The sequence below is a fragment of the Pseudothioclava alba genome (assembly GCF_033100795.1).
Classification (GTDB): Bacteria; Pseudomonadota; Alphaproteobacteria; order Rhodobacterales; family Rhodobacteraceae; genus Pseudothioclava.
On record NZ_JAWLVI010000003.1, the window covers coordinates 275994 to 385322 of the forward strand.

The window sequence follows — 109329 nt, forward strand, 5'->3', positions numbered from 1 at the left end:
CAGCTTCGAGCTTGGTTTTGATTTCTTCGGCTTCTGCTTTCGCAGCGCCTTCTTTCACTTTGCCGCCAGCCTCGACGAGGTCTTTGGCTTCTTTCAGGCCCAGGCCGGTGATGGCGCGGACTTCTTTGATGACGTTGATTTTGTTGGCGCCAGCGTCAACGAGAACGACGTCGAATTCGGTCTTCTCTTCTGCAGCTTCAGCAGCAGCAGCCGGGCCAGCCATCATGACAGCACCGCCAGCAGCCGGCTCGATGCCATATTCGTCTTTCAGGATGTTTTTCAGTTCCTGTGCTTCGAGAAGCGTCAGGGCCACGATTTCTTCGGCGAGTTTTTTCAGATCAGCCATTTTTCCAGTTTCCTAGTTTTGGGTTTCCAACGTCGGGCTTCATGCCCACGAAGGTACAATCAGTTGCTCAAGCAGCTTTCTCTTCGATAGTCGAAAGGATGCTCGCGATGTTCGAAGCAGGCGCGCCAATCGCACCAGCGATGTTCGAAGCAGGCGCACCGATGCACGACACGATCGAAGCAATAAGCTCTTCACGCGACGGCATGGAAGCGACGGCTTTAACACCGGCCGGATCGAGGGCCGTGTCACCCATTGCACCGCCGAGGATCACGAACTTGTCGTTCGTTTTCGCATAGGCGTCGGCGACCTTCGCAGCAGCGACAGGATCTTCCGAATAGGAGAGCACGGTCATGCCCGTCAGGTATTCAGCAATGCTTGCGCAGGGCTGACCGTCGAGGGCGATTTTGGCGAGCTTGTTCTTGGCAACGCGAACGGAACCACCGGCTTCGCGCATGCGCGAGCGAAGGTCCTGCATTTGAGCAACCGTCAGGCCTTCGTAGTGGGCAACCACAACGACGCCAGAGCTTGCGAAGATTTGGCCGAGTTCCTCGACCACTTTCTCTTTCTGGGCTCTATCCACAGTTACACTCCAAGTAGGGAGGTTTGACCCTCCGGCTCATTTCGCCGGGACCAACTGGCCCCGACATCGGGGTCCGCACGGGTCCGTCCAAAACCGCCTCGGTGTCATGCATCCAAGGATGCAGCCCGAAGAAATCTGGTCTTCTCCCGTCTCAGGCAGGATTTACCGGGCAAGCCCAACCCACCGTCTCGGACGAATCGTTTTGCCGGAAACGAGACCGTCACCGTCAGAACGAGAGCGGCCTTTAGCGCGTTTTCCTGTCGCTGTGAAGGGGGTTAGGTTTTTTTCTTACCCTTCCGGCGCGCCCTAGCACGCGCGTGGTAAAATGCAAAAGGCGGGCCGAAGCCCGCCTTTCAATTCGTTCCGGCGACAGATTAATTGCCGGTCGCCGAGGTCAGGTCAACCGACACGCCCGGACCCATGGTCGAGCTGAGCGAAACCTTCTTGAGGTAGGCACCCTTGGCACCTGCCGGCTTGGCTTTCGAAACGGCTTCCACGAAGGCGCGCACGTTTTCGGCCAGCTTGTCTTCCGTGAAGGAGACTTTGCCGATACCCGAATGGATAACACCGGCTTTTTCGACCTTGAACTGAACTTCGCCACCTTTGGCAGCGCCGACAGCAGCCGCAACATCCATGGTCACGGTGCCGACCTTCGGGTTCGGCATCAGGTTGCGCGGGCCGAGGATCTTACCCAGACGGCCGACGATCGGCATCATGTCCGGGGTTGCGATGCAGCGATCGAACTCGATCTTGCCCGACTGGATGGTTTCCATCAGGTCTTCGGCGCCGACGATGTCAGCACCGGCTGCTTTTGCTTCGTCAGCCTTCGGGCCACGAGCGAAAACAGCAACGCGGACGGTTTTGCCCGTGCCGTTCGGCAGGGTGACAACGCCGCGAACCATCTGGTCAGCGTGACGCGGGTCAACACCGAGGTTCATCGCGATTTCAAGGGTCTCGTCGAATTTGGCCGTCGCAGCACCTTTGATCAGTGCAACTGCGTCCTCAACCGAGAGGTTCTCTTTTCCTTCGAAGGCGCCGTAAGCGGCCTTCAGACGTTTACCGAGCTTGGCCATGACTTACCCTTTCACCTCGATACCGATCGACTTAGCCGACCCGAGAATGATGTTGACCGCGCCGTCGACGTCGTTGGCGTTGAGGTCTTTCATCTTGGCTTCAGCGATCTCGCGCACCTGAGCGGCGGTCACATAACCGGCGACTTCACGGCCCGGCTTGGTCGAGCCTTTCGGGCGGTTGCGCTTGCCAACGGGCTTGAGGCCAGCAGCTTGCTTCAGGAAGTACGAAGCGGTCGGCTGCTTGATCTCGAAGGTGAAGGACTTGTCAGCATAGTAGGTGATGACCGTCGGGATCTTCGCCAGCTTGTCCATTTCCTGCGTCTTGGCGTTGAACGCCTTGCAGAATTCCATGATGTTGATGCCGCGCTGACCGAGTGCGGGACCGACCGGCGGGGACGGGTTTGCGCTACCCGCAGCGATTTGCAGCTTGAGCTGCCCGATTACTTTCTTGGCCATTTGGCCCTCTCCTTATCACTGTCACGCCACATGGCGCGAAGTTTAGTGGTTCGGTTCAGGGCGTGCCCCTTGCCTCCCACGGCTCACCACTCAGGCGGTTTTTTGCACCTGAGTGAATTCCAGTTCGACCGGCGTCGGACGACCGAAGATCGACACAGTCACCTTCAGGCGACCCGAAACCTCGTCCACTTCCTCGACCATCCCCGAGAAGCCCTCGAAAGGCCCGTCGGTCACATTTACGTTCTCACCGATCTCGAAGAAGATCAGGTTGCGCGGGGCGACAGCCTCGCCCGCCTCGTCGGCGCGGTGCAGAATCGCGTTCACCTCGGCGTCGCGCATCGGCATCGGTTTGCCCTGCGGACCAAGGAAGCCGGTCACACGGTTGATCGAGTTGATCAGGTGATACCCGCGATCCGTCATATCCATCCGCACGAGCACATAGCCCGGCATAAAGCGGCGCTCGGAGGTGACCTTCTTGCCGCGGCGCACCTCGATCACTTCCTCGGTCGGAACGAGAACCTCTTCGATTTCGTCCTCAAGCCCCTTCTCGACAACCGACTGACGGATTTGCTCGGCCACTTTCTTCTCGAAGTTCGAGAGAACGCTCACCGAATACCAACGCTTCGCCATGCTGTCCCAGCCCTTTTCAACCTGCGGAAAACCGCCAAAATTCCATTTAGTCCAACGGGTTACCCCGTTTTTCCCAGAACAAAAAACAGCGTGCAATCCGAATCGACGCACGCCAGCTCTGGTAAAGTCCCGCCCCCTTACCGCTCTGGCCCAATCTTTTCAAGGCCCAAGCGGGGTTTGGCAGGCGCGGACCCGCGCCCGATCAGTTGATGATCAGGCCGACGCCCGTGCGGAACACCCAGTCCACAAGCGCGAAGAAGGTCGCGGTCAACGCAGCCATTACAAAGACCATACCCGTCGTGACCAGCACTTCGCGGCGCGCGGGCCACGAAATCTTGCCCGCTTCCGAGCGGACCTGCTGGAGGAACTGAAGCGGATTTGCCATATTCATTCGTCCTTCTGTCTCGGGCACCCCGGAGCCTGCCCGTGTGCATCGGGGTCAATTACGCAGTTTGCCCCCCGACTTCAAGAGATTTGCCCGCGCAAGCCCGCGTGAGGCGCCAAATGGCGCAACGCGGTCACGATACTCTCTCGGGAAGGCGGCCTGGCAGGGGCGGAGGGGCTCGAACCCCCGACCCTCGGTTTTGGAGACCGATGCTCTACCAACTGAGCTACACCCCTAGGCCGTGGAGCGGGTGCTAAGGCACCTGCGCGACGAAATCAAGGGCGATTTGCACCATTGTCCGCATTCCTTTTCTGGCCAAACGGAAACAGCGGTGTTAGGCAAGAGATATGACCTGCGACACCACCGTTGAAACGATGATCCGACGCTTCGCCGAGCGCCCTTGGCGTGCCATTACGGATCACGATCTCGCTCCGGCAAGCCATGTGCCGACGATGCTCTCGCACGAAGAATCGCAGCTCTATTTCTGGCTGGCGCGCAATCTGGCAACGCAGGCCGGAGCGATTGTCGATCTGGGCGCGTTTGTTGGCGGGTCTACGGCGCGGCTCGGCGCGGGCGGCACCGCAGCAGGCTCGCCTCGCATTATCGCCTACGACCGCTTTACCGCCGACACGCAGACCAAAGAGCGCATCCTTTATAAAGGCGGCATTCCGGCCTTCGAGGGGCGCGACATCTTGCTGCTTGCGCATCGGCTCCTGACCCCGTTCAAACCCGCCGTCGAATTGAGGGCGGGCGAGATCGAAGAGCAGATATGGGCCGACGGACAGATCGACATTCTGATCGTCGACATTGCGAAGTCCGCAACCTCTGCCGACCATGTTGCGCAAACCTTCTTTCCGCATCTGGTCGCGGGGCAATCCATCGTCGTCCATCAGGATTTTCTGCACCGTTTCCAACCGTGGCTCCCTGCGCAGATGGCCTTGCTCCAGGAATATTTCACGCCACTGGCGCGGATTTCCAACCACAGCATCGTCTTCCTGTGCACGAAGGTTCCGCCGCCTGACGCCATCGCACAGGCGCGAACCAGCCCCTTGTCGGATACTGAACTGACCCGGCTCGTGCGGTCCTCTGCCCTACGGTATCGCGCACTGGCCAACCGCTACTGGTTCGCCTCGATGGTGCGCGAAATCGCCGCACACCCGGAGGCGCGCACGGCGTGGCAGCTCCGCCAGCGGCATACCCCCGCCTGACGCAAAGCAAAAGGGCCGCTCGAACGAGCGGCCCTTCCGTTACGGATGATCGGTCAGATCACTCGATGATTTTCGACACGACGCCGGCGCCGACGGTGCGGCCGCCTTCACGGATAGCGAAGCGGAGCTTCTCTTCCATGGCGATCGGTGCGATCAGCTCGACGTTGAACTTCAGGTTGTCGCCCGGCATCACCATCTCGGTGCCTTCCGGCAGAACCACGGTGCCCGTCACGTCGGTCGTGCGGAAGTAGAACTGCGGACGGTAGTTCGCGAAGAACGGCGTGTGACGGCCACCTTCCTCTTTCGTGAGGATATAGGCTTCGGCTTCGAACTTGGTGTGCGGCTTCACCGAGCCCGGCTTGCACAGAACCTGACCACGCTCAACGCCGTCACGGTCCACACCGCGCAGCAGCGCGCCGATGTTGTCGCCTGCCTCACCGCGGTCAAGCAGCTTGCGGAACATTTCAACGCCCGTGCAGGTCGTTTTCTTGGTGTCGCGGATGCCGACGATTTCAAGTTCGTCGCCAACGTTCACAGCACCACGCTCGACGCGGCCGGTCACAACCGTACCACGGCCCGAGATCGAGAACACGTCTTCGATCGGCATCAGGAACGGCTGGTCAACAGCGCGCTCCGGCGTCGGGATGTAGCTGTCAACGGCTTCGATGAGCGCGCGGATCGAGTTCTCGCCGATTTCCGGGTCGCGGCCTTCAAGTGCGGCCAGAGCCGAGCCTTTGACGATCGGAATATCGTCGCCGGGGTAGTCGTACGACGACAGAAGTTCGCGGATTTCCATCTCGACGAGCTCGAGCAGCTCTTCGTCGTCGACCTGGTCAACCTTGTTCATGTACACGACCATGTACGGAATGCCGACCTGACGGCCGAGCAGGATGTGCTCGCGCGTCTGCGGCATCGGGCCGTCGGCGGCGTTCACAACCAGGATCGCGCCGTCCATCTGAGCCGCACCCGTGATCATGTTCTTAACATAGTCAGCGTGGCCGGGGCAGTCGACGTGGGCGTAGTGACGCGAGTCCGACTCATACTCGACGTGAGCCGTCGAGATCGTGATACCACGGGCTTTCTCTTCCGGGGCGCCGTCGATCTGGTCGTAGGCTTTGAAGTCACCAAAATACTTGGTGATCGCTGCCGTCAGCGTCGTTTTGCCGTGGTCAACGTGGCCGATCGTGCCGATGTTGACGTGCGGTTTCGTACGTTCAAACTTTTCCTTTGCCATCTCGCGGAGCGCCTCTGGTTAGGGGGCCGCACACAGGGCCCGAGTCAATATCGCGCGCTACCTATTGCCATGAGGGAGAAAAATCAAGCCCACATCTGCCTGCGGACGCAAGGAAACCGCCCCCGAGTCCGCAGGAACACGCCTTATTCCGCCAAGTTGAGGCATCGGCCGGATTTTTCCCCTGACGCAGGCACCTCCAACCGTTAGGGTAGAGGCGATTTTCCAGTAAGAGGTGGGGCAAATGTCATTAATGGGAACTCTCGCAAAGGTCGCGGTCGGTATCGCTGTCGCAAAAGGCGTTTCAAGCATGACCAAAGGGGCGTCCGGCGGCGCGACCGGCGGGCTTTTCGGCTCGGCGGGAGGCAACGCGGGCGGCGGCCTTGAAGATATGATGGGGTCGATTCTGGGTGGCGGCAGCCGCAGCAGCAAAACGGCAAGCAGCGGCGGGCTTGGTGGCCTGCTGGAAGAGCTTTCCGGCGCTGGTAGCAAGAATATCTCGACCCGCTCTTCGCCGCGCGGACAGACCACGGGCGGGCTTGGCGACCTGCTCGGTCAACTGACCGGATCGGGCGCCAGCGGCGGACTGGGCGGGTTGATCGGTTCGCTTGCCGCGGGCGGCGCGGCGGGCGGGTTGGGCGGCCTGCTGTCCGGCGCCCTTGCGGGGCAGTCCGCTGGCGGATCTTTCGGCTCGTCGCTCAACTCTGCCTTCGCCAATCGCGGTGAACCCGAAGCGGCACCTTCTGCCGAGCAGGACGCAATGGCCGCATTGATGCTAAAGGCGATGATTCAGGCTGCCAAAGCCGATGGCGAGATCGACGCCGCCGAGCAGGCAAAATTGATGGATCGCCTTGGTGATGTCAGCGCAGAAGAGCGCGCTTTCGTCGAGCGCGAGCTGTCCGCGCAGGTCGATGTCGAGGGGCTGGCGCGGATGATCCCCGACGGGCTTGAGGCGCAGAGCTATGTCATGTCGGTGATGGCGATCGACCTGGATAGCCAATCCGAGGCGCAATATCTGCATTCGTTCGCCCAAGCCCTTGGGCTGGACGAGCAATCGGTCAACCACATCCACAGCGAACTGGGGGTTCCGGCGCTTTACGCCTGACGCCCGAAAAACCAAGGGGGCCGCGAGGCCCCCTTTTCGTGTCAGTTGAACTTGTTGTCGCGCGGGAAGCCACGCGGTGCCATCCGGCCCGCCGATGCCCGCTTGCCAAGCCATTCGCCCAGATCGGTCTCGGTGCGGGTGCGCCCGGCCGGATCTTTCCAGCTAAGCCCGTCGGCCAGCAAGAATGTCCGCGCATCCGACAAGCCGCCATCCTTGTATTTCTGCAATCGGACGCCTTTGCCGCGCGCCATTTCGGGCAGTTCCTCAAGCGCAAAGACCAGAAGCTTCCGGTTTTCGCCAACGCAGGCGATGTGGTCGCCTTCGGCCTTGGCGCACACCGCCGTGCGGGCCTCGCCGCGCATGTTCAGCACCTGCTTGCCCGAGCGCGTCTGCGCGACCAGCTCCTCGGCCGGACAGAAAAACCCATCCCCATCCGACGAGGCCATCAGGTATTTCTCGCCCGCCTTCGGCACCAGAAGATGCGTCACCTCGACCTCGTTGGGCAGATCGACCATCAGACGCACCGGCTCGCCGTTGCCGCGCCCGCCGGGAAGGTTGGCACCCAGAACGGTATAGGCACGCCCGTTCGAGCCAAGCATGACAATCCGGTCGGTGGTTTCGGCATGGAGCGCGAAACGCGGCCCGTCGCCATCCTTGAACTTGATCTCGGCATCCAGAGCATTGTGCCCCTTCATCGCGCGGACCCAGCCCATCTGCGACAGGATCACGGTGATCGGCTCGCGCTCGATCATCGCCTCGATCGGCACCTCCTCGACCTCGCCGGCCTCGGCAAAATCGGTGCGGCGGCGGCCCAGTTCGACACCCTTGCCGAACTTCTTTTGCACCTCGCCAAGTTCTTTGCCGATCTGCTTCCACTGCTTGGCAGGGCTTGCCAAAAGCGCCACCAGTCCGGCGCGCTCGGCGGTCAGGGCATCGCGTTCGCGCTTCAGCTCCATCTCTTCGAGGCGACGCAAGCTGCGCAGGCGCATGTTCAGGATCGCTTCGGCCTGCGTGTCGGTCAGATAGACGCCACCGCCCCAATCCTCGGCCATCATCACGGCCTTGGGGTCATCCTCATTGCGGATAATCTCGATCACGCGATCAAGGTTAAGGAAGGCGATGATATAACCTTCCAGCACCTCAAGGCGGGCGTCGATCTTGTCCATCCGGTGCTGCGAGCGGCGCAAAAGCACCTCGCGGCGGTGGTCAAGGAAGGCGCGCAGAACCTCTTTGAGCGAACAGACCTTGGGCACGCGCCCGTCGATCAGCACGTTCATGTTCAGGCTGAACCGGACCTCGAGATCCGAGTTCTTGAACAGCATCCCCATCAACATCTCGGGCTCGACCGTGCGGGTCTTCGGCTCCAGCACGATACGGATGTCATCGGCGGATTCGTCGCGCACATCGGCCAGCGCCGGAACCTTGCGGGTCTGGATCACTTCGGCCAGACGCTCGATCAGCTTGGATTTCTGCACCTGATAGGGGATCTCGGTCACGACGATCTGCCACTGGCCACGGCCCAGATCCTCTTTCTCCCACCGTGCGCGCAGACGGAATGCGCCGCGCCCCGTGCGATAGGCCTCAAGGATCGACTCCTTCGGCTCGACGATCACGCCGCCGGTCGGAAAATCGGGGCCAGGAACCAGCTTGACCAGCTCTTCGTCGCTGATCTCGGGCGTCTGGATCATCGCGAAACAGGCTTCGATCAGTTCATCAAGGTTGTGCGGCGGAATATTGGTCGCCATGCCCACCGCGATACCGCTGGCGCCATTGGCCAGAAGGTTCGGGAAGGCCGCAGGCAGAACAATCGGTTCTTCCAGCGTGCCATCATAGTTCGGGCGGAAGTCGACCGCGTCCTCGGCCAGACCTTCCAGCAAAGCTTCGGACGGATGCGCCAAACGCGCCTCGGTATAACGCGAGGCCGCCGGGTTATCCCCGTCGATATTGCCGAAGTTCCCCTGACCATCGACCAGCGGATAGCGCATCGCGAAATCCTGCGCGAGACGCGCCATCGCATCGTAGATCGCCGCATCGCCGTGCGGGTGATAGTTCCCCATCACATCGCCCGAGATTTTAGCGGATTTACGGAAGCCCCCCGTAGGCGACAGCTTTAGCTCGCGCATCGCAAACAGAATGCGACGATGCACGGGCTTCAACCCGTCGCGCGCATCGGGCAGCGCACGGTGCATGATCGTCGAAAGCGCATAGGTCAGATAGCGCTCGCCGATCGCTCGGCTTAACGGTTCGGAACTGGTCGGTTGGGAAATGTCGTCATTCTCGCTCATGCCCCAAGGATGTAAAGCGCGCGCAATCTCCGGTCCAGCACAAAGCGCACAGGCCACCAAAAGGGAGAAAACTCTGGCAAATCCAGTGCCTTCCGTTTAGGGAAAGCCGCGACTCGTGCTATGCTGCCTGTGGTGGTGTGAGTCGTGTGTTTTACGAGTGGGGGCAAACATGCTGTTCAAGCTGATATTCAATACTTTGGCCGGACTGTTTCTGGTGCTGGCGCTTTTTGGCCGGAACGCACCGCAAGAGCAGGCCCGGATCGCCGAGGCGCCCGCTGTCGACGTCGCGCAAGCCGAAACGTCTCCGATCATTCTGGCAACGCCTGCCAAAGTCGAACAGGTTTCCGCCCCTGCCGCAGTCATCACGCCGCTGTTCGTAAAGGCAGCACCCCGCCCTGCGCTGGTCGCCTCGCCCGAGTATCGCGTCGCCGCCACCCCCGCAGTCGCGCTGACCGGCGACATCCGCACCGTCACCGCAGGTTCGCTGAACGTGCGCGCGCGCGCCTCCGGTTCGGCCACACGGCTTGATTCCGTAACGCGCGGCGAAGAGGTTCTGGTCATCGCCGAGCAGGACGGCTGGGCGAAGATCCGCATCGAGGGTGACGGGATCGAAGGCTGGGTCGCAGCCAAATTCCTGAAATAACCGGCGACCCGCCGTAAATCTTGCGCTTTGCACCGCCGCCTCCTATCCCGATTATCGGGTAACAGGCAGGAGGCACCCTTGGGCAAATCAATCCTCATCACCGGATGCTCGTCGGGCATCGGCTATGACGCGGCACACGGGCTGAAACGCGCAGGCTGGACGGTTTTCGCCACCTGCCGCAAGGACGAGGATTGCGCCCGCCTTCGCGGCGAAGGGCTGATTTCATTTCCGCTGGACGTGGCCGATCCTGCCTCGATCGAGGCCGGGTTTAACGAGGCACTTGCGCGCGGGCGCGGACGGCTGGACGCACTATATAACAACGCCGCCTTCGCCTGTCCCGGCGCCACCGAAGACCTGCCCCCCCAAGCGCTGCGCGAGATATTCGAGACCAACCTCTTCGGCCTGCACGACCTGACCACCCGCGCAATCCGCGTGATGCGCGCGCAGGGTGCCAATGGCGAGGGACGGATCATCCAGTGCTCCTCGGTTCTGGGACTGGTCGGCGCCCGCTGGCGCGGCGCCTATGTTGCCACCAAACACGCGCTCGAAGGCCTGACCGATGTTCTGCGCCTTGAGATGGCCGACACCGGCATCAAGATTATCCTCGTCGAACCCGGCCCGATCGAATCCAGAATCCGCGAAAACTCGATCCCGCATTTCGAGCGCTGGATCGACTGGAAGGCCTCGCCCCGCCGCGACCAATACGAGGCCAGCCTCCTGAAGCGCCTCTACCAACCCAAGGCGAAAAAGGACCGGTTCGAGCTGCCCGCTTCGGCGGTGACGGACAAGCTTTTGCACGCGTTAGAGGCCCGCAACCCCTACCCGCGCTACTATGTCACAACCCCCACCCGCATCGCAGGCGTCGCCCGGCGTCTGCTGCCGACGCGGTTGCTCGATAAGGTCATCGCTTATGGCTAAGGAGAATTTCCTCGCAATTCCCCGTTCCGGCGCTAAGGTCACCCCCGCGAACAGGGAGGAATGATGAAAAGCGATCCTTTATTCTACATGGTGGCCATCGCCAGCCTCGCCGTGCTTGTCATCCTGATGATCGGGATTGGCGGATTTGCACGCGGGGGCGAGTTCAACCGCAAGAACGCCAACAAGCTGATGCGCCTGCGCATTGCCGCCCAGGCCGTCGCAATTGGCCTGATATTACTGTTCGTCTACCTGCGCAAAGGAGCCTGAGATGGTTGTCCTGAACAAGATTTACACCAAAACCGGCGATAAGGGTGAAACCGCGCTTGGCAATGGCGACCGCGTCGCCAAGCACTCGGCCCGCGTCACCGCCTATGGCACCGTCGACGAGGCAAACGCGACCGTGGGCCTTGCCCGCCTACACGCAACCGGCGATGTGGCCGAGGCTCTGGCCCGCATCCAGAACGACCTTTTTGATCTGGGCGCCGATCTGGCCCGCCCTGATATGGAGCGCGACCACGAAGCGGGCTACCCCGTCCTGCGCATCATCGAATCGCAAGTTACCCGCCTTGAGGCCGAAATCGACGCCATGACCGCCCGCGTCGAACCGCTACGCAGCTTTATCCTGCCGGGCGGATCGGCTCTGGCGGCCTATCTGCATCTGTGCCGCACCGTCTCGCGTCGCGCCGAGCGCTGCGCGGTGGAACTCGCCTCGGTCGAGACCGTCAACGAGCACGCCGTGAAATACCTCAACCGTCTGTCCGACTGGTTCTTCGCCGCCTCGCGGATCGCGAACGACGAGGGCCGCGCCGACATCCTTTGGGTTCCCGGCGCCAATCGCTGAACCTCGAATGCCGGAGTTTCCGCATCGCTCGCCATATCTGGCGGGCGAATCCATTTCGCTAGCGCAAACATTCAGACACTTCCCGGCAAAATCTTTGGCGACGTGACGTAGCGACACCAAAACGCGTCGATTTTACTCTGTCTTTCGCTGCGCGTGCATTGTAACAAAATTGCCGAGAGCTTGAACATCCGGCCCCGAAAGGGTCGGCCAGGAAGTAGGGAGACACGAGCCGATGAAGGTATTGGTGCCTGTTAAGCGCGTGATCGACTATAACGTTAAGGTTCGTGTGAAAGCGGACGGGAGCGGTGTCGATCTTGCCAACGTGAAGATGTCGATGAACCCGTTCGACGAGATCGCGGTTGAAGAGGCTATCCGCCTGAAAGAAAAGGGCGTTGCGTCTGAGATCGTGGTGGTTTCGATCGGCGTCAAGCAAGCGCAGGAAACGCTGCGCACGGCGCTGGCGATGGGTGCGGATCGCGCGATCCTCGTGCAGGCGGCAGACGACGTCCACACCGACATCGAGCCGCTGGCGGTTGCCAAGATCCTTGCCAAAGTGGTTGCCGACGAGGCGCCGCAGATGGTGATTCTGGGCAAGCAGGCGATCGACAACGACATGAACGCGACGGGCCAGATGCTGTCGGCGCTGCTCGGCTGGGGTCAGGCGACCTTTGCCTCGGAACTGGCGGTCGAGGGCGATAGCGCCCAAGTCACCCGCGAGGTTGACGGCGGTCTGCAAACGATCAGCGTCAAGCTGCCGGCGATTGTCACCGCCGACCTGCGCCTGAACGAGCCGCGCTACGCGAGCTTGCCGAACATCATGAAGGCGAAGAAAAAGCCGCTGGATGAGAAAACCGCCGCCGATTACGGCGTCGATGTGACCCCGCGCCTGAGCGTCGTAAAGACCTCGGAACCGGCCGGTCGCTCGGCAGGGATCAAGGTGGGCTCGGTCGACGAGCTGGTTTCGAAACTGAAAGACGCGGGGGTGCTCTGATGGCCGTTCTTCTTCTTGCAGATGTGAACAATGGCCAGCTGGCGACCGACGCGGTTGCCAAGACGCTGGACGCGGTGAAATCGCTGGGTGACGTGCATGTGCTCGTCGCGGGCGAAGGTGGTGATGCGGCTGCTGCCGAGGCTGCGACGCTTGCGGGCGTGTCGAAGGTGCTGTTCGCTGGCGCGCACGACTATTGCCACGGCATGGCCGAGGCGACTGCTGCGCTGGTCGTCGGTCTTGCGGGCAACTACAGCCACATCGCGGCGGCCTCGACGGCGGCGGCGAAAAACATCCTGCCGCGTGTCGCGGCGCTTCTGGATGTGATGATCCTGTCGGATGTAACCGCTGTGGTCGACGCTGACACGTTCGAGCGCCCGATCTATGCGGGCAACGCGATCCAGACCGTGAAATCGGCCGATCCCGTCAAGGTGTTCACCGTGCGCACGGCGAACTTCTCGGCTGTTGGCGCTGGCGGTTCGGCTTCGGTCGAGGCGATCTCGGGCGAGACCGCAACGGGTCTGGCAGCTTGGGTTGAGGATAAGGTTGCGGCGTCGGACCGCCCGGAACTCACCTCGGCGAAGATCGTCGTCTCGGGTGGCCGTGGCGTTGGCTCGGAAGAAAGCTTCGCGATCATCGCAGCACTCGCCGACAAGCTTGGCGCCGCAGTGGGTGCCTCGCGCGCGGCCGTCGACTCGGGCTTTGCGCCGAACGACTGGCAGGTTGGCCAGACCGGTAAGGTCGTGGCACCGGATCTCTATATCGCCTGCGGTATCTCGGGCGCGATCCAGCACCTTGCGGGCATGAAGGACTCGAAGATCATCGTCGCGATCAACAAGGACGAAGAAGCACCGATCTTCCAGGTCGCAGACTTCGGCCTCGTCGCTGACCTCTTCGACGCAGTCCCCGAAATGACCAGCAAGGTCTGACGGACGCCCCAACCGAACAAAAGCCCCGCCAAACGGCGGGGCTTTTTTATTTCTGAAACTCAGAGATATTTTCGGACCACCGGCAACAACGCCTCTGCGATTTCTTCATGGACCATCGGGCCGGGCATCTGCCCTGCCGCAACCTCCTCAAGCGGCGCGAAATGCATACCCACCGTCCCGGTCGAGCGCGCCATGATCGACGGCTCGACATGCACGACATCATCGACCAGATCGCGCAGCTGATCGACCATTTTCTCGGTCACATACAAAGGCTCGGCTCCAAGCGGATCTCGCACATCGGGCGCATGATAGGCTCCGACCCATAGCAGGATCCGACGCCCCTGCACCTTCTCGATCAGGGAGCGCATCCGCCCGACCCACGCAAGGCGAAGCTCATCCACAAGCGCCTCATATTTTTCGGGCGTGCGCCGTTTGAGCGCCCCCAGCATATGGCGTGTAAAGTTGAACTCGGTAAAATCAATGTCGCGGAACAGCGTGCGCATCAGCATCGACGCCCGCAAAAACCGGTCATTGCGCCGCGGATGCACCGCATAGAACCGGTTCGACATATTCTGCGCGCCCATCAATTGAATGACGGTCATTTTCGCGGCTTCCGAAGCCTCCGCCACCTGCGGTTCATTCAGGAACACGTCGACGCCCGCATTCATATAGCCGAAGTTCACCACCGGCATCCCAAGCCTCGCCTCAACCAGCGCTGGCCACGGAGATGCAACGAATTTCCCATAAGTCTCGGACCCGCCCATCGCAGCGACAAACTCGCCCTGCAATGACCGCCGAGGCCCGCGAAACAGCAGCTTCGACTTGCCATATCGACACGGAAAATAATCAAGGGCGCCATCGCCCGAATATTCGAAAGCCATTTTCCCACCTAAGTTTTCGACTCACCCGCAGCCAGTTTGCGCGCGATCCCTTGCCAAAGAGCTAACGTTAAAAATCGACATACCAACGTGACGCAGTGTTTCTTCTTGCACCTGCAGCATTTGCCCGCCTATGGTCGCGCGACACAAAGAAAAGAGGCGAAAAATGACGATATCGTCGGTTGGGATTATCGGCGCGGGTCAGATGGGCAACGGGATTGCACATGTGTTCGCGCTTGCGGGCTATGATGTTGTTCTGAACGACATTAGCGACGAAAGTCTGCAAAAAGCGCTGGCGACGATCGGGCGCAACCTAGATCGCCAGGTGCAGAAAGGCGCGATTTCCGACGCCGAAAAGGCCGCGACACTGGCGCGCATCCGCACCACGCGCGATCTGCCCGAGGTCGGCCAGACCGACCTGGTGATCGAAGCCGCGACCGAGCGCGAAACCGTCAAGCAAGCAATCTTCGAAGACCTGCAACCCCACCTGAAGCCCGAGACGATCCTGTCGTCGAACACTTCGTCGATCTCGATCACACGGCTCGCCTCGCGCACCGACCGGCCCGAGCGCTTCATCGGCGTGCACTTCATGAATCCGGTGCCCGTGATGCAGCTCGTCGAGCTGATCCGCGGCATTGCCACCGACGAGCCGACCTACAAAACCCTGCTGGGCGTGGTCGAGCGCCTTGGTAAAACCGCCGCCTCCGCCGAGGACTTCCCCGCGTTCATCGTGAACCGGATTCTGGTGCCGATGATCAACGAGGCGGTCTATACGCTTTACGAAGGCGTCGGCTCGGTGTTGAGCATCGACCAGTCGATGAAGCTCGGTGCGAACCATCCGATGGGGCCGCTGGAACTGGCCGATTTCATCGGGCTGGACACCTGCCTTGCGATCATGAACGTGCTTTATGATGGGCTGGCGGATACGAAATACCGCCCCTGCCCGCTGCTGACGAAATATGTCGAAGCGGGGTGGCTGGGCCGCAAGACTGGGCGCGGTTTCTATGACTACCGCGGCGAAAAGCCCGTGCCGACCCGCTAAACCCGAACAAAAGCGCCGCCCGAAAGGGCGGCGTTTCGCGTTCCGTTAAGGCACTCGCAGGCGTCTACATACCTTCGCCGAACTTGTCCGCCACCAAGGCAGCCAATGCATCCGCAAGCTTCTGCGCCTCCGGCCCCGAGGTTGTCACCTTGATCGAGGTTCCTCGCGAGGCGGCCAGCATCAGCAGCCCCATGATCGAATCGCCCGAAACCGTCATTCCGTCTTTCTCGACCTCTGCCTTCGCGTCATGGTCCTCGACGACCTCGACGAACTTGGCCGAAGCGCGGGCGTGCAGCCCCTTTACGTTGACGATTTCCATCTCCCGCGTCACCATCCGCGCTCCTCTTTTGCGGCCTTACTTAACGGCCGGACCACACATCGAATAGCTGTTGATATACTTGCGACCGGCGTCCAGAGCCGCCTCGACCGCCGCATGAACCCCAAGGCTGCGCGATTTCGCCAGCTTGATAAGAAGCGGCAGGTTCGCGCCGTAGATGATCTCGCGTTCGCATTGCTCGCAGGCCATCAGGCTCAGGTTCGAAGGCGAGCCGCCGAACATGTCGGTCACGACGACAACCCCGTCCCCCGTATCGACTGAATCCGCCGCTGCACGAATTTCGGCCTGTTTCGTGGTGCGGTCATGATCGTCCTCGATCGTGATCGCCCGGATGCCCTTCTGCGGCCCGACAACATGCTCGACCGCCGCAAGATACTCGCGGGCCAACCCTCCATGTGCGACGATCACAATCCCGATCACGCGCCGATCCTTGTATTCTGATCCGGCACCGTGATTGCGTGCCGTTCAAGTTCCCTGTGACGTTTTGACACCTGCCAGCCGGACTCTGCAAGAGCCTTCGCGACCTTTTCGGCCATCGCGACCGAGCGATGCTTGCCGCCCGTGCACCCGAAACCGATAGCAACATGGGTGCGCCCCTCTTCCACATGAGCGGGCAGTTGAAGCAGCAATAGCCCCAGAATGCGGTCAAGGAATTCGGCGTGTCGTTGGTCGCTTTCGACATGGGCCGCGACCCGCGGATCAAGGCCGGTAAACGGACGCAGCTCGGGCAACCAATGCGGGTTCGTCAGGAACCGGCAATCGAACATGATATCGACGCCGCGTGGCACACCGCGTTTATAGCTGAACGAATGGACCGAGACCGTCAGCCGATCCAGCAGACCCGGATCAAAGAACCGTGATATTTCCTCGCGCAGATCATGCGGGCTGGTGAGCGTGGTGTCGATCAGCACCTCGGCACGCGCCCTGATCGGCAAGAGCATCTCGATTTCCGTCACGATCCCCTCGCGCGGGGCTTCGATCGGGGCGAGCGGGTGGCGGCGGCGGGTCTCGGAATAGCGGCGCTCCAGCACATCAATCGAGGCATCCAGATACAGAAGTTCCAGATGAATGGTCGGATCGCGCGTCAGCCCGTCGATCAGCTCGATCATAGCACCGACCGAAAAATCGCGATTGCGCACGTCGATACCCAAGGCCACCGGACGCCCACGCACCTCGCCCGAAAGCAACCGAGGCACCATCGACAAGGGCAGGTTATCAATTGTCTCGTATCCGAAGTCTTCAAGTGCCGCGATGGCCGTCCCCCTCCCCGAACCCGAAGGGCCGGTTACAAGAACCACCCTTTGCAGGACTTCCGGATCGGATGTTGCGGCACCACTCAAGCGACTCTCCCAGCTTTCAGATATTGCAATATAGCCGGACCAAAATGGGGCTTTTGCACTTGCAGCACAAGGGGAACCCGCACACCGCATAGCTCGGTCACGCGCTCAGCAGGCAAGCGATCCACCTCCGCGCGAGACATATCCACCACCAGAACAACCTTGGCGAAAGGCAGGGCATCAGCGGCCAGAATTCCGACGCCACGCGCCTCGATTCGGCCAGCGATGGCGGCTGGGGCCGAGGCAACAAGCGCTCCGTTCTCCTGCCGCAAATCCGTGCGGTCATCTGAAACGAGCCTCGCCCCCAAGGCCATAAGCCGCAAGGCCATCGAAGACTTCCCCGAGCCGGATGGGCCGATCAGCAAAACGCCACGGTCAGCGTCCAGCGCGACAACTGTCCCGTGAACATTCTGCCCGGTCGGCGCGTCGCTCACACCGGAAGCCCCACCACAAAGCGCGCACCCAGAGGCTCCGATGTAATATCGGCATCCGTCGGGCGGATATTCTCGGCCCAGATCACCCCGCCGTGTGCCTCGACAATCTGCTTGGAAATTGCCAGTCCAAGGCCGGAATGATCGCCGAACTGCCCCTCGGGCCGTTGCGAATAGAACCGTTTGAAAACCTTGGTCAACGCCTGTTCGGGAATGCCGGGGCCGGTATCTTCGACCACGACCAGCACACGGTTGTCACGCTTGCGCGCCCAGACCCGCACCGCATCCCCCTCGTCACAGAAGGAAACCGCATTGGTGATAAGGTTCACGAAAACCTGTGCCAACCGCCCCTCAAGACCGGTAATCCGTATCGCGCGCGCGGGCAGGTCGGTAATGAACTCGACGCCCTTCTCCTCGGCCTGCTGGCCAAGGAATTCGGTCAGGTTCGAGACCATCTTCACCAGATCGAAGGTGTCTTCCTCTTCTTTCACCAACTCTGAATCCAGCCGTGACGCGTTGGAAATATCCGAAACCAGCCGGTCCAGACGCCGCACATCGTGGTCGATCACATCCAGCAGTTTCTGCCGATGCTCCTCTTTTTTGACCATATGCAGGGACGCCACCGCAGAACGCATACTGGCCAGCGGGTTCTTGATCTCATGGCTGACATCGGCGGCGAACTGTTCGTTCGCGTCGATCCGGTCGTAAAGCGCCGTTACCATCCCGCGCAGAGCGCCCGATAACCGCCCGATTTCGTCCGGCCGCGCCGTCAGATCGGGGATACGAACCCGTGTGGGACTCATTTTGCGCGCGTTCTTTTCCTCGCCGATTTCGGCCGCTGCCGCCAGATCCGACAAGGGGTTCGCGATCGTCGAGGCCAGCACAAGGCTAAGCCCGATCGACACGATCATCGCGATCACGAACATCTGCAAAACCTGCTCTCGCTCGGCACGGACAAGCTGTTCGATCTCTCCCGCGGCGGAGGTCAGCACCAGTTTGCCGATCAGAACGTCATTTTGGCGAATACCAGTTCCAACCGAAAAAAGCGTATCACCACGCACGGTTTTCGATGTCACCATCTTTGTCATATCGCCGTCGATCTCGGGGATCAGCCGGGTCGCGACGTCGCGGGAATCGATTGCGTCTTCCGCGCCTTCTTCCTTGGCGAACAGTTTGGACAACCCTTCCCACGCGCTGTTCATCAGGTTGGTGATGATTGTGGAGCGATGGTCGATACCCAATCCGTCAACCGCTGCGCGCGGCTGCGTTTCGACATCGTCAGAGGACACCAAAAGCCCCCCCGACAGATCGAAGATGAACAGCTTGCTACCCTCGGGAAGCTCGATCCCTGCCAGCGTCTCGGCCAGATCTATACCATCGCCCGCCGCCAGATTGACCGGAGCGTTCTTCGGCAGCCGCGCCTCGAAGATGTCGGCGATCAGTTCTGCCTCGGACACGATGCCGATCTCGCGCTGGAGCACCAGACTTTGCCGGAACGGGTTGAGAAACAGCACCCCTGCAACCAACACCAGCATCGCAAGAAGATTGAAGGTGATGATCTTGCGCGCCAGCGGCGAGCGGTTCAGCGAGATAAACCCGCGCCGCGCCCGCCCGCGCGTCAAGTCTTCGTCGACCACGCCGTCAGGCGCGATCCAGTCCTCACCGAGAACCACGTCGATCCCCGACCGACGGTCAGTCGGTTTGGGGCGCGTCCGGCCCAGTCCTATGCGCTCAGCAAATGTCATTCTTCGTTATAGCGATACCCGATGCCATAGAGCGTTTCGATCGCAGAGAATTCCTCGTCTGCGGTGCGCATCTTTTTACGCAAACGCTTGATATGGCTGTCGATTGTGCGATCGTCGACGTAAACTTGATCGTCGTAGGCGACGTCCATCAGCTGATCCCGCGACTTCACGAAACCGGGCCGCTGCGCCAGAGCCTGAAGCAGCAGGAATTCGGTCACTGTCAGCGTGACTTCCTTACCCTTCCACAGCACCGAGTGGCGCAGCGGGTCCATCGTCAGAGAGCCGCGCACCATCACCTTGTTTTCTTCGGTTGTCGGGATCTCGACCCCGGAAATCGCATCCTGACGGCGCAACAGCGCACGGATACGCTCGACCAGAAGGCGCTGCGAAAACGGCTTTTTCACATAGTCGTCCGCACCCATCCGCAGCCCCAGAACCTCGTCGATCTCGTCGTCTTTCGAGGTCAGGAAGATGACCGGCATAGCGGTTTTCTGGCGTAGCCGTTGCAGCAGCTCCATCCCGTCCATCCGCGGCATCTTGATGTCCAGAACGGCCATATCCGGCAGGCGTTTATTAAACGCGTCCAGCGCCGCCTGTCCGTCATTATAGGTCTCGACTTCGTATCCCTCTGCCTCAAGCGTCATTGAAACAGACGTCAAAATATTGCGGTCGTCATCGACCAGCGCAATTCTCGACATATTGGTCACCCCACCAACTGCTCTTATGTTTTCATTTTCCAACATCATCGGCATTCCGAGTCGGCAAATCAACTGCGTTGTGCGAATCACCTGCGCATTCCGACTCATTCGAGTCGAAAAAAACGAAGGTTTGACTAATTTGTCTCACCTTTCCGGCATGGTGGCGCTAAACTCGAAATGGTTGCGCTAACGGTAGCGTTGCGTGCTGTTCCATCCAAGAAACCGCGTGCTATAGGGCGATTATCCGACGCCTCGTAATGACTCTGCGACATATAGCCTTTCGAGGCAGCCGGATCGGTATCCCTAGGCCCGGGATGCCGGGAGGAACCGACGGAAAGCCGCACTGACGGCATCGGGAGCTATAGATGAGCATTGGACGCGTGAACCCGGCGAAACGCCTCGAAGATCAAGGCATCAACGGTCTGGGCAATGTCTATTACAACCTTCTCGAACCGGCGCTGGTGGAAGCCGCGCTGAAACGGGACGAAGGCACGCTGGGTAAAGGCGGCGCTTTCTATTGCTCGACGGGCGCCCATACCGGCCGCTCGCCGAAGGACAAATTCGTCGTTCGCACCCCCGACGTGGAAGACACCATCTGGTGGGAAAACAACACGCCGATGGACCCTGCCAAATTCGACGTGCTTTACGCCGATATGCTGGATCACATGAAGGGCAAGGACTACTTCGTGCAGGATCTCTTCGGCGGTGCCGATGCAGAGCATCGCCTCGATGTGCGCGTCGTGACCGAACTGGCATGGCATGGCCTGTTCATCCGCACGATGCTGCGCCGCCCCGATCGCGAGGAACTCGACACCTTCGCGCCCGAGTTCACCATCATCAACTGCCCGTCGTTCAAAGCGAACCCCGAGCGACACGGCTGCCGTTCGGAAACCGTGATCGCGCTGAACTTCGAAAAGAAGCTCATCCTGATCGGCAACACCGCTTACGCGGGCGAGAACAAGAAGTCGGTCTTCACGCTTCTCAACTACATCCTGCCGGGCAAAGGCGTGATGGCGATGCACTGCTCGGCCAACCACGCGATCGGCAACCCCGACGACACCGCCGTCTTCTTCGGCCTGTCGGGCACCGGCAAAACCACGCTTTCGGCGGACCCCTCGCGCATCCTGATCGGTGACGACGAGCACGGCTGGTCGGACAAGGGCACCTTCAACTTCGAAGGCGGCTGCTACGCCAAGACCATCAACCTCTCGAAAGAGGCCGAGCCGGAAATCTATGCGACCTGCTCGATGTTCGGCACCGTGGTCGAGAACATGGTGTTCGACGAAGAAACCCTTGAACTGGACTTCTTCGACAATTCGATCACCGACAACATGCGCTGCGCTTACCCGCTGCACTACATCTCGAACGCGTCGGAAACCGCGCTTGGCGGCAACCCGAAGAACGTCATCATGCTGACCTGCGACGCATATGGTGTTCTGCCGCCGATCGCGCGCCTGACGCCGGCGCAGGCGATGTATCACTTCCTCTCGGGCTTCACCTCCAAGACGCCGGGCACCGAAGTGGGCGTGACCGAACCGATCCCGACCTTCTCGACCTGCTTCGGCGCGCCGTTCATGCCGCGTCGCCCCGAGGCTTACGGCAAGCTGCTGCAAGCGAAGATCCACGATCACGGCGCATCGTGCTGGCTCGTGAACACCGGCTGGACCGGCGGCGCCTTCGGCACCGGCTCGCGTATGCCGATCAAGGCAACCCGCGCGCTGCTGACCGCTGCCCTTGACGGCTCGTTGAACGGTGTCGAGTTCCGCAAGGACCCGAACTTCGGCTTCGAGGTTCCGGTCGCGGTTCCGGGTGTGGATGCAACGCTTCTTAACCCGCGCGACACCTGGGCCGACAAGGACGCCTTCGACGCGCAGGCTGGCAAACTGGTCAAGATGTTCTCGGACAACTTCGCGCAATATGTCCCGTTCATCGACGAGGACGTGAAAGCCGCCGCAATCGGCTAAGCGCCGCAGACAGACGACATGAAAGGCCGGGGTTTTCCCGGCCTTTTGCTTTGCCCCTTCCGGTGCGGTGGCTTCGGCCCCATAGTGGCGCCATGTGGCATCTGTTTCTCTTGTTGCTGACCGGTCTTGCCGCCGCCGTTCTGGCGGCCTTTGGGGTGCTTTTTGCCGCCCGCCTGACCCATCCGCGCCCGCGCGGGCCGTTTCCCGCCAGCCATAGCCTGCCTGCCCCTCTCGACGCACCTTTGACCCAAGCGCTTGGGGGGCGCGTGCCCCCTGCGCCGGATCAAAGCGCCGTGCAATTGCTGCAAGACCCGATTGACGCACTGGCCGCGCGACTGGAACTGCTGCGCATGGCGCGCTCTTCGGTCGATCTGCAATATTACATCTGGCAGGATGATACGTCGGGCGGGCTTATGTGCGCAGCACTCCACGAGGCTGCCGCGCGCGGCGTGCGGGTGCGGCTTTTGCTGGATGACAATGGCACTTACGGGATGGACCGCACCCTCGCAATCCTCGCGCAGACACCGAATATCGAGGTGCGCCTGTTCAACCCCTTTCCGCTGCGCCGGTTTCGCGCGCTTGGATACCTGTCGGATTTCCGCCGCCTCAATCGCCGGATGCATAACAAGGCGATGATCGTTGACGGGCAGATCGCGATTCTGGGTGGGCGCAATATCGGGGACATCTATTTCAACACGCTGGGGCCGGAGGGGTTATATCTGGATATGGACATCGCGATCAGCGGTCCGTCCCTGCCCGATGCCGCGCGCCAGTTCGACCGTTACTGGAACGCGCGCCTTTCGGTGCCTGCCGAACTAACCCTTGCCCCCCCGCAGGCGAACAATCTGCATACCGAACAGAACAGGCTGGCGGCGCGCCTGTCCACACCGCGCGCGCAACGCTACGCCGCAGCGCTAGAAGGCGAAAACGCAGCCCCTCTGCTCGGCAAGGCCGCGCTGCCGATCCATTGGGCCAAGGCACATATTCTGGCCGACACCCCCGAAAAGATGAACCATCCCGAGGCACGCGGCGCCGAACTTGTCTGGCAAACCCTGCTCTCCACCATAGGCCAGCCGCAGCACGATCTTGCGATTGCCTCGCCCTATTTCGTGCCCACGCGCGCGGGCGTCAAAGCGCTGCGCCGCTACGCCGCCAGCGGAGTTAAGGTGCGCATTCTGACCAATTCGCTGGCCTCGACCGACGTGCCGATTGTGCACTCGGGCTATGCCCATCGCCGCCGCCCCCTGTTGCGCGGTGGCGTCGCGCTTTACGAATACGCGCCTGATGCCCACCCCGCACAGCGCAAACTTAGTGAACTGCTTGGCCCCGAGATCAAAGGCACCTCGCCGTTTTCGCGCAACAAGCTGCACGCCAAAGTCTTTGCGGTGGATCGCGCACGGGTCTTCGTGGGCTCGTTCAACTTCGATCCCCGTTCGATGCGGCTGAATACTGAAAACGGCGTTCTGCTGGATGCCCCCGATCTTGCAGCCGACATCACCGCGATGTTCGATGCCACGGTGCAGAATTTCGCGTGGCGCGTCACCATCGCGCGCAACCTGCGCCTGACCTGGAAGCGCGCGGGAGAACCCCCGCTGACGCGCGAGCCGGGAACGCGGCTTGGCACGCGCATCCTTTTGGGGATCGCGCAGCGCCTGCCGATCGAGTGGATGCTGTAAGCCCTACTTGCGGCGCGTGCGCTTGACCTTGCGCGCGATGGCCGCACCCTTGGCCTTGTCGCGCCCCGGCTTGCGCGGCATCCGCTGACCGGGCTTCTTGCCGCCCTTGCGGCGCCCGGACGGCATTGGCGAGTCCTCAAGTTCCAGGAGTTCCAGCATCAGGCCACCCGTCACCGGCACAGCCTCGGCCAGCCGCACCAGAACGCGCTGGCCAACGGTGATCCGAAGGCCCGTATCCGCGCCGACCAGTTCCTGATTGTCGCGGTCGTAGTGGAAGAACTCGCGCCCGATTTCGCGGATCGGCAATAACCCGTCCGCGCCGGTTTCATCCAGTTTCACAAAGGCACCGAACTTCTGCACCCCCGAGATGCGGCCCGTAAACTCGGCCCCGACCCGCTCGCTCAGATAAGCAGCCAGATAGCGGTCGGTGGTGTCGCGTTCCGCAATCATCGAACGCCGCTCGGTCTCCGAGATATGCTGCGCGGTCTCCTGCAACTCTTCGGCGTCGGTTGCGCTTAGCCCGTCATCGCCCCAGCCGTGGCCCGCGATCAACGCGCGGTGGACAATCAGGTCCGAATAGCGCCGGATCGGCGAGGTGAAATGCGCGTAAGACCGCAACGCCAACCCGAAATGCCCGAAGTTCTGCGGCGCGTAATAGGCCTGCGTCATCGAGCGCAGCGTGGTGATGTTCAGCAACTCGTCAAACTCGCTGCCCTCGGCTTGCGCCAGAAGGTTGTTCAGGTGCTGCGTCTTCAGAACCTGCCCCTTTGCCAGCGTAAAGCCCGAGGCCTGCGCCACTTCGCGCAGCGCCTCGATCTTCTCGGGGCTGGGTTCTTCGTGGACGCGGTAGAGCAGCGGGCGGCGCAGACGCTCCAGCTCTTCGGCGGCAGCGACATTGGCCAGCACCATGAATTCCTCGATCAGCCTATGCGCATCGAGACGTTCCTTGAACTGCACCGAGGACACCTTGCCCGCCTCATCAATGATGATCTGGCGTTCGGGCAGGTCCAGCTCTAGCGGCTGGCGCAGGCGGCGCGCATGTAGAAGCGCCGCAAAACATTCGTAGATCGGCGCGATCACCTCGTCCATAAGCGGCGCGCATTTCTCGTCCGGCGCGCCATCCTGAGCGGCCTGCACCTGCTTGTATTCGAGCGAGGCAACCGAGTTGATGATCCCGCGCGTAAAGCGGTGCGAGACCTTCTGGCCAAAGGAATTGACCTTCATCTGCACCGCCAGAACCGCGCGCGGCACATGTTCGTGCAGCGAACACAGATCACCCGACAGGCGGTCGGGCAGCATCGGCACCACGCGGTCAGGGAAGTAGGTCGAATTGCCGCGGTTCTTCGCCTCGCGGTCCAGCGCGGAGCCGGGCGTCACATAATGCGCGACATCGGCAATCGCGACCCAAAGCAGAAAGCCACCCTCGTTCTTGGGGTCTTCATCGCGGATCACCAGACAGGCGTCATCACGGTCGCGCGCGTCTGCCGGGTCGATGGTCACAAAAGGCAGGCCCGTCAAATCTTCGCGCCCCTTGGCGATCGCGGGCTTGGCAGCGTCTGCCTCGGCCACGGCGGCATCGGGAAAGTCGTCGGGGATACCGTGCTGATGGATCGCAATCAGCGAAACGGCCCGCGGCGCTGACGGATCGCCAAGCCGTTCGATCACCTTTGCACGGGGCAGCCCCATGCGGCCCTTGGGGCCAATCTGTTCGGCCTCGACCAACTCGCCGTCTTTGGCCTCCAGCGCATCGCCCGCGCCGATGGACCATTCCTTATCGGCGCCTTTGTCGATCGGCACGATCCGCCCGCCCTCGGCATTTTTGCGGAAGATGCCGACCACGCGATGCGACGCCTGTCCGATCTTGCGAATAATCCGCGCCTCATAGTCATAGCCCTGCCCCACAGCAGGCGCGAGACGGCCCAACACCCGATCCCCGGCCGCAAGCGCGGGGTCCGACGATTTGGTCAAAAGCAGGATCACCGGCTCCGGCCCCTCGCCCTCGTATTCCGGTGCGCGCGCCCACAGATCGCCCTGACTGTCGGCACGCATCACCTCCAGCACGGTCACCGGCGGCAAGCCTGCCGCATCATGATAGGACCGGCGGCGCTTGGCCAGAAGCCCTTCGCCCTCCATCTCTTTCAAGACGCGCTTTAGTTCGATCTTCTGCGGCCCCTTGATCCCGAAGGCCTTGGCTATATCGCGTTTCGAGCTGGCGCCCGGATGGTCGGCCAGCCAGTCAAGGATTTCCTGACGCGAGGGGATCTGGGGCAGTTTGCTCATTGCACGTTCCTAAAATGGGCGCGCCTTCGCGCCACCAAACCCCTGACCTTCCGGGGCAATCAGAGTGTCAGAGGGATTTTTGCATATCCCGATGCGGAATACCCGCATCATCGTAAACCGGACCGAAGGCCGTGTATCCCAGTTTTTCGTAGAACGGGATCGCGTGACATTGCGCCCCCAGTTGCGCCTTGGTGCAGCCGCGTGCGGCAAGGGCAGCTTCGCTTGCACGGATCAGCGCCGCGCCAAGCCCGCGCCCGCGCGCCTCGGCCAGAACGCAAACCCGCCCGATCTTGCCAAGCTCGCCTTTGACAAAAAGGCGCGCGGTGCCAAGCGGGGCGCCATCGTCGCGCGCCAGAAGATGCACGGCCTCGGCATCGCGACCGTCCATCTCATCCGCTTCCGAGACATTCTGCTCTTCGATAAACACGACACGCCGCAACCGGCGGCAAGCGTCCAAATCCTGCGTTTCATGGATGTCGATCACGCGAAATACTCCTGCAAGACGCGCTGGTAGATCGCCTTCAAGGGCGCGATCTGATCCACCGCGACACGTTCATCGACCGAATGCATGGTCTGGCCGACAAGCCCGAACTCGACCACCGCGCAGTGGTCTTTGACAAAGCGCGCGTCCGAAGTCCCGCCCGAGGTGGACAGCTCGGGCCGGATGCCCGTTTCCGCCTCGACCGCAGCGGCGACCAGATCGACCAGCGGGCCGGGGGGCGTCAGAAAGCACTCGCCCGAGACCTCGGGGCGCAGCGTGATCGTGACGCCGGTTTCTGCCTCGACCCCGGCGATCAGCCCCTTGGCCCAGTCGATCAGCGAAGCACCCGTATGGGCATCGTTGAAGCGGGTGTTCACCGTCGCACGCGCTTTCGCGGGGATCACATTCGTCGCCGGGTTGCCGCAGTCGATGGTGGTGATCTGCAAGGTGGACGGGTCGAAATGCGCAGTGCCCTGATCCAGCGGCGCAGCGGTCATCCGGTCGAGCAATTTCACCAGCGCATGAAGCGGGTTCCTGGCACGATGCGGATAGGCGGCATGGCCCTGCACGCCCTGTGCCTCAAGGAAAAACGTCACCGAACCGCGCCGCCCGATCTTCATCATCTCGCCCATCGTCGAGGGGCAGGTCGGCTCACCCACGATGCAGGCGTCCATCGCTTCGCCCTCGGTCTGCATCCAGTCCAGGATCGCCAGCGTCCCGTCGCGGCCCGCGCCTTCCTCGTCACCCGTCACCGTCACGATCACGGCGCCATTTTCGGGCGGGGTTTCGGTCACAAAATCGATCGCCGCCGCCACATAGGCCGCGACACCCGATTTCATGTCGGTCGCGCCGCGCCCCCAGAGGTATCCGCCCTCGATCTCGGCGCCGAACGGGTCATGCGTCCACGCGGCCGCATCGCCCACCGGCACAACATCCGTATGCCCGTTGAAGCCAAAGGTCCGGCCCGCGCCCTTTTGCCCCCAGCGGGCAAACAGGTTCGGCGTGCCGTTCCGGTCGACCCGCGTGCAGGCAAACCCCGCCTCTGAGAGCAGCCCCTCCAGCAGCACAAGCGCGCCTCCCTCCTCGGGCGTCACCGAGGGGCAACGGACAAGATCGACAGTCAACTGGACGGGATCGACGGGCATCTGAACCTCCGCAAATTCATACGCTCCAGCCTTAGCCGCGCCGCCCCCCAAGCACAACAGCACTGCCATTTTGCCCGCCCCAAAGGTGTTGCGCGCGCATCACCCGACGCCACCCTGACCACGACCAAAAGAAAAAACAGTTTCCTTGCGGCGTAACTCATGCATATTGTTGACGAAAATCAAAAGACCCGAGGCAGGGCAAACGAGCAGGGCACAAGCCCGACATAACCAGAGGCCAAAAGGCCCGGTCAAAGGGACGAACAGGCACGTCCCGTCATGCGGTGTTTGCACTGCCTTCCGATGGTATGGAGGCAGTAATGGCGACAGCCAGCGAGCTGAATTATAACATCAATGCCTCGGCCATGCAGATGGCCGACACCATCTTTGGCGACGGCACGACGGTCATCAGCGCCTCCTATACCGGCGACAACCGCGCCTCGGCGATCTATTCGGGCGGCGACACCATCGCGCCGGGGGCTACCCCAAGCGACACGGGCATCATCCTCTCGACCGGCTACGCCGCCGATTACACCAACTCCAACGGCGGAGGCTGGTGGAGCAACCCGTCGAATACCAACCAGTCAAACGGCAAGTCGGTCAACAACTCGGGCATCAACAATAACGCCGATTTCAATGCTCTGGCCGGCACCAGCACCTATGACGCGGCATGGCTGGATGTGGATTTCGTCCCCGAAGGCAACCTGATGACCATCAGCTTTGTCTTCGCCTCGGACGAATACCCCGAATATGTGAACTCGCAATATCTTGATATGGTCGGAATCTGGGTGAACGGCGAGCCGGTCAATATGGTGATCGGCGACGCCTCGGTTAACAACGTCAACCCGCTGTCCAATACGAACCTCTATCTCGACAACACGGGTGACGCCTATAACACCGAAATGGACGGCCTGACCGTCACGCTTTCGGTCAGCTTTCCGGTCGTCTCGGGCGAGGTGAACTCGCTGCGGATCGGGATCGCGGATGTCTCGGACTCGGCTTACGACTCCAATGTGCTGATCGCAGGCGGATCGGTCCAGACAACGCTGATCGCGGTTGACGACGATGTCTGGCTGCAACCCAACGCCAGCAAGACGATCGACGTTCTGGCCAATGACCAGAACGGAACAACCGGCACACTGACCATCACCCAGATCAACGGGATCAACGTCAGCGCAGGGGATTCGGTCACTCTGTCGTCGGGCGAGGTGGTCACGCTTAACGCAGACGGCACGCTGACCATCGTCTCCGATGGCGACGAGGCAGTCGAGAGCTTTACCTACACGGTGCAAAGCTCCACCGGCGAGACCGATAACGGCTTTATCACGGTCGACACCGTGCCCTGCTTTGTGGCCGGCACTCTGATCGACACGCCCGAGGGGCTGCGCGAGGTCGAAACCCTGCGCGTGGGCGATCTGGTGCTGACGCAGGACGATGGGGCGCAGCCGCTCCGGTGGATCGGGATGCGACAGGTTGCAGCGGAGGGGAATTTCGCGCCGATCCGTATTCGCGCGGGCAGCTTTGGTGCCGAGCGCGATGTGCTGATCTCGCCCCAACACCGTATTCTGGTGCGCGATCCGCTGGCCGATCTGATGTTCGGCGAGGCCGAGGTGCTGGTCGCGGCGAAAGACCTTGTTAACGGCTCCAGCGTTACCGTGCAGGAGGGCGGTGAGGTCTGCTACGTCCATCTTCTGTTCGACCGCCATCAGGTGATCTTCTCGGAAGGCATGGCAAGCGAGAGCTTCCTGCCCGGCCCACAGATCCTTGGTGGTCTGGAAGAGGCCGTGCAGGCCGAGATCTGTGCGTTGTTCCCCGAGATCGACCCGCGCACCGGCGAAGGCTACAGCCCCGCCGCGCGGCGGATGCTCAGGGGCTATGAGGCGCGCGCGCTGATCCGGCGCAAAGCCGCGTAGGAGGGGACAGGATGTCAGTTCACGACCAAGGTTGGTTTGCCGCACATCACCCCGAGATGGGCGCTGTTGCCCTGTCAGATCATCCGCTGCCGCAGCTTCTTGGGCGCGGCACGCTGATGCTGGAGTTCTCTCTCATGCGCGGCGAGCAGGACATCGTCCCGCTTTTGCACCATGCGACCCGCAACGGCTGGCAGCGATTCCTGTCTGTCTCGTTCACCCATGACGGGCACCTGTGCGTCTCGCAGCGGCAAGGCGAGGCGTTTCACGCGCTCTCCATCGACGCCTCCGACGAAATCGCCGCTGGTGGGCGGATGCGCCTGACATGGAGCTGGGATGCGCCTGCCCGCACCAGCCTTCTGACGCTTGAAGCCTTGGATAACAGCAGCATCCGGCAACGCCTTGGCCACGCGCCGCTACCGCTTGCGCGCGAAGATGCCGAGGCGCTGACCTCGAACACGGATGCGGCGCGGATTGGCCCGCGTGTCGAATGGCTCGCGCTTTCGGACCGGGTGCATCCGGTCGGGCCGGGCGCCTGCTTCGCGCCCGCAACCCTGATCGACACGCCCACCGGTCCCCGCCCCGCCGCCAGCCTGCGCGCAGGCGATCTGGTGGAAACCGTCGACGGCGGGGCGCAACCCGTCGTCTGGTCGGGCCGTGTCAGCCTGCCCGCGCTTGGCAGCCTCTGCCCCGTGCGCCTGTGCGCCCCGAGCTTCGGCGCGACGCGCGACCTCTGGCTCATGCCCGAACACCGCGTCGCAGTCGGCGGCCCCATGGTGGATTACCTCTTCGACAAGGACGAAGTGCTGGTGCCCGCCCGCTATCTTGTGGACGGCTGCACCGCATTGCAGCCCGACCGCCCGGCAGTTCTGGGCTGGCACGGCATTTTGCTCGCGCAGCATCATCTGTTGATTTCCGACGGTTGCCTGATCGAAAGCCTGGCGATTGGCGCGCTGGCACGGCACTCCTCGCTGGCTGCCCATACCGCGCTGGCCGACCTGGCGAAAGCAGGCAAGCTGCCCACGCATCCCCGCCGCGCGCGCCCTGTGCTCAAGAGCTATGAGGCAATGACGCTGGCCGCCGCCCGCGCGCAAAAACGCGGGCCGGTTGCCGCCTAAAGCGCGGCAATCGCGCGGCGCAACAGGTTCAGGCCGGTCAGCAGCAGCATGACCAGCGTCCAGCGCCGGAACCGCGCGGCGTCCAGCCTGTCATGCGCCCGAAAGCCAAGCCATGTTCCGATCATCGCGGGCACGACCATCAGCGCCGAAACGGGCGCCGTCGTCGGGTTCAGCACCCCTGACCCGATATGCGCCACCGTCAGCATCACCGCGCCCAGCAGAAACACCACGCCCTGCACCCGAACCGCCTCGCTTTTCTCGGCATGGATCGAAAGCAGATAGATGATCAGCGGCGGCCCCCAAATCCCCGAAATCCCGCCATACATCCCGCCGATAATCCCCAGAACAATCTCGGCGCGGCGGCGATGATGGATTGGCAGCGCAAGGCTTACCCCCACCAGTTGCACCCCCGCAAACAGCACGATCGGCCCGGCCAGCAACGCATACATCAAAGGCTGCGGGATGATCCGCACGAACCCCGCCGTGATCGGAATGAAGATCAGCACCATCGCGATAAACAGCCGGTATTTCACAATCGAGGCCCAAGCCGCCCCATGCCCCTGCCGGAGCGACTGTGCCAGATTGGTAACCAGCGTCGGCAGGATCAACAGCGCGAGCGCCTTTTCCGACGGCATGAACGAACCGAAAAGCGAGAGCATCAGCATCGGCATTGCAAAGCCGATGGCGCCCTTCACAAAGCCCGCGAAAAGCGTGACAGCAAGCGCCAAAACGATCTGGAGCGCGGTAAAATCGGTGAGCAGAAAGTCGATCATTCCCTCTCCTAGCGCCGCCCCGCGCCCACGCCAATCAAAACAATCACACCAATACAATCTTACGCCAGAGCGCCCGAAATCCATGCGGCAACGCGGAAAAACCCGAATTGCGCACGACATATAAAAACAAACACAACGTCATTGTTGAATTTTTATTGCGCTGCACCTGCAAAATGCCTATGCACAACCAACCTGGTTTGGAAGGGGTCCGACTCATGGCGCATGATGGGGGCGATATGCCGAAAAACACTGTTCTTTCCGATCTTCTTGGCCTGACCGAAGCGGTCCTGCCCGAAGTCGCCGCACTCGTCGATCAGGCGACCGAAGCACTGCGCGCCAAGACCTCCAAGGATGGCCGCATCTCGGGCGCGCTGCTTGAGGAGCACCAGTATCAGGCGCACGGATTGTCGTGGCTCGCGACCTACAACCAGTCGCTGATCCAGCTTCAGCACTGGGCCAAACGCATCGCGGAAGACGGCAAGCTCGGTCAGATGGAGCAGTTGATCCTGCAAATCGGCTTTGGTGAATACCTCGCGCAGATTCAGGGCGGCATCCAGATGAACCAGGGCGAGATGATCCGCCTTGCGACCCTCGACATCGCATGGACGCCCTCGGACGCCGCGCAAACGCTGATCGCGGCGGGCAACTCGAACGGCGCGCGTATGGCGCTGGTGTCCTTGATGCGCGACGAACAGGGCCGCTCGGTCTTTGGCGCCTCGGGTCTGGACGAAGAACTCGAGATGATCCGCGAGCAGTTCTACCGCTATGCCGAAGACCGCGTGAAACCCAACGCGCACGAGTGGCACCTGAAGGACGAACTGATCCCGATGGAGATCATCAGCGAACTCGCAGAACTTGGCGTGTTCGGCCTGACCATCCCCGAGGAATTCGGAGGGCTTGGCCTGTCCAAAGCCTCGATGGTTGTTGTGACCGAAGAACTTTCGCGCGGCTATATTGGCGTTGGCTCGCTTGGCACGCGCTCGGAAATCGCCGCCGAACTGATCCTGTGCGGCGGCACCGAGGACCAAAAGGCCAAATGGCTGCCGGGCCTAGCGACGGGCGAGATCCTGTCGACCGCCGTTTTCACCGAACCGAACACCGGCTCCGACCTTGGCTCGCTGCGCACCCGCGCGGTCAAGGATGGCGACGACTGGGTGGTGACGGGCAACAAAACGTGGATCACCCACGCCGCGCGCACCCATGTCATGACGCTGCTGGCGCGCACCAACCCCGACACGACCGATTACAAAGGTCTGTCGATGTTCCTGGCCGAAAAGACGCCGGGCACCGATGAGACCCCCTTCCCGACGCCCGGCATGACCGGTGGCGAGATCGAGGTTCTGGGCTACCGCGGCATGAAGGAATACGAGCTTGGCTTCGACGGCTTCCGCGTGAAGGGCGAGAACCTTTTGGGCGGTGAAGAGGGCAAGGGCTTCAAACAGCTGATGGAGACCTTCGAATCGGCCCGCATCCAGACCGCCGCCCGCGCTGTCGGCGTGGCACAATCGGCCTGCGAAATCGGTATGCAATACGCCATCGACCGCAAGCAATTCGGCAAGTCGCTGATCGAATTCCCGCGTGTCGCCTCGAAACTGGCGATGATGGCGGTCGAGATCATGATCGCCCGCCAGCTGACCTATTTCTCGGCTTGGGAAAAAGACCACGGCCAGCGCTGCGACCTTGAGGCAGGCATGGCGAAGCTGCTTGGCGCCCGCGTCGCGTGGTCGGCAGCCGATAACGCACTGCAAATCCACGGCGGCAACGGTTTCGCGCTTGAATACCAGATCAGCCGCGTCCTGTGTGACGCCCGCATCCTGAACATCTTTGAAGGGGCGGCGGAAATTCAGGCTCAGGTGATCGCGCGGCGACTACTGGGGTGAGCCGTGTCTCGGAGAGCTTCCAGTGGAAGCTCTCAGCGGCGAACGCGCTGCGCGTCGCAGCTCCGGGGGCAAACATAAACTACCGCAACGGGGCTATCGCGGCCCCGTTTTGCATTGCACGCGCCGCGCGTTCGGGCAATCTCTGGGGCAAAGGAGACCCCCGATGATCCGTGACGCCCGCCCCGAAGACGCCGAAGCCATCCGCGAGATTTACAATGACGCCGTCGCCAACACGACAGCGATCTGGAACGAGATCCTGGTCGATGCCGAGAACCGCCGCCAGTGGATCGCTGATCGACAGGCAGCAGGCTATCCGGTGCTGGTGTGGGAGGCCGACGGCCGCGCGATGGGCTACGCCAGTTTCGGCCCCTTCCGCCCGCATGACGGCTATCATCTAAGCGTCGAACACTCGGTCTATGTGAACCGCGAAGCACGCGGCGGCGGGATCGGGCGCAAGCTGATGGAAGCGCTGATCGAACGCGCCCGGGAAGGCGGCTTCCATGTGATGATCGCGGCGATTGACGGGGCGAATGACGGCTCGGTCCGCCTGCACGAAGCGCTTGGCTTTACCCGCACCGGCACAATGCCGCAGGTCGGCAAAAAATTCGGGCGTTGGCTCGATCTGGCGCTGTTGCAGCTTCAGCTGGACGACCGCCCGACGCCCTGACGGGCCAGCGCATCCATCAGGCGTTGGCGCGCCTTGGGTAGGCCGCGCCCGCCAAGCTCCGGCGCGATCCGGTGCTCAAGGAAATATCCCGTCAGCGCAAGCCCCTGCACCAGTTCGTCATAGGTAGCAGACCCCTGCCCCAACAAAAATTGCGGCAAGGCCAACAGCTTGGGTGCCCATTCGCCAGCCCCCGCGCGGCTAACAGCGCGCCCCGATTTCGGGCTGACAAAGGCCAGATCGTCGCGTGATCCGGTCACCGCGCAAGCCCCCAGATCAAGCCCGAAGCCAAGCTCGTCCAAGAGCCCCATTTCCCACCGCAGATAATCGACTTCCCAGCCATCATGCGCCATGTCGATGACGTCGAACAAAGGCTCGGTTGCGGCATACAGAACCGGGTGCGGCTCGCGCTCAGCCAAAGCAAACCCCAGAAGCGCACAGACCGAGTTCAACCCCAACAGCGCCATCCGATCGCCCAACACCCCCGAGCGCGCCTTGACCGGCTCAAGCGTAAATGCGCCCATGTGATCCTCAAGCCGCGCCCGCCAGCTCAGCGCAACATGGGTGCCGGGTTGCAAACTGGCCGCCATCTTGCGCGAGGCACCGCCCCGAACGACACCAGAATGCCGCCCGTGCGAGGCCGTGAACACATCGACAATCGCTGCGGTCTCCCCGTGGGGCCGCATCGAGAGGATGGTTCCGTGATCTTGCCAATCCATGCCGGACCTTTGCGCACTTATCGCCCGCACGATATGCCAGCGGGCGAAAGGGGGGAAGTCAGTCCTTCAGACCCTCTTCTTCCAGAAGCGTGCGCCCCTCGCGGCTTTCCAGTTCGATCACCCACAGATCAGGGTCAAAACCACGCTGCTTGCGGATGCTTTCGTCGACCTCGCGCTCTGGCCCCTCGGTCAGCACCATCCATTGCCGCGCGCCTGTCATCAGGTCAAAGCTGCGCTGATAGGCGCGCGCCGTGCCATCCAAAAGCGCGCATTTCACCAGAACCGCCCCGGCATGAGCATTCCCGCGATGGGTGATATAGGCCGGGATATGGGCCAGTTCGAGCCGTTTGAGATAGGCGCGGACCCAAAGGTCAGCGGCAAGGCTCTCAGTCGCCATCCTTGAAATCCAGACCCATTTCCGAATAGCGCTCGGCCTCGTCCAGCCAGTTCGGGCGGACCTTCACCTGCAAGAACAGGTGCACCGGACGGCCCAGAAACTCGGCCATATCGGCACGGGCTGCCTTGGAGATCGCCTTGATCGTCTCGCCGCCTTTACCAAGGATAATCCCCTTGTGGCCATCGCGCGCGACATAGATCAACTGGTCGATACGGGTAGAACCGTCGGTGCGGTCCTCCCATTTCTCGGTCTCGACGGTCAGCTGATAGGGCAGCTCCTCATGCAGGCGCAGCGTCAGTTTCTCGCGCGTGATCTCGGCGGCAATCTGGCGCATCGGCAAATCAGCGATCTGGTCCTCGGGGTAATACCACGGACCAATGGGGAGTTGCTCGGCCAGCCATTCGCGCAGGTCTTCGACGCCGTAGCCGCGCTCGGCCGAAATCATGAAAGTCTTGGCGAAGGGGAACGCCTCGTTCAGCTCGGCCGACAGCTCCAGCAGTTTTTCGGCCTTCACCTTGTCGATCTTGTTGATCGCAAGCGCGACCGGCTGCGCGCCTTCGCGTTCATGCAGGGCGGCGATAATCGCCTTCGCGCCTTCAGTCAGGCCGCGATGCGCCTCGATCAGCAGCACCACGACATCGGCATCTGCCGCCCCACCCCAGGCCGCCGATACCATCGCCCGATCAAGGCGGCGGCGCGGGCGGAAAATACCGGGCGTGTCGATAAACACGATCTGCGCCTGTCCGGCCATCGCGACGCCACGAATACGCGCGCGCGTGGTTTGCACCTTATGCGTGACGATCGAGACCTTCGCCCCCACCATCCGGTTCAGCAGCGTCGATTTGCCGGCGTTCGGCTCGCCGATCAGGGCAACAAAGCCAGAGCGGGTCGTCTCGGTCATTTCTGGTCCTCCATTCGAACCAACAAAGCTTTGGCGGCGGATTGTTCCGCCTGCCGTTTCGCGCCAGCCTTGGCCTGCGCGCTTTCCCCCGTTTCAAGCGTCACCGCAATGGTGAAGACAGGGGCGTGATCTGGCCCCTCGCGGGAGAGTGTCTCATATTTCGGCGGTTTTTGCCCGCGCGCCTGCGCCCATTCCTGAAGCGCGGTCTTCGCATCGCGTGCGTCATCCTCGACGGCATCGACCCGCGCACCCCAAAGCCGCAGCACAAGGTCGCGTGCCGCCTCGAACCCGGCATCCAGATAGACGGCGGCAATCACCGCCTCCATCGCATCGCCCAAAAGCGCCTCTTTGCGCCGCCCGCCCGTCATCATCTCGGAACGGCCCAGTTTCAGCACCGATCCAAGGTCGATCTGACGCGCCACATCGGCACAGGTTTCCTTACGCACCAGTGCATTGAAGCGCGGTGCAAGCAGGCCTTCGGAGGCGGCTTTGTCAGCCTTGAACAGCGCCTCGGCCATGCTGAGGCCCAGCACGCGATCGCCCAGAAACTCCAGCCGCTGGTTGTCGGGCCGCGTGGCCGAGCTGATCGAACTATGCGTCAGCGCACGAAGCAGAAGCTCGGGCTTCGCGAAACGATGCCCGAGCCGATCCATGAAAGCGGTTATGTCAGTGCCGATTTTCACTCGATAGCCTTGAAGAAGCGATCCGGACGCCACGTCCAGAAGAAGAACAGCGACCGCCCCGCCGATGAGAACATGATCCGGTCGGCGCGACCGATCAGGTATTCGGCAGGGACAAAGCCGACGCCACCCGAAGAGGCCGCAAACCGGCTGTCTTCGGAATTGTCGCGGTTGTCGCCCATAAAGAAATACTGCCCCGCAGGCACGGTATAAACCGGCGTGTTATCAGCCACCCAGTTATCCGTGATGTTCAGGATCGAATGCGGCGTGCCGCCCGGCAGGGTCTCGATTTTGCGCGTTTTCACGCAGTCAGCGCCCTGGCCAACCGGATCGTTTTCGCACCGCGGCATAAGCTGGTTCGGGCCTTGCAGCGCCTTGGTCTCGATGAACTTGCCACCATCCTCAAGCTTGACCGGCGCGCCGTTGATTTGCAGCACACCGTCCACCACCTGCACGGTATCGCCCGGCAGGCCGATCAGACGTTTGATGAAATCGACGCCGCGTGTCGGGTGACGGAACACAACCACATCGCCGCGCACAGGATCAGAGGCAAAAATCCGCCCCTCGATCGGGCAGGCGGACATCGGGCAGGAGTGCTGCGAATAGCCATAGGCCATTTTGTTCACGAACAGGAAGTCGCCGATCAGCAGCGTGTCTTTCATCGAGCCCGACGGAATCCAGAACGGCTGAAAAAAAAGCGTGCGGAATACACCCGCAATCAGAAGTGCCCAGACGATTGTCTTGATCGTCTCAAGGACGCCACTTTCGGATTTGCCTGACATCTGTGCCTGTATCCCCTGATAAAACTTCCGCCTTCCTTGGCCGAGGCAGGCGCGCAAGTCAAGGAAGGGGGCGCGCCTCGATCACCACGAAAGCCTGTGCCCAGGGGTGATCGTCGGTCAAGGTGACGTGAACAATGGCCTCATGCCCCTCGGGCGTCATCTGGGCAAGCCGTTCCGCCGCCCATCCGGTCAGCTCCATCACGGGCTGGCCTGTGGGCAGATTCGTCACAGCCATGTCGCGCCACGAAATCCCCATGCGCAGCCCCGTGCCAAGCGCCTTGGAGCACGCCTCTTTCGCGGCCCAACGCTTGGCATAGGTGCCAGCGACATCTTTGCGCCGCTCGGCCTTGGCCTGTTCGGCCTCGGTGAAGATGCGGGTCTTGAAACGTTCGCCAAAACGCTCGATCGTCGCGGAAATCCGCTCGATATTGGCCAGATCGGTTCCGATGCCGAGGATCACTTGCGCCCCCGCGCCGCATCCATATGGCTGCGCATCTGCGCAAGCGCCGCGTCCAGCCCGACGAACACCGCCTCGCCAATCAGGAAATGACCGATGTTCAGCTCGCGGATCTGCGGGATCGCAGCAACCGGCGCGACCGTTTCATAGGTCAGCCCGTGGCCCGCGTGCACCTCAAGCCCCAGAGACGCCGCAAGTTTTGCCCCCGCGCGCAGGGCTTCAAGCTCAAGATCACGCGCGTCGAAACGGCCCTCGTAATGCAGGTCGCAATAATGGCCGGTGTGTAGCTCGATCACCGCCGCTCCAACTGCCGCCGAAGCCTCGATCTGGCGCGGGTCATGGCCGATAAACATCGACACGCGAATACCCGCCTCGGCCAAAGCCCCAACATAATCGGTCAGGCGCGCAGCATCCGCCGCCACATCCAGCCCGCCCTCGGTCGTCACCTCTTCGCGCTTTTCGGGCACAAGGCAGACCGCGTGCGGCGCTGTCGCGAGACAGATCTTCTGCATCTCTGCGGTTGCCGCCATCTCGAAATTGAGCGGGATCGCCAGCGCCTCTTTCAGCGCGGCCATATCCGCATCGCGGATGTGGCGCCGGTCCTCGCGCAGATGCGCGGTAATGCCATCCGCGCCTGCACGCTGCGCCAGAAGGGCCGCACGCACCGGATCGGGATAAGCCGTGCCACGCGCATTCCGCAGCGTTGCGACATGGTCGATATTCACACCGAGACGAAGGTCTTTGGACATGGGAGCCTCATGCTATTGCCGCCAGAGTATGCGCGAGAAACCAAGGGCGCAAAAGCCCTTACTGCGCATCCGGCTTATCGCCGCTGTCGTGTTTTTCGCGGTGCAGATGCGGCAGTTTCGCACGGATTTTCTCAAGCCGCGCCTTCAGCTTCATCCGGCGCCGGTTCTGATAGGCCGTGATGATCGGCAACGAGATATAATAGCAGACCACCGCCGAGATCAGGCCCGGAACGATCCCGCCGATGAGATAGGGTAGCCAGACATCCTCGAAAAAGGCGTGCAGCCCGTCCCAATGCACGGGACGCCCTGAAAACATCGCGAAGAAGTTATGGCTCAGGTCGTGGCCCGCGGCCGCAAAGGTCTGCCCCAGCGTCTCGGCATGGGCGGGATCGACGCGCTGCCCCAGAAGGTAGTGCCCCAGCGTCGTCGAACCGACAGCGATGATCGGGAATGTGATCGGATTGCCAAAGAACGTCGCCAGAAGCGCCGCCAGAATATTGCCCCGCATCACCCATGCGATGGCCGCCGCCGAGGCGAAATGAAACCCGAAGAACGGCGTGAACGACACCAGCACGCCCGCGAAAACGCCGCGCGCGATGCGATGGGGCTGATCCGGCAGACGATTGACGCGGTGCTTCACATAATGGAAGGCGCGCGTCCAACCCATCTTCGGCCAGACAGCCTCGCGGACCGACTGCCAGAAGGTCCGTCTATCGCGCCGTTTGAACAACCGTCTTCGTCCTTTCGGCCCCCAGGGCCACTCGCGTCAGGGTCTGCGCGAGATGTCGCGCCAACGTTCGACCTGCGCCACGTCCGACTCAGCCTCAAGCGCGGTCAGCAGCATGTGCAGATGCTCGGCATCCCGAAGATCGACCTCTACGACGAGAGAGTAAAAGTCCGGTTTCCGGTCTGTGAACTTCAGATCCGAGATATTGGCCTTCTGCTGCCCGATCAAGGTGCAGATGTGCCCCAATACGCCCGCATCGTTGGCAATCGTAATTTTAAGCGTCGCCGAATAGACCGGCGGATGCTGGCCCGAACTCCAATGCAGGTCAACCCAGCGTTCGGGCTGATCTTCGAATTCTTCCAGCGCGAGACAGTCGATCGAGTGGATCACCACACCTTGCCCACGATAGGTGATGCCGACGATCCGCTCGCCCGGCAGAGGCTGGCAACAATTCGCACGGTGAAAATCCTGATCAGCACCGAGGCCCAGCACCGCGCGCTTGGGTTCGACCGTATCAGCCTGACGCGCGGCAAGCTCGGGGTAGAGCGCGTTCAGCACCTCGGAGGCCGATAGCTCTGCCGACCCAAGCATCGCCAGAAGTTCGGTCTCATCCGGTAGCCCCAGCGTCTTGGCCGCCGTGCGCAGCGCCTTGTCCGAGACCTTGCGCCCGACGTGTTCAAACGCCACACGCGCCAGTTCGGACCCCAGCTTCACAAAACGCGAGCGGTCCTCTTCGCGCAGGCTCTTGCGGATGGCCCCGCGCGCGCGACCGGTTTTCACAATATCAAGCCACGTCGCCTGCGGGCGCTGGCCTGCGGCGGTAATCACCTCGACCGACTGGCCATTTTTCAGCCGCGTCCACAGCGGCACACGGATACCGTCCACCTTGGCGCCGACGCAGGAATTGCCGATCCGCGTATGGATCGCATAGGCGTAATCAATCGGCGTCGCCCCCTTGGGCAGCTTCACGACATCGCCCTTGGGCGAGAAGCAGAACACCTGATCCGAATACATCTCAAGCTTGACGTTCTCGAGGAATTCGTCGTGATCCCCCTCGCCGAAACGCTCGGTCAGGGTCGCGATCCACTGGGCAGGATCAACTGCAAACGGGTTCGCCGCGCGCTCGCCATCGCGATAGGACCAGTGCGCGGCCACACCCGCTTCGGCAACCTCGTGCATCTGGCGGGTGCGGATCTGCACCTCGACACGTTTGCCATCGCGCCCCGACACCGTGGTATGGATCGAGCGATAGCCGTTCGTCTTGGGCTGCGAGATGTAATCCTTGAACCGCCCCGGCACCGCGCGCCAGCGACGGTGGATCTGCCCGAGCACTCGGTAGCAATCGGTGTCGGAACGGGTAATCACCCGGAAGCCGTAAATATCCGACAGACGCGAGAAGGTAAGCTGCTTCTCTTCCATCTTGCGCCAAATCGAATAGGGGCGTTTGGCGCGCCCAAAGACATCGGCCTCGATGTTTTCCTCTTCCAGCAGATGCCGAATATCGGCGGTGATCTGCGGGATCACATCGCCCGACTCTTTCTGCAAAGAAATAAATCGGCGGATGATCGAGGTGCGCGCTTCGGGGTTGAGCACCTTGAAGGCGAGGTCTTCCAGCTCCTCGCGCATCCATTGCATCCCCATGCGGCCCGCCAGCGGAGCATAGATCTCCATCGTTTCGCGCGCCTTTTGCGCCTGCTTTTCGGGGCGCATCGACTTGATCGTGCGCATGTTGTGCAGACGGTCGGCCAGCTTCACAAGGATCACGCGCAGATCCTTGGACATCGCCATAAACAGCTTGCGGAAGTTTTCCGCCTGTTTCGAGGCCGACGAGGAAAGCTGAAGGTTGGTCAGCTTGGTGACGCCATCCACAAGCTCGGCCACATCCTCGCCGAACAGCTTGGACACTTCGGCATAGGTCGAGCGCGTGTCTTCGATCGTGTCGTGCAAAAGCGCGGTGACGATGGTCGCATCGTCCAGCCGTTGCTCGGTCAGGATGGCAGCAACAGCGACGGGATGGGTGAAATAGGGCTCACCCGAATGACGGAACTGTCCCTCGTGCATCTCCAGCCCGTAGGCATAGGCACGGCGGATCAGATCATCATTTGTCTTGGGGTTATAAAGGCGAACGAGCGCGATCAGGTCTTCGACGTCGATCATTTGCGCCCGTTCCGTCCCTTATCGGTTATTCGCGCCCTTGCGCATCCATCAGAGCGCGCAACATGCGCTCTTCGGACATATCGTCTTCCGACGGCTTGTCGGTGGCTTCGCCACCCATCAGCAGCGACATCGAATCGTCTTCGGGCTCATCGACCTCGATCTGGGTCTGGTTTGCCTCGATCAGACGCTCGCGCAGATCGTCTGCCGATTGGGTCTCGTCCGCGATCTCGCGCAGGGCCACAACCGGGTTCTTGTCGTTGTCGCGGTCCACGGTCAGAGGCGCACCGGCGGCAACTTCGCGCGCACGATGTGCGGCGAGCATTACCAGCTCGAAGCGGTTCGGAACCTTGTCCACGCAATCTTCAACCGTCACACGGGCCATGATCTACTCCAGTCGACTTGGGAGAGTTGAACCGCTTATCTAGGCCGCACGTCCACGAATGACAAGCGCCCAATCACATCAATTCGCGGGGAAAACCGGCCTGATCGCCGCTTTTTCCGCCTTAGGCAGGGCGGAAACCAGTTCCGCCACCGATTTCCCGCTGATCGGGTCGCGCCAGTCGGGCGCAATATCCATCAGGGGAATCAGCACGAAACCGCGCTCGGTCAGGCGCGGATGCGGCAAGATCAGGCACTCGGGCGCGATACGCTGCTGCTCTTCGGGGGGCAGGTTTCGCCATTCGGCCAGCACCTCCAGATCGGGCAGCACCAGATCGCCGCAGGCCAGCAAGTCCAGATCGACAACCCGCGCTTCCCAGCGATGCGTGCGGGTCCGGCCAAGCTCGGCTTCAACCGCGTGCAACAGCGCAAGCACCTCCTCTGGTCCCTGCCCCGACACTATCGTCGCACAGGCGTTCACAAACTCCGGCCCGGACCCCGGCGGATAGGCGGGCGTGCGATAAAACCGGCTGATCGCGGCTATCTCGCAACCCGCGCGGCCAAGCGCGGACAGCGCCGCCATCAGAATTGCTGCGGGGGGCTGGCCGTTGATCTCCAGATTGCTGCCAAGGGCAATCTGGTAAGTATGCCTGTCCATTTAGACAGATACCCTTTCTGCTTGAGCCCGACTACCATCGTCCTAGATAGAGGCCCGTCTTTTTGACTTACGTAGCCATTTTTGTAGCGTCCGATGTTTGGACGCAAGGCGGCCAGGACATAAAAAGGAATCCCGATGTTCTATAAGGACGAACGGCTCGCGCTGTTCATTGATGGATCGAACCTTTACGCTGCGGCCAAGTCCCTTGGGTTCGACATTGATTACAAGCTGCTGCGTCAGGAATTCGAGCGCCGCGGCAAGCTGGTGCGCGCTTTCTATTACACCGCCCTTCTGGAAAACGAAGAATATTCACCGATCCGCCCGCTGGTCGACTGGCTGAACTACAACGGCTACGCGATGGTGACAAAGCCCGCGAAGGAATACACGGATTCCATGGGCCGCCGCAAGGTCAAGGGCAACATGGACATCGAGCTTGCCGTCGACGCAATGGAGCTTGCGCCGCGCCTTGACCATGCGGTGCTGTTCTCGGGCGATGGTGACTTCCGTCCGCTGATCGAAAGCCTGCAACGCCAGGGCGTGCGCGTGTCGGTGGTTTCGACCATCCGGTCGCAGCCGCCGATGATCGCGGACGAGCTGCGCCGTCAGGCCGACAATTTCATCGAGCTGGATGCGCTCCGCGATGTAATCGGGCGCCCGCCACGCGAACCGCGCGAAGGCGAGGAATACTAAGACCCTGAAAGAGCGCGCGCCCAAAGCGCGCTCTTTTCTCTTTGCGCTATGCCGCATAGACAGGCGCCATGTTCGAAGCGCTCACCCTTTTTGGCCTGTTTCTGTCGGCGCTGCTGGCGGCGACACCGATCCCGTTTCAATCCGAGGTCGTCTTTGTCGCTCTGCAAACCACGGGCGATGCCCCCATTTGGCAGCTTGTTCTGGTGGCGGGCATCGGCAACACCATCGGCGCCGCGATTACATATGTGATCGGCTTCGGCATCACCCGCTGGCGCGACCGCAAATGGTTCCCCGCGACCGAGGCCCAGATGTCGCGTGCAGAACGCTGGTTCGGCAAATGGGGACCGCTGGCCCTTCTGGTCAGCTGGGCACCGGGCGGCGATGTGATCTGCCTTGTTGCGGGCGTCTTGCGCCAAAGACTGGTGGTTTTCCTGCCGCTTGTCTTTCTGGCCAAGACCGGACGCTATGCGGTGCTTGCGTGGCTTACCGCCCGTGCAATCGCGCTTGCGGGGTAACTCGCACTGGACGCCAGCCGCCCCGCAGACTAGGTCTGAAACCGGATAAAGGAGCGGCACCCATGAAACCATCTCTCACTCTCTATCTGGCGGCCCCGCGCGGGTTTTGCGCGGGCGTTGATCGGGCGATCAAGATCGTCGAAATGGCGATCGAGAAATGGGGGGCGCCAGTCTATGTTCGCCACGAGATTGTTCATAACAAATTCGTCGTCGACAGCCTGCGTGACAAAGGCGCCGTCTTTGTCGAGGAACTGGACGAATGCCCTGATGACCGCCCGGTTATCTTTTCTGCCCACGGCGTTCCGAAATCCGTCCCCGCCGAGGCGCGCCGCCGCGAGATGATCTATGTCGACGCGACCTGTCCGCTGGTCAGCAAGGTCCACAACGAGGCCGAGCGGCACTTCGGGCAGGGGCTCCAGATGGTGATGATCGGCCACGAAGGCCACCCCGAGGTTCTGGGCACGATGGGGCAGCTCCCCGATGGCGAAGTCCTGCTGGTCGAGACCGTTTCCGATGTGGCCAAGCTCCAGCCACGAGACCCCGCGCGCCTTGCCTTCATCACCCAGACCACGCTTTCGGTCGATGATACCGCAGGTATCGTCGAGGCGCTGCAAGCCCGCTTCCCGCAGATCGTCGGCCCCGCGAAAGAGGACATCTGTTACGCCACCACCAACCGTCAGGCCGCCGTCAAGGCGGTTGCGCCCTCGATCGACGCACTTCTGGTGATCGGCGCGCCGAACTCGTCGAACTCCAAGCGGCTGGTCGAGGTCGGCAGCGCGAACGGTTGCGCCTATAGCCAGCTTGTGCAGCGCGCCTCCGACATCGACTGGCGCGCGCTGGAGGGGATCAAGGCGGCCGGCATTACCGCCGGCGCTTCGGCACCCGAACTGTTGGTGAACGAGGTAATCGACGCTTTCCGCGCGCATTACGATGTGACCGTTGAACTGGTCGAAACCGCCCGCGAAGACATCGAGTTCAAAGTGCCGCGCGTCCTGCGCGAAGCGGCTGTGTAAGGGGTAGAGATGAAGCTTTATAACATGCCCTCGTCGGGTAACAGCTATAAGGTCCGCCTGCTGCTGGCGTTCCTGGAGCAAAACTATGAGCGCGTCGACGTTGAATATCTGACCGACGCGCTGGATCAGGCCAAGGCATCGGGCGCGCTGCCCTTCGGCAAGGCTCCTGTGCTGCATCTGGATGATGGCCGTGTGCTGCCTGAATCGAACGCCATTCTGAATTTCCTCGGGCAAGGGACGCGCTTCATCCCCGCCGATCCGTTTGTCCGCGCGCAGATGCTGTCGTGGATGTTCTGGGAGCAGAACCAGCATGAAGGCGTCATCGCCGTGCGCGCGGCGCTGCGCAACTACCCCCACCGCGCGGCGCAAGCCACCCCCGAACGGATGGCTGATCTGCTGGTCTCGGGCAACGCCCTGCTGAAGATCATGGACGATCACCTCGCGCGCCACGATTGGCTGGCAGGCGACGCGATCAGCCTCGCTGACATCTGCCTTTATGCCTACACGCACACCGCCGAGTCGCGCGGCGGATACGATCTGGCCCCCTTCCCCGCGCTCCGCGGCTGGCTCGCGCGTATCGCCACCTTGCCCGGCTATATTGGCCTTGATGACTGACCATTCAACGGGGCACTCTGGCGCCCCGCCCCCAACCCCGAGGCCCCGATGAGCATCGAATTTCTGCTAACCGCCCTGATCGTCTGCCTCGCACCGGGGATTGGCGTCGTCTTCACCCTTTCGGTCACATTGGGCCAAGGGTTCAAGGCAGGTGTCTGGGCGGCGCTTGCCTGCTCGATCCCACCGCTTTTGCATATGGGCATCGCGATGGCCGGACTGGCGGCGGTTCTGCATAGCTCTGCCGTGCTGTTCCAGACGATCAAATTCGCAGGCGTCGGCTATTTGCTGTGGATGGCGTGGGGAACGCTGAAGGACACGGGCGGGTTGCGCATTGCCGCAGCCGAGCCAATGCCGCTTCGCCGCATCTTCCGGCAGGGCATTTTGCTCAACCTGCTTAATCCGAAACTGCCGATGTTCTTCATGGCCTTCCTGCCGCAGTTCATCGCCCCGACCGACGGTCCCGAAACGATGGTTCTGTTGGGCATTGCCTTCACCGTCATGACCTTTGTCGTCTTCGTTGGCTACGCAGCCCTTGCAGCAACCGGGCGCCAGCAGGTTCTGTCGCGCCCGCGTGTTGCCGACTGGCTGCGCCGCGCCTTTGCTGCCTCGTTTGCGCTCTTGGGCCTGAAGCTCGCGATGGAGCGCGCCTGATGGAATTCCTCGCCTGGACCGACGGCGCCTGCTCGGGCAATCCCGGCCCCGGTGGCTGGGGTGTGCTGATGCGCGCGATGGAGGGAGAAAGCCTCCTGAAAGAGCGCGAACTCAGCGGCGGCGAGGCCGACACGACCAACAACCGGATGGAGCTTCTGGCAGCGATCAACGCGCTTGAGGTGCTGTCGCGCGACGTGGCAATCACCATCACCACCGATTCCGCATATGTGAAAAACGGGGTCACTAGCTGGATTCACGGCTGGAAGCGGAACGGCTGGAAGACCGCCGACAAGAAGCCGGTGAAGAACGTCGATCTCTGGCTGCGCCTCGATGCCGCACAGGCCCGCCACCGCGTCACATGGGAATGGATCAAGGGTCACGCGGGCCACCCCGAAAACGAACGCGCGGACGAGCTGGCCCGCGCGGGCATGGCGCCGTTCAAATCGAAATGACGGATCTGGCGACAACCTTCGCGGGCCTGCCGATCGGCGCGACGCTCGATTATGCCGCCGTGCTGGTGTTCGCGCTGACCGGTGCGCTTGTCGCCTCGCGCCAGCAGCTTGATCTGGTCGGCTTTGTCTTTATCGCCATTCTGACGGCCGTGGGCGGGGGCACGCTGCGTGACCTGCTCCTGGGCCGCGATCCGGTGTTCTGGGTCGGGCGGCCCGAGTATCTGGTCCTGATCACCGCCGCCGCAATACTGGTGTTCTTCACGGCGCACCTTCTGGAAAGCCGATACCGCGCGCTTTTGTGGCTGGACGCCTGCGCGCTGGCGGTTGCGGTCCCGGCTGGCGTGGCGGTTACGCTGAACCTTGGGCATGGCCCCGTGATCGTCCTGATGATGGGCGTCGTGACCGGCACCTTCGGCGGGCTGATGCGCGATGTGGTGTGCAACGAGGTGCCCCTGATGCTTAAACAAGGCGAGCTTTACCTGAGCTGCGCCTTTGCCGGCGCTGCGACCGCACTTGGTCTGATGGCACTTGGCATAACGGGGCTGCCTGCGCTGGTCGCCTGTGGCGCCGTTACCTTCGCGCTGCGGGCCGGATCGCTGCGCTTCGGCTGGCGCCTGCCGGTCTACAAAGCCCGCCCGCCCCGCACCCGCGGCTAGGAACGGAACGCTTATCGTCGCGTCAAAACGGCCGAATTTCACCGATATATTGTGGATAACCGATCAAAACCCGCGAAATCGTGGGGTTCGGCGTTGACTCAATGCCGCCCCCTGCGGACACTCTGTCGTTAATTTGACAGAATCGGAAAGACCCGCCTTTGCGCTTTACCCGCCTTCGCCTCAACGGTTTCAAAAGCTTCGTCGACCCGACGGACCTTGTGATCCATGACGGGCTGACGGGGGTCGTCGGCCCGAACGGCTGCGGCAAGTCCAATCTGCTGGAGGCGCTCCGCTGGGTGATGGGCGAGAACCGCCCCTCGGCCATGCGCGGCGGCGGGATGGAGGACGTGATCTTTGCGGGTGCCGCCACGCGCCCCGCCCGCAACTTCGCCGAAGTATCGCTCCAGATCGACAACACCGAGCGCCTTGCGCCCTCGGGGTTCAACGACAGCGACGGGCTTGAGATCGTGCGCCGGATCACCCGCGACGCCGGGTCCGCCTATAAGGTCAACACCAAGGACGTGCGCGCCCGCGATGTGCAAATGCTGTTCGCCGATGCCTCGACCGGTGCGCATAGCCCTGCGCTGGTGCGTCAGGGACAGATCTCGGAACTGATTAACGCCAAACCGAAATCGCGCCGCCGGATTCTGGAAGAGGCCGCGGGGATTTCGGGCCTTTACCAGCGTCGCCACGAGGCGGAGCTGAAACTCAAAGGGGCCGAGCAGAACCTCTTGCGCGTTGATGACGTGATCGAACAGCTTGCCAGCCAGTTGGCGTCGCTTGCCCGTCAGGCGCGTCAGGCCGCGCGCTATCGCACCATCGGCGAAGACCTGCGGCGCGCCGAGGGGATGCTTCTGTATCGCCGCTGGCGCGAGGCTCGTCAGGCCCGCGATGAGGCCCACGCTGCCCATGCTGACCAAATCCGCGCCACCGCGCAGGCCGAGCTTGCCGCGCGTGAGGCTGCTAAAATCCGTGCCGAACGCGATGACGCCTTGCCCCCTCTGCGCGAGGAAGAGGCTATTGCAGGTGCCATTCTACAGCGCCTTTCCGTGCAGCGCGACGCCCTGACCGAACAGGAACAAATCGCCCAGACCCGCATCGGCACACTGCGCAACCGGATCGAACAACTGACCCGCGACATCGAGCGTGAGGCGGGCCTTAACCGCGACGCGGGCGAGACGATCGAGCGGCTTGAATGGGAGCTGGCGCAAATCCAGAAGGCGTCAGAGGGGCATGATGATCGCCTCGCCGCCGCTAGCGCCGAGGCGCAGGACGCCGCGACAATCCTGTCGGCCCGCGAGACCCAGCTTTCGCAAGAGACCGAAGACGTCGCCCGACTGGCCGCACGCCACCAGTCCGCGCAACGCCTGCTTGCTGACAACCGCGCCACGGCAGAAAAATCCGAAGCCGCCGCCGCGCAGGCGAAAGAGGCCGCAACTGCCGCGACCGAAGCTCTGGCCCGCGCCGCTGACGATTTCGCCACCGCCGAAGACGCCCAGTCCGAAGCCGAAGCCGCGGCAGAGGCTGCCGAGACCAGCCTGATCGCCGCCGATAATGCCCGCGCCGAAGTTCAGGCCCGCGAGACCGCTGCCCGTGCCGCCCGGTCCGAGGCCGAAGGCGAGGCAGGCGCCCTGCGCGCCGAGGTTACGGCTCTTGCCCGTCTGGTCGAACGCGAAGCTGCCACCGGCACGCAACTGGTCGACCGCGTGCGCGTCGACAAAGGCTTCGAAGCGGCCCTTGGCGCGGCCCTTGCCGACGATCTGCGCGCGCCCGAGATTGAGGGGGATGCCGCGACCGGCTGGACCTCCCTGCCCGACTATGATGCAGCGCAAACGCTCCCCGAGGGCGCGGCGCCTTTGTCCGATCAGGTGCAGGTTCCCGACGTGCTGCGCCGCCGGATTTCCCAGATCGGGCTGGTCTCGGATTACGATGACGGCTGCCGCCTTCAGCACCTTCTGAAGCCCGGCCAGCGCCTTGTCTCGATGGAGGGCGATCTGTGGCGATGGGACGGCTTCCGCGCTGGCGCCGAGGACGCACCGACCGCCGCCGCACTTCGCCTGCAACAGCTTAACCGCCTTGTCGAACTCAAGCGCGACCTGGAGGAAGCCGAGGCGCAGGCCGCAGGCGCGAAACAGGCACACGAGGCGCTCAGCATCGCGCTGCGCAATGCGACCGAAGACGACCGCTCTGCCCGCGAGGCCCGCCGCACCGCCGACCAGCGCCTGGCCGAAGCGGGCCGTGCGCTCAGCCGTGCCGAGAGCGACAAGTCTATCGCAGGCTCCAAGCTGGAATCCGCGCGACTGGCCGTGAACCGCCACGAGGAAGAGGCGATGTCGGCGCGCAAGGCGCTGTTAGAGGCCGAGCGCGCTCAGGAGGCTTTGCCAGACCTGCAATCCGCCCGCGAAGAGGCGGATGCGGTCAAGATCACCGTCGAGGCAGCGCGCGTCACGATGATGACCAAGCGCTCGCATCACGACGAGATCCGCCGCGAGGGCGAGGCACGCACCAAGCGCCGGCAAGAAATCACCAAAGAGGTTTCGGGCTGGAAACACCGCCTTGAAACAGCCGAGCGGCGGTCTGCGGAACTGATCGAGCGCAAGGATGAGACCGAAGAGGAACTGATCGAAGCGATGGCGCGGCCCGAAGAGCTGGCCGAACAGCGCGAGCAGCTTTCCGAGCAGATCGACACCGCCGAGACGCGCCGCTCCGAGGCCAGCGACAAGCTGGCTGCCGCCGAAACCGCGCTGCGCGAAGCCCAGATCACCGAGCGCGAGGCCGAGCGCACGGCAGGCGAGGTGCGCGAGGCCCGCGCCCGCGCCGAGGCCCGCCTTGAAGCCGCGCGCGAGACGATGCAAACCGCGACCGACCGCATCCTCGAAGAGACCGAGCAGACGCCGGACAAGCTACTGGAAACGCTTGGCGCAGACCCGGAAACGATGCCGCCTTCGGACGAATTGGACATCGAGGTGAACCGCCTCAAACGCCAGCGCGAGGCCTTGGGGGCAGTCAACCTGCGCGCCGAGGAAGATGCGAAGGAAGTGCAGGAAGAGCACGACCTTCTGGTTAAGGAAAAGGCCGATCTTGAAGAAGCGATCCGCAAGCTGCGCGCGGGAATTTCTGGCCTGAACCGCGAGGGGCGCGAGCGCCTGCTGACCGCCTTTGAGCAGGTGAACGAGAACTTCCGCACGCTGTTTACCCACCTGTTCGGCGGCGGCTCGGCCAGCTTGCAACTGGTTGAAAGCGACGACCCGCTGGAAGCCGGCCTTGAGATCATGTGCCAGCCGCCGGGCAAGAAACTCTCGACCCTGTCGCTTTTGTCGGGGGGCGAGCAAACGCTGACCGCGATGGCGCTAATCTTCGCGGTGTTCATGGCCAACCCCGCGCCGATCTGCGTGCTCGACGAGGTGGACGCGCCGCTTGATGATGCCAACGTTACCCGCTTCTGCGACCTCTTGGACGAGATGACACGGCGCACCGAAACGCGCTTTTTGATCATCACGCACCACGCGGTCACCATGTCGCGCATGGACCGTTTGTTCGGCGTCACCATGCAGGAACAAGGCGTCAGCCAGCTTGTCTCGGTCGACCTGAAGAAAGCCGAACAACTCGTCGCCTGATCTGGCCTTCGGGTCGCAATTGCGCTTGCAGCGCGCGCGCACCCCGCCTAGCCTCCGGCCAACAGAATGAACGGAGCCCCCATGTCCAAAATCGAAGCCCGCCTTGCCGAACTCGGCATCGACCTGCCCGCAGCCCCCGCGCCTGCCGCCAACTATGTACCCTTCGTGCAAAGCGGCAACCTGATCTTTGTCTCGGGCCAGATCTCCAACGCTGGCGGCGAGTTGATCAAGGGCAAACTTGGCGCGGAGATGAGCGTCGAAGAGGGTGCCGCAGCCGCGCGCACCTGTGGGCTTGCGCTGATCTCGCAGGCGCGCGCCGCGGCGGGTGAACTGGACCGCATCAAGCGCGTCGTCAAGCTGACAGGCTTTGTCAATTCGACCGCCGATTTCACCGACCAACCCAAGGTCGTCAACGGCTGCTCGGACCTTATGGTCGAGGTGTTTGGCGACGCAGGCCGTCACGCCCGTTCCGCCGTCTCCGCTGCCAGCCTGCCGCTTGGCGTCGCGGTCGAGATCGAAGCGATTTTCGAGGTCGAATGACCCCGCTGGACCCCGCGTTTCTGTCAATCCCTCTGGCGCATCGCGCCCTGCACGATGTGGCCAAGGGGCGGCCGGAAAACAGCCGCGCGGCCATTCGTGCGGCCATCGCGGCCGGATACGGGATCGAGATCGACATTCAGCCGTCGGCAGATGGTGTTCCGATGGTCTTTCACGACTATCAGCTGAACCGATTGACTGCCGAAACCGGCGCCATCGCCCGGCGCAGCGCGACGGAGCTGGCGGCAATCCCGCTTACCGGAGGGACCGAGGGCATCCCGACATTGCACGAGGTTCTGGCCCTTGTCGCGGGACAAGTGCCGCTGCTGATCGAGATCAAGGATCAGGATGGTGCGATGGGGCCAGCGGTCGGCCCGCTGGAACGGGCCATTGCCGCGCAGGTGGCGGGGTATGTCGGGCCGCTGGCGCTGATGTCCTTCAATCCGCATAGTATTGCGGCACTGCGGGACGCTTCGCCTGCGCTTTGCCTTGGGCTGACCACCTCGGCCTATAGTGCCGATGACTGGCCGCTTCTGCCCGCGCCGCGCCGCGATGCGCTGCGCGAGATCCCCGATGCCGAACCGCTGGACGTCGCCTTCATTTCACATGAAGCGGCCGATCTGGACCGCCCTCGGGTGGCGGATCTCAAGGCCCAAGGCCGCCATGTCCTGTGCTGGACGATCCGCTCTGCCGCCGAGGAAGCCCGCGCCCGCCACGTCGCGCAGAACATCACCTTCGAAGGTTATCAGGCCGATTTTCCTGCTTGACGCAGGCGCCCGACACTCCAGATTTGCCGGATGGATCGCGCCCTTGAACTCCGCCTGACCGGCTCAATTTTCGACATCCCCGAACCCGCGTGGGATGCTTGCGCCTGCCCCGAGGCCACAACGGGCCGCGCGCTTAACCCGTTCACCCGCTGGCGGTTTCTGGCGGCGCTGGAGGCTTCGGGGTCGGTCGGAGAAGGCACCGGATGGGCGCCGCACCATGCCACGCTTTATGCGGGCGATGATCTGATCGCGGTCGCGCCGATTTATCTAAAATCCCATTCGCAGGGTGAATATGTTTTCGACCACGGCTGGGCCGATGCGTTTGAACGCGCGGGCGGGCGCTATTACCCGAAACTGCAAGGCGCCGTGCCTTTCACCCCCGTCACAGGGCGCCGCTTGCTGGCCAAACCGGGCTATGAGGCCGAAGCACGCCACGGGCTTTTGGCGGGGCTGGCGCAAATCGCGGATCAATCTGGTCTCTCGTCGGTTCACCTGACCTTCTGCACCGAGGCCGAGGCGGTAGCCGCAGACGGCTGGCTCCACCGGATCGGGCAACAGTATCACTGGCTCAATCAGGGCTATCGCAGCTACGACGATTTCCTCGCCAGCCTCAGTTCCCGCAAACGCAAGACGCTGCGTAAGGAACGCGAACGCGCGCAGGGCTTTGGCGGCGAAATCCGCCATCTGACCGGCGACCAGATCCAACCCGCGCATTGGGATGCCTTCTGGGCGTTCTATCAGGACACCGGCAGCCGCAAATGGGGCCGTCCCTATCTGACGCGCGCCTTCTTTGACCACCTGCACGAGATGCGCGACGATGTTCTTCTGGTGCTGGCCGAGCGGGATGGGGCGCCCATCGCGGGCGCCCTTAACCTGATCGGGCGCGAGGCACTGTTCGGGCGCTATTGGGGCTGCGTCGAGGATCACGCGCATCTGCATTTCGAGCTATGCTACCATCAGGCGATTGACTGGGCGATTGCGCAGCGGCTCAAGCGGGTCGAGGCGGGCGCGCAGGGCGAACATAAACTCGCGCGAGGATACCTGCCCGTGCCAACATATTCCGCCCATTGGATCGGTCATCCGGGGCTGCGTCAGGCGGTTGCGGATTATCTGGACAAAGAGCGCGCGGCGATCACCGAAGACATCGCCGCGCTGGCCGGATACGGGCCATTTCGCAAAGACGGGGATTAAAGCTGCGCCAGCAGCGCCTCGCCTGCCGTCAGGTCGCAAACTCCGGGGCCGTTTTCGGTGTTCAGGATCGTCACAACCCCGTCCTCGACCAGCATCGAATAGCGCACCGCGCGGTCGATCAGCCCGATTTGCGGGGCCGAAAACGCCATCCCTATCGCCTTGGTAAAGCTGCAATCGGTATCACCCAAAAGCGCGATCCCTGCCGCCTCGGCACCCGTATCTTTGCCCCATGCTGCCAGAACAAAGGGGTCATTCACCGGCACGCAGATAATCTCGTCCACGCCTTTTTCCGCGAACGCCTTGGCGTTGCGCACGAAGCTGGGCATATGCGCGGTCGAGCACATCCCCGTAAACGCGCCGGGCAGGCCGAAAAGCACAACCTTGCGCCCCGCCAGTTTGCCCGCCAGCGAAACCGCCTCGGGGCCGTTTGCACCCATTTTCAAAAGATTGGCGTCGGGAAGCCTGTCTCCCACCGTAACACGCATCGTCATCTCCCTGTTCGCGTTGCAGTATACCGGCTTCACGATATAGGGTCGGGCGGAACGCGGACCAGAGGGATTATCCATGTCGGGGATCATTATTATCGGGGGCGGGCAGGCGGCGGCCTCGATGGCGGCGAAACTGCGCGCGAAGGGATACGAACACGAGATCACGATCATCGGTGACGAACCCGTGCCCCCCTATCAGCGCCCCCCTCTGTCCAAGGCTTATCTGCTGGGCGATATGCCGCTTGAGCGCCTGACGCTGCGCGGTGACGACTGGTGGGCCGAGAACCGGATCACACTGCGCCTTGGCGCGCCGGTCGAGACGATTGATCCCGCCGCCCGAACGGTCACGGTAGGTGGTGACACCTTGGCCTATGACGAGCTGGCACTTTGCACCGGCGCGCCCCCGCGTCGCCTGCCCGCGTCCATCGGCGGCGATCTGGAGGGCGTTTATACTGTGCGCACTCTGGCCGATGTCGATGGCATGGCGCCCGAGTTCCGCGAAGGCGCACGCCTTGTGGTGATTGGTGGTGGCTATATCGGGCTGGAGGCGGCGGCGGTCGCGCGCAAACTTGGCCTTGAGGTTACGCTGGTCGAGGCCGCCCCGCGTATCCTTGGCCGCGTTGCCAGCGCCGAAACGGCAAGCGCGATCCGCGCCCTTCACCAACGCCACGGCACCGAAATCATCGAAGGCGTGGGCGTCGAACGGATCGAGGGCGACACCCGCATCTCGGGCGTCAGGCTGGCCGATGGACGCACCCTGCCCGCCGATTTCTGCATCGTCGGCATCGGCGTCATCCCCGCGACCGATCTGGCCCGCGCAGCCGGGATCACCTGCGGCAACGGCATCGTGACAGACGCTTTCGGACGCACCTCGGCCCCGCATGTCTGGGCGGCAGGCGATTGCGCCGAGATCGAATTGGCAGGCCAGCGCACGCGCCTTGAAAGCGTCGGCAACGCCATCGACATGGGCGAACTTGTTGCCGAAAACATGCTGGGTGCCGAGCAACCCTACGCTCCGAAGCCTTGGTTCTGGTCCGACCAATACGACGCGAAGTTGCAGATCGCAGGCTGGAACGCGGGCTATGACACCGTCATCACCCGCGGCGGCGACGGTCAGAGCTTCTGGTATTTCCGCGATGGCGCGCTGATTGCGGTCGATGCGCTGAACGACGCGCGCGCCTATATGATTGGCAAGCGCCTGATCGAAGGCGCCAAACCCGTCACCCCAGACCAAATCGCCAACCCTGACACCGACCTGAAAGCCCTGATGAAATGAGAATTGTTGGCGGAGACCGTCGCGGCCTGAAACTGGCGGATGTGGGCGAGGGCGACGCGCAGGCGCATCTGCGCCCCACGACCGACCGCGTGCGCGAAGCGATTTTCAACCTGCTGATCAACGGCACCCACGGCAACCCCGTGCCGCAAGCCCGCGTGCTGGATCTGTTTGCAGGCACCGGCGCGCTTGGCCTTGAGGCGCTTTCGCGGGGTGCTGCGCGTGTGGCTTTTGTCGATGACGGCACCGCCGCGCGCGCCCTTTTGCGCCAGAACATCGAAAAGATGCGCGCGATGGGCGTGACCGATGTCTGGCGGCGCGATGCAACCCGCATGGGGCCGTGCCGTGGCGCAGGCTATGACCTGATTTTCCTTGATCCACCCTATGGCAAAGCGCTTGGCGAAAAGGCGATTGCGTCTTGTCTTGAAAATGGCTGGATTGCGCCCGGCGCCATGATCGTCTGGGAAGAAAACACGCCCCCCGCCTGTCCCGCGCCGCTTGAACAGATCGACCAGCGCAAATATGGCGAGACCCTTGTCACCCTTTGCCGGATGCCCGCATGAAACCCCAAGCCATCTTGTTCGACTGCGACGGCGTGCTCGTCGATTCCGAGGGCGCGACCTTTGAGTTGATCCAGTCCGAATTCGCCGCCTATGGCCTGACCCTGACCATCCCGGAACTGGAAACCCTGTTTCTGGGCGGCACGATCGAGATCGTCGCCTCGAAAGGGCGCGAGCTTGGCGCGGCACTGCCGCCCGACTGGGTCGAGGGCTATTACGACCGCCTCTATGCGATGCTGCGCGAAGGCACGCCGCTGATCGCGGGCATCCCCGAATTGCTGGAGCGGCTGGACGCCGAGGGCATCCCCTTTGCCGTCGGCTCGAACGGGCGCGGCGCCAAGATGGAGGCAACCCTTGGCCAGCACCCGAAGATCAAGGCCCGCCTTGAAGGGCTGCTGTTCTCGGGGCAGGATCTTGGCTGCCCGAAGCCTCAACCGGGGCTTTACCTGCATTGCGCCGAGGTGTTGGGCGTTGATCCGGCGGCCTGCGTTGTGATCGAAGACAGCCCCGCAGGCGCGCGCGCCGCCAAAGCCGCCGGAATGCGCTGCCTTGGATACGCGCCCCACGGCCCCGCACCGCGTTTGGCCGCGGAAGGGGCGGAACTGTTCACCTCGATGTTGCAGGTGCCAGCCTTGATCGGCCTTAGCTAAAACGAAAAACGGGGGCCGAAGCCCCCGCGTTTCTTAGCCCCAGGTCGGGTGGAACCGGTTCGTCGGGCTGAGCGTGAAAATCTCACACCCATCCGCAGTAACACCGATCGAGTGTTCAAACTGCGCCGAAAGCGATTTGTCGCGCGTCACCGCCGTCCAGTCATCGGCCAGAACCTTGGTTTCGGGGCGACCCAGATTGATCATCGGCTCGATGGTGAAGAACATCCCCTCTTCAAGCACCGGCCCCGACCCCGCGCGCCCGTAATGCAGCACGTTCGGCGGCTCGTGGAACTGACGCCCCAGCCCGTGACCACAGAAGTCGCGCACGACCGACATCCGGTGACCTTCGGCATATTTCTGGATCGCATGACCGATGTCGCCAAAGGTATTGCCCGGCCGCACCTGCTCGATCCCGAGCATCAGCGCATCATGCGTCACCTCTATCAGACGCTCGGCCTTGCGGCTCAGGTTGCCCGCGACATACATCCGCGAGGTATCGCCATACCAGCCATCAAGGATCACAGTGACATCGATATTCAGGATGTCGCCATCCTTGACCGTTTTCGGCCCCGGAATGCCGTGACACACCACATGGTTCACCGAAATACACGAGGCGTGCTGATACCCGCGATACCCGATGGTGGCCGAAACGGCCCCCAGCTCGGTCACGCGGTTACGGATGAAATCGTCCAGCGCTTCGGTGGTCACCCCGGGAACGACAAGCTCTGCCACTTCATCAAGGATGCGCGCGGCGCAATGCCCCGCAGCCTGCATCCCTTCGAAATCCGCAGCTTCGTAAATCCGGATACCGTCTTTCGTCACGCGTCCGCTGGTGTCGTCCAAGGCTCTTCTCCTGCTACTTCGGCCCCTAGATAAGGGGAAAATCCGCAGTTTGCCAGACCGGGCTTTTCCGCGCCCGATCCGGGCCTTATACCAAGGGCACCAAGGAGGAGCGAAAATGCCCAATCCCACCGCCGCGATCCTGATTATCGGGGATGAAATCCTGACCGGACGGACCCGCGAGGGGAATGCGTATTTTCTCGCGGGCGAGTTGGTAAAGGTCGGTATCGACCTGCGCCAGATCCGCGTTATCAGCGACGATCACGAAACCATCCGTGATGCGGTGCGCGAACTTTCCGCGAACCATGACCACCTGATTACCTCGGGCGGGATTGGCCCCACGCATGACGACATTACCGCCGATGCTGTGGCCGCTGCCTTTGATGCGCCTTTGGACATTCGCGACGATGCCCGCGCGATCCTTGGCGCGCATTACGCCGCGCGCAACACCGAGTTCACCCCCGCCCGCCTGCGCATGGCGCGCATCCCCGAGGGCGCGCGGCTGATCGACAATCCGGTCTCGGGTGCGCCCGGTTTTTCGCTGGAAAATTGTCACGTCATGGCGGGCGTGCCGAACATCTTTCAGGCGATGGTCGCAGGGCTTTTGCCCCGCCTGACCGGCGGCAAGCCGCTGCAATCGCGCAACTGGCAGATGATGGTTGCCGAAGCCTCTATCGCAGATGCGCTGCGCGCCTTGGCCGAGGCGCATCCGCTGGCCTCATTCGGCTCTTATCCGTTTGTGCAGGACGGCCATTACGGCACGAACCTTGTTGTGCGCTCGACCGACCGGGCCGCGCTGGAGGCGGGCTTTGCCGCCCTTCAAACCACTTTTCCGGAGGGCAAATGACAACCTTTGACCTGATCGACGCTACATGGCCCGCAGCCTCCACACGTTCGGCAGGCGGTTTTCTGATCCGCGAAGGACAAGGCGCGGGCAGCCGCGTCAGCGCCGCCACGCTTGAAGGCGCGTTCGAAGGCGCCGACATCGAGGCCGCCCTTGCCGCCAGCAAGGCGCTAGGCCAGCGAGGGCTATTCATGGTGCGGGCGGGCGAAGAGGCGCTCGACGCCGCCCTCGCCGCCCGTGGCTTTGTCATCGAAGACCCCTCGGTCGAATACCGCGCCCCCTTGGCCACACTTGCCCATGCCGTGCCCCCCGTCACCGCCTTCGCCCATTGGCCGCCGCTGCAAATTGCGCGCGAAGTCTGGGAGGAAACCGGCATCAGCGCCGCGCGCCAGGCCGTGATGGAGCGCGCCTCGGCCCCCAAAGCCTGCGTTCTGGGCCGGACCGAGGACCGTGCAGCGGGTGTGGCCTTCGTCTCGATCTCGGGCGACACCGCGATGCTGCACGCGCTCGCCATCCTGCCCGAAATGCGTCGCAAGGGGCTGGCCCGCGCGATGATGGCCGAGGCCGTCCGGTGGGCCGTGGCCGAAGGGGCGCGCGACCTGTCGCTGATCGTCCGGCGCGACAATTCCGAGGCAAATGCGCTCTACCGCTCGCTCGGGATGGCACAGGGCACCCAATACCATTACCGCGCCGAGGCCAAAGCATGATCCGCCGCCTGTTCTCGCTGGCGGTGGTGCTTTGCGGCGGACAAGCCCTTGCTGCGCCACCGATCGAGCTTGCCCTGCCACAAGGGGCCGCGATCAGCGCCGAACGAGAGTCGCCAGGCACCAGCCTCGAATTTCCACTCGGTCCCTGGCGGGGCGGGGCGATTACCGCGCGCCACATCGAAGGCTACCGCACCGATACCGCATGGCGGCTGCGCGCGAACCAGACGACCTCATTGCAGATCATGGCGCCGCTGCGCGAACAGCTTGGCGTCGCGGGCTTCGGCTTTCTGTTCGAATGCGAGACCGAAGGCTGCGGCGGCTTCGATTTCCGCTACGCCATCGACATCTTGCCCGAGCCGGAAATGCACGTCGATCTGGGTGACTTCCGCTATCTGGCCGCGCGCAAGGGTGACATGTTTGTCGGGCTGATGGTGTCGCGCTCTTCCGAGTCGGGGTTTGTGCATCTGACGACTTTGCAGGCCCAAAAGGTCGAACCGGCAGAATTGCGCAACGACCTTTCCTCGCCCACCCGAGCCACGCCGGTCACACCCCAGACCGGCACCGCGCTGCCCCCCCTGTCAGGCGGCGATCTGGCGCAACAGCTTGAAAGCGCAGGCCACATCCCCCTTGAAGACCTGATGTTCGAAAGCGGGCAGGCGACCCTGAACGGCACCGACATTGCCTCGCTGAAAGCGCTGGCGACCTATTTGCAAGCCAACCCGCAGGCACAGATCTCGCTGGTCGGGCATACCGATTCCGAAGGCAGCCTTGAGGGGAATATCGCGCTTTCGAAACGCCGCGCCGAAGCCGTGCGCGACAAGCTGGTCGCGGATTACGGCGCCCCTTCGGCACAGATCACCGCCGAGGGCGCGGGATGGCTCTCGCCGCGCGCAAGCAACCTGACCCCCGAAGGGCGCGACCAAAACAGAAGGGTCGAAGTGGTTCTCACCTCGACCCAAAGTTGGCGGTAAGGGCGGAGCCTACCGCAGGGGAGAAAACTTGCTTACCAGTTGTCCGGCCCCTTCTCGGCGAAGGTATAGGCCAGGAAATCAATGAAGGCACGGACCTTGGGTTGGGTAAAGCGGCCGGGAGGATAGACCGCATAAATGCCAAGCGTTTCCATCGGCAATTCGGGCATCGCCTCTTCGACCAACCCCTGCTTCATTGCATCCGCATACAGGAATGACGGCAGATAGGCGATGCCAAGCCCGGCAATCGCCGCATGCAACAGCGACTGGCCATCGTTCACCGTCAGCCAGCCAGCCGAGCGCACCTGACGACGCTCGCCAGAGGGCGCCGTGATTTTCCACACATTCCCCGCCGACTGGTTCGAGTAATGCAAAAGCTTATGCTCGTTCAGATCGTCGATCTTCTGCGGGCGTCCGTATTTTTCGAAATAAGAGGGCGCGGCAATCATCCGGCGCGAGGTCTCGGTCAGTTTGCGCGCACGCAGGGTGCTGTCCTCCAGCTCGCCCACGCGGATCGCCATATCAAAGCCTTCCGAGATCAGTTCGACATAGCGGTTATTCAGCACCATGTTCACGGTAATATCGGGAAACTCCTGCAAGAAATCACCCAGCACAGGCGACAGCAGGTTCACCCCGAAATCCGTCGCAACCGAGATCCGCAACAGCCCCGAGGGCGCAATCTGCATCGAGGTCACAAGCGCATCGGCCTCTCCGGCGTCGTTCAGAACACGGCGCGCCCGGTCATAATAGGCCAGCCCGATTTCAGTCGGAGAAACCCGCCGCGTCGTGCGGTTCAAAAGCCGCGCACCCAGACGGGCCTCAAGCGAGGAGACGTGCTTTGATACCGCCGATTTCGAAATCCCCATCTTCTTGGCGGCATCCGTGAACCCGCCCTGATCGACGACAGTGGCAAAGGCTTCCATTTCAGTCAGGCGATCCATTTCGTCCCCTTAAGTCGTAACTTTTCGTTTCCGGTTGAGACAAGGTTTCGCGGCAAAATCGGGCGCAAATGGGGCCAAGCGGGGACAATACGGGGGAATTTGCGCGCTTGATCCCCCGCAAGAAACGATTGTTGACCGTGCCGGAATGACGTGACGCGGCGTTCGGCGTGACTTGGGTTTACGCGCAGGTCACACTGGCCCCAACACTTTCGGGGAGGAATGAATGGGCCAGTATGCTCATATGCTTGCACCGCTTGATCTGGGTCATGTGACGCTGAAAAATCGCGTGCTGATGGGGTCGATGCACACCAATCTCGAAGAAACCGGCGACTGGAATCGCGTGGCAGAGTTCTATGCGGCGCGTGCACGCGGCGGCGTCGGCCTGATGGTGACGGGCGGCATGGCTCCCAATCGCGAAGGCGGCGTGTTTCCGGGGGCGGCAGGGCTGTTCTCGGATCAGGACATCGCAAACCACCGCATCATCACCGAGCGCGTCCATCAGGCGCACGGGCGCATCGTGATGCAAATTCTGCACGCGGGGCGCTATGCCTTTGGTCCCGAATGCGTATCGGCCTCGGCCATCAAATCACCGATCTCGCCCTTCCCGCCGAAAGCGCTGGATGAGGCAGGCATCGAAAAGCAGATCGCAGACATCGTCACCGCCGCGACCCGTGCGCGCGAAGCCGGATATGACGGGGTCGAGGTGATGGGCTCCGAGGGGTATTTCCTCAACCAGTTCCTTGTGCGTCATGTCAACAAACGCGAGGACCGCTGGGGCGGCAGTTTCGAAAACCGTATGCGCCTGCCCGTCGAGGTCGTGCGCCGTGTGCGCGAGGCCGTCGGCCCGGAGTTCATCATCATCTACCGTATCTCGCTGATCGACCTCGTCCCCGATGGCTCGACCTGGGACGAGGTCGTGACGCTGGCCAAAGCGGTCGAGGCGGCGGGTGCAACCCTTTTGAACACAGGTATCGGCTGGCATGAGGCGCGCGTGCCGACCATCGCGACCTCGGTTCCGCGCGCGGCGTTCGCGTGGCTGACCGCGCGGCTGCGGCCCGAGGTCTCGATCCCCGTGATCGCCTGCAACCGGATCAACCATCCCGATGTGGCCGAGGGCATTCTCGCTTCGGGTCAGGCCGATATGGTCAGCCTTGCACGGCCCTTCCTTGCTGATCCCGCGTTCGTTAACAAGACCGCTGCGGGGCGGACCGACGAGATCGCGCCCTGCATCGCGTGCAATCAGGCGTGTCTGGATCATACGTTTCAAGGCAAGATCAGTTCGTGCCTTGTGAACCCGCGCGCGGGTTACGAGACCGAGCTGGAGATCACCCCGACTGCGCAACCCAAACAGATCGCGGTTGTGGGTGCGGGGCCAGCAGGCTGTTCGGCAGCCATCACGGCAGCAACGCGCGGGCATAGCGTGACGCTCTTTGATGCGGCCGATCAGATCGGCGGGCAGCTTTGCATGGCGCGCCGCATCCCCGGCAAAGAGGAGTTCGTGGGCCTGACCGACTGGTTCGCGACGATGCTGGACAAGTCCGGTGTCACCTTGCGGCTGTCGACACGCGCCACCTCCGAAACCCTTGCCACTTTCGACGAAGTGGTCATCGCCACCGGCGTCACCCCCCGCGATCCGCAAATTCCGACCGAGGGCGGGCTGGTCGTCTCGTATATCGACATTCTGACGGGGCGCGTCACCGCTGGCCCGCGCGTCGCGATTGTCGGCGCGGGCGGTATCGGCTTCGACGTGGCCGAGTTCCTGGCGGTGAACGACAGCCCGACGCTCGATCTGGAAGAGTGGAAACGTGAATGGGGTGTGGGCGATCCGCTGGATACCGCAGGCGGTCTGGCCGAACCCGCGCCCGAGCCTCCCGCGCGGCAGGTCACGCTGTTGCAGCGCAAACCCGAACGCCCCGGCCGCCGCCTTGGCAAAACGACCGGCTGGATTCACCGCGCGGCGCTCAAGGCCAAGCAGGTCAAGATGGTTGGCGGCGTGAATTACGAAAAGATCACCGATGAGGGGCTGCACATCTCCTTCGGGGAGGCGCGCGAAAATCCCACTCTGATCGAGGTCGATACGGTTGTGCTTTGTTCGGGGCAATTGTCTGAACGCAGCCTTGCCGATGCCATGATTGCGGCTGGCCGTGAGGTGCACATTATTGGCGGCGCGGATGTCGCGGGCGAACTGGACGCGAAGCGCGCGATCGACCAAGGCACCCGTCTGGGCGCGCGCCTGTAGCGGGGGCTTGCCCCCCGTCAGCCCAATATCTCGACGCAGTGGCGCCGGAACGCGCGCTTGAGCAGATCAAGCTCGGCGCGCAAAAGGTCAATCTCGGCGCGCAGGTCTTCGTCCAGCGGCTGCCCCGCAACAATCGAGACACGCCCGATTGTTTCGCCCGCTGCCACATCACGGATCAGGATCGTCTGCACCCCGTCCGACAGGATCGCGGCGGGGATCGGCACGCTGACCTGCCATTTTCCCTCACCTCCGCCAATCTCCAGGCCGGGCAACACGCGTTCGAGGTGGACAAGCTCGATCTCGGGGGCTTTGGGCGCGACGATCACGCCTTCCCATATACCTGCGCGAATTCGCGATAGCTCAAGCATCGTCCCCTCCTACAGTTCCGCACGCGGATGGCGCGCAAAAGTCAGGTCGCGCAGCACGATCTGATTCATCTGCGGCCCCTCGAAAATCAGGTCCACCCACGCCTTTTCGACCCGCTTTTCGTTCATTTTCGTATAGGCGAGGTCAAACTCGACAAAGCTCTCGCCCGACTGCGGCAGTTCGCGCACCAGTTGTTCGGTGTTGGGACCGTGCTTCACGTTCAGGCGGCAGAACACCTCGAGCGGCTTTTCCAGTTCGACCACCATATCCAGCCGGATCAGGTGATTGAGCTTCAGCCCCGACACGCCAGCTTCGGGCAGATCAAGCACCAAAGACAGGAACGAGCCGTCAAACCGGAACACATCCATCCGCAGCCCGTATGGGGCAATATCCTCGGCGCGGCTGTTGCGAATCTGGCGCAGCGTCAGCTCGGACAGCTTGCAATCGTGAAACAGCGTCACCTCGTCACCGATCCGCGTGCGCGCCTCGGCCGCCGCAACGCCTTGCGGGAAAACCGGCCCCTTCCAGAGCTTCGGGCGCCACGACCAGTCACACCCGAGTGGTTTGTTGATTCCATCCGCCCCGACCAGCGGCAATTGCAACCGCCCGTCCGCCACATGCAGCACCTTATCAAGCGCGCGGCGCAAATGGCGCGCGTCACCGCGTAACTCGCGCAGCGCGTGATTATCCAGCGCTTCGGCCTGCTTTGCCAGGGCTTCCCACCGCTTCAACGAGCGGGCCTGTGCAAAACGGTCGAGATATGAACTCTTGTTAACTGACATTATTACGATACGGCGATGATCGCCTTTTAGTTCCTGCCTAGGAAATAATTACTGGCATCGCTTTCCCTTCGCAAAGGTTAACTCCTCCGCAAACCGGAATTTTTTTCGCGCTTTCAAGATATTTGCCGCCCGGATCGGCCTTGGCGCCCTAGTTTGCGTCCAGCAAAGCCTGAGCGAACTGGCGCAGCAAATCCTGCTGGGCCGCATCCGATACGGCGCCATCCTTAAGCGGCATGACACTGAGCGAACTCATCCGCCCTCCGATCATCGAAACCCCGCGCCAGTAGCTATGCGAGCGCGCAACATCGGTCAGCGGGGACGCATCCGTCACCTTCAGGATCAGCAGATTGCCCTCAAGGTTTTCATGCGCAACCGTCACATCTTCGGCCCGCCCCGAGCGGGCCAGCGCCGCGCGCCCCAATTCAGAAGCAAAGAACTCTGCAACCAGCCGCATCTGATCGGGACCACCCGTCGCTGACGTATCCGCGCTGAAGGTTCCGCTCAGCAACACCGCCTCGGACGGCTTGGCGCGGTCGGGATCACCGCTCATCGCGGCGCAATGGCCGAAGAGAACGAATATCCCATCGGCATCGTCGCGCAGGGTTTTCTGGTCGATGCAAAAGCCACGCGGAGCGGCGAGTGTAACCGCGCCATTGGCGACAAGCGCCTTGGGCTGCGCCGGTCGCGACAGAAGGCTCATGCGCGGCATCTCCGGCGCAACACATCCCGCCAGAATCAGCCCCACCGCAAGCCCCGAAAGGCTGCGACGCCACCAGTTTATACCCGTGAAAGAGCTCTCGCGCTCAGGCGCAAAATCTGACCAATTCATCTACTCGTCCCGATGCCTTGGACAGTGTGTTACTGGCTCGCGCCCCACGGAGCAAGCGTCAGGACGTGATCCGCGACATCGGCGTCCTCGGGATCGTGGCTGACAAGCACCGCCGGAATCCCCCGCGCGCGGATATGGGCCAGCAGGAACGAACGGATTTCGGCCCGCAATGCGACATCCAGACGAGAAAACGGCTCATCAAGCAAAACCGCCTCCGGTTCTGCCAGAAGCGCGCGCATCAGGGCCACACGCACCCTTTGGCCCCCCGAAAGCGTCGCGGGGTCACGGGTCTCGAACCCCGTCAGCCCCGCCTGCGACAATGCGTCCGAAATCGCCGCACGCCGTGCAGACCGCCCCGACACATGTCCCGCCAAACCGAAGGCCAGATTGTCGCCCACGCTTAGGTGCGGAAACAACGGCGCATCCTGAAACAGCAGTCCGACGCGGCGTGCCTCGGCAGGTAGGGGCACGAGGCTCCGCCCGTTCAAAACAACCTGCCCCGCTCCGGTCAGCCCACGCGGCAAATGCCCGCCGATCATCGACAGAAGCGTCGATTTTCCGCGCCCCGAAGGCCCGATGAGGCACAGGCATTGGCCCGCCCTGACACTGGCCGAAACCGGCGCGAACAGCGACGCCCCACCCGACGGCGCAACCGTGACATCGACCAGATCAAGGCTCATCGCTCCCCCCTCATGCCGCGCCGATCGCGATGGACCCACGCCGGAACGCCCAAGGCCAGACCATAGGCCAGCAGCGGCAGCAGGGCCAGCACAAGCCCGTAAAGCGCAGAGAGCCTGCGATCGGCGCCAGATGCCAATGCGACCGCCTCGGTCGCAAGCGTCTGGACCCGCCCCGCGCCGGGCAGAAGCACGGCCAGAAACTGCGCGCAGGAAACCGCGAAGCCGATCGCCGCTGCCGTTAGCAAAGGGCGCAGCATCAGGGACAGCTTGACCCGCCAGAAGCGCCGCATCGGCCCCGCGCCAAGGCTTGCAGCCGCAGCCAATTGCTGCGCGTCCATCGCCCGCCACGGGCCAGTGATCGCGATCATCACATAGGGAAAGACAAACAGGATCTCGGCCCAGATCACTGCCATACGCCCCGCCGGAACGCCCAACCACAGAAAGCCCTGCGCGACGCCTTGTAGGAAAGATATTTGCGGCAGCAGCAGCGGGGTAATAACGATCAGAGCACCGCCACGCATCCGCGAGCCAGACCGGTCTTCGGCCTCCAGCCAGATCAGTGCCAGCACAAGGGAGATCACGGTTGCGGCAAGCCCGATCAGCAGGGTCTCTCCGGCGGTTTGCGCCCATACAAGCTGCTGCCAGCCCACGAAGGTCATCTGTTCAGGCAGCACCGCCGGAAAGGGCCAGCGCCGCGCGACCGACCACAGCGCCAGCACCAGAACGGCCGCCCCGCCAAGTATCAGCCCCGATACTCCGATGGCCGCACCGCCCGCGCCACGCGGCACCCGTCGCATCCCCTTGCGCAGACGGTTCAGCAAAAGGCGTGCGGTCACAACCTCGGCCCCCCGCCATACAGCCACCGCCCCGCCCGTCACCAGCAAAAGCCCGATCGCCAGCCGCGCCGCCGCGAACCGCGCGTCAGGATCGGTCGCCGTGAACAGGCGCAAAATCTGCACGGCCAGCGTTGGCGGGTGCGAGGGGCCAAGCAGCAGCGCCATATCCACCACCGACAGCGAAAATGCGAGCGTGATGAAAACCGGCAATCTCAGGGCGGGGTAAAGCATCGGCCAAACCACCTGTCGCCAGATCTGGCTGCGCGGATATCCAAGGCTCTGCCCCGCCGCGAAATGCGCCTCAAGCAGGTGCTGCGCCGCCGCCGCCAGTGTGACCAGCGTCAGGAACGGCACTTCTTTCAGGACCAGCCCCAGCATCAATGACAGCCCCCACGGGTCGCCCACCGTCACAATCGCGGGCGGCAGATCAAGCGGCCACACCAGCCGCACCAACCACCCCGAGGGCGCGATCAGAAACGCCAGCCCAAGCGCCAGCGTCGCATGGGGCACCGCCAGAAATGGCGCGAGCCACGCCCGCGCCCGCGCTTTCGGCAACAGCCACAGCGACAGCGGCACCGAAAGACCCACCGACAAAAGCGTCGCGCCCACACCCGTCACCAGCGTCAGGCGGAGCGAGGTCGCAATGCCTGCCACAGCAAAGCCCGATGCCTCGGGGCGCAGCGCCATCGCCAAGGTCAGCACCAGCCCCGCAAGGACCGGCGCGACAATCCCCCCCGCAAGCAGCAGGCGCAGCCAGATCATGGCGTGTAGCGCTTTGCCCATTCCTCGGTCAGGCGGGTCATCCAGCTCGGGTGCGGCTCGGGCAGGGTCGCGCCCAAATCCTCGAGGCGCGGCAAGGCTGGCGCTGTTGGCAGGGCCGCAAAGGCCGCCTTCGCCGCATCATCAAGGCGCGCTGGGTCCAGCACCGAATAGCTGCCCAAGACCTCGATATTCTGCATTTGCGCCTGTGCCTCGGGCGAGAGCAGGAAATTCGCCACCACCTCGGCGCCTGCGCGATGCGCCGCGTCAAAGGGGATCGCTACGAACGAGATGTTCCCGATCGTCCCCGCATCGGGCACGAAAACCCGCACGGTTTCGGGCAAGACACCTTGCGCGATCAGCGCCGCAGGGGCCGCCGGATCGAAGAACATCGCAATATCGACCTCGCCATCGTTCAGAAGCTGCGCCTGCACGGATTCGTTCTCGGGGTAGGCCGCGCCTTCACGCCACAGATGCGGACGGAGCGCATCATACCATTGCCAAAGGGGCGCGGTTTGTGCCCCGAACGCCGCATCCGTGGCGGGCGCCGCAAGAGCCGCCCTGTCCGGCGCCAGTTCAACCAAAGCCTGTTTCAGAAAGGTTGCGCCCATGAAATTGGCCGGGTTCGGGTGCGTCATCCGCCCGGGATGCGCCTTGGCCCAATCGACAAACCCCGCCATCGAGCGCGGCGGCTCGGGCGCGCGCGCACTATCATGGGCAAAGACGAATTTGGCCAGCCGCCAGGGCGCCTCCATCCCCTCGACCGGAACCGTGAAATCAAGCGTCGCTGCCGCCCCTTCGCTCAGGTCCACCCCCGCCGCATTCGGCAATCCGGCGACAAAGGGGCCATGCAGCAAAGCCTCGTCTTTCATCGCCATGAAATTCGGCCCGTTGATCCAGACAAGGTCCACCGCGCCACCCTCGATCTGCCCTGCCGCCTTTTCGGCCCGCACCCGCGCGACGGCCTCGGCGGTGTCAGACAGCTTGACCTGCTGGACGGAGACGCCGAACTCGGCCTCAGTCCGCGCGGACACCCACTCGATGAACGCATTGGTGCGCGGATCGCCCCCCCACGCATTCCAATAGACCGTCTGGCCGCGCGCCTCGGCCAAGGTCTCGGCCCAATCGGCCATGGCAGGGGTCGCACCCAACAAAAACGCGGCAAGGATCAGTTTCATTCCATCTCTCCGGCAAAGGCCCGCCAGCCGATATACCAACGGGTCAGGGTCGTCACGGCACAGGCCGCAGAAAAGACATAGGCCAGCGGCACAAACGCCGCAGGCCACAGGCAAATCGCGATGAAGAAGGCGATAGTCTCGGTGCCTTCGGTGAGACCACCAAGGTAATAGATGCCCTTTGTCGGGTAGGCATCCGCGCGCATCCCGCGTTTGGCCGCTATCGCCGCAAAGGCCAGAAAGCTTGATCCGGTGCCAACAAAGGCCGCGATCAGAACTGCTGCCGCAAGCGCGTTTTGCGCCGGATCAGCCAGCGCAAACCCCAAGGGGATCAGCGCGTAGAACACGAAATCAAGCGCAATATCCAGAAACGCCCCGCGATCCGTCGCCCGCGTCTGGCGCGCAATGGCGCCATCCAGACCATCGGCCAGCCGGTTTAGCAAGATCAGGCCAAGCGCCAGCCCGAATTGCCCCGCCGCCAGCGCAGGCACCGCCAGAATTCCCAGCAAAAAACCCGCAATCGTCATATGATCGGGCTGCACTCGTGCGCGCGCGAACCCTCGCGCCAGAGGCGACAGCAACCGCCGCTGAAGGGGCAGCAAACGCGCGTCGATCATCCGCGCCTCCATGTCATAAAGCGTTCAGCCAGACGCAAGAGGCGCGGGCTGACATGGCCTTGCTTCCAGCGACCCGAGGCGTTTTTCGCGGCCTCGGACCAGCCTGGATAGATATGCGGCGTCGCAAGGATTTTCCCCAAACCAAGCCCGTGCCGCATCGCCAGCGTAAACTCGGCCAGCACCTCGGACGCATTGGCGCCCAGAACGGTGACGCCCAAAATCCTGTCCGAGCCTTTCGGAGTAATCACTTTCACAAAGCCCTCGGTCCGGCCCTCGGCAATCGCGCGGTCCAGATCGGCCAGCGGATAGACCACCGTCTCACACGCCTCCGCCTGCGGTTCGGTCAGCCCGACACGCGCAACCTCGGGCGTGGAGAAAATAGCCGCCGGGATCGGCGCAGCATGGGCCTTGAAGCGCCAGAACGGCGCAGCCAGTGCATTCGCCGCCGCGATCCAGCCCTGATGCCCCGCCGCGTTCGTCAGTTGCAGCGGCCCCGCCACATCCCCCGCCGCGTAAATATGCGGCATCAGTGTTTGCAGATAGGCGTCGGTCTCGATCACGCGGGCGGCGGGGATACCAAGCTCGCGCAGACCAAAGCCTTCCAGCCGCGCCTTCCGGCCGACCGCGACCAGCAGCGCATCGAAGGGCAACCGCGAGCCATCCTCCAGCGCGACCCATTTGCCGCCGTCGGCGCCAAATTCCACCGCCTTCGCAGACAGACGCACCTCCACCCCGTCACGCTCAAGCGCGGCATGGATGGCGTCGGAAACCTCGGGTTCTTCACGCGGCAAAAGCCGCTCGCCCGCCTCCAAGAGCGTCACCCCCGCCCCCAGAAGCGCAAGCGCCTGCGCCAGCTCGCAGCCTATCGGCCCACCGCCAAGCACCAGCAACCGGCGCGGCGGCGCCTCCAGCCCCGCAAGGTAATCCCATACCGTTTCCGAGGTCAGCGGATCGACACCTTCGATCCCCGCCAGATCGGGAATGAACGGGGCCGCCCCTGTGGCCAGAACAATCGCCCGCGCGGTCAGGCGCTGCGCACCGATTTCAACCGTCCACGGATCGACAAGCCGCGCCTGCCCGCGCAGCACCTCGACCCCCAGACCTTCATAGCGCGCGACGGAATCATTCGGCGCAATCGCCTCGATCACCTTGCGGACCCGCGCCATGACACGCGGGAAATCGACTTGCGGCGCAGTATCCACCCCAAGCACATGGGCGCGACGCGCCTCCGCCACCGCGCGCGCCGAGGCGATCAGCGCTTTTGACGGAACACAGCCTGTATTCAGACAATCGCCGCCCATCCTGTCCTGCTCGATCAGCGTAATTTTCGCCTTCGCCGCCGCCGCGACATAGGCCGCCACCAACCCCGCCGCACCTGCACCGATTACGATTAGATTGCGGTCGAACCGCTGCGGGCGGGTGAAACCGCGCAAGGCCCGCCGCCGCCGCGCCAGCGCCACCCCCCATCGCGCCACCCAAGGGAAAACGCCCAAGGCCACAAGCGTCGCCAGCAACCCGGGCGAAACAATCCCCGACAGGCTTTGCAACTGACCAAGCTGGGCACCTGCGGCCACGTAGACGGCGGTGCCCGGCAACATGCCGATCTGCGAAACGGCATAGAACCGCGCCAGCGGCATCGCAGTCAGGCCAAAGGCCAGATTGATTACAAAGAACGGCACCACCGGAATAAGCCGCAGCGAGAACAGGTAAAAGGCGCCATCTCGCCCGACCCCGTCGCGGATCGCAGCCAGACGCCCGCCGATGCGCCCCGCCACCCAGTCGCGCATCAGATACCGCGCCGCCAGAAACGCCAGCCCTGCCCCGATCGACGAGGCGAAAGACACCAGCAAAAGTCCCTGCCAAAACCCGAACAGCGCCGCCCCCAGAAGCGTCAGCCACACCGCAAACGGCAGCGACAACGCAGCACTTGCGACATAGACGGCAAAGAACGCCGCGGGCAAAACCCCCGGATGAGCCTCTTGCCAAAGCGCCAGCGCCGCGCGCACCTCGCGCAGCCGCTCAAGGTCGGGACCAGCCACCAACCCCGCCGCGACGATCGCCAGCCCCGCAAGCGCTATGAAAAGGATCGGTTTTCGCAAGTCTTTAACGTGCCTCCCGTTATAACTACGCGCAAAATAGGCCGAGTGTTTCACCATAGTCTATCCGTTCTCGTTATCGTGATACCTCTTTTAACTGCGCGCGGGCTTTGGCATTCTGGCACGAAACAGGGGGCGAGGCTGATGCTCTATCTCGGGCTTGATGGAGGCGGCACAGGATGCCGCGCGCGGCTGGCTGACGCCAAGGGCGCGACACTGGCCGAAGCGCAGGCAGGGCCAGCGAATATCGCCTCGGATTTCGACGCGGCTTTGGCCAACATAACGCGGGCGATTGCAGGGCTTTCCATTCCGGCGAGGGCAGAGGTCCACGCGGTGCTGGGGCTTGCGGGAGCCAACCTGTCGGGCGCAGGGCCACGGCTGGAGGCCGCGCTGCCGTTTCGGGCGCGCGTCGTTCAGGATGTCACCACCTCGGTTCGGGGCGCCTTGCGCGAGGCCGACGGGATTGTCGCGGCAATTGGCACAGGGTCCGCTTTTGCCCGCCAGATCGGCGGCGAAATCATCAGCACCGGAGGCTGGGGGCTGCGCCTTGGCGACGAGGGATCAGGGGCGTGGATCGGTCATGCGCTGGTAGCCCTTGCGGCGCGCGCGCTTGATGGCCGCTTTGAACGAACGCCCCTTTTGAACCGGCTAACGCATGATCTGGACGGCAGCGCGGGCCTTGTTGCCTTCAGTCTGCGCGCCACGCCTGCCGACTGGGCCGCGCTGGCGCCGCAGGTCTTTGACACGACCGACCCCGCCGCGCTGGCCGTTCTGGCCGCTGCACGCGCCGAAATTCGCGCGGCGATCGAGCATCTGCAGCCGCAAGGCGCGCAGCATCCGGTCGTCTGGCTGGGCGGACTTGGCGCGCGGCTGGCGATGGACGACTGGCCAAGGCGCGCGCCGCATGGCACATCGCTGGACGGGGCGCTGTGGATGGCGCAGCAGGAGAGCACATGGACCGACTGATCTACACCGGCGCGCGGATATTTGACGGCACGGCCCTGCATGACAACCGCGCGCTTGTGATCGAAGACGGAGCGGTCAGTGCCATCGTCCCCGCCTCTGCCGCGCCCGACGGGCCACGCGTGGCACTGGCTGGCGGCGTGATCGCGCCCGGATTTGTCGATCTGCAAGTCAATGGCGGCGGCGGGATCATGCTGGATGGCACCGCTGGCGTCGCGGAAATCGCCACGATCTGCGAGGCTCACGCGCGCCTTGGCGCAACCTCGATCCTGCCGACCCTGATCACCGACACCCCTGCAGCAACGCGCTCGGTTCTTGCAGCGGGCGTCGCCTCGGTCGGGCGGGTGCCGGGGTTTCTGGGGCTGCACCTTGAAGGCCCGCACCTCGACATTCGCCGGAACGGGGCGCATGATGCCTCGCTCATTCGCCCGATGATGGACGAAGACCTTGAGATTTTGCTGGAAGCCAAGGCCGGACTGCCCGCTCTTTTCGTGACGGTCGCGCCTGCGGCTGTGACACTCCAGCAGATCGAGGCGCTGGAGCGCGCGGGGATATTCATCAGCCTTGGACACGCAGATTGCACACTTTCACAGGCACGCGCGGCCCATACGGCAGGCGCGCGCGGCGTCACCCATCTGTTCAACGCGATGAGCCAGTTCACCTCGCGCGAGCCGGGGCTGGTGGGGGCTGCGCTGTCTTTGCCGTTCCATGTCGGGCTGATCGCGGATGGGGTGCATGTGCACGCGGAAAGCATCCGCCTTGCTCTGGCCGCAAAGCGCGAGGGCGAGGTCTACCTTGTGTCGGACGCGATGGCCGTTGCGGGCAGCGAGGCGACCTGCTTCACCCTTGGCGGGCGGATGATCGAACGCAAGGACCGCGCGCTGCGCCTTGCGGACGGAACGCTGGCGGGCGCGGACCTTTCCCTGCCGCAAGCGGTGAAATTCATGATCGAGGTCGTGGGCATCGCGCCCGAGCGCGCGCTTGCGATGGCAAGCCGCATCCCTGCGCAGATCGTGGGCGTTCAGGCAGGCACCCTTTCACAGGGCGGCCCCGCCGATTTCGTTCTTCTGTCGGACCACTGGGACTTGCAGCAGGTCTGGCGCGCAGGCCAGCCGCTTCAGGCGAAATCCTCGACCGAATAGCCTTGAATATACAAAAGCGCCGACAGGTCACCGTTGTTGATGCGAATATCGCATTGCGCCGCGACCGAGGGTTTGGCGTGCAGCGCCACACCCGCGCCCGCCAGTCCCAGCATCCCAAGGTCGTTCGCGCCGTCGCCCACGGCCATCACGTCACCATGGCCGATGCCAAGGCGCGCCGAGATTTCCTCAAGCGCCTGCACCTTTGCCTCACGCCCAAGGATCGGACGCACGGGAATACCCGTCAGCTTGCCGCCCTCGATCCCCAACACATTCGCGCGGTTTTCATCGAACCCGAGCGTTTCCGCGACATAGCCGGTGAACGCAGTAAACCCGCCCGAAACCAGCGCGCAATAGGCGCCATTTGCCTTCATCGTGCGCAGAAGGTCATGGCCACCCGGCATGAAGGTGATGCGGTCAGCGATCACCTTGGCGATCACGCTATCAGACAGGCCGGTCAACAGGCCCAGACGCTCGGTCAGCGCGCCTTCGAAATCCAGTTCACCATTCATCGCGCGTGCGGTAATCGCCGCGACCTGCGCACCCACACCCGCCACATCGGCCAATTCGTCGATGCATTCCTGCTGGATCATGGTCGAGTCCATATCCGCCAGCAGCATCTTCTTTTTGCGCCCTGATTCGGGCTGCACCACCAGATCGAAGCCAAGCCCTTGCAGCCCTTCCCAGACATCCCAGCGGTTCGAGGGGATCTGCTCAATCGCGAACTCGGCCGCGACATTCGGGTTGAGCCATGTCGCCTCGCCCCCGCCCCATGCATTTCGCAGCGATTCCACGGTGGTAGCATCCAGATCGGCCTTGAGCGGCGAAGCAAGAAGCGTGGCGATATACATAGATGGCCTCCTCGGGCGCATGTCGCAAAAAAGCTCTGAATAGGCGCTTTAGATCAGTTTTTCCTCTTGCGCCAGAGCAGAAGCCCGCGTATTTGCGGCGACGGGACACCCTTCCCCAACGAAGGGCATATATCTGGAAGGATACCAGAAATGGCTATTCAAGCTCCGGCTGCGCGTCCGGCTAATCCGCGCTTCTCTTCGGGCCCCTGCACGAAGATCCCCGGTTTCTCCCTCGATATGCTTGCCGACGCGCCCTTGGGCCGCTCGCACCGCGCTGCCGTTGGCAAAGCGAAGCTGAAAGAGGCGATCGAGACCACTCGTGAAATTCTTGGCGTGCCGGCGGATTACCGCATCGGCATCGTCCCCGCCTCTGATACCGGCGCTGTCGAAATGGCGCTCTGGTCGCTGCTGGGTGCCCGCAAGGTCACCATGTGCGCATGGGAATCCTTCGGCGCTGGCTGGGTCACTGATGTTGTGAAACAGCTCAAGCTCGACGCCGATGTGAAAAAGGCCGAATACGGCGACATCGTCGATTTCGCGACCGTCGATTTCAACACGGACGTCGTCTTCACCTGGAACGGCACCACCTCGGGCGTGCGCCTGCCGAACGGCGATGCGATCCCGGCGGACCGCGAAGGCCTGACCATCTGTGACGCGACCTCGGCGGCCTTTGCGATGGACCTGCCCTGGGACAAGCTCGATGTGACGACCTTCTCGTGGCAGAAGGTTCTGGGCGGCGAAGGTGGCCACGGCGTCATCGTCCTGTCGCCCCGCGCGGTCGAGCGTCTGGAAAGCTACACCCCCGCATGGCCGCTGCCGAAAATCTTCCGCATGACCAAGGGCGGCAAGCTGATCGAAGGCATCTTTGTCGGCGAAACGATCAACACGCCCTCGATGCTCTGCGTCGAAGACTATCTTGTCGCGCTTGACTGGGCGAAATCGGTCGGCGGGCTGAAAGGTCTTGTGGGCCGCGCCGCCGCCAACGCACAGGCAATCTGGGACTTCTGCGCCGCAAAACCGTGGATCGCGAACCTCGCCAATGATGCGGCGACGGCCTCGACCACCAGCGTCTGCCTGAAGTTCACCGACGCGCGCATCAAAGACGGCGCAGCATTCGCCAAGGCCGTTGCCAAGCGCCTTGAAAAAGAGGGCGTTGCTCTGGACGTCGGCGCTTATCGCGATGCGCCTGCCGGTCTGCGCATCTGGGCGGGTTCGACCGTCGAGACCGCCGATGTCGAGGCTCTGCTGCCCTGGCTCGAATACGCCTTCGAGGCCGAGATCGCGGCGCAAGCCTGATCCAAGACTGATCGACGGGCCGCCCAAGGCCCGTCCCTTCCCAGACATTCAAATCAGAGAGGAGCCCAGTCATGGCCCCCAAGGTTCTTGTATCCGACAAGCTTTCGGAAACCGCAGTTCAGATCTTCCGCGACCGCGGCATCGAAGTCGACTTCCGCCCGGAACTCGGCAAAGACAAAGACGCGCTGGCCGCTGAAATCGGCAAATACGATGGCCTCGCCATCCGTTCGGCGACCAAGGTCACCGCGAAACTTCTGGAAAACGCGACCAACCTCAAGGTCGTTGGCCGCGCCGGTATCGGCACCGACAACGTCGACAAAGAGGCCGCATCGAAAAAAGGCGTGATCGTGATGAACACGCCGTTCGGCAACATGATCACCACCGCCGAGCACGCGATTGCGATGATGTTCTCCGTTGCGCGCCAGATCCCCGAGGCCTCGGCCTCGACCCATGCGGGCAAATGGGAAAAGTCGAAGTTCATGGGTGTCGAGCTGACCGCGAAAACCCTTGGCGTGATCGGCGCTGGCAACATCGGCGGCATCGTGTGCGACCGCGCCCGCGGCCTGAAGATGAAGGTCATCGCGTTCGACCCCTTCCTCTCGCCCGAAAAGGCCGAGAAAATGGGCGTCGAGAAAGTCGAGCTGGAAGACCTGCTCAAGCGCGCCGATTTCATCACCCTGCACGTGCCGCTGACGGATTCGACCCGCAACATCCTCTCGCGCGAGAACCTTGCGAAAACCAAGAAGGGCGTGCGCATCATCAACTGCGCCCGTGGCGGTCTGGTTGACGAAGAGGCGCTGGCCGAGATGCTGAAATCGGGCCATGTTGCTGGCGCAGCCTTCGACGTGTTCTCGGTTGAACCTGCGGTCGAAAACCCGCTGTTCAACCTGCCGAACGTGGTCTGCACGCCGCACCTTGGCGCCTCGACCACCGAAGCGCAGGAAAACGTGGCCCTTCAGGTTGCCGAGCAGATGGCGAACTACCTGCTGGACGGCGCTGTCGAGAACGCGCTCAACATGCCCTCGATGACCGCCGAAGAAGCCAAGACGATGGGTCCGTGGGTGAAACTTGCGCAGCACCTTGGCTCGTTCATCGGCCAGATGACCGACGATGCGATCAAAGCGATCAACATCACCTATGACGGTCAGGTTGCAGGCATGAACCTCAAGGCGCTGGATGCGGCAGTTGTGGCTGGCATCATGAAGGCGTCGCAGCCCGATATGAACATGGTTTCGGCTCCGGTTGTCGCGAAAGAGCGCGGCATCCAGATCTCGACCACCTCGCAAGACAAGTCGGGCGTGTTCGACGGCTATATCAAAGTGACCGTTGTCACCGAGTCGCTGGAACGTTCGATCGCTGGCACCTGCTTCTCGGATGGCAAACCGCGCTTCATCCAGATCAAGGGCATCAACATCGACGCCGAAGTGGGCGAGCACATGCTCTACACCACCAATGCCGACGTTCCGGGCATCATCGGCAAGCTCGGCACCCTGCTGGGCCAGCACGAGGTGAACCTTGCGAACTTTACCCTTGGTCGCGCAGCGGCTGGCGGTCAGGCTATCGCAATTGCCTATCTCGACAGCCCGCTGAACCCGGACGTCGCAAACGAGCTGCGCGCGACCGGCATGTTCCAGCAGGTCAAGGCGCTTGAGTTCCAGCTCTGATCGAGCAGAAATATTCCACCGAAACCCCGGCCCCAGCGGCCGGGGTTTTGCGTTTGCGGCATTGCCTTTTTACACAGCCCCTTTAGGTTCGAACTTATGACCATCACCTATGCCATTGGCGATATTCACGGGCATCTCGACAAGCTACGGCTTGCCCATGACCTGATCGCGCAGGACCGCGCGCAGAATGGCGAGCCATCTACGCCGGTTATCCATCTTGGCGACCTGATCGACCGAGGGCCGGACTCGCGCGGGGTGATCGACCTGTTGATGCAGGGGCAGGCGGCGGGCGAGCCGTGGCAGGTCATCAAGGGCAATCACGACCGGATGCTTCTGGGCTTTCTGGCCGATCCGCATACTCCCGATCCGGGCCTGAGCCGCCCGCTGCCTTATACATGGAAGAACATCGGCGGGCATACGACCCTGGCCAGCTATGGCGTGGATGCGGCCGAAGATCGCCCGCTGGACGATATTCACGCGGATGCAGTGCTTGCGGTTCCGCAGGAGCATCAGGACTGGATTGCAGCCTTGCCGCTTTACCATCAACGTGGGGACGCGCTGTTCGTCCATGCTGGCGTTCGCCCCGGTATTGCGCTTGCAGATCAGAGCGAGGAAGACCTCCTCTGGATCCGCCAACCTTTCCATGACGACCTGCGCGACCACGGGGCTTTGGTCGTGCACGGCCACACTCCGGTTGACGAGGCCACGCATTACGGCAACCGCCTGAACCTCGATACCCGCGCCGGATATGGTGGCCCTGTCACCGCCGCCGTGATCGAGGGGCGCGCGGCATGGCAACTGACCCCCTCGGGCCGTGTGCCGTTACGTCCCGTGCCGTGACGTTCCGTCACTTGACCTCGGGGAACTGGCGCGCATGGCGCCACCTGCCGTAGCGTGATGCCAAATCTCGCTTCAGGGAGGATCCCATGACCGACATCGTTATTCTTGCTGGCGCGCGCACGCCGATTGGCACTTTCGGAGGGGCGCTTTCGGCCCTTTCCCCGATCGAACTGGCCACCATCGCCGCGCGTGAGGCCATCTCCCGTTCGGGCCTGCCTGCGGACAAAATCGAGCAGGTCGCCTTTGGCCATATCATCAACACCGAGCCGCGCGATATGTATCTCTCGCGTGTGGCCTCGGTCGATGCTGGCGTTCCGGTGGGCACGTCTGCGATGAACGTGAACCGGCTGTGCGGCTCGGGGCTTCAGGCGATTGTCTCGATGGCGCAGTCGATCACTCTTGGCGACGCAGACTTCGCGCTCGCGGGCGGCGCGGACTGCATGAGCCGTTCGCCGCACATCCTGCAATCGGGGCGCTTCGGGCAGAAGATGGGTGATACGCGCATGGTCGACATGATGATCGGCGCACTCTCGTGTCCCTTCGGCACGGGTCATATGGGTGTCACCGCTGAAAATGTTGCCGAAGAGCACACCATCACCCGTGAGGAGCAGGACGCCTTCGCCCTTGAAAGCCAGCGTCGCGCCAAAGCCGCAATCGAGGCAGGCCACTTCAAGGCAGAGATCGTCCCCGTCGAGATCAAGACCCGCAAGGGCGTGCAAACCGTCGATACCGACGAGCACCCCAAGGAAACGACGCTCGAAGGTCTGGCCAAGCTGAAACCGGCCTTCCGCAGGGACGGGTCTGTCACGGCGGGCAACGCGAGCGGCATCAACGACGGTGCCGCCGCCGTGGTTCTGGCGCGCGAAAGTGCCGCGCGTGCCGCCGGCCTGACACCTCGCGCGCGTATCCTTGGCTATGCCGTCGCGGGCGTGCGCCCCGAGGTTATGGGCATCGGCCCGATCCCGGCGGTTCAGGCGTTGTGCAAGAAGACGGGTCTTGGCGTGGACGACTTCGACATCATCGAATCGAATGAGGCCTTCGCCGCGCAAGCCTTGGCTGTGACGAAAGAGCTTGGCCTTGATCCTGCGAAGGTTAACCCTGATGGCGGCGCGATTGCCCTTGGCCATCCGGTCGGCGCCACCGGTGCGATGCTGACGGTCAAAGCGATGTATGCCCTTGAACGCACAGGCGGAAAGCGCGCGCTTATGACCATGTGCATCGGCGGCGGCCAAGGGATCGCTGTCGCAATCGAGCGGATCTGACACCCTCCTGCGCCGCAGGAAAAGCAACACAAAATTTGGCCGGATTAAGGGTTAATTCACCCCGTCCAGCCTATGCTCCGGTCAAAGAGATCAGGCCCAGGTGTTGCGAGTATGTCCTCGACTTTAGCTGACAAGCTAGCCCAGGAACGCCGCGCCCGCCTCGCGGCGGAGCGGCTTCTGGACCAGAAAAAGCAGGAATTGTTCGCGGCGAACCAAAAGCTCGCGCAGCATGCGCGCGCTCTTTCCACGCAGCTTGAAGAACAGCGCCACGGCCTCGCCCGCGCCATGAACGAGGCCGAGACGCTCAAGGGCGAGAATACACGCGTGCGCGGCGATCTGGAACGCGCGCATTCGATGGCGATGATCGCGCGGCGACGCCTGTGGGATGCGCTCGAGACCGTGCAGGACGGCTTTGCGGTTTATGATTCCGATCTGTGCCTGATCGTCGCAAACAAGGCCTATCTGCGGTTTTTTAAAAGCGAGATCGAACTGAACCCCGGCATATCCTACGCCGAGGTCTTGCAGCTTGTCGCCTCGCGCGGGCTGGTCGATCTTGGCGGACGCGATCCGCTGGACTGGCAACACGAGATGATCGCACGCATCCGCCGCGACCAGATCGAGCCCTTCATCCTTGAAACCCGCGGCGGGCGCCATATCAAGCTGATCGACCGCTGGGGCAGCGACGGCGATCTCGTCTGCCTGTCACAAGACATCACCCATATGATCGAACGCGAGAATGAGCTACGTGAAGCCCGTGATCGTGCCGAAGCCGCCAGCCGCGCGAAATCCGCCTTCCTTGCGAATATGAGCCACGAGATCCGCACCCCGATGAACGGGGTAATCGGCATGGCGGAACTCCTGAACGACACCGATCTGAACGAGGATCAACGCCTGTTTGCCGAGACCATCCGCTCGTCGGGCGAGGCGCTGCTGACCATCATCAACGATGTCCTCGACTATTCGAAAATTGAAGCCGAGCGGCTACAGCTTTACCCCGAGCCCTTTGATCTGGAGCGTTGTATCCACGAGCTTCTGGTGCTGCTGCAGGCCAGCGCGAAAGACAAGGGCGTCAAGCTTCTGGTGGATTACGATCTGTTCATGCCGACGCGATTTATCATGGATCCCGGTCGTATCCGGCAGGTTTTGACAAACCTTCTGGGCAATGCCGTCAAGTTCACCGAGCAGGGCAGTGTTCTTGTCCGCGTCGTCGGCTATGAGCAGCCCTCGGGAGAGTATGAGCTGCATGTCACAATCGAAGATACAGGCATCGGCATTGCGCCCGAAAACCTCGGCAAGGTTTTTGGCGAGTTCGATCAGGTCGAATCCGAGAAGAACCGCAAGTTCGAAGGCACCGGGCTTGGCCTCGCGATTACCCAGAAGCTGATCACGATGATGGGCGGAACGGTCTGGGTCGACAGCGAGCCGGGTGTCGGGTCGAACTTCGGCTTCAAGATTACAGTCCCTTGCGCCGAAGTTATCGAGGAGGACAACGGACCCACCGCCCCCATTCATCTGAAGGCAGCGCTGGTCATCGACGACCTTCTGGTGAACCGGATCATCCTTGAACGCCAGCTACAGACCTACGGTCTTGATGTAGTGCTTTGCCGCAGCGGCGAAGAGGCGATCCATGTGCTCGAAGATGGCGGATCGTTCGACCTTGTTCTGACCGATTTCAAAATGCCCGGTATGGATGGCGTCACATTGGCGAAAACGATGCGGGCAAAGGGACTTGATGCGCCAATTCTGATGCTTTCCTCCGACCCCGAGGCGATCGACAAGGCACAGCTGGAATGTGAAAATATCAGCTGCCTTGAAAAGCCGGTGCTGCGGTCCGACCTGATCCGGCAGTTGCGGAAAATCTCGCACACCGAGACACAGGCCGACATGTCGCCCGCACCACAGCCCCCATCCGCGCCGCCCCCCTCTCGCCCCGAGGCGGCCCTCAAACGCAAGATGTGTGTCCTCGCCGCCGAGGACAACCGGACCAACCAGCTCGTTCTGGGAAAGATGGTCAAAGACCTGCATATCGACCTGCATTTCGCCAATAACGGACGTGAGGCGGTCGAGATGTGGCGCAAGCTCAACCCTGATCTGATCCTGATGGATATTTCGATGCCTGAGATGGATGGGCGCGAAGCCTCGCGCCTGATCCGCGCCGATGAGGTGGATCGCGGCGGGCATGTCCCGATCTGCGCCATCACCGCCCATGCGATGGAAGGGGATTCTGAGCATATCTTTGCCGCCGGCATTGACTATTATCTAACTAAGCCACTGAAAAAAGCCGTTATTTCCGAACGCATCCTTGCACATATTCCGAAGGATGCGCGCGACCCTGTGACAGGGGTCTGATTAACCGAAAGAGGCCAGGATCGTCAGGAATTCTTCTGCGAAGCGATCGAGTTTAGCCTCGTTCAGCTTGGCAATACGGGCCAGTTCGACGCGGTCGCGCGGGCGATGCTCGGCGATCCGGCGCACCTCGGACGAGGTCAGTGACATCGGGCGGCCCGTGCCATCCGGTCCGCGCTGCAAACGTTGCTGCGCCTCGTTCAACTGGTCGAACAGATCCGCCGCACCGCTGCCTGCCAGCTTGCGCCGGTGCGGGTGCATCGACACGGTCTCGCCCACGATAACCTCAAGAAACGCCGTGCCATAGCTTTCAAGCTTGCGCGCGCCAACCCCGCCAATCCGCGCAAACTCATCAAGGTTTTGCGGCCGCGTCTCGGCCATCTCGATCAGCGTGCGGTCGTTGAACACCATATAGGCGGGCAATCCGGCAGCCTCGGCAATGGCGCGCCGCTTGGCCTTGAGCGCCGAAAGCAAGGGCGCATCTTCCTCCGAGACCAGCGCCTTGACCACCGGCCCCTGCCTGGCTTTGCGCAGCGCATCGCGCCGCAGCGTTACGGTTTCTTCGCCGCGCAAAACAGGGTGCGCGCGTTTCGTCATCACCAGCGCGCCGTGGCGTTCGGCATCGGGACGCACCAGATCAAGCCCCATCATCTGCCGGAACACCGCCTGCCATTGCGGGCGCGTCAACTCTTTGCCAACCCCGAAGGTCGGCAAACGGTCATGCCCGCGCGCGCGGATCTTGTCGTTCGTATGCCCGAGCAAAATCTCGATCAGATGACCCGCGCCATAGGATTCTTCGGTCCGCAGCGCCGCCGAAAGCGCCTTGCGCACCGGATCGGTGGCGTCGAACAGCTCGGGCGGAGTGTCGCACAGATCGCAATTGCCACAGGGCTCGGGTAGCTTTTCCCCGAAATATCCGAGCAACTGCTGCCGACGGCACGAGATCGCCTCGGCCAGCCCCAAAAGCGCGTTCAGCCGCCCGTGGTCCGCCGCTTTGCGGTCGAAGGGCGCAAGCCCCTCGTCAATCTGGGTGCGGCGCAGGCGAATGTCCTCGGGGCCGTAAAGCGTGTAGGTTTCGGCCGCAGCACCATCGCGCCCCGCCCGACCGATTTCCTGATAATAGGCCTCGATCGACTTGGGCAAATCGGCATGGGCAACCCACCGGATGTCCGGTTTATCGACGCCCATCCCGAAGGCCACCGTCGCGACAACGATCAACCCGTCTTCCTGCTGAAAGCGCGCCTCGACAATGCGGCGATCCTCGGCCTCCATGCCGCCGTGATAGAAGCACGCGCTATGCCCCGCCTCATTGAGCGCCTGCGACAGGCTTTCGGTTTTCGCGCGAGAGGCGCAGTAAACAATCCCCGACTGCCCCTTGCGCGCGGCGGCAAAATTCAGGATCTGCCTGCGCGGCTGGTCCTTGGGCGCGAAGGCCAAATGGATATTGGGCCGGTCGAAACCGCGCAGGAAGGATGCGGGTGTGCGCCCTTCGAACAGGCGCTCGACAATTTCGGCGCGGGTTTCCTCGTCCGCGGTGGCCGTAAAAGCCGCCAAGGGCACGCCCAGCGCGCGCTTCAACTCGCCGATGCGCAGGTAATCGGGGCGGAAGTCATGACCCCACTGGCTGACACAATGGGCCTCGTCCACGGCAATCAGTGACACCTGATGGCGGCGCAGAAGGGCCGTCGCACCCCCCGTCGCCAGTCGCTCTGGTGCCATATAAAGAAGCTTCAACTCGCCTTTGGACAGCGCTTCAAAAACGGCCTCGGTTTCCTCTTCGGTATTGCCCGAGGTAAGCGCCCCCGCCGCAACCCCGTTTTCCCGAAGCGCGCGCACCTGATCGCGCATCAGCGCGATCAAGGGCGAGATAACCACCGTCAGGCCGGGCAGGCACAGCGCCGGAAGCTGAAAGCACAGCGACTTGCCCCCGCCCGTCGGCATGATCGCCAGCGTATCGCGCCCGTCCAGAATGGCACGGACGATTTCTTCCTGACCGGGGCGGAACGCCTGAAATCCGAAGACCGAGGCGAGAAAATCCTCGGCCGAAGATGGTGCGGCACCATCGGGCATCGGTCACATTCCGTAGAAGAAGCCGGCGTTATTGCGCAGCGCCATTCGCAGGACAATCAGGCCGATGAACGCCACCAGCGGCGCCAGATCCAACATGCCGGTGTTGGGCAGGATGCGGCGGATACGCCCGTAGATCGGCTCCAGCAGGTTATTCACCCCGAACCAGATTTGCGCGACAAGCGGCTGGCGCAGGTTCAGCACCTGAAAGTTGATCAGCCAGCTCATCACGATATGCGCGATCATGATGAAATAGACCACACCGAGAATGAGATCGAGAGCCTGATAGAGCGTGACCATGTGTTGCCTCCGAAATGCGTTCCGACACAGGTAAGGCAGGCGCGCGCCGCTTGCAACCGCTGCGCGCGGGTAAGGTTTCCGTGACGTCGTGATTGACCCTCGCAGGAATGCAGGCCACCTCGGACGCAGGAGGCCGCTTTCATGTATCCTTATGTTCGTTTTCTCAAAGAAGCCCTTAAGGCCCGCGCAGCAACCCCGCTCCCCCCGCTTGAGACCCATATCAGCCACCACATCTGCTGGCCGTGGGACATCGACCCGTGGATGGAAATGAACAACGGCCGGACCTTGACGCTCTATGATCTGGGGCGCGTCGGGCTGTCCATCCGTTGCGGCCTGTGGGCCGCGCTGAAAAGCAACCGTTTCGGCATGGTGGTCGCTGGGGCTTCGGTGCGCTATCGGCGTCGGATTACCGCCTTCCGCCCGTTCGAGATGCGCTCGCGCTGCGTGGGGTGGGACGGGCGTTTCATGTATCTCGACCAGTCGATGTGGCAGGGTGGGGAGTGCTCCAGCCAAGTGTTGATCCGTGGAGCTGTAACCTCGAGAGGCGCTATGATCGCGCCTGAACGCCTGATTACCGCGATGGACCCGGCCCTGGCTTCGCCCGAACTGCCCGCATGGGTGCAGAACTGGGCCGAGGCCGACAATACCCGCCCCTGGCCGCCGCAAGTCTAGGCACTGTCTTGCGCCCGTCACGGAAATCGGGCTTCATCCCCTTAACGGGTCAGGGGGTGACACATGATAACCACGAAAAAGCGCATCTGGGGCTGGTTCTTCTTTGATTGGGCAAGCCAGCCCTACAACACCCTTCTGCTGACCTTCATCTTTGCGCCCTTCATGAATGACCTTCTGGGCGATGGCTCCAGCGCGCAAACGGTCTGGGGCTATGGCGTCGGCATTGCGGGCATCCTGATCGCCGTTTCGGCCCCGTTTCTGGGGGCTATCGCGGACAAAGCGGGCCGTCGACTGCCCTTCATCTGGGTGTTTTCGCTCATGTATGTGATCGGGGCTTGGGGGCTGTGGTATGCCAACCCCGAGGATTTCAGCCTGTTTTTCGTGATGCTCTCCTTCGCGATCGGCCTGATCGGGATGGAGTTCGCGACGACATTTACCAACGCCATGCTGCCCGACCTCGCCCCGCGCGAAGAAATCGGCAAGGTCTCGGGTTCTGGCTGGGCCTTCGGTTACGTCGGAGGGATGCTCTCGCTGATCGTCATGCTGGCGTTTTTGCAGATAAACCCGACGACCGGCAAAACCCTGGTCGGCCTGCCGCCGCTGTTCGGCCTTGATCTAGCCACGCGCGAGGATACGCGCATCGTCGGCCCGCTGAGCGCCGTCTGGTATGCGGTGTTCATGGTGCCCTTTTTCCTGTGGGTGCGCGAGCCGCGCCATCTGGGTGCGGTGCCTGTCCGTCAGGCCGCGCGCGCCGCTTGGCCAGAGCTTAAGGCGACACTGCGCACCCTGCCCCGTTCGCGCAACCTGTTCATGTATCTCCTCTCCTCCATGAGCTACCGCGACGCGCTGAACGGCATCTACACCTTTGGCGGCCTCTATGCGGCGGGGGTCTTGGGCTGGTCGATCATCCAGATCGGCATTTTCGGGATTCTCGGCACAATCACCGGTGCGATCTTTGCGTGGCTTGGCGGGCGCGCAGATGCCCGCTTTGGGCCTAAACCTGTCATCACCTTCTGCCTTGTGCTGTTTGTGGGCGTGGTGATCGGGATCGTCTTTATCTCGCGCCAAAGCGTGTTCGGGATACCCGTCACCGCAGACAGCGCCCTGCCCGACATCGCCTTCTACGTCATGGGCGGGCTGATCGGCGCGGGCGGCGGTGTTCTGCAAGCGGCCAGCCGGACAATGCTGGTGCGTCAGGCCGACCCCGCAAAAATCACCGAACATTTCGGCCTTTACGCGCTCTCGGGCAAGGCGACCTCTTTCGTCGCACCACTTGCCATCGGCATCACCACCCAGATCACCGGCGATCAGGCAATGGGCATTACGCCGATCATCGGTCTTTTCATCCTCGGGTTGATTTTGCTAACCTTCGTCAAGCCGGACGGGGACGCGCCCCGCCCCTGAGACAAGGAGCCCGAAGCGATGCTGAAACCTCTGGTCTTGTGCCTTGGCGTCGCCGCCAGCCTTGCCGCACCCGCCCGCGCCGAACAACTGGCCAGAACGCTGTTTGGTGCAGTCGATGCCCCTGCGGGCAAGACATCCGAGGCAATCGGCTTCTATTCCAAAGGCTGCGCCTCGGGGATGGCAGAGCTGCCCGAAACCGGCCCGACATGGCAGGCGATGCGGCTCTCGCGCAACCGCAACTGGGGACAACCCGAGATGATCAGCTTTTTGCAGGATCTCTCGCGTTTTGCCGCAACGCTTCCGGGATGGCAGGGACTTTACATCGGCGACATCAGCCAGCCACGCGGCGGCCCGATGACATCAGGCCACGCGAGCCACCAGATCGGGCTGGATGCGGACATCTGGATGCTGCCGCCGAAATCCCTGCGGCTCAGCCGATCAGAGCGCGAGAAGATCAGCTCGATCTCGGTGCGCACCGAAGACCAGCGCAATATCAACCGCAACTGGACCGCGCAGCATATGGAGCTTTTGAAAGCGGCCGCTTCAGATCCGCGCGTGGACCGCGTCTTCGTCACAGCTCCCGCCAAGATCGAAATGTGCAAGACGGCGCGCGGAAATCGCGACTGGCTGCAAAAGGTGCGCCCGATCTACGGGCATAACTACCACTTCCATGTGCGCCTGAAATGCCCCAAGGGCGACCGCGCGTGCGAGACCCAAAAGCCGACGGTCGCGCAGCTCTCGAAAGGCGGCGACGGATGCGATAAGACGCTGGAATGGTGGGTAACGGATTACCTTAAACCGCAACCCGCTCCGAAAAAGCCGAAGAAACCCGCGCCCGTCAAGAAATCCGCGAAAACCTACACACTTGCCGATCTTCCCAACCAATGCCGAAACCTTGTCATAGCGCGATGAAGCTGGCTCCCGTCTGGGGGCTGCTTGCCCTTTGCCACGGCTTTGCGGCCTCGGCGGAAACGGCAAGCTTCGTGCAAAGCTATGAATGGATCGTGTCCACTCAAGAGGGGTTTGGCGGGTTTTCGGCGCTTGAACTGGCCGATGACGGGGTGCGGTTCCTTGCCGTCTCTGACAGGGCGACGGTGTGGCGCGGCGCGCTGGAACGCGATGCGGCCGGGACAATTGCCGCCGTATCTCTGGACAGTGAACCCAAATTCCTGCGCGATAAATCCGGCAATCTGCTGTCCATCTTCGAGGCAGATTCAGAGGGTGTCGCACTGGCGCCGGATGGCTCGATCTATGTGTCTTTCGAGGGGCTGCACCGCATTGTGCATTACGCCACCGATGACGGCCCCTCCGATCCTCTTCCCCGCCCCGAGGCGTTTCGCGATTTCAAGCGTAACGCCTCACTCGAGGCGCTCGCTCTCGATAACACGGGAGCACTTTATACCCTGCCCGAACGTTCCGGCGCTTTGGGGCGGCCCTTTCGGGTGTTCCGGTTCCGCGACGCGAGATGGGAACAACCGTTCTCGATCCCGCGCGAGGGCAATTGGCTGCCTGTGGGCGCGGATTTCGGCCCCGACGGGCGCCTTTACCTTTTGGAGCGCGACTTCTGGGGGCTGATCGGTTTTCTGTCGCGCGTGCGCGTGTTCGCGATCTCGGGCGACACAATTTCCGGCGGGGAGGTGCTTTTCGAAACCCGCGCAGGGCGCCACGACAATCTTGAGGGGATTTCGGTCTGGCGGGACAGATCCGGCGCTATCCGCCTGACGATGATCTCGGACGACAATTTCCGCCTGCTGCAACACACCGAAATCGTCGAATACCGCCTGGACTGACGCATTTTCATTGACTCACCCGCAAAACGGCGCATAAGGCGCGCTGCCTGCGCCTCGGCGCGGGGCATGTCACCGCTACCATGTCAAAAAACGGTTCAGAAAATGAAACGCTTCTTTCCTGGCATTCTTGCCATGGCCGCCATCGTCGTGGCCTCGAACATCCTCGTGCAGTTTCTCGTCGGAGACTGGCTGACCTGGGGTGCCTTTACCTATCCGTTCGCCTTCCTCGTGACCGACGTGATGAACCGCGTCTATGGGCCTGCCGCCGCGCGCCGCGTTATCTTGGCGGGGTTTGTTGTGGGTATTGTCTGCTCGCTCATCGGCAGCCGGATCATGCTGCAAGGCGACGGGTTCGAATACCCCGCCGTGACGCTGCGCATCGCGATTGGCTCGGGCGCGGCCTTCCTTGTGGCGCAGATGATGGATGTTGCCGTCTTCAACCGCCTGCGCGATGGCGCATGGTGGCGCGCGCCGCTGGTGTCTACGCTTGTCGGCTCGTCGCTGGATACGGCGATCTTCTTCTCGATCGCCTTCGCGGCGCAGTTTTCGACCCTTGAGCCGACTAATGACGTCTCTTGGGCGAACGAGCTTGTGCCCCTTCTGGGTGCTGGTGCGCTGACGCCTTTGTGGATGTCTCTGGCCTGCGCAGATTGGCTGGTTAAGGTTGCACTTTCGTTAATCGCGCTGGTGCCTTTCAAAGCAATTGTCACGAAACTATCGCCAAAGGTTGCGTAAAAGTTTTTGACAAACACAAGATATGTGGCAACCTGTCGATAACGGCAGCGCAATGAAAGGAGGTGGTCCAGTGTCTAGAGTGATATTGGAGAGGGGTATCGGGACAGTCAGGGGGGCCGTGGCCTGAAGGCAAACTTTCGGGCAAAGAACTCTGGCTGGGCCGGCAGGTTCGCCAAGACCCTAACCGGACCATCTCCGTAGATCTCGAGGGCCGCTCTTGTAGCGGCCCTTTCTATTTTGCCGTTGCGGGGCTGGACCTGAGCCGCGAATAGTGGCATCGGTTTTCTGGGCTACAGGAGGCAGACATGAGCGAAACCGCGACCGATATTCAGCAACTCAGCTTTGAAGAGGCCATGAAGGCGCTTGAGCAGGTCGTCGGACAGCTTGAACGCGGCGAGGTTCCGCTGGATCAACTGATCAAGCTCTCCGAGCGCGGCGCGGCGCTGAAAGCCCATTGTGCCAAGCTGCTGAAAGCCGCCGAAGAGCGCGTCGAGAAAATCACGCTGGACGCCAACGGGCAGCCGGGCGGCACCGTTCCCACCGAAGGTTTGTAATGTTTGAAACCCGCTTGAAGGACGTTCAGCACGAAGTTCAGATCGCGCTGGATACCGCAATTGCACGTTTGCCCGAAGGGGCGCTTCGGGATGCCATGGCCTATGCCGCACAAGGGGGCAAGCGCCTGCGTGCCTTTCTGGTGCTGGAAAGTGCGGCGCTCTTCGGCATTCCGGCAGAACGCGCCATGCCTGCCGCCGCTGCCGTCGAGGCGCTACATGCCTACAGCCTTGTGCATGATGACATGCCCTGCATGGACGATGATGACCTGCGCCGTGGGTTGCCGACGGTGCATGTGAAATGGGATGAGGCGACGGCTGTTCTGGTGGGCGACGCGTTGCAAACCCTTGCGTTCGAGCTGTGCTGCGCGCCCGAACTTGGCGCGCCTGATCGCCGGATTGCGCTGGTCGCAGCTTTGGCCAAGGCGTCAGGCGCCGAAGGGATGGTCTACGGGCAGGCTCTCGACATCGCGGCCGAAACAGCAGCCGCCCCGCTATCGCTGGATGAGATTATCAGATTGCAGGCAGGCAAAACCGGCGCGTTGATCTGTTTCGCCGCCGAAGCCGGAGCCATCCTTGCCGGCGAGGATCGTGCGCCACTCGCACGCTATGCGACCGCTCTTGGCCTGGCATTCCAGATTGCCGACGATATTCTGGATGTCGAAGGGAGCGAGGAACAAACCGGCAAGCGGGTGGGCAAAGATGCGGACGCGGGCAAGGCGACATTTGTGTCCCTGCTTGGCTTGGACGGCGCGCGGAAACGCGCCGCCGAGTTGATAGACGAGGCGGAACAGGCACTTTCCGGCTATGGCGCAAGCGCACAAAACTTGCGAGATGCCGCGCGCTTCGTTATTGCCCGTAATAATTGATTAAGGTGACATGACGATGACCCCGAGCACGCCAGTTTTGGACAAGGTGCGGCTTCCTTCCGATATGAAGGGGCTGTCAGACCGCGAGCTGAAGCAGCTTGCCCACGAGCTACGCACCGAGACGATCTCGGCGGTCTCGGTCACTGGCGGGCATCTGGGCGCGGGGCTTGGCGTGGTCGAGCTGACCGTCGCGCTTCATGCCGTGTTCGACACACCGCGCGACAAGATCATCTGGGATGTCGGCCATCAGTGTTACCCGCACAAAATCCTGACCGGTCGGCGCGACCGTATTCGCACGCTGCGCGAAGGCGGCGGGCTGTCGGGCTTTACCAAACGTTCCGAAAGCCCCTATGACGCCTTTGGCGCGGGCCACAGCTCGACCTCGATCTCGGCGGCTGTCGGCTTTGCGATAGGGCGCGAACTTGGCGCGGAAACCGGCGACGCGATTGCGGTCATCGGGGATGGCGCACTGACGGGCGGTATGGCCTTCGAAGCGCTGAACCACGCAGGCCACCTTGGCAAGCGGGTCTTTGTGGTCCTCAATGACAACGAGATGTCGATCGCCCCGCCCGTGGGTGCGCTTTCCAGCTATCTGACGCGACTTTACGCCGAAGGCCCGATGCAAGACCTCAAGGCCGCCGCGAAAGGCGCGGTCAGCCTTTTGCCCGACGTGTTTCAGGAAGGGGCGCGCCGCGCGAAGGAAATGCTCAAGGGCATGGCGGTGGGCGGCACTTTGTTCGAGGAACTGGGCTTTTCCTATGTCGGGCCGGTAGACGGGCATGATCTCGATCAGCTTTTGCCGCTGATGCGGATGCTGAAAGACCGCGCCAAGGGGCCGGTTCTGATCCACGCGCTGACGAAAAAGGGCAAGGGCTATGCCCCCGCCGAGGCGCGCGCCGACAAGGGCCATGCGACCGCGCGGTTCGATGTGGCCACTGGCTCGCAGCACAAATCACCCTCGAACGCGCCGAGCTACACCAAGGTTTTTGCCGAAAGCCTGACCAAAGAGGCCGAGGCCGACGACAAGATCGTCGCGATCACGGCCGCAATGCCCGACGGCACTGGCCTGAACCTTTTTGCCGAGCGCTTCCCGCGCCGCTGCTTTGACGTTGGCATCGCCGAACAGCACGCCGTCACCTTCTCGGCGGGGCTTGCCGCAAGCGGGCTCAAACCCTTCTGCACGATCTATTCGACCTTCCTGCAGCGCGGCTATGACCAGATCGTCCATGACGTCGCGATCCAGCGCCTGCCGGTGCGCTTTGCGATTGACCGCGCGGGGCTTGTGGGCGCCGATGGAGCCACCCACGCAGGCAGCTATGACGTGGCCTTCCTTGCGAACCTGCCGGGCATGGTGGTGATGGCCGCCGCCGATGAGGCCGAGCTGGTCCATATGGTCGCCACCGCTGCCGCCTATAACGATGGCCCGATTGCCTTCCGTTATCCGCGTGGCGAAGGCATTGGCGTTGATATGCCCGAGCGCGGTGAGCCGCTTGAAATCGGCAAGGGTCGGATGATCGCCAAGGGCGGGCGCGTCGCGATCCTGTCGTTCGGCACGCGCCTCTCCGAAGTCATGAAAGCGCGCGAGGCGCTGATGGCGCGGGGCATCCCCCCCACGGTTGCGGATGCGCGCTTTGCCAAGCCTCTGGATACCGATCTGATCTTGCAGCTTGTCGCGGATCACGAGGCGCTGATCTGCATCGAGGAAGGCGCGGTTGGCGGCTTTGGCAGCCATGTCGCACAATTCCTGTCAGAGCAGGGCGTGTTCGACCGCGGCTTCAAGTTCCGCTCAATGGTGCTGCCCGATACGTTCATTGACCATAACTCGCCCGAAGCGATGTATGAAAGCGCCCGCATGAACGCGCCGCAGATCGAGGAAAAGGTGCTCGAAGTGCTGGATATTGCGGTCGCGAAACGCGCTTAAGCGCGGGACAGGATGTAGCGCGCGGTCATCAGGTCAAGATGAGCGCCGCCGCCGTTCTTGCTGATGGTGATTTCGTCGGCAGACTGACGGGCAAAACAGCCGCTCGGCAGATCGTAGTAATCCGCGATGATGTCCTCTTCACGCAGCACACCGCGCGCGACCGGGTCGCGGAATTCGCCGATATGATGAACGGTCGTGGCGCGGGCATCGCAAAAGACACGCGCCTTTTGCAGGGCAACATCATCGACCTCGCGCATATCGGGGCGATAGGCGCCGATCAGGTCCAGATGCGTTCCGGGAGCGATCCAGTCGCCGCGCAGATAGGGTTCTGTCGCCATCGTCGTGGTCGCAATGACATCCGCGCCCGCCACGGCATCGGCCAGATCGGGGACCGCAGTCGCACCCACTGCGTCAGCAAGCGCCTGCGCGCCAGCGTGCGTCCTGTTCCAGATCGAAATCTCCGCCTGCGGGAAGGCCGCGCGATAGGCCGTGACCATTGAACGCGCCACATTCCCCGCCCCGCAAATCAAAAACCGCCGTGCATCGGGCCGCGCCAGCTTGCGCGTCGCCAGAAGGCTGTCACCCGCGGTCTTCCATTTGGTCAGCAGGTGAAAGTCGACCATCGCCTCAAGCTGGCCAGTCGCATCATCCATCACGTTGACCGCGCCGTTGACGGCGGGCAACCCCGTCGCACCATTGCCCGGATTGACCGTGACGACCTTGACCAAAAGGCCAAACCCGTCGATCCACGCCGCCCGATTCAAAAGCGTATCCGCGCCACGATAGAGAAAGCTGTCCGACACCTGCGCACGCGGCAAGGAATGCGCGGCTTCAATCGCATCGCTCAGCCCGATCCAGTCGAGACGCGCCTCAACCTCTGGTCCGATGAATGTCACGCTCATGCGGCTTCCTCCTCGGACAACAGCCCTTCACCGACCAGCCGCGCAGCCCAGCCTTGCGGCCCTTCGAACAGATGGGTTTTCCAGCCGCGTTCGTGGGCGGCAAAGATATTGTCCGCGCGGTCATCGGTGAACAGAAGCTGCCCGCCCGACAGACCGCAGTCCTCTTCAACCATCTCGTAAATCCGCGCCTCGGGTTTGATGACGCCCATATGCCCCGAGACATAGGCCCGGTCGAACTGTGTCAGGAACGGGTAAATCCCTTGGGCATAGTCAAACGTCCCGATCCCGAAATTCGTGAGTGCAAACACTGGGATGCCCTTGGCTTGCAGCGCCTTCATCAGGCGCACCGAACGTGGGATTTCGGGCGAGGCCATCTCGATCCAGTCGTCGTGCCAGCGCCGGATCGCCTCGCGCCAGTGCGGATAGCGGTCCGCGAACGCGTAGATCGTTTCTTTGAACGGCCCGCCGCGGTCGATCACGTCGTTCATCCCGTGCAGATCAACTTCGGCAAACATCGCACGACGCTCGGCCTCGGGCATAAGACGGTCATAATGCCGCTCGGGGTTCCACTCGATCAGGACGTTCCCGATGTCAAAAATCACCGCTTCAATCATGCGCTTCCCTCATCGCAGCCCGCACCACACGGTCGAGCACTTCCAGAAATCGAGACCTGTCGGCCCTGGAGAAGGCCTTGCCGCCGCCCTGCCGGAACGGATCGGCCGAGCGCAGATCCTGCATCAGATCGCGCATCGCCAGAACATTGCCGATATTCGCGGGCGTCAGTGCCTCGCCGTCGGGGCGCAGAACGCGCGCACCCGCCTCAACGCATTTCGCGGCCAGCGGGATGTCGTTCGTCACCACAACATCACCACGTCCCGCGCGGTCTGCGATGTATTTGTCGGCCTCGTCCGGTCCTTCGGCCACATAGATCATCCGCACCAGCGGGTTGTCCGATGGCCGAAGTCCTCCGTTTGACACCAGCGCCAACACCTGCCCGAGCCGTGTCGCGACACGCTCGGCCTCGGCCTTTACGGGGCAGGCGTCAGCGTCGATCCAGATCACCGCCAAAGCGCCTCGGCGTGGAAGGCGATATGCTCGGGGATGAAGGTCGAGACGAAGTAATAGCTGTGGTCATAGCCCGCGTGCATACGGAACTCGCCCGCCTGACGACGCTTCATCATCGCTCCTGCCAGCCCCTCGGGGCGCAAGAGATCAAGGAACTGGTCATTCGCCCCTTGGTCAATCAACACCTCGCCGTCAAAGCCCGCATGTTCCATCAGATGCGTCGCGTCATGGGCAAGCCATGCGCCCTCATCCGCGCCCATATAGGCGCCCAGTTGCTTGCGGCCCCAGTCGCTTTGTGTCGGCTGTGCAATCGGCGCGAAGGCCGAGACCGAACGGAACCGCCCCGGCACGCCCATCGCCAGCGTCAGCGCACCATGCCCGCCCATCGAATGGCCGGTGATCGAGTGGCGCTCTTCGTCGATCGCGAAATTCGCGGTGACGATGCGCGGCAGCTCGTCCGCCACATAATCCCACATGCGGAAATGCTGCGCCCAGGGCTGCTCGGTCGCGTTCACATAAAAGCCCGCGCCCTTGCCCAGATCATAGGCTTCGTCGTCCGCCACATCGTCGCCACGCGGCGAGGTATCGGGGAAGACCAACGCGATGCCATGCTCGGCCGCCCATTTCTGCGCGCCGGTCTTGAACATGCCGTTTTCATGCGTGCAGGTCAGCCCCGCCAGATACCACAGCACCGGAACCGGCATCTGTTCGGCCTCTTCGGGCAGGAACAGGCCAAAGGTCATCTCGCCGCCCGTCGCCTCGGACGTATGGCTATAGACGCCCTGCACGCCGCCGAAACATTTGCTTTCAGATACAGTTTTCATAGCGGCCTCCTTAGCCAGTTACCCAAGCAATCACTGCGGGGATTGTGAGGATACTGATCGCGGTCGAGATCAGGATTGCGGCGGATACCCGCTGCGGAGCGACATTGTAGTGACTTGCAAGGATATAGACATTGCCCGCGACAGGCAAAGCGGCGGCCGAAATCATGACGCCGGCGGCATATGGTTCGACGTCAAACACCCAAAGCGCGGCGACCGCGATTGCCAGCGGATGCAGCACCAGCTTGGCAAATGACAGCCACGCCGCGGGGCCAAGGCGCTCGGCGTTTTTGTCGGCCAGCGAGGCGCCGATAGCAAACAGCGCGCCCGGCGTCGCCGCCGCGCCAAGGATCGAGACGAACTCCTGCAAGGGCGCGGGCATCGGAATGTGCAACCCTGCCCAAAGAAGCCCCGCCACCATCGACACGATCATCGGGTTTTTCAAAAGCCCTTTCAGCAACGCGCCGACACTGATTTTGCCATGGCGCGCGCCGGTGATAATCATGGTGATGAGCGAGGAAAACACGATCAGATCAATCGCGAGAACCATCAGCACCGGACCAACCGCCGGCTCGCCGAGCAGCACCACAAGCATCGGCACGCCCAGAAACCCGGTGTTACCCGTCATGCCGGTATGTGCCTCCATCGCGGCCCCCGTCACCGGCAGCTTGCGCGCCCGCGCGACCGCAAAGCCGATCACCCAGACCAGCGCCGAACCGATCAGATAGGCCAGAAAGAAATCGAGGTCGAACAGCTCTTCCAGCGGAAGTGTCGCAGTAAAGCGAAACAGCATCGCCGAAAGCGCGAAATAGAAGACGAATTTCGTCAGCCACGCCGTCGCCTCGGGCGTAAAAAAGCGGATGCGGCCAGCGAACCAGCCAAGCCCGATCAGGCCGAAGAAAGGAAGCGTCTTAAGAAAAATCGCGAGCATGGGCGTAGCGGTAGCATGGGCCAACCGCCCTTGCCAGCAGGCAATTTTCAAATTCGCTCAAATCTGCGGTCAGCCGCCGCCGATCAGAACGCCCGCCGCAAAGACCAGCACGCCGCCCAGAACCACCTGCATCACCGCACGCATAAACGGGGTTTCCATATAGCGGTTCTGAATCCACGCAATCGCCCAGAGCTCCACAAACACAACGATCATCGCGATAATCGTCGCGGTCCAGAAATCCGGGATCAGATAGGGCAGCGCGTGACCTAACCCGCCAACCGCGGTCATGATCCCCGAGGCAAAGCCGCGCTTGACCGGCGAGCCACGCCCCGAGATCACCCCGTCATCATGCGCGGCTTCGGTAAAGCCCATCGAGATCCCCGCCCCGACCGAGGCGGCAAGACCGACCAGAAATGTCGTCCATGTATCCTGCGTCGCAAAAGCCGTGGCAAAGATCGGCGCGAGCGTTGAAACCGAGCCATCCATCAGCCCCGCCAGACCCGGCTGCACCCATGTCAGAATGAACTGGCGGTGCGCCGCGCGGTCCTCGGATTCCTTTTCGTCATCGGTCAGGTGGGTCTGGCTTAATTCGGCGGCGGCCTGTTCGTGCCCTTGCTCGGCCGCGGCCAGATCGCCCAGAAGCTTGCGCGTCTCGGCATCGCTGGTTTGCTGCGCCGCGCGGGTGTAGAACTTTTGCGCCTCACGCTCCATCGCCTCCGCTTCGCCGCGAATGGTCTCAAGCGGCAAGTTCTCGGTCAGCCAGACGGGCTTGCGCGCGTAAAAGCCAGCCACATGCTCGCGCCGGATCAGCGGAATCACCTCGCCAAAGCGCGCCTGAAAGCGCTGGATCAACAGGCGGCGATGTTCATCCTCTTCGGCGGCCATGCCTTCGAAGACCCTGGCCGAGGCCGGATAGCCCGCCCGCAGCATCTCGGCATACTGGCGATAGATCCGCGCGTCATCCTCTTCGGACGAAATCGCGAGCGCCAGAACCTCTTTTTCGTCAAGGTCCGAGAACCGTCTGCGGGATGCCATGCCGGGGATCATATGCGCCTCCATCGTTACCCTGCCCGAAGATAGCGGCCCATTCCCAAAGAGCAACTAAACAGATCGGTTCAGATTTCCCTTGCAAAAGTGAACGACTCAGTTCATATCGAATTTCGAACCGATTAGTTCAGTTTTGGAGAGCAAAATGAAACGGATGATTCTGGGTGTTGTTCTTGGCTTGACGCTCGCAAATGCGGCGCTTGCGGGCGGTATGAGCTTTGATCTGCCGCGCCTCGACTTTCCCCTTGGCAGCGAAGAGGTAACGCAAACCTGCAACCCGCTGGTCCAGACCTGCGAATGACCTGCGCCAAGATGTCGCTTATTACGCGCGCTTTCGCCCACCCCGAAAGCGCGCGTAATCTTTTTTGGCCGCGTTCCGGCATAAATCCGGCTGCACACCCTTGAACAAATCCGCCGGTTTGCGATGCTGCGCGCAGCAATGCGGCAGGGTGGAGGGCCATGAGGATGGCAAGCGGCGCGCTCATCGCGATTGATGTGCAGAACGATTTTTGTCCCGGCGGCGCCCTGGCTGTGCCCGAGGGCGATGCGATCATCGCGCGGATCAACGCTTTGATGCCCGACTATTCGGTCGTCGTGCTGACGCAGGACTGGCATCCGCCGAACCACAGTTCTTTCGCCTCGACCCACGGTGCCGCGCCGTTCAGCGAAATCGCAATGCCATACGGGCAACAAACCCTTTGGCCCGATCACTGCGTCCAAGGATCGGAGGGCGCGCGACTGCATGACGACCTACATACCGACCCTGCCGATCTGATCATCCGCAAAGGCTTTCGTGCGGGGATTGATAGCTATTCCGCCTTTTTCGAGAATGACAAAACCACCCCGACGGGGCTGCATGGCTATCTGAGCGAGCGCGGCATAACCGATGTCACGTTCGTTGGCCTCGCGCTTGATTTCTGCGTCGCGTGGTCCGCGCTGGATGCGGCGCGGCTTGGCTATAAGGTCAGCGTGCTAGAGGGTGCCTGCCGCGCGATCGACCTGAACGGTTCCTTGGCCGAGGCCCGCCGCGCAATGCGGGACGCCGGCGTTTCACTTCAAGACTGATATGCACTGGACTTCTGAAATGGTTGATATTGCCACCCGCGTCTATAACCACAAATGGCAGATCGACCCGATTGTCCGGTCGCTGATCGACACCGATTTCTACAAGCTTCTGATGTGCCAGTCGGTGTTTCGCAACAAGCGCGAGACCCGCGTAACCTTCAGCCTGATTAATCGCACGAAATCGGTGCGGCTGGCGGAACTGATCGACGAAAAAGAACTGCGCGAGCAGCTTGATTATGCGCGCAGTCTTCGGCTGTCTCGTGGCGAAAGCACCTGGCTTCGGGGCAACACCTTTTACGGCAAGCGCCAGATGTTCCGCCCCGATTTCATGGAGTGGTTCGAGGGGTTCTCGCTGCCGCCCTACCATCTGGAGGTAAAGGACGGCCAATACGAACTGACCTTCGAGGGCAAGTGGCACGAGGTCATGATGTGGGAAATACCCGCGCTGGCCATTTTGATGGAGCTACGCTCGCGCGCGGTGACGCAAGAGATGGGGCGGTTCGAATTGCAGGTGCTTTACGCCCGCGCGATGACCCGCGTCTGGGAAAAGATCGAAAGCCTGCGCCAGATCGAAGGGCTGAAGATCGCGGATTTCGGCACGCGGCGGCGGCACGGGTTTCTGTGGCAGGACTGGTGCGTGCAGGCGATGCTGGAGGGTCTGGGCGATGCGACGCAAGGCGGCGCCTTCACCGGAACCTCGAACTGTCTGATCGCCATGCGCCGCGACATCGAAGCCATCGGAACGAACGCCCATGAACTGCCGATGGTCTATGCTGCCTTGGCCGAAACGGACACCGGTCTGCGCGATGCGCCCTACCGCGTTCTTGCGGACTGGCACGAGGAGCACGATGGCAACCTGCGCATCATCCTGCCCGACACATATGGCACCAAGGGCTTTCTGGACCACGCCCCCGACTGGCTGGCGGGCTGGACGGGGATGCGCATCGACTCGGGCGATCCGGCGGCAGGGGCAGAGACGGCGATCGACTGGTGGAAGGCGCGCGGCGAAGACCCGCGCCAGAAACTTGTGATTTTCTCGGACGGGCTGGATGTCGACAAAATCCGCGAGCTACACGCCCAGTTCACCGGACGCGTGAAGGTCAGCTTTGGCTGGGGCACGCTTTTGACCAACGATTTTCGCGGGTTTGTGCCCGATGATGCGCTCGCACCCTTTAGCCTTGTGTGCAAAGCGATCAGCGCCGACGGGCGCCCGACGGTCAAGCTGTCGGACAACCCGCAAAAGGCGATGGGACCAAAAGACGAGATCGCCCGCTACAAACGTGTGTTCGACGTCGGTCAGCAGCAGGCGTTCGAGGTGGTGGTGTAATCAGAGCACCACCGCGGTCAGCACGATATACAGCAGCGCAGCAAGCCCCGCCGAGGCCGGAACGGTAATCACCCAGGCCGCCGCAACCGTCAGCATATGCGAGCGGCGCACCAGCAGGCGGCGGCTGCGTTCCTCGGGCGGAACCACTTTGCCCTTTTTCAGGCCCAGAAGCTGCGCGCGGCGCTCGGCGTGCCATTCGCGGAAGAAGCCAACGCCAAAGATCCCGCCAACCGCGATATGCGTGGACGACACCGGCAGGCCCAGCCACGAGGCGACAATCACAGTGATTGCCGCCGACAGCGCCACACAATAGGCGCGCATCGGGTTGAGCTTGGTGATCTGCGAGCCGACCATGCGGATCAGCTTCGGCCCGAACAGCAACAGCCCGACCGAAATCCCCAAAGCGCCCGTCAGCATGACCCACAGCGGAATCGTCACTTTATCGGCAACATCCCCCGCCTCGACCGTATGCACGATAGCCGCCAGCGGGCCGACCGCATTCGCCACATCATTCGCACCATGCGCAAAGGACAAAAGCGCCGCCGATACGACCAACGGCACCGAGAATAGCGTCTTGAGCGATTTCTTGCGGTTCTCAAGGCCACGCGACTGGCGCGCGATCATCGGCTTTGAAAACAGCCACGAGGCAAAGCCCGCCACGACACCGATCACAATAGCCTGCACGAGCGTAATCTTGATCAGGTGCTTAAGCCCCTTAAGCGCAAGATAGGCAGCAAATGCCCCCGCCATGATCCCGATCAGGATCGGCACCCATTTGCGCGCCGCCGCGATCTTGTCATCGACATAGACGATCTTCGCCTTGATCAGCGCCAGAAACGCCGCCGCGATCACTCCGCCCAGAACGGGTGAAATCACCCAGCTTGCCGCAATCGCACCAAGCCCGCCCCAATCGACCGCGCCAAAACCGGCGGCCACGATCCCCGCGCCAACAACACCACCCACGATCGAGTGCGTCGTCGAAACCGGCGCGCCAAGCCATGTCGCAAGGTTCAGCCACAGGGCCGCCGCCAGAAGCGCCGACATCATCGCCCAAACGAACTGTGCGCTTGTCGCCATCTGCGCGGGGTCGATGATTCCCTTCGCAACGGTCTTGACCACATCGCCACCCGCAACCAGCGCGCCTGCGGTTTCGAACACAGCCGCGATAATCAGCGCGCCCCCAAGCGTCAGAGCATTTGCCCCGACCGCTGGCCCCATGTTGTTCGCCACATCGTTTGCGCCGATGTTCAGCGCCATATAGGCGCCGATCGCTGCGGCTGCGACGACGACAAAACTAACGGGCTGCGCGCCCATCAGGGCTGCCGAAAGCAGGCCTACAAAGATGATAAAGGCCAGCGCAATACCCGGCGCCACAAGCGGGCGCGAAACAAAGGCCGTAGCCTCTTCGAGGCGACCAATGCGCTTGAGATCCTTATCGAGTGTCTTCCACTGGTTTACCGGCTTTTCGGGGGGGAGGCTCACTGTCACGTTCCTGTCATTTAGGCGTTACATTGGCGCCCGACTAACGCGATTCCGCGGCCAAAACAACAGAAAGAAGTCTCACAAAGACCGAAGGATAGCCTTGAGTTCCTTTTCCGCGACGAGTTTCGCGGCTTCTTTGGGCGAAACCCATTTGCGCTTGCGCTCGGCTGCTTCGGGGTAATCCTCTTTCAGCTCTTCAACCCGAAGCGTGAAAACCTGCACCTTGACCAGGCGCTGCGCCTCGCCCTCCTCGGATTTGTCATAGGTGTAGCTGCCCACAGTGCCATCCGAGATTTTGCCTTTGGCGCCCGCCTCTTCCCAAGCTTCTTGCGCCGCCGCCTCGGCCAGCGTTTTACCGTTCATCGGCCAGCCCTTCGGGATGATCCAGCGCCCCGTCCCGCGCGAGGTCACCAGCAAAACCTCGGTTTTTTTGTCACGCTGGCGCAGGCACAATGCCGCGACCTGCAAGGCCGGAGGCCGCAGCCCCAACAGATTTGCCACAACTCGCCCGAACACAGCCAAGCTTACCCCCATTCCCAAGGCGCGGTCCCATCCAGAAGATGCCGCGCCATCACAACCGCACGTTCGGCATAGGCCCGCATCCGAGGATCATCGGGCGCGACGCGCGTCATCACCCATCCGGCGGAGGCAAGGCTGCGCAAAGCCACAAAGGCCGGAACCAGCGCGATCTGCGCTTCTGCCGCCGGTCGGTGGGCGGTGTAACCCGCCACAAGCCCCTTGGCCAGCACCCCCAGCATCGGATCGCCCACTCCCTGCACCAAAGCCGTTCCCAAATCGTAAAGACGATAGCCTGCCCCACAGTCGTCAAAGTCGATCAGCGCATAGCCGTCCGGCCCCGCAAGCACATTCTCGCGCAGCACATCGGCGTGGATCGGTCCGTAATCCTGCGCGATTTGTAACACCGCAAGCGCCTTTTCGCGTGCGGCCAGCAACAGAGCGCGTTCTTCGACGCTAAGCGTCGGGTTTTCCCAGAACCGCCCCCAAAGCGGACGCTCGCCCAGCAGTGCCTCGGCGTTCCATTCCGCACGCTTGAACCGAGCCGGCGCCGCACCATCGTCCGTCAGATTGTGCAACTGCGCCAAGAGCTGCCCCAAAGCGCGGCCCTGCGCCGAAACCGCATCGGGGTTTTGCGATAGGGGCTGATCGCCCGCACCGATGGGAGCGCCCTCAAGCCACTCCACACAGGAAACCGAGCGCCGCTCCAGATGCGCGGTCAGCCGCCCGTTCACCGCCCGCACCGGGCGCGGGGTCGCGAAGCCACGCAAAGCCAAAGCCTCGCACCATTCCAGCTCTGCCTCGACCGCCGCGCGGCTTTGATAGCCCGGACGATGCAGGCGCAACGCGACATGCGCGCCGCTCCGCAGGGTGGCTTCGAACACGATATTCTCGCGGTGGCACACAAGGCGCGGTGCCTCGGTCGCGCCACCCCAATGCGCCAGCGCGGAAAGCGCCATCGCGCGGGCCTTGGCGTCACGCGTCAATGGGCACCTCCTTCAACACATCCGCCATCGCCTCGATCAGCAGATCGGCATGAGCGCGGCCAAACGGCATCGGCGGGCGGATCTTCAGGATATGCTGCGCGCGCCCGACGCGGCCAAGCAGGATACCCCGTGCTTTCATCCCTTCGACGACACGCGCGCAGAACGCAGGCCGCGGCTGCCCGTCAAGCGCACATTCAAGACCTACAAACAGCCCGAACCCGCGCACATCGGAAATCAGCGGATGCGTCAGCCCACGCAGCCCATCCAGCAGATAGCCCCCGACATCGCGCGCGTTTTCGACCAGCCCCTCGTCCTCGATCACATCCAGAACCGCCATCGCGGCTGCGCAGGACACGGGGTTGCCGCCGAAGGTGTTGAAATAGCCAAACGCCTCGCGGAAGGCCGCCATCACATCGGGGCGCGTAACCACGGCGGCCACCGGATGGCCGTTGCCCATCGGTTTGCCAAGCGTCACGACATCGGGCGCAAAGCCCAGATAGTCATGCCCCCACCAATGCGAGCCAACCCGCCCGAAACCGGGCTGCACCTCGTCGCACAGGATCAACCCGCCCGCCTTGCGCACAACCTCGACCGTCGGGGCAAGAAACCCGCGCGCAATGCCGGGTGTGCCTTCGTTGGCGAAAATCGGGCAAAGCATCAGCCCCGCAAAACCGTGGCCCGAGACCTCAAGCTCCTCAATCGCGCGGGCGACATTGCGGGCAAATTCCGCAGGCTGCGCCTCAAGGCTGCCCCCCAAGGGCGCAAGGCTATCGGGTGCAGGCACACGGCACACATGCGCGGGCCAGCCACCGATTGGCGGGCGGCGCGTGGACAGATGCGATACAGCCGTCGTATTGCCGTGATAGGTGTTGTCCGTCGCAATGAGGCCCGTCTTGCCCGTCACTGCTTGCGCCATCCGCAGCGCGACATCGTTTGCCTCAGAGCCGGTGCAAACCATGATAATCTGGCGCAGGTCATGGTCGAACTTCGCGACCAGCCGCTCGCCATAGTCCAGAATCCCCTCGTGCAGATAGCGCGTATGGGTATTCAGAACGCCCGCCTGCCGCGCGATGGCCTCGACCACGCGCGGGTGGCAATGGCCGACATGGGCCACGTTGTTATAGCAATCGAGGTATCGCCGACCGTCCGCGCCGTATAGCCAGACGCCTTCGCCCCGCACGATATGCACAGGCTCATCATAGAAGGTCGGCACATTCGGCCCCAGAAGGGCCGCGCGGCGCGCCAGAAGGTCACTCATCATCGCCCACCTTTCCGCGCATGGATTTCACTTCGCCCCGGATCGCCTTGGCCTTGAGACGGCGGCGCTGGCTGCCAAGCGTGGGCTTGGTTTTGACCCGCCGCTTGGGCGCGACAAGCGCCGCGCGGATCATCTCGGCCAGACGCTCGCGCGCGAGTTCGCGGTTGCGTGCCTGCGAGCGGGTCTCTTCGGCGCGGATGATGATCGCGCCGTCCAGCGTCCATTTGCGCCCCGCCAACCGCTTGAGCCGCGCCTTGACGGGGGCCGTCAGATGCGGGCTGCGCTCGGCCTCGAACCGCAGCTCAACCGCGGTCGAGACCTTGTTCACATTCTGCCCGCCCGGCCCTTGGGCGCGGGTAAAGCTCTCGACAAGCTCCCAGTCCGCAATCGCGATATGATCGTTGATCCGTAGCATCGGGCGGAGCCTAGCGTGCGCGTGTAAAAACGAAAGCCCCCATCGGCGGATTACGCCAGAAGACGCGTGCCATCGTGGCCTTTGATGCGCACCGTCATAAGGCTGCCTTCGGGCTGGTCAGCGTCAAAGGCGACCTCGGTAAAGAACTCGGTCCGGGCGGCGCGTGGCCCTTCGGTCAGGATCAGGCGCTCTTGCCCGACTTCGGCCTCAAGATGGCGCAGCAGTGCCGCGTCGCCCTTGGCCCGAAGCCGCGCGGCGCGCTCCTTGATCGCGGGCCCGTGCACACGCGGCATCCGCGCGGCGGGCGTTCCCTTGCGTGCCGAGAACGGGAACACATGCAGGAAGGTCAGCCCGCAGTCATCCACAAGCCGCACAGAGTTCTCGAACATCTCTTCCGTTTCGGTCGGGAAGCCCGCGATAATATCCGCACCGAACACGATCCCCGGACGCAGCGAACGCGCCTCTTCGCAAAAGCGGATCGCATCGTCGCGCAAATGGCGGCGCTTCATCCGCTTGAGGATCATGTCATCGCCATGCTGCAAGGACAGATGCAGATGCGGCATCAGGCGCGGCTCGGTCGCGATGGCCTGCATCAGGTTCTCGTCCGCCTCAATCGAGTCGATCGACGAGATTCGCAGGCGCGGCAGATCCGGCACCAGTTTCAGGATGCGCATGACCAGATCACCCAGGCGCGGCGTGGCAGGCAGGTCCGCGCCCCAGCTCGTCAGGTCGACGCCCGTCAGAACGACCTCGTTGAAGCCGCGATCCACCAGCCGCTTGATTTGATCGACCACAACCCCCGCCGGAACCGAGCGCGAATTGCCCCGCCCGAACGGAATAATGCAAAAGGTGCAACGATGGTCGCAGCCATTTTGCACCTGCACATAGGCACGATGACGCCCGAAACCGTCGATCAGGTGGCCGGCGGTCTCTTTGACCGACATGATGTCGTCGACCATGACCTTTTCAGTCTCGCCCACGAAATCCGGCCCCTGCGGCGCAAGTTGCGCCCATGTCTCGGCCTGCATCTTTTCGTGGTTGCCAATGACGCGTGTGACCTCGGGCATCGCGGCAAAGGTCTCTGGCTCGGTCTGCGCGGCACAGCCCGTCACGATGACCGCAGCGCCCGGATTGTCGCGCGCGAGTTTGCGGATTTCCTGTTTCGCTTTGCGCACAGCCTCGGCGGTGACGGCGCAAGTATTCACGATCACCGCGCCCTCAAGCCCGGCCTCGGCGGCCAGCTCTTTCATGGCCTCCGTTTCATAGGCGTTCAAACGGCAGCCCAGTGTCGAAAAGACCGGCGGTTTCATATCGAGGCCAGAAATGCGGGCGACAGCCGCGCCTCGAAGACCAGCGCCGTCGGGCCGGTCATCCAGACGCCGTCATCGCGCCAGTCTATCTCAAGCCGCCCACCATCGACATCAACGATGACATGGCGCCCGGTCAGCCCCTTCAGATGCGCGGCCACGGCAGTGGCGCAAGTGCCCGAGCCGCAAGCAAGCGTAATGCCCGCGCCACGCTCCCACACCCGCATGCGCAGGTGATCCGGCGCGACAAGCGATGCAAATTCCACATTCGTGCGCTCGGGGAACAGCGGATCATGCTCGATCTGCGGGCCAAGCCCCGAGACATCCACCGCCTCGGCGTCATCGACGAAATAAATGCAATGCGGGTTGCCCATGCCAACAGCGACCGGGGCGCCCTCAAGCGGCAAGGCCATCGGGTCGGCGGCAACCGGAATCGCTGCGGCCTCAAGAATCGGGTCACCCATATTGACCGACACCAGCCCATCTTTGCGGCGTATCGCCCGAAGCGAGCCTCTTGCCGTGGTCAGCGTCACCGCATTTTGCCCAAGCTCTTTCATCATCCAGTCAGACACGCAGCGCGTCGCGTTACCACACGCCCCCGCTTTCGACCCGTCCGAGTTCCAGAACTCCAGCGCGAAATCTGCCTGCGAAGACGGCAGGATAACTGCCAACTGGTCGAATCCCACGCCGCGATGCCTGTCACCCAATGCACGCGCAAGCGCAGGTGTCACCGGATCAAAACCCGAGCGGGCATCAATCACCACGAAGTCATTGCCAAGCCCGTGCATTTTCATGAAGGCCAAATCGGCAGAGGGTTCACGCATCTGTTCCATGGCCGCGATATACGCTTGGCCAAGATTTTTTTCCAGTGGCGCATTTTTCCCCATTTTCGCCCTTGACCACCGGAAGGGGGGTTTGTAGAGAACCGCTCACAGAGAGTGGGCCGTTAGCTCAGTTGGTAGAGCAACTGACTTTTAATCAGTGGGTCGCAGGTTCGAATCCTGCACGGCTCACCACTGTATCCGATTGATCGGAAACGAAAAACCGTCAAGCGAGAGCTCGGCGGTTTTCGTGTTTTTCAAACATTTTTCAAACGCAACGGTGATCTATGCCATGCCGTGTCTAAACAGGCAGGTGACTCGCTCAATGTCGCCGAGGTCGCGTCAAAGTCCTGCCACATCGTGCTTTTATGCCCGATCTGGAAAGGAGCATGAATGCTGCACTACGCTTCGGGAACACCGGCAAACGACGACTTCCAGGTGGTTGAGAACCAACTGGCGCGTCAGCGCCTGTTCTCGGTGCATCCCAACTACGCCAAGCCCGTCGCCCGCTGGCTCGACGATCTGCGGCAAGGCATTTTCTCGTTCGGAGATCAGATGGCCCGCACGCCGAGCTTGAGTGGCAAGCTCGCTCGTGCAGATCGTCGGATGCGGGAGGAACTTGTCGAGCGCGGTCTCGATCCCGAAACCTGGGTGCCCTACGAGGATGCCTTGCGCGCCCTTAGCGAACGCCTCGGTCCCGGCTACCCGAGGCGCATCATGCTCGACTCGGGCGCTTTCACGGACTGGCGCGGTGGACGGCGCAGCGATGTTGAGACGGTCATTCGCTCCTACGCAGACTTCCTTCACCGTTCCGCCGGCCTGTTCGACGAAATCTATCTGATCAACCTCGATGTGATCCCCGGCGCACCCGCGAAAGAAGGTGAGAAGCAGAAGGAGCCGTCCGACGCCGAGATTGCCGAGGCCATCGCGCAATCGGACGTCAACTTCGCTAAGCTCAAAGCGGAATTCGATGTGCCGGTCCTCCCCGTGTTCCATCAGCGGGAGTCATGGGATCGCCTGCGCGAGGTCGTTGAAATGGGTGACGGCTATATCTGCCTGTCCCCTGACAATGGCCTCCCGCAGAAGGAGCGCGAGGATTGGACACTGTTCCACAACACAGCAGCGGAAGCTCATGGTGTGCGCTGCCATGGGCTGGCGACGACGGGCAACCGAATGATGCACCTCGCGGGCCTCTATTCTGGTGACTCGACCGCGTGGAAGACCCACAGCGGAAATGGACGGATTGACGTGCGCTGGGATGCCCCACGCTCGGTCGATCAATTTGCGTCTCGCCCGCTGACTCCGTTCTACCGCCCGACGCATGTCGCCATCGAACGCAACGAGTTTGACGGCAAACGCGCCCTGCCGAATCACAAAGACCACCTGAGCGAACTCGCCTGCCACGAGCAGGAGCATGTGAGGCGTCGGGCAGAACGCTATCTGCCCTTCCCGATGGTTCAACTTGACCGGCGTACCATGTCCATCGTCAGCTTGGGCGAGATCCAGTCAGTCGCGGAGGACAGGCATGAACTTGCCGCCTGACTTTCTCGATCAACTGCGCACCGCTCGCCGCTTCACCGGCCCCTATGCGCAGGCTGCGCCTTGGCAGCGGCAGGTGATCCTGCACGGCGGCAAGCTCTACGCCTCAGACAATTCCCGTATCATCGAGATCGAGTGCGGGGTCGCCGGAACAGCCATCTTCACGGCACGGATCAGGAGCCTGCTTGAGTCCTTCGGCGACGCGCCAGTCACCATCGAAATTGGCGACGATGTTCGCTTCGGATGGGGTGATGGCCGCTACCTCAAGGTGCGCAACGACTACGACCATGACGACGTGGTCGCGCGCATGACGGACCTTCTTGACCGCTGGCACGGCACACCCGTCGTCGAAGACACCGCGCTGGAAGTTGCCGGGCGGGGAATCGAGATCAAGGACGGACCCGCGTTGGTCGATGGGACGCTCGCCCCTCGCCACGGCTTCTTTTACCATCGCGACGGCACCCCCACTTCGCGGCTCGTGCGCGGCGACAGCGACCTTCGGCTGGATGACCTGTTCGAGATCAGGAAGAAGGAACTCGACGCGGCCCGAAAGGCGAGCGAACGAAAGCGGGACCGGCTCCTCGACGAGCAAGCGCGCATCGAGCGAGAGCTTGCCTTGACCGAGCAGGAGATCGCCGCCGACATGCAGCGAATCGCCGACTTCGACACCACTTTGACGAAATACAGCCGGGGCGTGGAACTCGACGAGATCGACCGCGAGCGCCTTCAACCATCGTGCGAAAGCGCGATCCGCAAGGAAGAAAATGCGGAACGGAAAAGCGCCGTCGAGGACATGCCCAAGCCGCCGAAGACCATCAAGGGATGGGAGCAGTGCGGCGACCGGAACGACGGGGAGTATGTCTATGTGACCTACCGTCGGCGCTTGCCGACGACGACGGTTCGCAAGGTGATCCGCAAGCGCATCGAGCAAGCGGTCGGAAGGGTCTTCAACACCGACTTCCCGCGTGACGTGCTCGTGCCAGTCTGGAAGAGCCTCGCGCAAATCGAACCACGGGCGGGGCCAGGATGATCAATTCGGAACATGACCTCTGGCGACTGTTCGGCGGCGAAGGCCCAGACATTCCGGGCAAGAAGGAACTCCCTTTCCACGAGTTTCATGATCTGACCACCGTCTTGGATGTGGGGTCGAAGGACCGACGCAGACCCATTCGGCCTAGGTTCAAGGCGACCGATACGAGGCGCTTCTACAGACTCCATTGCTCCGACGCGGAGGCAGTGGTCGATCAAGCGCGTCTGTATGCGACTGCCGGCAAGATCAGCTCGCCTGATCTGACGGTCAGTTACGTCGGGCAGTTCGAGGTCGATTCCGCAATCCCCTCACCGGCCCCTGCGAAAGCCCCGCCCCGCCCGAAGGCAGCGACGAAGCCTAGACCCGTGCCCAAGGCAAGGAAGTTCGCGAAGGACGATACGCTGGACAAGATTGTCACCCGCTACTTCGCGACGCTGACGGCGGAGCCTTTCACCTACGGCGGCAAGGAGTACCACCCTCGCGACGTGCATGTGAGCCCCGGTATTCTTCGCGGATACACCTGCCCCGCCATGTGCGGGGGCTGCTGCCCTCGCTTCTCACTTGATTACATTGCACCCGATGGAGTGCCCGATGGAGAAAAACACCCGCTGACCAAACGCGTGGTCGAGTTCAACGGTCGGCAAGTCGAGGTGTGGTCCGATATGCAGAAGGACCATGACAACCTGAAATGCCGTAACCTGAACCTCGATAGTGGAAGATGTGATATTCACGGGTTCCAACCGTTCTCGTGCGACTTTGAGTTGCTGCGTTCGATTATTCAGCAGAATTCGCCGCGAGCCGACTTCACGCAAAAACTCTATGGGCGTGGCTGGGCAATGATGCGGGTGGATGGCGAACGCGGTGCACTCTGCGAGATGACCGAGCCAGGGGGCAGTCGTGAGCACAGCGATCAGCGACGCATATTCTGTCTTCACTGCAACATGCCAGACGTCCCCAAGCCAATCACCTAGCTGATTAAGTTCACGCAAGTTCGAGCGGCGTGATTGTGATGCCCCCTCGCGTTCTTTGATTTCGGCAATCTGGCGCTCGTAAGCTTTCTGTTGCTCATCGTCGGGCTCAATGGCAGCGATTTTGACCTGCTCCCCTTGGTGTCCTCGTTTATTGGTTAGCTCTGTTCAGGGTTTGGTCCTCTCTTGACCGTTGGTGATACTCCCACGGGGTGAGCCCGTCGAGGCTCGAATGTGGGCGGTGAT

At 62.6% G+C, this 109329-nt stretch carries 111 protein-coding genes and 2 tRNA genes (1 of these 113 cut by a window edge); 55 read left to right on the forward strand and 58 right to left on the reverse strand.

Going from position 1 to position 109329, the window contains the following annotated elements:
- The 7 genes from rplL to RYZ20_RS09470 form a co-directional block, all read right to left on the reverse strand.
- Nucleotides 1-346, reverse strand: partial view of a 50S ribosomal protein L7/L12 gene (gene rplL, locus RYZ20_RS09440; protein WP_317672789.1) — the 5' portion only. Its footprint begins 26 nt before the window's first position; the window shows 346 of its 372 coding nt (coding positions 1-346); the start codon lies at nucleotides 344-346; the stop codon falls past the left edge of the window.
- Nucleotides 347-413: 67 nt separating this feature from the next.
- Entirely contained in the window at nucleotides 414-926 is a 513-nt protein-coding gene (rplJ, locus tag RYZ20_RS09445) for a 50S ribosomal protein L10 (RefSeq protein ID WP_317672791.1), read from the reverse strand.
- 374 nt (nucleotides 927-1300) lie between these two features.
- On the reverse strand, nucleotides 1301-1999 hold the full coding sequence (rplA, locus tag RYZ20_RS09450; RefSeq protein ID WP_317672793.1) for a 50S ribosomal protein L1: 699 nt from the start codon (nucleotides 1997-1999) through the stop codon (nucleotides 1301-1303).
- Nucleotides 2000-2002: 3 nt separating this feature from the next.
- Entirely contained in the window at nucleotides 2003-2455 is a 453-nt protein-coding gene (gene rplK / locus RYZ20_RS09455; protein WP_317672795.1) for a 50S ribosomal protein L11, read from the reverse strand.
- Between the two features lie 90 nt (nucleotides 2456-2545).
- Nucleotides 2546-3085 carry a transcription termination/antitermination protein NusG gene (gene nusG, locus RYZ20_RS09460; protein WP_317672797.1) on the reverse strand — a complete coding sequence of 180 codons (540 nt, stop codon included), beginning with the start codon at nucleotides 3083-3085 and terminating at the stop codon, nucleotides 2546-2548.
- 202 nt (nucleotides 3086-3287) lie between these two features.
- Nucleotides 3288-3476, reverse strand: a complete 189-nt coding sequence (secE, locus tag RYZ20_RS09465) for a preprotein translocase subunit SecE (RefSeq protein ID WP_317672799.1) — start codon at nucleotides 3474-3476, stop codon at nucleotides 3288-3290.
- Nucleotides 3477-3630: 154 nt separating this feature from the next.
- Nucleotides 3631-3706 (reverse strand) — tRNA-Trp (locus RYZ20_RS09470).
- Nucleotides 3707-3817: 111 nt separating this feature from the next.
- On the opposite strand from RYZ20_RS09470, the gene RYZ20_RS09475 reads away from it, so the two are divergent.
- The gene (locus RYZ20_RS09475; RefSeq protein ID WP_317672801.1) at nucleotides 3818-4678 is read left to right on the forward strand and encodes a class I SAM-dependent methyltransferase; all 861 of its coding nucleotides are present in this window, start codon (nucleotides 3818-3820) and stop codon (nucleotides 4676-4678) included.
- A 58-nt stretch (nucleotides 4679-4736) separates the two neighbouring features.
- On the opposite strand, the gene tuf is transcribed toward RYZ20_RS09475, so the two are convergent.
- A complete protein-coding gene (tuf, locus tag RYZ20_RS09480) occupies nucleotides 4737-5912 on the reverse strand; it encodes an elongation factor Tu (RefSeq protein ID WP_317672804.1) in 1176 nt (391 codons plus the stop codon).
- Nucleotides 5913-6162: 250 nt separating this feature from the next.
- On the opposite strand from tuf, the gene RYZ20_RS09485 reads away from it, so the two are divergent.
- Complete coding sequence (locus tag RYZ20_RS09485) at nucleotides 6163-7014, forward strand: DUF533 domain-containing protein (protein ID WP_317672806.1); 852 nt, start codon at nucleotides 6163-6165, stop codon at nucleotides 7012-7014.
- A 41-nt stretch (nucleotides 7015-7055) separates the two neighbouring features.
- Here the strand turns inward: RYZ20_RS09485 and parC are convergent, their stop codons facing one another.
- Nucleotides 7056-9299 (reverse strand): DNA topoisomerase IV subunit A, encoded by a 2244-nt coding sequence (parC, locus tag RYZ20_RS09490; RefSeq protein ID WP_317672807.1) that lies wholly within the window; start codon nucleotides 9297-9299, stop codon nucleotides 7056-7058.
- A gap of 169 nt (nucleotides 9300-9468) precedes the next feature.
- Between parC and RYZ20_RS09495 the strand changes: the two genes are divergently transcribed.
- The 6 genes from RYZ20_RS09495 (at nucleotide 9469) to RYZ20_RS09520 (ending at nucleotide 13618) form a co-directional block, all read left to right on the forward strand.
- Nucleotides 9469-9942 carry an SH3 domain-containing protein gene (locus RYZ20_RS09495; RefSeq protein ID WP_317672809.1) on the forward strand — a complete coding sequence of 158 codons (474 nt, stop codon included), beginning with the start codon at nucleotides 9469-9471 and terminating at the stop codon, nucleotides 9940-9942.
- 78 nt (nucleotides 9943-10020) lie between these two features.
- Nucleotides 10021-10860, forward strand: a complete 840-nt coding sequence (locus RYZ20_RS09500) for an SDR family NAD(P)-dependent oxidoreductase (RefSeq protein ID WP_317672811.1) — start codon at nucleotides 10021-10023, stop codon at nucleotides 10858-10860.
- 63 nt (nucleotides 10861-10923) lie between these two features.
- On the forward strand, nucleotides 10924-11127 hold the full coding sequence (locus RYZ20_RS09505; protein ID WP_317673011.1) for a twin transmembrane helix small protein: 204 nt from the start codon (nucleotides 10924-10926) through the stop codon (nucleotides 11125-11127).
- Between the two features lies 1 nt (nucleotide 11128).
- The gene (locus tag RYZ20_RS09510; RefSeq protein ID WP_317672813.1) at nucleotides 11129-11701 is read left to right on the forward strand and encodes a cob(I)yrinic acid a,c-diamide adenosyltransferase; all 573 of its coding nucleotides are present in this window, start codon (nucleotides 11129-11131) and stop codon (nucleotides 11699-11701) included.
- Between the two features lie 232 nt (nucleotides 11702-11933).
- A complete protein-coding gene (locus RYZ20_RS09515; protein ID WP_317672815.1) occupies nucleotides 11934-12692 on the forward strand; it encodes an electron transfer flavoprotein subunit beta/FixA family protein in 759 nt (252 codons plus the stop codon).
- The gene (locus tag RYZ20_RS09520) at nucleotides 12692-13618 is read left to right on the forward strand and encodes an electron transfer flavoprotein subunit alpha/FixB family protein (protein ID WP_317672817.1); all 927 of its coding nucleotides are present in this window, start codon (nucleotides 12692-12694) and stop codon (nucleotides 13616-13618) included. The genes RYZ20_RS09515 and RYZ20_RS09520 overlap by 1 nt, the downstream gene beginning before the upstream one ends.
- A 59-nt stretch (nucleotides 13619-13677) precedes the next feature.
- On the opposite strand, the gene RYZ20_RS09525 is transcribed toward RYZ20_RS09520, so the two are convergent.
- Complete coding sequence (locus RYZ20_RS09525) at nucleotides 13678-14499, reverse strand: DUF6473 family protein (RefSeq protein ID WP_317672819.1); 822 nt, start codon at nucleotides 14497-14499, stop codon at nucleotides 13678-13680.
- 163 nt (nucleotides 14500-14662) lie between these two features.
- On the opposite strand from RYZ20_RS09525, the gene RYZ20_RS09530 reads away from it, so the two are divergent.
- The gene (locus RYZ20_RS09530; RefSeq protein ID WP_317672821.1) at nucleotides 14663-15538 is read left to right on the forward strand and encodes a 3-hydroxybutyryl-CoA dehydrogenase; all 876 of its coding nucleotides are present in this window, start codon (nucleotides 14663-14665) and stop codon (nucleotides 15536-15538) included.
- Nucleotides 15539-15602: 64 nt separating this feature from the next.
- On the opposite strand, the gene RYZ20_RS09535 is transcribed toward RYZ20_RS09530, so the two are convergent.
- The 6 genes from RYZ20_RS09535 to RYZ20_RS09560 are packed head-to-tail and all read right to left on the reverse strand — an operon-like array spanning nucleotide 15603 to nucleotide 20086.
- The gene (locus tag RYZ20_RS09535) at nucleotides 15603-15872 is read right to left on the reverse strand and encodes an HPr family phosphocarrier protein (RefSeq protein ID WP_317672823.1); all 270 of its coding nucleotides are present in this window, start codon (nucleotides 15870-15872) and stop codon (nucleotides 15603-15605) included.
- A gap of 21 nt (nucleotides 15873-15893) precedes the next feature.
- Nucleotides 15894-16295 (reverse strand): PTS sugar transporter subunit IIA, encoded by a 402-nt coding sequence (locus RYZ20_RS09540; protein ID WP_317672825.1) that lies wholly within the window; start codon nucleotides 16293-16295, stop codon nucleotides 15894-15896.
- Nucleotides 16292-17215: an RNase adapter RapZ gene (gene rapZ / locus RYZ20_RS09545; RefSeq protein WP_317672827.1), complete on the reverse strand. Its 924-nt coding sequence runs from the start codon at nucleotides 17213-17215 to the stop codon at nucleotides 16292-16294. The genes RYZ20_RS09540 and rapZ overlap by 4 nt, the downstream gene beginning before the upstream one ends.
- Nucleotides 17212-17646, reverse strand: a complete 435-nt coding sequence (locus RYZ20_RS09550) for an HPr kinase/phosphorylase (protein ID WP_317672829.1) — start codon at nucleotides 17644-17646, stop codon at nucleotides 17212-17214. Before RYZ20_RS09550 ends, rapZ begins: the two co-directional genes overlap by 4 nt.
- Nucleotides 17643-19388 (reverse strand): sensor histidine kinase, encoded by a 1746-nt coding sequence (locus tag RYZ20_RS09555; protein ID WP_317672831.1) that lies wholly within the window; start codon nucleotides 19386-19388, stop codon nucleotides 17643-17645. The genes RYZ20_RS09550 and RYZ20_RS09555 overlap by 4 nt, the downstream gene beginning before the upstream one ends.
- Nucleotides 19385-20086: a response regulator transcription factor gene (locus RYZ20_RS09560; protein ID WP_317672833.1), complete on the reverse strand. Its 702-nt coding sequence runs from the start codon at nucleotides 20084-20086 to the stop codon at nucleotides 19385-19387. Before RYZ20_RS09560 ends, RYZ20_RS09555 begins: the two co-directional genes overlap by 4 nt.
- Nucleotides 20087-20451: 365 nt before the next feature.
- Between RYZ20_RS09560 and RYZ20_RS09565 the strand changes: the two genes are divergently transcribed.
- Both RYZ20_RS09565 and RYZ20_RS09570 read left to right on the forward strand, forming a co-directional pair.
- The gene (locus tag RYZ20_RS09565; RefSeq protein ID WP_317672835.1) at nucleotides 20452-22050 is read left to right on the forward strand and encodes a phosphoenolpyruvate carboxykinase; all 1599 of its coding nucleotides are present in this window, start codon (nucleotides 20452-20454) and stop codon (nucleotides 22048-22050) included.
- A gap of 92 nt (nucleotides 22051-22142) precedes the next feature.
- Entirely contained in the window at nucleotides 22143-23726 is a 1584-nt protein-coding gene (locus tag RYZ20_RS09570; RefSeq protein WP_317672837.1) for a phospholipase D-like domain-containing protein, read from the forward strand.
- Between the two features lie 3 nt (nucleotides 23727-23729).
- Here RYZ20_RS09570 and rnr read toward each other — a convergent pair whose 3' ends face one another.
- From rnr to dapE, 3 genes are all read right to left on the reverse strand, one after another.
- Complete coding sequence (gene rnr / locus RYZ20_RS09575) at nucleotides 23730-25997, reverse strand: ribonuclease R (protein WP_317673014.1); 2268 nt, start codon at nucleotides 25995-25997, stop codon at nucleotides 23730-23732.
- Nucleotides 25998-26073: 76 nt separating this feature from the next.
- The gene (locus RYZ20_RS09580) at nucleotides 26074-26487 is read right to left on the reverse strand and encodes a GNAT family N-acetyltransferase (RefSeq protein ID WP_317673016.1); all 414 of its coding nucleotides are present in this window, start codon (nucleotides 26485-26487) and stop codon (nucleotides 26074-26076) included.
- Nucleotides 26487-27632 (reverse strand): succinyl-diaminopimelate desuccinylase, encoded by a 1146-nt coding sequence (dapE, locus tag RYZ20_RS09585; protein ID WP_317672839.1) that lies wholly within the window; start codon nucleotides 27630-27632, stop codon nucleotides 26487-26489. The genes RYZ20_RS09580 and dapE overlap by 1 nt, the downstream gene beginning before the upstream one ends.
- 317 nt (nucleotides 27633-27949) lie before the next feature.
- Here dapE and RYZ20_RS09590 point away from each other — a divergent pair, with 317 nt between their 5' ends.
- Both RYZ20_RS09590 and RYZ20_RS09595 read left to right on the forward strand, forming a co-directional pair.
- Nucleotides 27950-29542 (forward strand): Hint domain-containing protein, encoded by a 1593-nt coding sequence (locus tag RYZ20_RS09590; protein ID WP_317672841.1) that lies wholly within the window; start codon nucleotides 27950-27952, stop codon nucleotides 29540-29542.
- An 11-nt stretch (nucleotides 29543-29553) separates the two neighbouring features.
- Nucleotides 29554-30657, forward strand: coding sequence for a Hint domain-containing protein (locus tag RYZ20_RS09595; protein ID WP_317672843.1), 1104 nt, complete (start codon nucleotides 29554-29556; stop codon nucleotides 30655-30657).
- Here RYZ20_RS09595 and RYZ20_RS09600 read toward each other — a convergent pair.
- Entirely contained in the window at nucleotides 30654-31430 is a 777-nt protein-coding gene (locus RYZ20_RS09600) for a sulfite exporter TauE/SafE family protein (RefSeq protein ID WP_317672845.1), read from the reverse strand. The genes RYZ20_RS09595 and RYZ20_RS09600 overlap by 4 nt on opposite strands.
- A 215-nt stretch (nucleotides 31431-31645) precedes the next feature.
- On the opposite strand from RYZ20_RS09600, the gene RYZ20_RS09605 reads away from it, so the two are divergent.
- Nucleotides 31646-33310, forward strand: coding sequence for an acyl-CoA dehydrogenase family protein (locus RYZ20_RS09605; RefSeq protein ID WP_317672847.1), 1665 nt, complete (start codon nucleotides 31646-31648; stop codon nucleotides 33308-33310).
- Nucleotides 33311-33473: 163 nt separating this feature from the next.
- Nucleotides 33474-33977 carry a GNAT family N-acetyltransferase gene (locus RYZ20_RS09610; protein ID WP_317672849.1) on the forward strand — a complete coding sequence of 168 codons (504 nt, stop codon included), beginning with the start codon at nucleotides 33474-33476 and terminating at the stop codon, nucleotides 33975-33977.
- Here the strand turns inward: RYZ20_RS09610 and recO are convergent.
- The 11 genes from recO to folK form a co-directional block, all read right to left on the reverse strand.
- Nucleotides 33950-34693, reverse strand: a complete 744-nt coding sequence (gene recO, locus RYZ20_RS09615) for a DNA repair protein RecO (protein WP_317672851.1) — start codon at nucleotides 34691-34693, stop codon at nucleotides 33950-33952. The two genes, RYZ20_RS09610 and recO, sit on opposite strands and share 28 nt — an antisense overlap.
- Nucleotides 34694-34751: 58 nt before the next feature.
- The gene (locus tag RYZ20_RS09620) at nucleotides 34752-35090 is read right to left on the reverse strand and encodes a DUF1491 family protein (RefSeq protein WP_317672853.1); all 339 of its coding nucleotides are present in this window, start codon (nucleotides 35088-35090) and stop codon (nucleotides 34752-34754) included.
- Nucleotides 35080-35991 (reverse strand): GTPase Era, encoded by a 912-nt coding sequence (gene era, locus RYZ20_RS09625; RefSeq protein WP_317672855.1) that lies wholly within the window; start codon nucleotides 35989-35991, stop codon nucleotides 35080-35082. The genes RYZ20_RS09620 and era overlap by 11 nt, the downstream gene beginning before the upstream one ends.
- Nucleotides 35988-36674, reverse strand: a complete 687-nt coding sequence (gene rnc / locus RYZ20_RS09630) for a ribonuclease III (protein WP_317672857.1) — start codon at nucleotides 36672-36674, stop codon at nucleotides 35988-35990. Before rnc ends, era begins: the two co-directional genes overlap by 4 nt.
- Nucleotides 36671-37453, reverse strand: coding sequence for a signal peptidase I (gene lepB / locus RYZ20_RS09635; RefSeq protein WP_317672859.1), 783 nt, complete (start codon nucleotides 37451-37453; stop codon nucleotides 36671-36673). The genes rnc and lepB overlap by 4 nt, the downstream gene beginning before the upstream one ends.
- 58 nt (nucleotides 37454-37511) lie before the next feature.
- A complete protein-coding gene (gene acpS / locus RYZ20_RS09640) occupies nucleotides 37512-37913 on the reverse strand; it encodes a holo-ACP synthase (RefSeq protein WP_317672861.1) in 402 nt (133 codons plus the stop codon).
- Nucleotides 37910-38659, reverse strand: coding sequence for a pyridoxine 5'-phosphate synthase (locus RYZ20_RS09645; protein ID WP_317672863.1), 750 nt, complete (start codon nucleotides 38657-38659; stop codon nucleotides 37910-37912). The genes acpS and RYZ20_RS09645 overlap by 4 nt, the downstream gene beginning before the upstream one ends.
- A gap of 58 nt (nucleotides 38660-38717) precedes the next feature.
- Nucleotides 38718-39326: a DUF2062 domain-containing protein gene (locus RYZ20_RS09650; RefSeq protein ID WP_317672865.1), complete on the reverse strand. Its 609-nt coding sequence runs from the start codon at nucleotides 39324-39326 to the stop codon at nucleotides 38718-38720.
- 99 nt (nucleotides 39327-39425) lie between these two features.
- Complete coding sequence (locus RYZ20_RS09655) at nucleotides 39426-41543, reverse strand: RelA/SpoT family protein (protein ID WP_317672867.1); 2118 nt, start codon at nucleotides 41541-41543, stop codon at nucleotides 39426-39428.
- A 25-nt stretch (nucleotides 41544-41568) separates the two neighbouring features.
- Complete coding sequence (gene rpoZ, locus RYZ20_RS09660; protein ID WP_317672869.1) at nucleotides 41569-41925, reverse strand: DNA-directed RNA polymerase subunit omega; 357 nt, start codon at nucleotides 41923-41925, stop codon at nucleotides 41569-41571.
- 78 nt (nucleotides 41926-42003) lie between these two features.
- Nucleotides 42004-42579: a 2-amino-4-hydroxy-6-hydroxymethyldihydropteridine diphosphokinase gene (gene folK, locus RYZ20_RS09665; protein WP_317672871.1), complete on the reverse strand. Its 576-nt coding sequence runs from the start codon at nucleotides 42577-42579 to the stop codon at nucleotides 42004-42006.
- A gap of 135 nt (nucleotides 42580-42714) precedes the next feature.
- Here folK and RYZ20_RS09670 point away from each other — a divergent pair, with 135 nt between their 5' ends.
- The 11 genes from RYZ20_RS09670 (at nucleotide 42715) to RYZ20_RS09720 (ending at nucleotide 53283) form a co-directional block, all read left to right on the forward strand.
- A complete protein-coding gene (locus RYZ20_RS09670) occupies nucleotides 42715-43269 on the forward strand; it encodes a LabA-like NYN domain-containing protein (protein ID WP_317672873.1) in 555 nt (184 codons plus the stop codon).
- A 68-nt stretch (nucleotides 43270-43337) separates the two neighbouring features.
- On the forward strand, nucleotides 43338-43784 hold the full coding sequence (locus RYZ20_RS09675) for a YqaA family protein (protein ID WP_317672875.1): 447 nt from the start codon (nucleotides 43338-43340) through the stop codon (nucleotides 43782-43784).
- Between the two features lie 62 nt (nucleotides 43785-43846).
- The gene (gene ispH, locus RYZ20_RS09680; RefSeq protein ID WP_317672877.1) at nucleotides 43847-44797 is read left to right on the forward strand and encodes a 4-hydroxy-3-methylbut-2-enyl diphosphate reductase; all 951 of its coding nucleotides are present in this window, start codon (nucleotides 43847-43849) and stop codon (nucleotides 44795-44797) included.
- Between the two features lie 9 nt (nucleotides 44798-44806).
- Complete coding sequence (locus RYZ20_RS09685) at nucleotides 44807-45412, forward strand: glutathione S-transferase family protein (protein ID WP_317672879.1); 606 nt, start codon at nucleotides 44807-44809, stop codon at nucleotides 45410-45412.
- 48 nt (nucleotides 45413-45460) lie between these two features.
- Nucleotides 45461-46063, forward strand: coding sequence for a LysE family translocator (locus RYZ20_RS09690; RefSeq protein WP_317672881.1), 603 nt, complete (start codon nucleotides 45461-45463; stop codon nucleotides 46061-46063).
- A complete protein-coding gene (gene rnhA, locus RYZ20_RS09695; RefSeq protein WP_411572345.1) occupies nucleotides 46063-46515 on the forward strand; it encodes a ribonuclease HI in 453 nt (150 codons plus the stop codon). The genes RYZ20_RS09690 and rnhA overlap by 1 nt, the downstream gene beginning before the upstream one ends.
- A complete protein-coding gene (locus tag RYZ20_RS09700) occupies nucleotides 46512-47171 on the forward strand; it encodes a trimeric intracellular cation channel family protein (RefSeq protein WP_317672883.1) in 660 nt (219 codons plus the stop codon). Before rnhA ends, RYZ20_RS09700 begins: the two co-directional genes overlap by 4 nt.
- A 158-nt stretch (nucleotides 47172-47329) precedes the next feature.
- Nucleotides 47330-50788 (forward strand): chromosome segregation protein SMC, encoded by a 3459-nt coding sequence (smc, locus tag RYZ20_RS09705; RefSeq protein WP_317672885.1) that lies wholly within the window; start codon nucleotides 47330-47332, stop codon nucleotides 50786-50788.
- 81 nt (nucleotides 50789-50869) lie between these two features.
- The gene (locus RYZ20_RS09710; RefSeq protein WP_317672887.1) at nucleotides 50870-51328 is read left to right on the forward strand and encodes a RidA family protein; all 459 of its coding nucleotides are present in this window, start codon (nucleotides 50870-50872) and stop codon (nucleotides 51326-51328) included.
- The gene (locus RYZ20_RS09715; RefSeq protein ID WP_317672889.1) at nucleotides 51325-52092 is read left to right on the forward strand and encodes a glycerophosphodiester phosphodiesterase family protein; all 768 of its coding nucleotides are present in this window, start codon (nucleotides 51325-51327) and stop codon (nucleotides 52090-52092) included. Before RYZ20_RS09710 ends, RYZ20_RS09715 begins: the two co-directional genes overlap by 4 nt.
- Nucleotides 52093-52122: 30 nt before the next feature.
- Nucleotides 52123-53283 carry a GNAT family N-acetyltransferase gene (locus RYZ20_RS09720; RefSeq protein ID WP_317672891.1) on the forward strand — a complete coding sequence of 387 codons (1161 nt, stop codon included), beginning with the start codon at nucleotides 52123-52125 and terminating at the stop codon, nucleotides 53281-53283.
- Here RYZ20_RS09720 and RYZ20_RS09725 read toward each other — a convergent pair.
- A complete protein-coding gene (locus RYZ20_RS09725; RefSeq protein ID WP_317672893.1) occupies nucleotides 53280-53768 on the reverse strand; it encodes a peroxiredoxin in 489 nt (162 codons plus the stop codon). The genes RYZ20_RS09720 and RYZ20_RS09725 overlap by 4 nt on opposite strands.
- 79 nt (nucleotides 53769-53847) lie before the next feature.
- Between RYZ20_RS09725 and RYZ20_RS09730 the strand changes: the two genes are divergently transcribed.
- Genes RYZ20_RS09730 through RYZ20_RS09740 form a run of 3 tightly spaced genes read left to right on the forward strand, consistent with a single transcriptional unit; the run spans nucleotide 53848 to nucleotide 56254 of the window.
- Complete coding sequence (locus RYZ20_RS09730) at nucleotides 53848-55047, forward strand: NAD(P)/FAD-dependent oxidoreductase (protein ID WP_317672895.1); 1200 nt, start codon at nucleotides 53848-53850, stop codon at nucleotides 55045-55047.
- Entirely contained in the window at nucleotides 55044-55607 is a 564-nt protein-coding gene (gene rsmD, locus RYZ20_RS09735; RefSeq protein WP_317672897.1) for a 16S rRNA (guanine(966)-N(2))-methyltransferase RsmD, read from the forward strand. The genes RYZ20_RS09730 and rsmD overlap by 4 nt, the downstream gene beginning before the upstream one ends.
- Nucleotides 55604-56254, forward strand: a complete 651-nt coding sequence (locus tag RYZ20_RS09740) for an HAD family hydrolase (RefSeq protein WP_317672899.1) — start codon at nucleotides 55604-55606, stop codon at nucleotides 56252-56254. The genes rsmD and RYZ20_RS09740 overlap by 4 nt, the downstream gene beginning before the upstream one ends.
- Before the next feature lie 33 nt (nucleotides 56255-56287).
- Here the strand turns inward: RYZ20_RS09740 and map are convergent, their stop codons facing one another.
- Nucleotides 56288-57097: a type I methionyl aminopeptidase gene (gene map, locus RYZ20_RS09745; RefSeq protein ID WP_317672901.1), complete on the reverse strand. Its 810-nt coding sequence runs from the start codon at nucleotides 57095-57097 to the stop codon at nucleotides 56288-56290.
- Nucleotides 57098-57212: 115 nt separating this feature from the next.
- Here map and RYZ20_RS09750 point away from each other — a divergent pair, with 115 nt between their 5' ends.
- From RYZ20_RS09750 to RYZ20_RS09760, 3 genes are read left to right on the forward strand one after another with little or no spacing between them, the layout of a single operon-like run.
- Complete coding sequence (locus RYZ20_RS09750; RefSeq protein WP_317672903.1) at nucleotides 57213-57941, forward strand: competence/damage-inducible protein A; 729 nt, start codon at nucleotides 57213-57215, stop codon at nucleotides 57939-57941.
- Complete coding sequence (locus RYZ20_RS09755; protein WP_317672905.1) at nucleotides 57938-58645, forward strand: GNAT family N-acetyltransferase; 708 nt, start codon at nucleotides 57938-57940, stop codon at nucleotides 58643-58645. Before RYZ20_RS09750 ends, RYZ20_RS09755 begins: the two co-directional genes overlap by 4 nt.
- Complete coding sequence (locus RYZ20_RS09760; protein WP_317672907.1) at nucleotides 58642-59616, forward strand: OmpA family protein; 975 nt, start codon at nucleotides 58642-58644, stop codon at nucleotides 59614-59616. Before RYZ20_RS09755 ends, RYZ20_RS09760 begins: the two co-directional genes overlap by 4 nt.
- 32 nt (nucleotides 59617-59648) lie before the next feature.
- Here RYZ20_RS09760 and RYZ20_RS09765 read toward each other — a convergent pair whose 3' ends face one another.
- Entirely contained in the window at nucleotides 59649-60554 is a 906-nt protein-coding gene (locus RYZ20_RS09765; protein ID WP_317672909.1) for a LysR family transcriptional regulator, read from the reverse strand.
- 223 nt (nucleotides 60555-60777) lie between these two features.
- Here RYZ20_RS09765 and RYZ20_RS09770 point away from each other — a divergent pair, with 223 nt between their 5' ends.
- Nucleotides 60778-62793, forward strand: a complete 2016-nt coding sequence (locus tag RYZ20_RS09770) for an FAD-dependent oxidoreductase (protein WP_317672911.1) — start codon at nucleotides 60778-60780, stop codon at nucleotides 62791-62793.
- A gap of 17 nt (nucleotides 62794-62810) precedes the next feature.
- Here the strand turns inward: RYZ20_RS09770 and RYZ20_RS09775 are convergent, their stop codons facing one another.
- The 8 genes from RYZ20_RS09775 to RYZ20_RS09810 all read right to left on the reverse strand — a co-directional run bounded on the left by RYZ20_RS09775 (nucleotide 62811) and on the right by RYZ20_RS09810 (nucleotide 70936).
- On the reverse strand, nucleotides 62811-63161 hold the full coding sequence (locus tag RYZ20_RS09775) for a hypothetical protein (RefSeq protein WP_317672913.1): 351 nt from the start codon (nucleotides 63159-63161) through the stop codon (nucleotides 62811-62813).
- Between the two features lie 9 nt (nucleotides 63162-63170).
- Nucleotides 63171-63941: a DUF6478 family protein gene (locus RYZ20_RS09780; protein ID WP_317672915.1), complete on the reverse strand. Its 771-nt coding sequence runs from the start codon at nucleotides 63939-63941 to the stop codon at nucleotides 63171-63173.
- Nucleotides 63942-64089: 148 nt separating this feature from the next.
- On the reverse strand, nucleotides 64090-64770 hold the full coding sequence (locus RYZ20_RS09785; protein ID WP_317672917.1) for a hypothetical protein: 681 nt from the start codon (nucleotides 64768-64770) through the stop codon (nucleotides 64090-64092).
- A 29-nt stretch (nucleotides 64771-64799) separates the two neighbouring features.
- Nucleotides 64800-65450, reverse strand: a complete 651-nt coding sequence (locus RYZ20_RS09790; RefSeq protein ID WP_317672919.1) for an ATP-binding cassette domain-containing protein — start codon at nucleotides 65448-65450, stop codon at nucleotides 64800-64802.
- A complete protein-coding gene (locus tag RYZ20_RS09795; RefSeq protein WP_317672921.1) occupies nucleotides 65447-67069 on the reverse strand; it encodes an ABC transporter permease in 1623 nt (540 codons plus the stop codon). Before RYZ20_RS09795 ends, RYZ20_RS09790 begins: the two co-directional genes overlap by 4 nt.
- Nucleotides 67045-68223, reverse strand: coding sequence for an ABC transporter substrate-binding protein (locus RYZ20_RS09800; RefSeq protein WP_317672923.1), 1179 nt, complete (start codon nucleotides 68221-68223; stop codon nucleotides 67045-67047). The genes RYZ20_RS09795 and RYZ20_RS09800 overlap by 25 nt, the downstream gene beginning before the upstream one ends.
- Nucleotides 68220-68837, reverse strand: a complete 618-nt coding sequence (locus tag RYZ20_RS09805; RefSeq protein WP_317672925.1) for a CDP-alcohol phosphatidyltransferase family protein — start codon at nucleotides 68835-68837, stop codon at nucleotides 68220-68222. Before RYZ20_RS09805 ends, RYZ20_RS09800 begins: the two co-directional genes overlap by 4 nt.
- On the reverse strand, nucleotides 68834-70936 hold the full coding sequence (locus RYZ20_RS09810) for an FAD-dependent oxidoreductase (protein ID WP_317672927.1): 2103 nt from the start codon (nucleotides 70934-70936) through the stop codon (nucleotides 68834-68836). Before RYZ20_RS09810 ends, RYZ20_RS09805 begins: the two co-directional genes overlap by 4 nt.
- A 141-nt stretch (nucleotides 70937-71077) precedes the next feature.
- On the opposite strand from RYZ20_RS09810, the gene RYZ20_RS09815 reads away from it, so the two are divergent.
- Complete coding sequence (locus RYZ20_RS09815; RefSeq protein ID WP_317672929.1) at nucleotides 71078-71899, forward strand: glucosamine kinase nucleotide-binding domain-containing protein; 822 nt, start codon at nucleotides 71078-71080, stop codon at nucleotides 71897-71899.
- Nucleotides 71887-73038, forward strand: a complete 1152-nt coding sequence (gene nagA / locus RYZ20_RS09820; protein WP_317672931.1) for an N-acetylglucosamine-6-phosphate deacetylase — start codon at nucleotides 71887-71889, stop codon at nucleotides 73036-73038. The genes RYZ20_RS09815 and nagA overlap by 13 nt, the downstream gene beginning before the upstream one ends.
- Here nagA and serB read toward each other — a convergent pair.
- Nucleotides 73014-73886 carry a phosphoserine phosphatase SerB gene (gene serB / locus RYZ20_RS09825; protein ID WP_317672933.1) on the reverse strand — a complete coding sequence of 291 codons (873 nt, stop codon included), beginning with the start codon at nucleotides 73884-73886 and terminating at the stop codon, nucleotides 73014-73016. The two genes, nagA and serB, sit on opposite strands and share 25 nt — an antisense overlap.
- Nucleotides 73887-74036: 150 nt before the next feature.
- Between serB and RYZ20_RS09830 the strand changes: the two genes are divergently transcribed.
- The 5 genes from RYZ20_RS09830 (at nucleotide 74037) to RYZ20_RS09850 (ending at nucleotide 81297) form a co-directional block, all read left to right on the forward strand.
- Nucleotides 74037-75182 (forward strand): phosphoserine transaminase, encoded by a 1146-nt coding sequence (locus RYZ20_RS09830; RefSeq protein WP_317672935.1) that lies wholly within the window; start codon nucleotides 74037-74039, stop codon nucleotides 75180-75182.
- Nucleotides 75183-75253: 71 nt separating this feature from the next.
- A complete protein-coding gene (gene serA, locus RYZ20_RS09835; protein WP_317672937.1) occupies nucleotides 75254-76846 on the forward strand; it encodes a phosphoglycerate dehydrogenase in 1593 nt (530 codons plus the stop codon).
- 96 nt (nucleotides 76847-76942) lie between these two features.
- Nucleotides 76943-77686, forward strand: a complete 744-nt coding sequence (locus RYZ20_RS09840) for a metallophosphoesterase family protein (protein ID WP_317672938.1) — start codon at nucleotides 76943-76945, stop codon at nucleotides 77684-77686.
- An 86-nt stretch (nucleotides 77687-77772) separates the two neighbouring features.
- A complete protein-coding gene (locus RYZ20_RS09845; RefSeq protein WP_317672941.1) occupies nucleotides 77773-78948 on the forward strand; it encodes an acetyl-CoA C-acyltransferase family protein in 1176 nt (391 codons plus the stop codon).
- Between the two features lie 111 nt (nucleotides 78949-79059).
- The gene (locus tag RYZ20_RS09850; protein WP_317672943.1) at nucleotides 79060-81297 is read left to right on the forward strand and encodes a response regulator; all 2238 of its coding nucleotides are present in this window, start codon (nucleotides 79060-79062) and stop codon (nucleotides 81295-81297) included.
- Here the strand turns inward: RYZ20_RS09850 and recQ are convergent, their stop codons facing one another.
- A complete protein-coding gene (gene recQ, locus RYZ20_RS09855) occupies nucleotides 81298-83364 on the reverse strand; it encodes a DNA helicase RecQ (protein ID WP_317672945.1) in 2067 nt (688 codons plus the stop codon). It abuts the gene before it with no gap.
- A 3-nt stretch (nucleotides 83365-83367) separates the two neighbouring features.
- Nucleotides 83368-83661: a YggT family protein gene (locus tag RYZ20_RS09860; protein WP_317672947.1), complete on the reverse strand. Its 294-nt coding sequence runs from the start codon at nucleotides 83659-83661 to the stop codon at nucleotides 83368-83370.
- A gap of 141 nt (nucleotides 83662-83802) precedes the next feature.
- Between RYZ20_RS09860 and RYZ20_RS09865 the strand changes: the two genes are divergently transcribed.
- The 8 genes from RYZ20_RS09865 to dxs all read left to right on the forward strand — a co-directional run bounded on the left by RYZ20_RS09865 (nucleotide 83803) and on the right by dxs (nucleotide 91603).
- Nucleotides 83803-84333, forward strand: coding sequence for an acyl-CoA thioesterase (locus tag RYZ20_RS09865; protein ID WP_317672949.1), 531 nt, complete (start codon nucleotides 83803-83805; stop codon nucleotides 84331-84333).
- A gap of 63 nt (nucleotides 84334-84396) precedes the next feature.
- Nucleotides 84397-85737 (forward strand): MFS transporter, encoded by a 1341-nt coding sequence (locus RYZ20_RS09870; protein WP_317672951.1) that lies wholly within the window; start codon nucleotides 84397-84399, stop codon nucleotides 85735-85737.
- An 18-nt stretch (nucleotides 85738-85755) separates the two neighbouring features.
- Entirely contained in the window at nucleotides 85756-86649 is an 894-nt protein-coding gene (mepA, locus tag RYZ20_RS09875; protein ID WP_317672953.1) for a penicillin-insensitive murein endopeptidase, read from the forward strand.
- The gene (locus RYZ20_RS09880) at nucleotides 86646-87527 is read left to right on the forward strand and encodes an esterase-like activity of phytase family protein (protein ID WP_317672955.1); all 882 of its coding nucleotides are present in this window, start codon (nucleotides 86646-86648) and stop codon (nucleotides 87525-87527) included. The genes mepA and RYZ20_RS09880 overlap by 4 nt, the downstream gene beginning before the upstream one ends.
- A 102-nt stretch (nucleotides 87528-87629) precedes the next feature.
- Nucleotides 87630-88262: a queuosine precursor transporter gene (locus RYZ20_RS09885; protein ID WP_317672957.1), complete on the forward strand. Its 633-nt coding sequence runs from the start codon at nucleotides 87630-87632 to the stop codon at nucleotides 88260-88262.
- Between the two features lie 305 nt (nucleotides 88263-88567).
- Nucleotides 88568-88816: an exodeoxyribonuclease VII small subunit gene (locus RYZ20_RS09890; protein WP_317672959.1), complete on the forward strand. Its 249-nt coding sequence runs from the start codon at nucleotides 88568-88570 to the stop codon at nucleotides 88814-88816.
- Nucleotides 88816-89682 (forward strand): polyprenyl synthetase family protein, encoded by an 867-nt coding sequence (locus tag RYZ20_RS09895; RefSeq protein ID WP_317672961.1) that lies wholly within the window; start codon nucleotides 88816-88818, stop codon nucleotides 89680-89682. Before RYZ20_RS09890 ends, RYZ20_RS09895 begins: the two co-directional genes overlap by 1 nt.
- Nucleotides 89683-89692: 10 nt before the next feature.
- Nucleotides 89693-91603, forward strand: coding sequence for a 1-deoxy-D-xylulose-5-phosphate synthase (dxs, locus tag RYZ20_RS09900; RefSeq protein ID WP_317672963.1), 1911 nt, complete (start codon nucleotides 89693-89695; stop codon nucleotides 91601-91603).
- Here dxs and RYZ20_RS09905 read toward each other — a convergent pair.
- From RYZ20_RS09905 to mbfA, 6 genes are all read right to left on the reverse strand, one after another.
- Nucleotides 91600-92505 carry an ornithine cyclodeaminase family protein gene (locus RYZ20_RS09905; protein ID WP_317672965.1) on the reverse strand — a complete coding sequence of 302 codons (906 nt, stop codon included), beginning with the start codon at nucleotides 92503-92505 and terminating at the stop codon, nucleotides 91600-91602. The genes dxs and RYZ20_RS09905 overlap by 4 nt on opposite strands.
- Nucleotides 92502-93119 (reverse strand): HAD family hydrolase, encoded by a 618-nt coding sequence (locus tag RYZ20_RS09910; protein WP_317672967.1) that lies wholly within the window; start codon nucleotides 93117-93119, stop codon nucleotides 92502-92504. Before RYZ20_RS09910 ends, RYZ20_RS09905 begins: the two co-directional genes overlap by 4 nt.
- A complete protein-coding gene (locus tag RYZ20_RS09915; protein WP_317672969.1) occupies nucleotides 93112-93573 on the reverse strand; it encodes a YaiI/YqxD family protein in 462 nt (153 codons plus the stop codon). Before RYZ20_RS09915 ends, RYZ20_RS09910 begins: the two co-directional genes overlap by 8 nt.
- Complete coding sequence (fghA, locus tag RYZ20_RS09920; RefSeq protein ID WP_317672971.1) at nucleotides 93564-94394, reverse strand: S-formylglutathione hydrolase; 831 nt, start codon at nucleotides 94392-94394, stop codon at nucleotides 93564-93566. The genes RYZ20_RS09915 and fghA overlap by 10 nt, the downstream gene beginning before the upstream one ends.
- A 10-nt stretch (nucleotides 94395-94404) precedes the next feature.
- Nucleotides 94405-95322, reverse strand: a complete 918-nt coding sequence (locus tag RYZ20_RS09925; RefSeq protein ID WP_317672973.1) for an AEC family transporter — start codon at nucleotides 95320-95322, stop codon at nucleotides 94405-94407.
- A gap of 69 nt (nucleotides 95323-95391) precedes the next feature.
- Nucleotides 95392-96369, reverse strand: a complete 978-nt coding sequence (mbfA, locus tag RYZ20_RS09930) for an iron exporter MbfA (protein WP_317672975.1) — start codon at nucleotides 96367-96369, stop codon at nucleotides 95392-95394.
- Between the two features lie 145 nt (nucleotides 96370-96514).
- Here mbfA and RYZ20_RS09935 point away from each other — a divergent pair, with 145 nt between their 5' ends.
- From RYZ20_RS09935 to pncB, 3 genes are all read left to right on the forward strand, one after another.
- Nucleotides 96515-96670: a hypothetical protein gene (locus tag RYZ20_RS09935; RefSeq protein WP_317672977.1), complete on the forward strand. Its 156-nt coding sequence runs from the start codon at nucleotides 96515-96517 to the stop codon at nucleotides 96668-96670.
- Between the two features lie 158 nt (nucleotides 96671-96828).
- Nucleotides 96829-97434, forward strand: a complete 606-nt coding sequence (pncA, locus tag RYZ20_RS09940) for a bifunctional nicotinamidase/pyrazinamidase (protein WP_317672979.1) — start codon at nucleotides 96829-96831, stop codon at nucleotides 97432-97434.
- A 19-nt stretch (nucleotides 97435-97453) separates the two neighbouring features.
- Complete coding sequence (gene pncB / locus RYZ20_RS09945) at nucleotides 97454-98761, forward strand: nicotinate phosphoribosyltransferase (RefSeq protein WP_317673020.1); 1308 nt, start codon at nucleotides 97454-97456, stop codon at nucleotides 98759-98761.
- On the opposite strand, the gene RYZ20_RS09950 is transcribed toward pncB, so the two are convergent.
- The 7 genes from RYZ20_RS09950 to dapF form a co-directional block, all read right to left on the reverse strand.
- On the reverse strand, nucleotides 98762-100243 hold the full coding sequence (locus RYZ20_RS09950; protein WP_317672981.1) for an inorganic phosphate transporter: 1482 nt from the start codon (nucleotides 100241-100243) through the stop codon (nucleotides 98762-98764).
- 78 nt (nucleotides 100244-100321) lie between these two features.
- On the reverse strand, nucleotides 100322-100744 hold the full coding sequence (locus RYZ20_RS09955; protein WP_317672983.1) for an NUDIX hydrolase: 423 nt from the start codon (nucleotides 100742-100744) through the stop codon (nucleotides 100322-100324).
- A 23-nt stretch (nucleotides 100745-100767) separates the two neighbouring features.
- On the reverse strand, nucleotides 100768-101745 hold the full coding sequence (locus RYZ20_RS09960; RefSeq protein WP_317672985.1) for a phosphotransferase enzyme family protein: 978 nt from the start codon (nucleotides 101743-101745) through the stop codon (nucleotides 100768-100770).
- Nucleotides 101735-103003, reverse strand: coding sequence for an aspartate aminotransferase family protein (locus tag RYZ20_RS09965; protein WP_317672987.1), 1269 nt, complete (start codon nucleotides 103001-103003; stop codon nucleotides 101735-101737). The genes RYZ20_RS09960 and RYZ20_RS09965 overlap by 11 nt, the downstream gene beginning before the upstream one ends.
- On the reverse strand, nucleotides 102996-103418 hold the full coding sequence (arfB, locus tag RYZ20_RS09970; RefSeq protein WP_317672989.1) for an alternative ribosome rescue aminoacyl-tRNA hydrolase ArfB: 423 nt from the start codon (nucleotides 103416-103418) through the stop codon (nucleotides 102996-102998). Before arfB ends, RYZ20_RS09965 begins: the two co-directional genes overlap by 8 nt.
- Before the next feature lie 50 nt (nucleotides 103419-103468).
- The gene (gene mtaB, locus RYZ20_RS09975; RefSeq protein ID WP_317672991.1) at nucleotides 103469-104728 is read right to left on the reverse strand and encodes a tRNA (N(6)-L-threonylcarbamoyladenosine(37)-C(2))-methylthiotransferase MtaB; all 1260 of its coding nucleotides are present in this window, start codon (nucleotides 104726-104728) and stop codon (nucleotides 103469-103471) included.
- Nucleotides 104725-105558 (reverse strand): diaminopimelate epimerase, encoded by an 834-nt coding sequence (gene dapF / locus RYZ20_RS09980; RefSeq protein WP_317672993.1) that lies wholly within the window; start codon nucleotides 105556-105558, stop codon nucleotides 104725-104727. The genes mtaB and dapF overlap by 4 nt, the downstream gene beginning before the upstream one ends.
- Nucleotides 105559-105665: 107 nt before the next feature.
- Between dapF and RYZ20_RS09985 the strand changes: the two genes are divergently transcribed.
- The 4 genes from RYZ20_RS09985 (at nucleotide 105666) to RYZ20_RS10000 (ending at nucleotide 109086) form a co-directional block, all read left to right on the forward strand.
- Nucleotides 105666-105741 (forward strand) — tRNA-Lys (locus tag RYZ20_RS09985).
- Between the two features lie 198 nt (nucleotides 105742-105939).
- On the forward strand, nucleotides 105940-107088 hold the full coding sequence (locus RYZ20_RS09990) for a hypothetical protein (protein ID WP_317672995.1): 1149 nt from the start codon (nucleotides 105940-105942) through the stop codon (nucleotides 107086-107088).
- Nucleotides 107072-108115, forward strand: coding sequence for a hypothetical protein (locus tag RYZ20_RS09995; RefSeq protein WP_317672997.1), 1044 nt, complete (start codon nucleotides 107072-107074; stop codon nucleotides 108113-108115). Before RYZ20_RS09990 ends, RYZ20_RS09995 begins: the two co-directional genes overlap by 17 nt.
- On the forward strand, nucleotides 108112-109086 hold the full coding sequence (locus RYZ20_RS10000; protein WP_317672999.1) for a hypothetical protein: 975 nt from the start codon (nucleotides 108112-108114) through the stop codon (nucleotides 109084-109086). Before RYZ20_RS09995 ends, RYZ20_RS10000 begins: the two co-directional genes overlap by 4 nt.
- The last annotated feature ends 243 nt before the right edge of the window (nucleotides 109087-109329 follow it).

What these genes read in the sequence shown, in the direction of transcription:
- rplA (WP_317672793.1), bottom strand. Translation starts at nt 1,999, where the DNA reads ATGGCCAAGCTCGGTAAACGTCTGAAGGCCGCTTACGGCGCCTTCGAA.
- rplK (WP_317672795.1), bottom strand. Translation starts at nt 2,455, where the DNA reads ATGGCCAAGAAAGTAATCGGGCAGCTCAAGCTGCAAATCGCTGCGGGT.
- nusG (WP_317672797.1), bottom strand. Translation starts at nt 3,085, where the DNA reads ATGGCGAAGCGTTGGTATTCGGTGAGCGTTCTCTCGAACTTCGAGAAG.
- secE (WP_317672799.1), bottom strand. Translation starts at nt 3,476, where the DNA reads ATGAATATGGCAAATCCGCTTCAGTTCCTCCAGCAGGTCCGCTCGGAA.
- RYZ20_RS09475 (WP_317672801.1), top strand. Translation starts at nt 3,818, where the DNA reads ATGACCTGCGACACCACCGTTGAAACGATGATCCGACGCTTCGCCGAG.
- tuf (WP_317672804.1), bottom strand. Translation starts at nt 5,912, where the DNA reads ATGGCAAAGGAAAAGTTTGAACGTACGAAACCGCACGTCAACATCGGC.
- RYZ20_RS09485 (WP_317672806.1), top strand. Translation starts at nt 6,163, where the DNA reads ATGGGAACTCTCGCAAAGGTCGCGGTCGGTATCGCTGTCGCAAAAGGC.
- parC (WP_317672807.1), bottom strand. Translation starts at nt 9,299, where the DNA reads ATGAGCGAGAATGACGACATTTCCCAACCGACCAGTTCCGAACCGTTA.
- RYZ20_RS09495 (WP_317672809.1), top strand. Translation starts at nt 9,469, where the DNA reads ATGCTGTTCAAGCTGATATTCAATACTTTGGCCGGACTGTTTCTGGTG.
- RYZ20_RS09505 (WP_317673011.1), top strand. Translation starts at nt 10,924, where the DNA reads ATGAAAAGCGATCCTTTATTCTACATGGTGGCCATCGCCAGCCTCGCC.
- RYZ20_RS09510 (WP_317672813.1), top strand. Translation starts at nt 11,129, where the DNA reads ATGGTTGTCCTGAACAAGATTTACACCAAAACCGGCGATAAGGGTGAA.
- RYZ20_RS09515 (WP_317672815.1), top strand. Translation starts at nt 11,934, where the DNA reads ATGAAGGTATTGGTGCCTGTTAAGCGCGTGATCGACTATAACGTTAAG.
- RYZ20_RS09520 (WP_317672817.1), top strand. Translation starts at nt 12,692, where the DNA reads ATGGCCGTTCTTCTTCTTGCAGATGTGAACAATGGCCAGCTGGCGACC.
- RYZ20_RS09525 (WP_317672819.1), bottom strand. Translation starts at nt 14,499, where the DNA reads ATGGCTTTCGAATATTCGGGCGATGGCGCCCTTGATTATTTTCCGTGT.
- RYZ20_RS09530 (WP_317672821.1), top strand. Translation starts at nt 14,663, where the DNA reads ATGACGATATCGTCGGTTGGGATTATCGGCGCGGGTCAGATGGGCAAC.
- RYZ20_RS09535 (WP_317672823.1), bottom strand. Translation starts at nt 15,872, where the DNA reads ATGGTGACGCGGGAGATGGAAATCGTCAACGTAAAGGGGCTGCACGCC.
- RYZ20_RS09555 (WP_317672831.1), bottom strand. Translation starts at nt 19,388, where the DNA reads ATGACATTTGCTGAGCGCATAGGACTGGGCCGGACGCGCCCCAAACCG.
- RYZ20_RS09560 (WP_317672833.1), bottom strand. Translation starts at nt 20,086, where the DNA reads ATGTCGAGAATTGCGCTGGTCGATGACGACCGCAATATTTTGACGTCT.
- RYZ20_RS09565 (WP_317672835.1), top strand. Translation starts at nt 20,452, where the DNA reads ATGAGCATTGGACGCGTGAACCCGGCGAAACGCCTCGAAGATCAAGGC.
- RYZ20_RS09570 (WP_317672837.1), top strand. Translation starts at nt 22,143, where the DNA reads ATGTGGCATCTGTTTCTCTTGTTGCTGACCGGTCTTGCCGCCGCCGTT.
- dapE (WP_317672839.1), bottom strand. Translation starts at nt 27,632, where the DNA reads ATGCCCGTCGATCCCGTCCAGTTGACTGTCGATCTTGTCCGTTGCCCC.
- RYZ20_RS09590 (WP_317672841.1), top strand. Translation starts at nt 27,950, where the DNA reads ATGGCGACAGCCAGCGAGCTGAATTATAACATCAATGCCTCGGCCATG.
- RYZ20_RS09595 (WP_317672843.1), top strand. Translation starts at nt 29,554, where the DNA reads ATGTCAGTTCACGACCAAGGTTGGTTTGCCGCACATCACCCCGAGATG.
- RYZ20_RS09600 (WP_317672845.1), bottom strand. Translation starts at nt 31,430, where the DNA reads ATGATCGACTTTCTGCTCACCGATTTTACCGCGCTCCAGATCGTTTTG.
- RYZ20_RS09605 (WP_317672847.1), top strand. Translation starts at nt 31,646, where the DNA reads ATGGCGCATGATGGGGGCGATATGCCGAAAAACACTGTTCTTTCCGAT.
- RYZ20_RS09610 (WP_317672849.1), top strand. Translation starts at nt 33,474, where the DNA reads ATGATCCGTGACGCCCGCCCCGAAGACGCCGAAGCCATCCGCGAGATT.
- recO (WP_317672851.1), bottom strand. Translation starts at nt 34,693, where the DNA reads ATGGATTGGCAAGATCACGGAACCATCCTCTCGATGCGGCCCCACGGG.
- RYZ20_RS09620 (WP_317672853.1), bottom strand. Translation starts at nt 35,090, where the DNA reads ATGGCGACTGAGAGCCTTGCCGCTGACCTTTGGGTCCGCGCCTATCTC.
- era (WP_317672855.1), bottom strand. Translation starts at nt 35,991, where the DNA reads ATGACCGAGACGACCCGCTCTGGCTTTGTTGCCCTGATCGGCGAGCCG.
- lepB (WP_317672859.1), bottom strand. Translation starts at nt 37,453, where the DNA reads ATGTCAGGCAAATCCGAAAGTGGCGTCCTTGAGACGATCAAGACAATC.
- RYZ20_RS09645 (WP_317672863.1), bottom strand. Translation starts at nt 38,659, where the DNA reads ATGTCCAAAGACCTTCGTCTCGGTGTGAATATCGACCATGTCGCAACG.
- RYZ20_RS09650 (WP_317672865.1), bottom strand. Translation starts at nt 39,326, where the DNA reads ATGGGTTGGACGCGCGCCTTCCATTATGTGAAGCACCGCGTCAATCGT.
- RYZ20_RS09655 (WP_317672867.1), bottom strand. Translation starts at nt 41,543, where the DNA reads ATGATCGACGTCGAAGACCTGATCGCGCTCGTTCGCCTTTATAACCCC.
- rpoZ (WP_317672869.1), bottom strand. Translation starts at nt 41,925, where the DNA reads ATGGCCCGTGTGACGGTTGAAGATTGCGTGGACAAGGTTCCGAACCGC.
- folK (WP_317672871.1), bottom strand. Translation starts at nt 42,579, where the DNA reads ATGGACAGGCATACTTACCAGATTGCCCTTGGCAGCAATCTGGAGATC.
- RYZ20_RS09670 (WP_317672873.1), top strand. Translation starts at nt 42,715, where the DNA reads ATGTTCTATAAGGACGAACGGCTCGCGCTGTTCATTGATGGATCGAAC.
- RYZ20_RS09675 (WP_317672875.1), top strand. Translation starts at nt 43,338, where the DNA reads ATGTTCGAAGCGCTCACCCTTTTTGGCCTGTTTCTGTCGGCGCTGCTG.
- ispH (WP_317672877.1), top strand. Translation starts at nt 43,847, where the DNA reads ATGAAACCATCTCTCACTCTCTATCTGGCGGCCCCGCGCGGGTTTTGC.
- RYZ20_RS09685 (WP_317672879.1), top strand. Translation starts at nt 44,807, where the DNA reads ATGAAGCTTTATAACATGCCCTCGTCGGGTAACAGCTATAAGGTCCGC.
- RYZ20_RS09690 (WP_317672881.1), top strand. Translation starts at nt 45,461, where the DNA reads ATGAGCATCGAATTTCTGCTAACCGCCCTGATCGTCTGCCTCGCACCG.
- rnhA (WP_411572345.1), top strand. Translation starts at nt 46,063, where the DNA reads ATGGAATTCCTCGCCTGGACCGACGGCGCCTGCTCGGGCAATCCCGGC.
- RYZ20_RS09700 (WP_317672883.1), top strand. Translation starts at nt 46,512, where the DNA reads ATGACGGATCTGGCGACAACCTTCGCGGGCCTGCCGATCGGCGCGACG.
- RYZ20_RS09710 (WP_317672887.1), top strand. Translation starts at nt 50,870, where the DNA reads ATGTCCAAAATCGAAGCCCGCCTTGCCGAACTCGGCATCGACCTGCCC.
- RYZ20_RS09715 (WP_317672889.1), top strand. Translation starts at nt 51,325, where the DNA reads ATGACCCCGCTGGACCCCGCGTTTCTGTCAATCCCTCTGGCGCATCGC.
- RYZ20_RS09720 (WP_317672891.1), top strand. Translation starts at nt 52,123, where the DNA reads ATGGATCGCGCCCTTGAACTCCGCCTGACCGGCTCAATTTTCGACATC.
- RYZ20_RS09725 (WP_317672893.1), bottom strand. Translation starts at nt 53,768, where the DNA reads ATGCGTGTTACGGTGGGAGACAGGCTTCCCGACGCCAATCTTTTGAAA.
- RYZ20_RS09730 (WP_317672895.1), top strand. Translation starts at nt 53,848, where the DNA reads ATGTCGGGGATCATTATTATCGGGGGCGGGCAGGCGGCGGCCTCGATG.
- rsmD (WP_317672897.1), top strand. Translation starts at nt 55,044, where the DNA reads ATGAGAATTGTTGGCGGAGACCGTCGCGGCCTGAAACTGGCGGATGTG.
- RYZ20_RS09740 (WP_317672899.1), top strand. Translation starts at nt 55,604, where the DNA reads ATGAAACCCCAAGCCATCTTGTTCGACTGCGACGGCGTGCTCGTCGAT.
- RYZ20_RS09750 (WP_317672903.1), top strand. Translation starts at nt 57,213, where the DNA reads ATGCCCAATCCCACCGCCGCGATCCTGATTATCGGGGATGAAATCCTG.
- RYZ20_RS09755 (WP_317672905.1), top strand. Translation starts at nt 57,938, where the DNA reads ATGACAACCTTTGACCTGATCGACGCTACATGGCCCGCAGCCTCCACA.
- RYZ20_RS09760 (WP_317672907.1), top strand. Translation starts at nt 58,642, where the DNA reads ATGATCCGCCGCCTGTTCTCGCTGGCGGTGGTGCTTTGCGGCGGACAA.
- RYZ20_RS09765 (WP_317672909.1), bottom strand. Translation starts at nt 60,554, where the DNA reads ATGGATCGCCTGACTGAAATGGAAGCCTTTGCCACTGTCGTCGATCAG.
- RYZ20_RS09770 (WP_317672911.1), top strand. Translation starts at nt 60,778, where the DNA reads ATGGGCCAGTATGCTCATATGCTTGCACCGCTTGATCTGGGTCATGTG.
- RYZ20_RS09775 (WP_317672913.1), bottom strand. Translation starts at nt 63,161, where the DNA reads ATGCTTGAGCTATCGCGAATTCGCGCAGGTATATGGGAAGGCGTGATC.
- RYZ20_RS09780 (WP_317672915.1), bottom strand. Translation starts at nt 63,941, where the DNA reads ATGTCAGTTAACAAGAGTTCATATCTCGACCGTTTTGCACAGGCCCGC.
- RYZ20_RS09785 (WP_317672917.1), bottom strand. Translation starts at nt 64,770, where the DNA reads ATGAATTGGTCAGATTTTGCGCCTGAGCGCGAGAGCTCTTTCACGGGT.
- RYZ20_RS09790 (WP_317672919.1), bottom strand. Translation starts at nt 65,450, where the DNA reads ATGAGCCTTGATCTGGTCGATGTCACGGTTGCGCCGTCGGGTGGGGCG.
- RYZ20_RS09795 (WP_317672921.1), bottom strand. Translation starts at nt 67,069, where the DNA reads ATGGGCAAAGCGCTACACGCCATGATCTGGCTGCGCCTGCTGCTTGCG.
- RYZ20_RS09800 (WP_317672923.1), bottom strand. Translation starts at nt 68,223, where the DNA reads ATGAAACTGATCCTTGCCGCGTTTTTGTTGGGTGCGACCCCTGCCATG.
- RYZ20_RS09805 (WP_317672925.1), bottom strand. Translation starts at nt 68,837, where the DNA reads ATGATCGACGCGCGTTTGCTGCCCCTTCAGCGGCGGTTGCTGTCGCCT.
- RYZ20_RS09815 (WP_317672929.1), top strand. Translation starts at nt 71,078, where the DNA reads ATGCTCTATCTCGGGCTTGATGGAGGCGGCACAGGATGCCGCGCGCGG.
- nagA (WP_317672931.1), top strand. Translation starts at nt 71,887, where the DNA reads ATGGACCGACTGATCTACACCGGCGCGCGGATATTTGACGGCACGGCC.
- serB (WP_317672933.1), bottom strand. Translation starts at nt 73,886, where the DNA reads ATGTATATCGCCACGCTTCTTGCTTCGCCGCTCAAGGCCGATCTGGAT.
- RYZ20_RS09830 (WP_317672935.1), top strand. Translation starts at nt 74,037, where the DNA reads ATGGCTATTCAAGCTCCGGCTGCGCGTCCGGCTAATCCGCGCTTCTCT.
- serA (WP_317672937.1), top strand. Translation starts at nt 75,254, where the DNA reads ATGGCCCCCAAGGTTCTTGTATCCGACAAGCTTTCGGAAACCGCAGTT.
- RYZ20_RS09840 (WP_317672938.1), top strand. Translation starts at nt 76,943, where the DNA reads ATGACCATCACCTATGCCATTGGCGATATTCACGGGCATCTCGACAAG.
- RYZ20_RS09845 (WP_317672941.1), top strand. Translation starts at nt 77,773, where the DNA reads ATGACCGACATCGTTATTCTTGCTGGCGCGCGCACGCCGATTGGCACT.
- RYZ20_RS09850 (WP_317672943.1), top strand. Translation starts at nt 79,060, where the DNA reads ATGTCCTCGACTTTAGCTGACAAGCTAGCCCAGGAACGCCGCGCCCGC.
- recQ (WP_317672945.1), bottom strand. Translation starts at nt 83,364, where the DNA reads ATGCCCGATGGTGCCGCACCATCTTCGGCCGAGGATTTTCTCGCCTCG.
- RYZ20_RS09860 (WP_317672947.1), bottom strand. Translation starts at nt 83,661, where the DNA reads ATGGTCACGCTCTATCAGGCTCTCGATCTCATTCTCGGTGTGGTCTAT.
- RYZ20_RS09865 (WP_317672949.1), top strand. Translation starts at nt 83,803, where the DNA reads ATGTATCCTTATGTTCGTTTTCTCAAAGAAGCCCTTAAGGCCCGCGCA.
- RYZ20_RS09870 (WP_317672951.1), top strand. Translation starts at nt 84,397, where the DNA reads ATGATAACCACGAAAAAGCGCATCTGGGGCTGGTTCTTCTTTGATTGG.
- mepA (WP_317672953.1), top strand. Translation starts at nt 85,756, where the DNA reads ATGCTGAAACCTCTGGTCTTGTGCCTTGGCGTCGCCGCCAGCCTTGCC.
- RYZ20_RS09880 (WP_317672955.1), top strand. Translation starts at nt 86,646, where the DNA reads ATGAAGCTGGCTCCCGTCTGGGGGCTGCTTGCCCTTTGCCACGGCTTT.
- RYZ20_RS09885 (WP_317672957.1), top strand. Translation starts at nt 87,630, where the DNA reads ATGAAACGCTTCTTTCCTGGCATTCTTGCCATGGCCGCCATCGTCGTG.
- RYZ20_RS09890 (WP_317672959.1), top strand. Translation starts at nt 88,568, where the DNA reads ATGAGCGAAACCGCGACCGATATTCAGCAACTCAGCTTTGAAGAGGCC.
- RYZ20_RS09895 (WP_317672961.1), top strand. Translation starts at nt 88,816, where the DNA reads ATGTTTGAAACCCGCTTGAAGGACGTTCAGCACGAAGTTCAGATCGCG.
- dxs (WP_317672963.1), top strand. Translation starts at nt 89,693, where the DNA reads ATGACGATGACCCCGAGCACGCCAGTTTTGGACAAGGTGCGGCTTCCT.
- RYZ20_RS09905 (WP_317672965.1), bottom strand. Translation starts at nt 92,505, where the DNA reads ATGAGCGTGACATTCATCGGACCAGAGGTTGAGGCGCGTCTCGACTGG.
- RYZ20_RS09910 (WP_317672967.1), bottom strand. Translation starts at nt 93,119, where the DNA reads ATGATTGAAGCGGTGATTTTTGACATCGGGAACGTCCTGATCGAGTGG.
- fghA (WP_317672971.1), bottom strand. Translation starts at nt 94,394, where the DNA reads ATGAAAACTGTATCTGAAAGCAAATGTTTCGGCGGCGTGCAGGGCGTC.
- RYZ20_RS09925 (WP_317672973.1), bottom strand. Translation starts at nt 95,322, where the DNA reads ATGCTCGCGATTTTTCTTAAGACGCTTCCTTTCTTCGGCCTGATCGGG.
- mbfA (WP_317672975.1), bottom strand. Translation starts at nt 96,369, where the DNA reads ATGATCCCCGGCATGGCATCCCGCAGACGGTTCTCGGACCTTGACGAA.
- RYZ20_RS09935 (WP_317672977.1), top strand. Translation starts at nt 96,515, where the DNA reads ATGAAACGGATGATTCTGGGTGTTGTTCTTGGCTTGACGCTCGCAAAT.
- pncA (WP_317672979.1), top strand. Translation starts at nt 96,829, where the DNA reads ATGAGGATGGCAAGCGGCGCGCTCATCGCGATTGATGTGCAGAACGAT.
- pncB (WP_317673020.1), top strand. Translation starts at nt 97,454, where the DNA reads ATGGTTGATATTGCCACCCGCGTCTATAACCACAAATGGCAGATCGAC.
- RYZ20_RS09965 (WP_317672987.1), bottom strand. Translation starts at nt 103,003, where the DNA reads ATGAGTGACCTTCTGGCGCGCCGCGCGGCCCTTCTGGGGCCGAATGTG.
- arfB (WP_317672989.1), bottom strand. Translation starts at nt 103,418, where the DNA reads ATGCTACGGATCAACGATCATATCGCGATTGCGGACTGGGAGCTTGTC.
- mtaB (WP_317672991.1), bottom strand. Translation starts at nt 104,728, where the DNA reads ATGAAACCGCCGGTCTTTTCGACACTGGGCTGCCGTTTGAACGCCTAT.
- dapF (WP_317672993.1), bottom strand. Translation starts at nt 105,558, where the DNA reads ATGGAACAGATGCGTGAACCCTCTGCCGATTTGGCCTTCATGAAAATG.
- RYZ20_RS09990 (WP_317672995.1), top strand. Translation starts at nt 105,940, where the DNA reads ATGCTGCACTACGCTTCGGGAACACCGGCAAACGACGACTTCCAGGTG.
- RYZ20_RS09995 (WP_317672997.1), top strand. Translation starts at nt 107,072, where the DNA reads ATGAACTTGCCGCCTGACTTTCTCGATCAACTGCGCACCGCTCGCCGC.
- RYZ20_RS10000 (WP_317672999.1), top strand. Translation starts at nt 108,112, where the DNA reads ATGATCAATTCGGAACATGACCTCTGGCGACTGTTCGGCGGCGAAGGC.